A 104,380-nucleotide genomic window follows, 5' to 3' on the forward strand; every position below is an offset into this window, starting at 1 on the left:
CAGGCCGCGCTTGTTGATGATCAAAAGCTCTTTGGAAATCGCTCCCTCGGGTACGCCCGTCGCGGCAGCGGGACCGGCCTCACTTCCGAGTGGCGCGCCGTCGTCGCTCATTTGCCGGCGAGCACGCGGCTGGCGATGGTGACGTATTTGCGGCCGGCTTCCTGGGCCATCGCGATCGCATCGGGCAGCGAACGCTCCTCGCGCACCTTGGCGAGCTTCACCAGCATCGGAAGATTGATGCCCGCGAGCACTTCGACTTTCGGTCGGCTCATGCAGGATATTGCAAGATTCGACGGCGTGCCGCCGAACATGTCGGTGAGGATCGCAACGCCGTCGCCGGAATCGACGCGATTAACCGCCTCGATAATGTCGCTTCGACAGAGATCGGAATCATCCTCGGCGCCGATCGTGATCGCTTCGATTTGCTTTTGTGGGCCCATGACATGCTCAAGCGCTGCCTTGAATTCGTCGGCAAGGCGCCCGTGGGTCACAAGTACTAGACCAATCATCGGAAAACTCCTCGCGGGCGCTTTTGGTGCACCGCACGAACGCGCCACTTTGACCATCCAGAGCCCCCGCGCAAGAGGGGATGTTGCGTATCTCCCTGAATCTAGACGGATGGATGAGGGGAGGTGCGCCGGTCTATTCGGTCGCGATAGTGGGCTTCATATGGTTACCATTTCCCTTCAAACAATCGCCCGAAAGGTTAACGGAAGATGAACTCTTGGTAGTGGTCAAGGCCGCGACAACCAGGGGGAGGGGCTGGTAACCGGCTCCGACCGGGATTCGCGGTAATTCGACGCCCAAAATGCTGGTTTTCAGGGCTTCCGGCGGCGGCAGACGCTCGGCGTCATCGGCGGCGAGATCGACCACGAGACCGACGGTTGCCTGTCCCGCGAAGTCGCAGCGGCGGATTCCGAGGCCCCGGATCTCGATCAGTCCGGCCAGGACCGGGGCAGGGCGGACCACAATTTCGTTGCCGAGTGTCGCCAGATGGACACGGTCATCGCCCACCAAAACGGCAGCTTCGATCACCCCGGCGCGGCCTGCCATGATCAAATCGAAGGCAAGGCGCGACTTGCCCGCGCCCGAGGGCCCCCGGATCAGGACAGCCATATTCCCTACTCTGACCGCGGAGGCGTGGACGCTGACGCAGTCCTCGCTCATAGCGCCGGCAGCCTCACAACGAAGCGCGCGCCGGCAACCGTCGGAGCGCCGTCGGCGTCCAAGGGACCAGCGCGATTCTCCGCCCAGATGCGTCCGCCATGGGCCTCGATGATCTGCTTGGAGATCGACAGGCCGAGACCGGAGTTCTGGCCGAAGCCCTGGTGCGGGCGATCGGTGTAGAAGCGCTCGAAGATGCGCTCCAGCGCGTCCTCGCGGATGCCGGGGCCGTCATCGTCGACCACGATCTCGATCTCGCCGCGCACGCGGCGGCAGGTCATGCGCACCTTGTTGCCGGGCTCGGAGAAGGACTGCGCATTCGACAACAGGTTGGAGATCACCTGCCCGAGCCGCGAATCGTGGCCGTTCACGGACAGGCTATCGGTCGGCCCGCGGCCCTCGAAGCGGGTCTCGACCGCGACGTCGTGGCCGAGCTTGGTCTCGTTGGCGACCGAGGTGAGTGTCGTCAGCAGGCGCCTGAGATCGACGGGGATCGCATCCTGCCGCTGCAATTCGGCATCGAGCCGGCTCGCATCCGAAATGTCCGAGATCAGCCGGTCGAGCCGCTTCACGTCGTGCTCGATCACTTCCAGCAGGCGCGCGCGGCTGGTGTCGTTGCGCGCCAGCGGCAAGGTCTCGACCGCCGAGCGCAGCGAGGTCAGCGGGTTCTTCAGCTCGTGGGCAACGTCGGCGGCGAACATCTCGATCGCCTCGATGCGGCGATACAGCGCATTGGTCATGTCGCGCAGCGCGCCGGAGAGATGGCCGATCTCGTCGCGGCGGCGGGTGAAGTCGGGGATCTCGACGCGGGACTTGATGCGGCGGCGGACGCGCTCGGCGCTGTCGGCGAGGCGCCGCACGGGACCTGCGATGGTGCTTGCGAGCAGCAGCGACAGCATGATCATGACGGCGGCCGCGACGCCGCCGACTTTCAGGATCGCGAGGCGCTCGGCGGTAACCATCTGGTCGATGTCGTCGCCCTGCGTGGACAGCATCAGCGCGCCATGGATGGCGCGCGATCGCAGCACGGGGACCGCGACCGAGACGATCACCTCGCCGCGCGAATTGACCCGCACCATCGACCGCTTCTGGCCCTTCAGCGCATCGCCGACCTCGTCATACCCGTTGCCGTTCTCGGGTCCCAGCTCGCGATACAGCGGCAGGTCGCCGCGGTTGAGCCAGGTGCGCACCGAGGTCATGCCGCGTTCGAGTATGCCGGGCTTCTCGGACGGCGGCGGCAGGTCGTAGCGCAGCACGTTCTCGAGGTTGCGGCTGTCGAGCAGCAGGATGCCGTTGGGATCGTAGATCCGCGCGCGCGTCTTGGTCGGCGAGATCAGCGTGCGCAGCACCGGCGCCACGCGCTCCGGATTGATCGGGAAATCCAGCGGCGAATAGTCGTCCGAACCGCCATAGCTGTCGCCGAGCTTGAGGTCGAGCAACCGGTCGGGGTCGATGGTGATGGCGTTGGTCTGCACCGTCGCGGAGGCCGCGATCGCGCCCGCAATGATCTCGCCCTGCACCAGCAGGCTCTGCGCGCGTGCGTCGATCAGGCCGGCGCGGAACTGCGACAGGTAAAGGATGCTTGCGACCAGCGCCACGAGGCCGGCGAGATTGAGCGAGACGATGCGGCGGGTGAGGCTCGAAAAGGACAGTGCGAAGAAGAACTGCCCGGCGCGCTTGAGCCAGTTCAGCGGCCGCCAGCCTTGCGCGACCTGCTTCTCCTCAGCCGAATGGTCCTGAACGCCCGCGGACGCGACATCCTCGGCGTTCAGGCTGGAATCAGGCTGCGTCCGGTCAAGCAATGCTTACGCCCGCGTTAGGACTGGTGCGATTGGTCCCCGCATCTTAGCCGGTGCCGACGGCCACGTCAGTCCGCAAAGTCCCCGAAAGAGGCGCGCTCGCCTCAGGCTTCCTTGAAGCGATAGCCGACGCCGTAAAGCGTCTCGATCATCTCGAAGTCGTTGTCGACGACCTTGAACTTCTTGCGCAGCCGCTTGATGTGGCTGTCGATGGTGCGATCGTCGACATAGACCTGGTCGTCATAGGCGGCGTCCATCAGCGCGTTGCGGCTCTTCACCACGCCGGGCCGGGTCGCCAGCGCCTGGAGGATCAGGAATTCGGTGACCGTCAGCGTCACCGGCTCGTTCTTCCAGGTGCAGGTGTGCCGTTCAGGATCCATGCGCAGAAGGCCGCGATCGAGCGCCTTGGCGTCGTTCTCCTTCGGTGCGGCGGTCGGGTCCTTCGGCGCCGAGCGGCGCAGCACCGCCTTGACGCGCTCGACCAGCAACCGCTGCGAGAACGGTTTGCGTATGAAATCGTCGGCACCCATCTTGAGGCCGAACAGCTCGTCGATCTCCTCGTCCTTGGAGGTGAGGAAGATCACCGGCAGATCGGATTTCTGGCGCAGCCGCCGCAGCGTCTCCATGCCGTCCATGCGCGGCATCTTGATGTCGAGAATGGCGAGATCGGGCTGCGTGGTGCGGAAGCCGTCCAGCGCTGAGGCGCCGTCGGTGTACGTCATGATGCGGTAGCCTTCGGCTTCCAGCGCGATCGAGACGGATGTGAGAATGTTGCGGTCGTCGTCGACCAAAGCGATTGTGGGCATGAGCCTCTGCTTTCCGTTGGGGTCGTGATCTAAAACGGCGAGCAATTCAGTGATGCGCCGCATACATGGGCCCCCAACCTGGGGTTCGAACCTTGTCACCGAGCAATGCAAGCTGGGCTGAAGTGTGACCAAAGTTCCTCGAAACACGGCGAAGCAGCCGTGGTCCGACCCATAACCAAGCCCCGTTTAACCCTGAAAAGGCCGGCCTTGCAACCCGTAAAAGCCGGAAAACCGAAGAGAATCAGATGCAACCGACCGCCGATTTCGACCCCGGAAAGCTCGCCAAATCGCTGCTGCGGCGCTCCCGGCAGGGGGCGCTCGCGACCCTGATGCCCGGTACCGGCGACCCCTATTGCTCCCTGGTCAATCTGGCGAGCCACCCCGACGCATCGCCGATCCTGCTGATCTCGCGGCTTGCCGTGCACACCAAGAACATCCTCGCCGATGGCCGGGTCTCCCTGATGCTTGACGAGCGTGCCCCCGGGGATCCCCTGGAGGGAGCTCGGATCATGCTGTCGGGACGGGCGGAGCAGGGGACGGAAGCCGAGCTGGAGCTCTTGCGACGGCGCTACCTCGCCGCCCATCCGTCGGCAGAAGACTTTGTTTCGTTTAAGGATTTTTCCTTCTTTCGAATCAAGCCGTCCGGAACCCATCTGGTCGCAGGATTCGGCCGTATCGTCGATCTGAAGCCCGAGCGGTTCCTCACCGACCTCGACGGCGCCGACGAACTGCTTGAGGCGGAGGAGGGCGCCGTCGCGCACATGAATGCCGACCATCGCGACACCATGACTCTGTATGCGACGAGATTGCTCGGCGCAGCCGAGGCCGACTGGCGCTGCACCGGCTGTGATCCCGAGGGCCTCGACATGCAGTCGGAGCAGGCCGTGTTGCGGCTAGAGTTCCCCGAGCGGGTGACTGACGGCAACGCGCTGCGCAAGATGCTGGTGAAGCTGGCGGGTGAGGCGCGGGCCAAGGGCGGTTAGTAATAGCCGGATTGAACGGCTCCGCGCATCGCTGCGACCCATGGTCAAAGCATTTGGCCTGGGTCGGCAGCGAGAGTTTTCATGACACGATATGTACGTTTGGCGCTGGCGGCTGGCCTTGCGCTCGCGCTCGGCGCATCCTTCACCACATCCGCCACGGCCCAGAATCTCGCTGCGCAAAGCGCCAGGATCAACGAGCTCAATCGCGCCGGCAAATATGCCGAAGCCCTGTCGCTGGCGCAGGCCATGGTGGCGAGCCTCGAGAAGGGCAACAACAGCCGCGATCTCGCCGGCGCGCTGAACAATCTCGCGCAGGTCTACGCCGCGCAAGGCCATGACGATCAGGCCGAGCCGCTTTACAAGCGCGCGGTCGCTTTGCTGGAAAAATCCCTCGGCCTCGACACGCCGGAGATCGCACCCGAGCTGAACAACCTTGCTGCGCTCTATCAACGTCAGCAACGCTTCGCTGATGCCGAGCCGCTGTTCAAGCGCGCGCTCGCCATCCGCGAAAAGACGCTGCCGCGCGAGCATCCTGATGTCGGCCAGTCCCTCAACAATCTCGCCACGAATTTGGTGAAACAGGAGCGCTATGCGGAAGCCGAGCCGCTATTCCAGCGGGCGCTCGTGATCTACCAGAAGGCCGGCGGCCCCGAGCATCCGGCGGTCGCGACGCTGCTCAATAATCTCGGCCAGCTCTATCGCGACCTCAACCGCGATGCGGACGCCGAGGCGCCGATCAAGCGCTCGCTCGCGATCCGCGAAAAGGTGCTGGGTGCCGATCATCCCGATGTTGCGCGCTCGCTGAACAATCTTGCCGGGCTCTATGAGCACGAGCAGCGCTATGCGGATGCCGAACCGCTTTATCGCCGCGGGCTGTCGATCCGCGAGCGTGCGCTCGGCCCTGATCACCCCGATGTCGCGACCTCGACCAGCAATCTTGCCTATTTCCTCCAGGTCTCGGGACGCACGGCCGAGGCGCTGCCGCTCGTGCAGAGGACGCTCGCGAACAATCGCGCGCAGCTCAGAATCGCGCTGCCGATTCTGTTTGCCGCGCGGCAGCAGCAATTGCTGACGGACGAGAAATCGCTGGATGAAGCGCTTGCCGCCATCCAGCGCGGCACGCAATCCTCCGCCGCTTCCGCCGTGAACAAGCTCGCGGTACGGCTCGCGGCCGGCAGCGACCGGCTCGCCGAGCTGGTGCGGCGGGATCAGGATCTCGCGGCAGAATCCGACACGCTCGACAAGGCGATCATCGCCGCGGTGTCAAAGCAGTCCGCGCAGCGCGATCCGGCCGCCGAGCAGCGCAACCGGCAGCGCCTTGCGGCGATCGCCGGCGAGCGCGCGAACTTGCAGAAGACACTTGCCGTCGAATTCCCCGATTATGCCTCGCTCTCCAATCCGCTGCCGCTGGCGGCGAAGGAGATCCAGGCGCTGCTGTCGGCCGATGAGGCGATGGCGCTCTATGCTGTCGTCGACAAGGAGAGCTATGTTATCGCGATCACGCGCGAAGGCGTCGACTGGAAACGGATTCCGCTCGGTACTGACGCGCTCGCGCAAAAGGTCTCGGCGTTCCGCAGGGGGCTCGATGTCGGCAAGGCCCGCGATTCCCAGGGCAAGTCGGGGTTGTTCGATCTCGCGCTCGCCAACGAGCTCTACGTCACGCTGCTCGGGCCCGTCGAGACACTTGTGAAGGACAAGCGCAGCCTGCTCGTCGTTTCCTCCGGCGCGCTGACGGCAGTGCCGTTTCATCTGCTCGTCACCGAGAAGCCGCAAGCTGCGATACCGGACACGCTCGAAGGCTATCGCAGCGCGGCGTGGCTGTTGCGGCGCCAGGCGGTCTCGGTGTTGCCCTCGGTGGTCAGCCTGAAGTCGCTCCGCGCCTTTGCGCGCAGGGACCAGAGCGTCAAGCCGATGACCGGCTTCGGCGATCCCCTGTTCAATCCGGCGCAGGAGGCGCCTGCAGACCGGCGCGCGACGAAGGCTGCGGCGCGCAGCATTGCGACGCTTGCCTATACCGATTTCTGGCGCGGCGCCGGCGTCGATCGCGCGCGGCTCGCCCAGGCGCTGCCGCAACTGCCCGACACCGCAGATGAGCTCAGCGCCGTGGCGAAGGACGTCGGTGCCGCCGACGCCGATGTCCATCTCGGCCGCGACGCCAGCGAGACGACGCTGAAGCGGGCAGCGCTTGCCCAATACAGCATCATTTACTTCGCCACCCACGGTCTCGTCGCCGGTGACGTCAAGGGGTTGGGCGAGCCTTCGCTTGCGCTTTCGATGCCGGATCAGCCGACCGACTTCGACGACGGCCTGCTCACCGCAAGCGAGGTCGCGCAGCTCAAGCTCAATGCAGACTGGGTCGTGCTTTCGGCGTGCAACACCATCGCCGGTGACAAGCCGGGCGCGGAAGCATTGTCGGGACTGGCGCGCGCGTTCTTCTATGCCGGGGCGCGTGCACTTCTGGTCTCGCATTGGGCGGTCGATTCCGAAGCTGCCACCCGGCTGACCACATCGACTTTCGATTTGCTCAAAAACGAACCAGGACTCGGCCGAGCCGAAGCATTGCGGCGCGCAATGTTAACCTATCTCGATGACGCCTCTTCACCGCGCAATGCCTATCCTGCGATCTGGGCACCCTTCGCACTGATTGGAGAAGGAGCGGTACGATAGAACAGCGCTGAAAACAGCGGCGGATTGTGCGTTGCAAAACCTCCGGCAACGCTGATTTGCCCATTTGGTTGCGCGATCATCGATCGTTTTTCACGCGCGCGCTTTCAGAGCAGGCATGCGCGACTTTTGGCCCGGCCCTTGAATAAACCAAATCCGACGGGATCAGCTTGGCAACGCCAGCGTTCATCAGTATTAGGTCGTCCAGCCGAGGCCGGATGGCCTATTATTCACGGTGGCCGCGATGGCGCTCAAAGATGATCGCGCCAGGAATGCGGGTTCTAGGAGGATTTTTCGTGCAAGAGACGGGCGTGCGCAACGGTGCCTTCGGCGCCGACAAATTCGGCTTAAGGAATCTCAAGCGGGTTCATTGGAACCTCGGCGCGCCACAACTTTATCAGCACTCGCTCTCCGCCGGAGAAGCGGTGCTCTCCGCTGATGGCGCGCTCTGCGCGGACACTGGTGAGTTCACCGGCCGCAGCCCGAAGGACAAGTTTACGGTTCGCGACGCCACCACCGACAAGAAGATGTGGTGGGCCGGCAATCAGTCGATCACTTCGGAGCAGTTCGAGACGCTCTATCAGGATTTCCTCAAGCACGCCGAAGGCAAGAGCCTGTTCGCGCAGGACCTCTATGGCGGCGCCGATCCGGCCTACCGGATCAAGACCCGCGTCTTCACCGAGCTCGCCTGGCATTCGCTGTTCACCCGCACGCTGCTGATCCGCCCCGAGGCGATCGAGTTGTCGACCTTCGTGCCGGAGCTCACCATCATCGACATGCCGAGCTTCCGCGCCGATCCGAAACGTCACGGCTGCAAGTCGGAGAACGTCGTCGCGATCGACTTCGCCCGCAAGATCGTGCTGATCGGTGGCTCCTACTATGCCGGCGAGATGAAGAAATCGGTCTTCACCACGCTGAACTATTACCTGCCCGAGCGTGGCGTGATGCCGATGCACTGCTCGGCCAATGTCGGTGCCAAGGGCGACACCGCGATCTTCTTCGGCCTGTCCGGCACCGGCAAGACCACGCTGTCGGCCGATCCGAACCGCACGCTGATCGGTGACGACGAGCATGGCTGGGGCCCGAATGGCGTGTTCAATTTCGAAGGCGGCTGCTATGCCAAGTGCATCAAGCTGTCGGAGGAAGCCGAGCCCGAGATTTATGCCGCTTCGACGCGCTTCGGCGCGGTGCTCGAGAACTGCGTGCTCGATGACGACACCCGCGTGGTCGATTTCGACGACGGCTCCAAGACCGAGAACACGCGTTCGGCCTATCCGCTCGATTTCATCCCCAACGCCTCGCGCACCGGCCGCGCGCCGCAACCGAAGAACGTGGTGATGCTCGCCGCCGACGCGTTCGGCGTGCTGCCGCCGATCGCCAAACTCTCGCCGGCGCAGGCGATGTACCACTTCCTGTCCGGCTATACCGCGAAGGTCGCGGGCACCGAGCGCGGCCTCGGCAATGAGCCGCAGCCGGAATTCTCCACCTGCTTCGGCTCGCCGTTCCTGCCGCTCGATCCATCCGTTTACGGCAACATGCTGCGCGACCTGATCGCCGAGCACAATGTCGATTGCTGGCTGGTCAACACGGGGTGGACCGGCGGCAAGTACGGCGTTGGCAGCCGCATGCCGATCAAGGTGACGCGTGCGCTGCTCACTGCCGCGCTCGACGGCTCTCTTCGCAACGTCGAATTCCGCACCGACAAGTATTTCGGCTTCGCGGTCCCGACCGCGCTGCCGGGCGTGCCCAGCGAGATCCTCAACCCAGTCAACACCTGGAAGGACAAGGACGAGTTCGACAAGACCGCCCGCGCGCTCGTCGGCATGTTCCAGAAGAACTTTGCCAAGTTCGAAGCCCAGGTCGACGCCGAGGTGCGTGCGGCCGCGCCGGACGTGAAGCTCGCGGCGGAGTAAGGCTTGATCGCTTGGAATAGAGAAAGGGCGGCCACAGGCCGCCCTTTTTTGTTTGGGGCGTAAGCGCTACCACACATCAGATGTCGTCCCGGCGAAGGCCGGGACCCATACCCCCAAGGAAGCAGTCGCGGTGCGAGATGCTGGTTGGCAGTCTTCGTCAAACTCGATCCTGTGGTTGTGGGTCCCGGCCTTCGCCGGGACGACATTGGGGATGAGATCCGGGCGCCTCGTCCTTCATCGCGTTGGCGGCTGGCACTCATCAAACGAAACACCTACGCCTTGAAATACGCGATCTGTGTCGTGGTCGCGAGCAGGCGGCCGTTGGGCGACCACAGTTCGCCGGTCTGATCGCCGTAGCTCTTGTGAAAAATCTTCGCATCGGCCGTCGCGAGCACGCGCGTGATGTCCTCGGCGGCAAGCTCCTCCGCGTCGGTGTGAAAATAGGTCGTCAGCGATACCGTGCCGAACGGCACCAGCTCGCGCCGTGCGTGGAAGATGCGGCCGAAGAATGCATCCGACATCGCCATCAGCGACAGCATGTCGAGCTTGCGCGGCGTGCGATCGCTGATCCACACCTTCGAATAGGTGCTGGCGAGTTCGTCCTTCCCGGCGCTGATCCGCATCTCGCCCTCGACGAAGCGGAATTCGTACTGGTTGGCCCAGGACGCCGCGATCTTAGGAAATGGCAGCGTCTGTTCGAACGGCGGCGCGCCGGGAAACTGTGCCACCTGATGCGACCATGACGGACGGCGCTCGGCAAACACGGCGGTCGCCAGCGTCGCGACCTCGCCACCGTCTTGGGAGAGCTCGACGCACCAATGCTGGCTGGAGCGATTGGCCTTCACCAGCCGCACGTCGAGGTCGAACGTGCCCTTCGCGATCGGCGCGCAATAGTTGACCGTCAGTGACAGGGGATCGCCGGCGGCCTGTGGGTGATCGATCAGCGCGCGCAAAATCGTCGCGGCAGTGGCGCCACCGAACGGGCCGACGAAGGCCCAGTAGTCATCGCTGGTCTGCCCCTGCCAGCAACTGTCGCCGGCGGTGATGCGCGTCGCCTCGTCGAAGAGGTGCGGGAGTCTGGCGTGCATGACGTTCCTTGGTACTTGCCACAAGGTCATTGCGAGCGCAGCGAAGCAATCCGGTCTGCATCCCGCGGAAAGATACTGGATTGCTTCGCTGCGCTCGCAATGACGAACGTTGAGGGAGGGGTGACCATCGCTGGTACCGCTCCCTGGAGATGATGGTGGTCATATCATCATCGTCGCGGAATTATGCAATGACCTTGCAGGTAACCGATTTCGCGTCGTGGAAAATCAGCCCGTCGCGCCGCGCTGGTCCTCTGCTTCCTGAAAACTGGGCGTGATCGGATTCACCGGCACGTTCCAGATCTCCTCGGCATATTCGCGGATGGTGCGGTCCGAGGAGAACCAGGCCATGCGCGCGACGTTGAGGATAGAGGCGCGTGTCCAGGCCGGCACCACCTGCCAGCGCGCGTCGATGCCGCGCTGCGTCTCGTAATAGGAATCGAAGTCGGCGCTGACCATGTAGTGGTCGAGATAGCGCAGCGCATGCGCGATGGATTCGAAGCGGCCGGGATCGCCGGGCGAGAACTCGCCGACGCCGATCGAAGTGATGGCGCGCGAGAGCTGCGGCGATCGGCGGATCACGTCGGCGGCGTCCAGGCCCTGCTTGCGCCGGATCATCACGTCGCCGGCCTCCATGCCGAAGATCGCGATGTTCTCCGCGCCGACATGGTCGCGGATCTCGATATTGGCGCCGTCGAGCGTGCCGATGGTGATGGCGCCGTTCAACGCCAGCTTCATGTTGCCGGTGCCGGAGGCTTCCATGCCGGCGGTCGAGATCTGTTCGGAGAGATCAGCCGCGGGGATGATTACCTCGGCGAGGCTGACATTGTAGTCGGGCAGGAAGGCGACCTTGAGCTTGCCGCCGATCGCGGGATCGTTGTTGACGACCTCGGCGACGTCGTTGATCAGCTTGATGATCAGCTTCGCGTAGCGGTAGCTCGCCGCCGCCTTGCCGGCGAAAATCTTCACCCGCGGCACCCAGTTGCCGTTGGGGTTGTCCTTGATCGCCTGGTACAGCGCGACCGTCTCGATGATGTTGAGGAGCTGGCGCTTGTATTCGTGGATGCGTTTGATCTGCACGTCGAACAACGCGTTCGGGTCGACCTTGATGCCGAGCCGCTCGCCGATCACGCGCGCGAGCGCCATCTTGTTGTGATGCTTGACCGCGCGGAATTTCTGCTGGAACGCGACGTCGCTGGCGCGCGCCTCCAGCAGCGAGAGCTGCGTGGGATCGTCGAGCACGGCCTCGCCGCAAGCCTCGCGCAACAGATCCGTCAGCTTCGGGTTCGCCAGCATCAGCCAGCGGCGGAAGGTGATGCCGTTGGTCTTGTTGGTGATGCGGCCGGGATAGAGATGGTTGAGATCGTGGAACACGGTCTCGCGCATCAGGTCGGAATGCATCGCCGAAACGCCGTTGATGCGGTGCGAGCCGACGAAGGCGAGCTGACCCATGCGCACGCGCCGGCCGCTCTTCTCGTCGATCAGCGAGACCGAGGCGCGGAAGTCGATGTCGCCCGGGCAGCGCGCTTCGGCGAGCGCCAGGTGCTGCACGTTGATGCGGTAGATGATCTCCAGGTGCCGCGGCAACAGCCGCTCGAACAGCTCGACCGGCCAGGTTTCCAGCGCTTCCGGCAGCAGCGTGTGGTTGGTGTAGGAGAGCGTCGCGACCGTGATCTTCCACGCCTCGTCCCAGCGGAAATTGTGGAGGTCGACGAGGATCCGCATCAACTCGGTCACGGCAAGCGACGGATGCGTGTCGTTGAGCTGCACCGCGACCTTCATCGCCAGGCTGCGCAACTGGCCGTCGGAGGTGAGGTGGCGCTTGACGAGATCCTGGAGGGAGGCCGAGACGAAGAAATATTCCTGCCGCAGGCGCAGCTCGCGGCCGGCCGGGCTCTCGTCATTCGGATAGAGGAATTTGCAGATCGCTTCGGCGCGCGCCTGCTCGGCGCTGGCGCTGACATAGTCGCCGGTGTTGAAAGCGTCGAGCTTCAACGGATCGGGCGAGCGCGCCGACCACAGCCGCAGCGCGTTGACGTGCTGGCCGCGCCAGCCGACGATCGGCGTGTCGTAGGCGATCGCCTGCACGGTTTCGGCCGGATGCCAGATCGCACGGTCGCGGCCCTTGTCGTCGACATGCTCGACGCCGCCGCCGAAATGGACGTGATAGACCACTTCCGGCCGCTGCAATTCCCAGGGGTTGCCGAAGCCCAGCCACTCGTCAGGATATTCCTGCTGCCAGCCCTGATTGATGATCTGGCGGAACAGGCCGTAATCGTAACGGATGCCGTAGCCGATCGCGGGGATCGACAGCGTCGCCATGCTCTCCATGAAGCAGGCCGCGAGCCGCCCCAGGCCGCCATTGCCGAGTGCGGCATCCGGCTCGCACTTGCGCAGCTCAGGGAGCGAGACTCCGAGATCGCCGAGTGCGACCTCGAAGATATTGAGCAGTCCCATGTTGTTCAGCGCATCTGTGAAGAGACGGCCGATCAGGAATTCGAGCGAGAGATAGTAGACGCGCTTGCGGCCGGCATCGTAGCTGCGCTTCTCCGCGGACAGCCAGCGATGCACGATGCGGTCGCGCAGCGCGAGAGCTGCGGCCTGATACCAGTCGTGCCGGGTCGCCATGCCCGCGTCCTTGCCGATGGCAAGGCGCAGCTTTGCCAGGATCGCGCCCTTGATCTCGGACAGCGCCAATTCGTCGATGGGCTGGCCGGGTGCGGGAAAATTCGGCTGGAACGATTGCTCTTGCAAAACAGTCACTTCCTGGTCTCGGGACACTGAACGAAGCTTACGCGCCAGACCTTACGCGCCCTGCCGCGGAAGCGGAACCATTGCCGGCGCGACCGTGCACTGCGCTGGCGTAAATTTATGCAAGGAATGGGCCGCTTTGGGAACCCGGTCGCGCACGGAGAGACGCGGATTTCGTGCTAGATAGGCGACAGATTCAGCCCTTGGTGGGGAGACAGGTCCAAGGAGACGACAATGAGACTGCTGATCGAAATCGCCACGGCCGCCCTGCTCGTCATCTGCATCACTGCTTCCAGCGCCGCCTTTGCCGCCGACAAGATCGGCCGCAGCGCCGACAGCGTGAGCTGTGCGTTTTCGCTGCCGCAAAACGCCACACAAGCCGCGCGCTGCGCCGCCATCAAGCGCCAATGCGGCGGCAAGTTCTACGCGAATTATTGCGGCGACAGGATGCTGTCGGCGGCGAATTGAAGGATGGGCAGTTGGGTCGTCGCCCCGGCGAAGGCCGGGGCCCATAACCACAATTGTCACAGTAGGTGCGATAGGTCATTCCAATCTGGATTTTCCTGTTCGATCAACCGAATTTTCCAATCGCGTTTCCACTCCTTCATTTGCTTCTCGCGCGTGATCGCCTCTTGGGGTGATGCAAATTCCTCAGCATAGACCAGACGAGTCACGCCGTATTTCTTGACGAATTCGGAGCCCTTGCCTGCGCGATGCAATTCCAGGCGAGCGCGCAGATTATTCGTGACGCCGATGTAAAGAGTGCCGTGCTTCCTGCTTGCGAGAATGTAGACGTAGACGCCGGGATTGCTCATGGATCGAACCCTCGTGCCTCAAACGGCGTTCTGTGGCTATGGGCCCCGGCCTTCGCCGGGGCGACATGAAGGGCGGCGGAACAAATTAAGAACACTTTAGCAAGTCTTTGATATATCATTGTGATTCGGCGCGTTGCCGACACAATATCTAGCGTCTGCCCGATTTCGCGAGGACTACATGTCCACCATTGCCTTTGATCAATTCGCCCTCACCCGAATTGGCGACTTCGCGCGCTCGCTGTCGCGGCTGCATCAGGCGGCGCGGCGCTATGCGGTCGATGACGACCAGATCGACCGCGAGTTCAACGCGGTGTGCCAGTCGATCTGGGGCTACACCATCGACGATATCAGCGACGACCTGTTCTCGGCTGAGGACCACCTGTTCCTCGACACGCTCGACGAGGCGCAGGCGCGCATCTTCGCGGCCGAGCAGGGTTATGACCTCGTCGACGACACGGGCATGCTGACGGACTGGTGGGGTTTCTGCTGGATGATTTTGGCCGAGAAGCGCGGATTGCTCACGCCGGAAAACCGCGCCGCGGCGCGCGCGGCGATCGAGGAGAAATATCTGGCAGCGCCGAACGTGATCGGCGTGATCATCGGACGGTGACGCGAAGCGTCAATCCAACCCCGCGCGCCTGGCCGGTTTCTGCGTCGGTGTCTTGGGCACCGTCACGTCCGGCAGCGTCTCACGCACGATCTCAGGCGGCGGTGCATCTGCCGACATCGTCTCGGCGCGAACCGGTGCGACCTTCATCTCGCCCAGCCGTGCGCGGACCTGTGCAGTGAGGCCGGGATAGGACGCGACCGGCGTGAAATCCGCAGCCTGATCGTTGCCGACGCGGATGCCGGTATAGGCGACGAGACCGTCACTCGTCGCGATCACGTCGCCGGCCTTCAGCGAATTGTCGAGCGCCAGGTCCACCGGCGCAAGTCCGACGGGCTCGCGGCCGTTGCAGGTGCAGTCCGCGCGCAGCGCCTTGCGGAAGGCGAAGGCGTTCTCACTATCGGCATAGCGCTCGCCAGTCTGCGACGTGGCGCCGTCGATGCTGGAACCGAAATAGATCTTTGTCGTCGTGGCGGGACAGAAGGCCTGACACATCTGCGCCGGCGAAACGGCGCCCCGCATCAGCGGAAAATATTTGCCGTCGCAGCTGCGTACGCAAAAGGCTGGGCCGGAACCGCCGGCGGAGCGCGTCGGCGGCGCATTGCCCGGCACGGGTCCGTTCTGCTGCGCGGAGAACGGATCGACATAGGAGTTCGCCTGCGGAACCTCGCGCTGCGGTCGCTGCTGCTGCATTCCGCCGAAGAAAAAGTCGAACAAGCCCTCGGCCGAGACAGGTGCCGGCGCCATCAGGAGCGGCAGTGCGAAGGGGGCGGCCAAAAACATCGCGCGGCGCCGACGGCGCGCAGGCACAAACTGTGTACGCAAAGCTTACTCCACCCGACGCAACGCACCCAGCCGAGACCACCATGTCTCAACTTCAAGGTCACAATAAGACGCGATGGTAAATGAGCGGTGACCAGAGTGGCTTTCGTCCCGCCCTGCTTGCGAGACGAAAGAGAGGAGTCTCTACCCCTTCAAAAACTCCGACGCCTTGTAGAGCGAGCGGAACGGCAGGCCGGCCTGGCCGAAGGTGTCGTTGGCGCCTTCCTCGCGGTCGACCATGGTCAGCACCAGCACCACATTGGCGCCGGCCTCGCGCACGGATTCCACGGCCTTCATCGCCGAGCCGCCGGTGGTGGTGACGTCCTCGACGATCACGACGCGCTTGCCTTCCAGCGTCTCGCCTTTGGCAAGGCCCTCGACCGCAAGCTTTGCGCCGTGCTCCTTCGGCTTCTTGCGCACGAAGAAGGCCGCGATCGGATGGCCCTTGATCCAGGAGATCTGCGCCAGCGCACCGGCCAGGGGCACCGCGCCCATCTCCAGCCCACCGATGAAATCGAGCTGGTCGTCCTTCAGCGCGTCATAGGTGAGCTCGGCGAGCAACGTCGCCCCTTCGGGGTCGAGCATGGTCGGCTTCAGGTTGAAATAGAAATCGCTCTTGCGGCCCGACGCGAGCGTCACCTCGCCGCGGCCGAAGGAGCGCCGGCGGATGATTTCGAACAAGCGGGCGCGGGAGGCAGATTTCGACACGACGGTCCCTCTGGAGCTCTTTTGGAGGAGGCGGAATTTATCCGCCACAGCGCCGACATGCCAGAGGGGGGTGGGCCCGCAGAACCACCGTCAACAGGGCATCGTCCGCGCCGGCCGGACAGCCACCATGCCGTACCGCTGGTTGTAACGCCGCAACGTCCTGGAGTAGTGGGATGCCAGACAGAATGGGAAGGAACGGGCCAATGACTATCGAGCTCCACACGTGGAATACGCCGAACGGCCGAAAAATCTCGGTCGCTTTGGAGGAAATGGGGCTCCCCTACAAGGTCTTCCCGGTGAACATCACCAAGGGCGAGCAGATGGCGCCCGGGTTCCTGAAGCTCAGCCCGAACAACAAGATTCCCGCGATCGTCGACCCCGAGGGGCCGGACGGCAAGCCCGTCAGCGTGTTCGAATCCGGCGCGATCCTGCTCTATCTCGGCGAGAAGACCGGCAAATTCCTGCCGAAGTCGCTCGCGGGCCGCATTCCCGTCTACGAATGGCTGATGTGGCAGATGGGCGGCTTCGGGCCGATCCCGGGCCAGGTGCATCATTTCATTGCGCTGGAGAACGAGCAGGACCGCGCCTATGGGTTGAAGCGCTACATGGCCGAGACCCGCCGTCTCTACGGCGTGCTGGATCGCCGGCTCGAGGGCCGCGATTTCGTCGCCGGCGATCTCTCGGTCGCGGATTTCGCCATCCTGGGCTGGGCCTGGCGCCACCCGCGCCACAAGGTGGAGCTGGCGGACTTTCCGAACGTGAAGCGCTGGTACGACGCCTTGATGGCGCGCCCCGCGGTGAAGCGGGGGATGGAGGCGAAACTGGATTAGCGATCTGATCTCGTGCCCCGGACGCAGCGCAGCGCGCAAGCGATGCGCTGCAGAGCCGGGGCCCATGGGCTGGGTCCCGGTTCTGCGCAGCAGCGCAAGAGCGCCGCAGCGCGTCCGCTTCCGCTACACCCGCTTCGCTTCCACCGCCATCCGCACGGCAAGCCCGGCGAGCACCGTGCCCATCAGCCAGCGCTGCACCAGCATCCAGCTCGGCCGGCTCGCCAGGAACCGCGCGATCGAGCCGGCTGCGAGCGCGATCATCGCGTTGACGCTGACGCTGATCGCGATCTGGATTGCACCGAGCACCAGCGACTGTGTCAGCACGCTGCCGGCGGCGGGGTCGATGAACTGCGGCAGCAGCGCGAGATAAAGCATCGCGATCTTCGGATTGAGCAGGTTGGTGACAAAGCCCATCGCGAACAGTTTCCGCGGGCTGTCGATCGCAAGCTTCTTCACCTCGAACGGCGAGCGGCCGCCCGGCTTCACCGCCTGCCAGGCGAGCCAGAACAGATAGCCGGCGCCGGCGAGGCGCAGCGCGTCATAGGCGAAGGGAATCGCAAGCAGCAGCGCGGTGATGCCGAACGCCGCGCACAGCATGTAGAACACGAAGCCGAGCGCCACGCCGCCGAGCGAGACGATGCCGGCCGCCGGCCCCTGCGTGATCGAGCGCGAGATCAGGTAGATCATGTTCGGCCCCGGTGTCAGCACGAGGCCGAGGCAGACGAGGGCAAAGCCGAGCAGGGCGGATGTGTGCGGCATGGGTCGAACCGTGTGGGAGATGCACTGGTTCTAATATGCGAGGGTTCGCGCCGCCATGCCGCAATTGCACGGAGGACAATTCAGCGTGTCAAGGCGCGCTTGCTTGACTCCTCTCCTTCTTTGATGGGGCGCATATTTTACCTCGACGTCGTCCCGGCGAAGGCCGGGACCCATACCCCAGGGAGAAGTGTGGCGCGAGATCGTAGTTGGCAATCTTCGCCCTAACTCGACCCTGTGGTTATGGGTCCCGGCCTTCGCCGGGACGACAGCGTGCATGTGGCGTCAGTCAAGCGAGATCAGTGCGCCTCGTCCCAATTGGTCGCCGCGCGGGCATCGACATGCAGCGGCACCGAGAGCAGCACGGCCGGGAACGGCGCGTCCTGCATCACGTGCTGCACGACCGGCAACGTCGCCTCGACCTCCGCGTCCGGCACCTCGAAGATCAATTCGTCATGCACCTGGAGCAGCATCTGCGCCGAGAGCTTCTTTGCCGCCAGCGCGTCCTCCACCCGCGTCATGGCGCGGCGGATGATGTCGGCGGCCGTGCCCTGGAGCCGCGCGTTGATCGCGGCGCGCTCGTTGAAGGCGCGCACCGAGGCGTTGGACGCCTTGATGTCGGGGTAGTGGCACTTGCGGCCGAACAGCGTGGTGACATAGCCATGGCTCCGGCAGAAGTCGCGCGTCTCGTCCATATAGGCGCGGATGCCGGGGAAGCGCTCAAAATATTTCTTGATGTAGGCGGAGGCTTCCTCGCGCGCGATGCCGAGCTGGTTAGCAAGGCCGAACGCCGAGATGCCGTAGATGATGCCGAAATTGATCGCTTTCGCCCGGCGCCGGATTTCGCTCGGCATGCCCTTGATCGGCACGCCGAACATTTCGGACGCGGTCATCGCATGAATGTCGAGCCCGTCCTTGAACGCCTGCTTCAGCACGGGAATGTCGGCAATCTCGGCGAGCAGCCTGAGCTCGATCTGCGAGTAGTCGGCCGAGACCAGCTTGTGGCCCGGCGTCGCGATGAAGGCGCGGCGGATCTTTCGCCCGTCCTCGGTGCGCACCGGAATGTTCTGCAAGTTCGGCTCGTTCGACGACAGCCGGCCCGTGGTGGTCGCGGCCAGCGCGTAGGTCGTGTGCACGCGATGGGTCTGCGGATTGACGTAAGCCGGCAGAGCGTCGGTGTAGGTCGATTTGAGCTTGGAGACCTGGCGCCACTCCAGGATCTTCTTCGGGAAGTCGTGGCCCTGCTCGGCGAGATCGTCCAGCACTTGCGCGGTCGTCGACCACGCGCCGGTCTTGGTCTTGGTGCCGCCCGGAAGTCCCATCTTGCCGAACAGGATGTCGCCGATCTGCTTCGGGCTGCCGACATTGACGGGCTCGCCGGCGATCTCCTGGATCTCGGCTTCCACCCTCGCTGCGGTCTGGGCGAAGTCGCCCGACAGCCGTGACAGCACCTGGCGATCGATCGAGATGCCGCGACGTTCCATGCGCGCGAGCACGCTGGTCAGCGGGCGCTCCAGCGTCTCGTAGACGGTGGTCATGTGCTCGGCGACGAGGCGCGGCTTCAGCACGCGCCACAAGCGCAGGGTCACATCGGCGCGCTCGGCGGAATGCTCGGTCGCCTTGTCGATCGCGACCTGGTCGAAGGTGAGCTTGTTCTTGCCGCTGCCGACGAGCTCGCTCTCGGCCAGCACCGCGTGACCGAGCCAGCGCTCGGCGAGCGATTCCAGCGCGTGCGAGCCGCGGCCCGCGTCGAGCACATAGGAGATCAATTCCGCGTCGTCATGATCGCGCAGCGTGATGCCCGCCTGCGCCAGCAGCACCGCGATGAACTTTGCGTTGTATCCGATCTTCAAAATGCCCTTCGCTTCGAGCACGGGCTTGAGCGCCGCGATGGCCGCTTCGAATTTCACCTGGTCGGGCGCGAGCCCTGCATCGAACAATCCGGCGCCGCCGCCCGGCTGCTTGTGGGCCAGCGGCACATAGGCGGCATCGTCCGCGCCTAGCGCCAGCGCGATGCCGCAGATGTCGGCCTGCATCGGGTCTTCCGAGTTCGCCTTCACCTCGAGTGCGACATGGCCGGTATCGTGGATGCGCGCGATCAGCGCCTTGAGCTGGTCGAGCGTCTTGATCGTCTGATATTTGGCGCGGTCGATCCTGGTCTTGCGCGCGGCTTCCGCGCGCGCCTCCGCGAGCGAGATCGGCGTGCCCTTGAGGCTTGCAGCCTTGTCCTCCTTGCCGGCGGCCTTATTGCGCGCGACAGGTGCAGCCTGCGTCGATGTGCCAAGTCCCTGAGCAGGTCCCGGCGCCGGCACGACGTCGGACGGCGGCAGCGGCGAGAACACGCTGGCGCCGGTCTTGTAGCCGGGATCGGCCCCCACATCGGCGGGATCGACCTGGGCGTATTCGGCGACGCGCCGCGTCAGCGTTGTGAACTCCATCGCCTTCAGGAAGGCAACCAGCTTGCGCGCGTCGGGCTCGTGGACGGCGAGCTCGTCGAGCGGCACTTCGAGATCGACCTTGTCGTCCAGCAGTACGAGCTGGCGCGAGATCCGCGCCTTCTCGGCATGCTCGATCAGCGCCTCGCGCCGCTTCGGCTGCTTGATCTCGCCGGCGCGGAACAGAAGCTGCTCCAGGTCGCCATATTCGACGATCAATTGCGCCGCGGTCTTGATGCCGATGCCAGGCACGCCCGGCACGTTGTCGGTGGAATCGCCGGCCAGCGCCTGCACCTCGACCACCTTCTCCGGCGGCACGCCGAATTTCTCGATCACCTCCGGAATGCCGATGCGGCGATCCTTCATGGTATCGAACATCGTGATCTTGTCATTGACGAGCTGCATCAGGTCCTTGTCGGAGGACACGATGGTCGTGGTGGCACCACGCTCGCTCGCCTGCCGTGCATAGGTCGCGATCAAATCGTCGGCCTCGAAGCCTACCTGTTCCAAGCAGGGCAGGTCGAAGGCGCGCACGGCTTCGCGGATCAGCGCAAATTGCGGAATGAGGTCGTCAGGTGCCGGCGGCCGATGCGCCTTGTAGTCGGGATAGAGCTTGTTGCGGAAGGTGACTTCCGACTTGTCGAACACGATCGCCAGATGCGTCGGCTGGCTGTCCGCGGGCATGTCGCGGAGCAGCTTCCACAGCATGTTGCAGAAACCGAGCACGGCGTTGACCTGCAAGCCGTCGGACTTGCGGTTGAGCGGCGGCAGCGCGTGATAGGCGCGGAAAATGTAGGAGGAACCATCGACCAGGAAGACATGGTCGCCTTTGCCCGCCGCCTTCGCCGCCACGGGTTTGGCAGCAGGCTTGGCAGCAGCGGGCTTGGTTTCGGCAGCTTTCGGGGAGGTTTTTGGCATGGCCGCAATGTATGGATTTTTGCGGCGTTTGACAGCCTTGGAAGGGCGATTTTTGGGCTGCTGGTGCCACTATCCCCACCGTCATTCCCCGCGACCCGGCTACGCCGAGGCTTCGGTTCTGGGCGCGCCGAAGCTTTAGCGTAGGCGGCAAGCGGGGAATCCAGTACGCCGCAGCCTATCGGTAGATAACCGCTGTCTCTGGAATACTGGGTCGCCCGGTCAAGCCGGGCGACGACAGCTGAGTACTACTCCGCCGCCTGCAACACCGGCCCCGTTTTCTTCGGCGCGATCCAGAAGGCGTCCGGCCGCTCGAACAGGAAGTGGGCGTGCAGGCGCAGCGCGGTCTGCCAGATCGCGAGCGCGCCGATGACGCCCACGATGGTGACGATCAGCGACGTCATGCCGATGTCGGGAACAACGCCGGTGCGCAGCAGCAGCGTCCGCGTCGCCGCCATCGGCAGGAAGAAGGTGAGATAGATTACGATCGAATGCTCGCCGCAGAACCGAAGGAAGTTCAACCGGCGCGCATGCGCGAGCAGCGTGCCCATCGTCACGATGGCGCAGGCGCCGCAGAAGCCGAGCAGGAGCGAAACCATCGGCCATTCGCTTGCGTCGTGTGCGACGAGAGCCGCATTGACGAGCGCCCACGCGCCAAGCGCGGCGAGGGCAGTTGCGGGATGCCTGCGCGCGCGATCCGACAAGGCGAACACGTAGTCTGCAAACAGGTAACCGGAGTAGAAATAGACGAAGCGTGCGCAGAACTCGTCGATGGCGGTCCATCCGGTTGCGATGCGCGCCGTTTCCAGGAGCGCCGCGGCGAGCCAGATCGCGAGTGGCGGGATTCGTCGTGTCAGTTTTGTGACGACGAAGAAGATCGGCAGCAGGTAGATGAACCAAAGCGTGCCGAACGGCTCGATGAATGATTCGAGATACAGAAGGCCCGCATCGCGCCAGCTCGTTTCGGCTGCGAAAGCAGGCGCCTTGAAGCCGAACTGGATTGTCACCCAGAGGACATAAAAATAGGCAAAATGCACGACCTTGCGGTCGAGATAGATTCGCCAGTCGCGGTCGATCACGAGCGGCAGAAATAGTCCCGAAATCAGGAAGAAGTCCGGCATCCGGAACGGCTTTGCGAAGGCGACCAGACCATGCATGAACCCGGGTTCGCCGGCGGCGAGCTCGACCCCGAGCACCGAATGCATCATCACGACCATGACGATGCAGATACCCTTGGCGTAATCGACCCAATCGACGCGCGCCGGCGGCGAGGCCTTGGAACCTCCGCCTGCCGCGATTGTGCCGATTGGTGTCATGGTGTCCCTTTTCGAGGCGCATACCGCCCAAGAGCGAGGCAGTATGCCGGCGCGTGGTTTCGGTCCCCTTTACTCTACAAATCACATGCCGGTTTCTTGCCGTTTTTCTTGGGGCGGGCCTCTTCCCCGCGGACATGAAAATGCTTTAAGACCGCTGCAAAGCATCATCATGCGTTAACCAAGACAGGCAGGTTTTTCATGCGAATTGCCATGATCGGCACGGGCTATGTGGGGCTGGTTTCCGGTGCGTGCTTTGCGGATTTCGGCCATGACGTCACCTGCGTCGACAAGGACGAGCGCAAGATCGCAGCGCTTCACCGCGGTGAGATCCCGATCTACGAGCCGGGCCTGGATTCGCTGGTCGAGACCAATGTGAAGGCCAAGCGTCTGAGCTTCACGACCGACCTTTCGGGGCCGGTGGCGGAGGCCGACGCCGTGTTCATCGCGGTCGGCACGCCGTCGCGGCGCGGCGATGGTCACGCCGATCTGTCTTACGTCTATGCCGCCGCGCGCGAGATCGCAGCTTCGCTCTCCGGCTTCACGGTCGTGGTCACCAAGTCGACCGTTCCGGTCGGTACCGGCGACGAGGTCGAACGCATCATCCGCGAGACCAATCCCAAGTCCGATGTGGTCGTGGCCTCCAACCCGGAATTCCTGCGCGAGGGCGCGGCGATCCGCGATTTCAAGTTTCCGGATCGCATCGTGGTCGGCACCAATGACGAGCGCGGCCGCAAGGTGATGGGCGACATCTATCGTCCGCTGTCGCTGAACCAGGCGCCGCTGATGTTCACCGCGCGCCGCACTGCGGAGATGATCAAATACGCCGCCAACGCGTTTCTGGCGACCAAGATCACCTTCATCAACGAGATCGCCGATCTCTCTGAAAAGGTCGGCGCCAACGTCCAGGAGGTCGCGCGCGGCATTGGTCTGGACAACCGCATCGGCACCAAATTCCTGCATGCCGGCCCGGGCTTCGGCGGCTCCTGCTTCCCGAAGGACACCAAGGCCCTGATCAAGATCGCGCAGGACTATGACGTGAGCCTGCGCATCGTCGAGGCGGTGCTTGCCGTCAACGAGAACCGCAAGCGCGCGATGGCGCGCAAGGTCAGCCACGCGCTTGGCGGCGCGCTGCGCGGCAAGACCATCGGCGTGCTCGGTCTCACCTTCAAGCCCGACACCGACGACATGCGCGATGCGCCTTCGATCCCGCTGGTGACGGGACTGCTCGACATGGGCGCGAAAGTTCGTGCCTATGACCCGGTTGGCATGGATCAGGCAAAGCTTGAATTGCCGGCCATCGAATATTGCGAGGATGCCTATGCCTGCGCCAAGGGCGCGGATGCGCTGGTCATCGTCACCGAATGGGTGCAGTTCCGTGCCCTCGACCTCGACCGGCTGAAGGAGACCATGGTGCAGCCCATCGTGGTCGATTTGCGCAATATCTACCGTCCCGAAGACATGGAAGCCGCCGGCTTCGTCTATGAGAGCGTGGGACGGCCTGCCGGGCAGGTTTGATCGCCGCATCTTGTTGTCATACCCCGCGAAGGCGGGGTATCCAGTGCGCCCGACCTTCGTCGATGACGAGGGTCCGAGTTTGCTGGATCACCCGTATGTGCGGGTGACGACGGATGCGAGATTTTGCCCCGCAGCTTCGACACGCCCCTTCCGATCGATGCGGTGCTCGACGAGTTGTCGGGCACGCTGGAAGGGCACAACGCCGCCGTGCTGGTGGCGCCGCCCGGCGCCGGCAAGACCACGCGCGTGCCGCTGGCGCTGCTGGATGCGCGCTGGGCTGGAGGTAAGAAGATCATCGTGCTGGAGCCGCGGCGCATCGCGGCGCGCGCAAGCGCCGACCGCATGGCGAAGTCGCTCGGCGAGCGTGCCGGCGAGACCGTCGGCTATCGCGTCCGCTTCGGCTCGAAAATCTCGCGCGCCACCCGCATCGAGGTGGTGACGGAAGGCATCTTCACCCGCCAGATCCTCGACGATCCCGAACTGACGGGCGTCGCCGCCGTTCTGTTCGACGAATTCCACGAGCGTTCGCTCGATGCCGACCTCGGCCTCGCGCTGGCGCGCGATGCGCAACTCGGCCTGCGCGAGGATTTGCGCATCCTCGTGATGTCGGCGACGCTGGATGGCGCCCGGGTGGCGAGGCTGCTCGGGGAAGCGCCCGTCGTCGAGAGCGAGGGCCGCGCCTTTCCGGTCGAGACGCGCTATCTCGGCCGCAAGGCAGACGCGCCGCTGGAGCGGCAGATGGCGGATGCGATCGCCTCCGCGCTGCGCGCCGATGCCGGCTCGGTGCTGGCGTTCCTGCCCGGCGCGGCCGAGATCCGGCGCACGCAGACCTTTCTCGCCGAGCGCGTCCATGATGCTGCAATCGAGATCGTGCCGCTGTTCGGCGCGCTGGATGCCGCCGTGCAGGACCGCGCCATCGCGCCTGCGCCCAAGGGAACGCGCAAGGTGGTGCTGGCGACCTCGATCGCGGAGACCTCGCTCACCATCGAGGGTGTGCGCATTGTCGTCGATTCCGGCCTCGCCCGCGTGCCGCGCTATGAGCCCGATATCGCCTTGACGCGATTAGAGACCGTGCGCGCCTCGCGCGCCGCGGTCGATCAGCGCCGCGGCCGCGCCGGCCGCACCGAGCCCGGCGTGTGCTACCGGCTCTGGGACGAGCCGCAGACTGCCTCGCTCGCGCCCTACACCCAGCCTGAAATTCTGAGCGCGGACCTGTCCTCGCTCGTGCTCGATCTGGCGCAATGGGGCGTGAGCGATGCCTCGGCGCTCTCGTTCCTCGATCCGCCGCCTCAGCCCGCTTGGAAAGAGGCAAAGAGCCTGCTTGCCGAGCTCAACGCGCTCGATGCCGATGGTCGCATCACGGCGGAAGGCAAGAGCCTGCGCGCGCTGGCACTGCCGCCGCGGCTCGCGCGCATGATCGTGGATTCGCATCGCGCCGGCAACGGCGAGGCCGCCGCCGAAATCGCCGCCATCCTCACCGAGCGCGGGCTCGGCGGCGACAGCGTCGATCTCGACCACCGTCTCGATCAATTCCGCCGCGACCGCTCGCCCCGCGCCACCAGCGCCCGCGATCTTGCGCGGCGCTGGGCCGCGCAAGTTGCGTCGTCGGAGAAGGGGACGCCGGGGCAGGGCGACTTGCGCACGGGCATCATGCTCGCCTACGCCTTCCCCGACCGCGTCGCGCGCAACCGCGGCAACGGCAGCTTCGTGCTCGCCAACGGCCGCGGAGCCGCCGTCGAGCAGACGTCTTCGCTTGCGCGCGCGCCCTATATCGCGGTGGCCGAGATGACGGGCACGGCGGCGAGCGGACGCATCCTGCTTGCTGCGCCGATCAGCGAGGGCGACATCGAAGGCCATTTCGCCGAGCACATCGAAACCTCGGACGAGGTTTTCTTTGATCGCGGCGCGATGGCGCTGCGCGCACGCCGCAAGCGCGCGCTGCACGCGATCACATTGTCCGAATCCCCGCTCACGCTCACGCCGTCCGAGACGACAGCCCGCATCCTCGCCGACGGCCTGATCGCCGCCGGCCTCGACCGGCTGCCCTGGTCGAAAGCCGCCATCCAATGGCGCGACCGCGTGATGTTCCTGCGCAAGGCCGAAGGCGAGACCTGGCCCGATCTGTCCGACAATGCCCTGATCGCGCGGCGCGATGACTGGCTGCTGCCTGCGCTCTACGACAAGACCGTGCTGAAGGACGTCTCCGCCGGCGACCTCTCCGAGGCACTGATGGCGTTGTTGCCGTGGGAGCTGCGCGCGCGGCTCGAACGCGAGGCGCCCACCCATTTCGAGGCGCCGACCGGGACGATGCTCGCGATCGACTATGAGGCCGAGCAGGGGCCGACCATCGCCGTGCGGCTCCAGGAGTTGTTCGGCCTCAACACCCATCCATCGATCGCCGGCGGCAAGGTGCCGCTCGTTCTGGAACTGCTGTCGCCGGCACAGCGCCCGGTGCAGGTGACGCGCGACCTGCCCGGCTTCTGGCGCGGCAGCTACGCGGCGGTACGCTCCGACCTGCGCGGGCGCTATCCGCGCCATCCCTGGCCGGACGACCCAGCGAACGCGCTGCCCACCCGCCGCGCCAAGCCGCGCGGGACGTAATTCCACAAGCGCGCATTAACCCTTCCGTCACGCTTTTCGCCAAAATGGCAGCTTCCCGGCTGCGGCCTCGCTCGCGGCCGGGCGCGTAGCGTGATGAGATCGTGCTTTCGGTTCCGAGTGGTGTCATGCGTAACATTATGATCTTCGCGGCCATCATGATTGGGCTGGGCACATTCATGGCGCAGATAGCCGACAAGATGAGCTCGGCCTCCGCCACGTCGGCGCCGCGCCAGATGGCCGCCATTCCGGCCGCTGCGCCGCAGGCCGGCAATCGCAGCGTCAGCATCCCCCGCGACGCACGCGGTCACTTTCAAACAGAAGGGCGGATCGACGGACAGCGCATCGGCTTCATGGTCGACACCGGTGCTTCCGTGGTGGCGCTGAACGAGACCTCGGCTGCCCGCTTCGGCCTGCGCCCGTCGCGCGGCGATTACAACGCCAACGTCGCCACCGCCAACGGCACCATCAAGGCCGCGCGCACCCGCATCGCCATGCTCGACGTCGGCGGCCTCATCGTTCGCGACGTCGATGCCATGGTGCTGCCGGACGAGGCGCTGTCGGAGAATTTGCTCGGGCTTTCCTTCCTGTCCAAGCTGAGGCGCTTCGAATACGCCAACGGTCAGATGGTGCTGGAACAGTAGGCGAACGTGTCGGTCCACCGGGCCGACGACGAAGCCCTAGACGCTGCGCGGCGCGACGATGTTCCAATATCGCGGGTTGCTCGGCGATTGAATTCGAAGCCAGCGATATGGTGCGCGCGGCCACGGTCTGATCTGCGCCGTCAGATTGTCCAGCACCAGATCGCCGTTCTGCGTTCGAACGACCAGAACCAGATGGCGCTTGCCCCAGACGGTCACGACCTCGCCGAGCAGGAGCGTCCGCTGGGGCCAGCCTCGGCTCAGAAGCCTGTGGCGCTTGCTGACGGCATAGTCGTTGCAGTCGCCGCGCCTGGGATCAATGAGCCATTCCTCCGGTGCCGGACCCAGCGCATTCGGTTCCGGGATGATGGCTCTGTTCACGGTCTCGTTGACTTCTTTCAGATCAGCCCATCGGGCCTCGGTCAGGTGGACCGAACCGCCACGAAACGGCAGGCGGGTGCGGCATTCGTCATGGTAGCGCAGGCAGAATAGCGTGTACGCCATGGGCGGAAGCGTCGGATCGCCAAACCTGAGATGCAGGGGCGCCGACGCGGGGATGGTCGGCATGCCCGACACTCTCTCATCGGCCGATTGAGCGCAGGGCATCTGGCAGATGGACAAGATCGTGCCAGTCGTGATTGCAGCCAGGATCGACGCCCTGCGCATGCTTTGTCTCCCACGCGTTACATCGTGGAGGAAGCTCGAGACGAGGCTTGAGTTAATGCTCTAATGATCGATCAGGCGTCGTGCGCCAGGGCGATCTTCGAATGTTTGCAGGGCGAGCCCGAGTATTCCTGAACGCATAAGCGCCGTGAGGCCGATTGGTTTCAACACGATCTCGCGATCAGAGGTTGTAAGGCACAAAGTGCACATCCGCGATGGAGCGGATCGATCGTGGCCGAAATTTCTGCTGCACTCTTCCGCCTGCTCCGAGCAGCACTGAGCAAGGCTTCTTTGTTACCAAACTGCCGCAATTATCGGCCACAAGCCGCCAATCCCGCCTTCCGCTCGGCCTGAGCATTCGCTATGCCTGCGGTATATTCCTCCTGCCTGTTAACGAGATTGCCTCGATGTTTCCCAAGCCGAAATCCGCGCTGCTGCCCAACACCTATGCCTTCGAATCCGAGCCGATGGTGAAGGCCACCGGCTTCCGCGAGTACGACGCGCGCTGGCTGTTCAACAAGGAAATCAACCTGATGGGGGTGCAGGCGCTCGGCATGGGGCTGGGTGCGCTGATCGCCGAGCTCGGTACCGGCCAGGAGATCGTCACCGGGCACGATTTCCGCGGCTATTCGGCCTCGATCAAGTATGCGCTGATCTCCGGCCTGATGGCGGCGGGCTGCAAGGTGCATGACATTGGCCTCGCCGTGACGCCGATGGCCTATTTCGCACAGTTCGACCTGGACGTTCCCTGCGTCGCCATGGTCACGGCGTCGCACAACGACAATGGCTGGACCGGCGTGAAGATGGGTGCCAACCGCCCGCTGACCTTCGGCCCGGACGAGATGACGCGGCTGAAGCAGATCGTGCTCAACGCCGAGTTCAGGAACAAGGCCGGCGGTTCCTACCAGTTCCACGAAAACTATCCGGCGCGCTACATCGCCGATCTCACCAACCGGCCGAAGCTGAAGCGCAAGCTCAAGGTCGTCGCGGCCTGCGGCAACGGCACCGCCGGCGCATTCGCACCGCAGGTGCTGGAGGCGATCGGCTGCGAGGTGATCCCGCTCGACACCGAGCTCGACCACACCTTCCCGAAATACAATCCGAACCCCGAGGACATGGAGATGCTGCACGCGATCCGCGATGCGGTGCTGCATCACCAGGCCGATGTCGGCCTCGGCTTCGACGGCGACGGCGATCGCTGCGGCGTCGTCGACAACACCGGCGAGGAGATCTTTGCCGACAAGGTCGGCGTGATGCTGGCGCGCGACATGTCGGCGATCCACAAGGACGCGCAGTTCGTCGTCGACGTAAAGTCGACCGGCCTGTTCATCACCGATCCCGTGCTCCAGAAGCAGGGCGCAAAAACCGCCTATTGGAAGACCGGCCATTCCTACATGAAGCGCCGCACCAACGAGATGGGCGCGCTTGCCGGCTTCGAGAAGTCGGGCCATTTCTTCTTCAACAAGCCGTTCGGGCGCGGCTATGACGACGGCCTCGTCTCCGCGATCGCGATCTGCGACATGCTCGACCGCGCGCCCGGCAAGTCGATGGCCGATCTGAAGGACGCGCTGCCGAAGACCTGGTCGTCGCCGACGATGTCGCCGCATTGCGCCGACGAGGTCAAGTACGGTGTCATCGACGCCGTCGTGAAGCATTTTGAAGGCTTGCAGGCGAAGGGTGCGAAGATCGGCGGCCAGTCGATCCGCGACCTCGTCACAGTCAACGGCGTGCGCGTCACGGTGGAGGACGGCAGCTGGGGGCTGGTGCGCGCGTCCTCCAACAAGCCCGAGCTCGTGGTCGTGGTCGAAAGCCCCGTCTCCGAGCAGCGCATGCGCGACATGTTCGAGATGGTGGACAGCGTGCTGCGCACCCATCCCGAGGTCGGCGAGTACAATCAGAAGATCTGAGAGGCCAGGCCGAGCTCGCCTCATGGCGACTGGAAATCACCTCGCGTCAGGCGGCTCACGCCGCCTGTAGCGACTCCAGGAATCCGCTGAGCTCGGACTTCAGCCGTTCGGATTGCGACGACAGGATGTTGGCTGCTTCCAGGAGCTACGCGGTCGCCCGATTGGCGTCCCCGGAGGCCCGGTTGACGCCGGAGATGCTGTCGTTGACGTCTCTGGTGCGATCGGCAGCCTGCTGCACGTTGCCGGAGATCTCCTGCGTGGCGGCGCCTTGTTGATTGACGGCGGCCGCGATCTCGCCGGAGATCTGGTCGATGTCCGAGATCGTTCCGCCGATGGCCTCGATCGCCTTGACCGCCTCGCCGGTGGCGGTCTGGATATCCTGAATCTGGGTCGAGATCTCCTCGGTCGCCTTTGCCGTCTGGTTGGCCAGCGCCTTCACCTCGCTCGCGACGACAGCAAATCCCCTGCCATGCTCGCCAGCGCGCGCGGCCTCGATGGTCGCATTCAGCGCCAGGAGGTTCGTCTGACTCGCGATGCTCTGGATCAGCGTCACCACCTCGCCGATTTTCTGTGTGCCGGCAGCGAGGCCTTCGACAACCGTATTCGTGCGGCGGGCCTCCTCGGCCGCCTTGGCGGCGATCTGGGCTGAGCGCGTCACCTGCGCGGCAATGTTGTTGATGGAGGCCGTGAGCTCTTCCGTGGCGGATGCAACGCTCTCCACGTTGGCCGAGGCCTGGGCGGATGCGCCGGTCGCAGCCGACGTCTGCCGCTCGGTCTCCTTGTTGCAGCCATTCATGGATGCCGAGAGGCCCTGCATCTGGCTTGCCGTCGCAGCAACCGCCTCGACGACGCCGCTGATCCTGCTCTGGAATCCCGTGGCGAGCTCGCGCCGCGCGATGTCCCGGTCTCGCTTGGCCTGCTCTGCCTCGTTTCGCTCGGCATTGGCGCGCGATTCGGCGTCGCTCGAGGCTCTGGCTTCGGCAGTCCTTTGTGCCGCCATCTCGAAAAGCTGCGACAGCGTGGTCGCGAGCCAGATCAGGATGCCGGCCTCGATCAGGAGAATGACGGCATGGAGAACGACCCGGCCGAGATCGGCGCCGCCTGGATAGATGGCCGCAGGTAGGACGAAATTCAGCGTGAGGTGATGCAATGCGACTGCGAGCGTGCCGGCGATGATCGGCCGGTAGTCGCAGTAAGCGACCAGACATGCCAGCGTCGCGAAGAAGTACATGTGCATGTCGACCTGCCAGGCGTGACCGGCAAACTGGTAGACCAGCATCGACACGCCGGCCATCAGGGCGACGGCGACGGTCATGCGGGTCGAAGCTTCGTTCCCCGCAAGACGCCACGACACGGTGGCCGCCAGCGCCATCGCGGCCATGAAGGCGGCCGGTATCAGCCAGCCGGAGCCAAGCGTCAGGCCGATCACGACGGCGATCGGGACGTGCAACCAGAGCACGGCGAGCAAGATCTTGCTGGCAGTTTCGCGCAGGATTGCCAGCGCATCACCGTCGAAAGTCATTCCCAACCTCTCAATCATTGGCCTTGAAGCAAGCCGCAATCGTCTGCGGGTCAACGGCCAGCCAGGCTCCTGCCTCGCGCAGTTTGTGCAAACCGTCATGGCCGTCGGGTCGCACCACCAGAAGCGCAGGCATAGCCGTCGTCCGCACGATTGCGGCGTTCGCGGATGCAGCGGCCAGCAACGCTTGTTGGGCGTTCCACCATGGCGGGAATGCCACGGCTACGACCTCGGCACCCGCCCGCACCTGCGAAGACAATGCTGCGACCGCAATCCAGCTCGCGAGCAGCAATGCTGCCGCGGGCGCCCATGACGGCGGCCGTATCGTTCGGATGGTGTTCCCCCACTCCATCGCGGGGAACATATCGCGATGGGGCTAACCGGGCGTAAATCTCCGGCCGAGGAAGAGGGACGCTTGAAGCTGGGGGCGGGCCTAAGCCGCCACCACCGCCGGGATCGGCAGAGCGGTGACCGACTTGATCTTCTCCATGGCGAAGCGCGAGGTGACGTTCTTGAGCGGCACGGCGCTGATCAGCTTCTTGTAGAAGACGTCATAGGCCTGCATGTCCGCGACCACGACGCGCAGCATGTAGTCGACGTCGCCGGCCATGCGGTAGAACTCCATCACCTCGGGCATGGCGCTGACGGCCTCGGCGAATTTCTTCAGCCAGGCCTCCGAATGGTCGGCGCTCTCCACCGACACGAACACGGAGATGCCGAGCCCGATCTTGTTCTGGTCGACCAGCGCCACCCGCTTGAGGATCACCCCATCGGCCTCCAGGCGCTGGATGCGCTTCCAGCAGGGCGTGGATGAGAGCCCGACCCGGTCGCCGATCTCGGCGACGGACAGCGAGGCGTCTTCCTGGAGTACCATCAGGATCTTGCGGTCGATGGCGTCGAGGCGGCGGTTGGTCTCAGGGAGTTGGACGGCGAGGTCGCTCATTTGAGGAACTTTTTTCCATTTCAGGGGTCTAAATCCCTCATATATAGAAAAATCTTCTAGAGCAAGTCCATATTCCGGGCGGCAGCCTGCCCGCGCCGGTCAGCCTCCGAGCAAAAGTCCTTCAACTTCAATGCGTTGCGGGGCGGCGAGGCCACCACCAAAGCGGGTGCATTTCAGCGCGGCCGCGGCCGCGGCGAATCGCAGCGCCTCCCGCGCATCCCGGCCTTCGGCGAGGCGAAGCGTGAAGGCGCCATGGAAGACATCGCCCGCGCCGAGCGTATCCACGGCATGGACCGGAAAGGCCGCCGTCTCCTCCAGCTCGCCCCTCTCATTCAGCCAGATCGTGCCGCGCGGGCCGCGGGTGGCGGCGAGGAACGCCGGCGTCAGCCTCGCGATCGTCTTCAGCGCCCCACCGTCGTCGGCGACGCCAGCCGTCTCCTGCAGCTGCTCGCTGGCGAACAGGACGTGCGAGGCGGCCGCGAGCAGGCCATCGCCTCCCGACATCGCGCGGTCGACGCCGACGATGACGGGAATGCCGCGGCGTCGCGCCTCGGCGCAGAGGGGAAGGGCGAACTCGGCGCAGCGGCTCTCGACCAAAATCGCGTCGCAATCGCCGAGCAGCACGTCGGCGTCCGGCAGCTTCACCGTCCACAGCGCGGGATCGCGATAGATCACGAGCGTGCGCTCGCCACTCGCGTCGATCATGATCGCCGAGACCGGCGTCGTCAGGCCCGGCATGCGCACGACGTGCCTGACGTCGATGCCCTCCTGCGCCATGCGTTCGAGGATGAAGCCGCTCGAACTCTCCTGCGCATCGCCCATCGGCCCGACCAGCGCAGCGCGGCCGCCGAGCCGCGCGATAGCGATCGCGGCGTTGAGCGCGTTGCCGCCGCAGATCTCCTCCAGATGCGTGGCGTTCGCCTTGCTACCGTGTTCGGGCACGCCGTCCACGCGGAAGGTGAGGTCGCGCACGGGGATGCCGATGCAGAGGACGCGCGGCGCGATCGTTTTGGCGGACATCGGCCGGCGCCGCTATGCGCCGTCCTTGCCCTGCAACCAGCGGCCGACCAGATGATGGGCGATGGCGAAGGGGTGCGGACCGGCAAGCCCGTCCGGATGCGTCCGCGTCAGCATCAGCCGCGCTTCGTCGCGGCTGAACCAGCGGGCGTCCTCCAGCTCCGAGCGGTCGACGGTGATCTCATCGGTCAGTGCCCGCGCGCTACAGCCGATCATCAGGGACGACGGATAGGGCCAGGGCTGGGTCATGTAGTACTGTACATCGGTGCAGCGGATGCCGGATTCCTCGAAGATCTCGCGGCGCACCGCGTCCTCGATGGTCTCGGCCGCCTCGACGAAGCCGGCGAGGCAGGAATACATGCCCGGCGGAAACTGCTTCTGGCGGCCGAGCAGGCAGTTGTCGCCGGAGGCGACCAGCATGATCACGACCGGGTCGGTGCGCGGAAAATGCTCGGCCTTGCAGGCAGGACACTCGCGCTTCCAGCCGCCTTCCTTCATCGCGCTGCGCGCACCGCAATTGGCGCAATAGCCGTGGCGCTGATGCCAGGTGACCATCGATTTCGCCATCGCGATCGCGGACAGCTCCTGCGGCGGGATGGCGCCCTGCATGGCCATGCCGCGCAATTCGGTCACGCTATAGTCCCCACCGCCGATCAGCACTTCAGCCGCGGCCTGCGGCATGCCCATGCCGAACACCGCTGCACCATCGCGCAAGCCTAGGAAGATCGTGCCGGGATTGGCACCGCATTTGGTGGCTTCGTCGATCGAGAGCAGGGCGCGGACGCGCTCGCCCTCGCGCTTCACCAGGAGCGAGTCGCGGTAGATTACATAAGCGCGCGACGAGGCGTTTTGTTCGAGTGCGAACAGCTTTTCGTCATTGAGGCGCAGATGCGCCGCGCGGTCGAGGACGTTGCTGACAAAGGCCGGCTGGCCCAGCGGAAACGAGTCGAATGCTGACATTATTGTTCTTTCAACCCAATCGTTCTTTCAACCCAACCAGATCTTGCGACGAAGTGCGCTGATGAAATTCTGTACCTCCTCGGCATCGTGCGCCAAGGGCGGCATCACGCCCCAGACCGGGCGTGGCCAGGCCGCGTCGCTGGTCCGGCGCGCGATGATGTGCACGTGAAGCTGCGGCACGAGGTTGCCGAGCGCTGCGACGTTGAGCTTGTCGCATTTGGTGATCTCCTTCAGCGCACGGGAGACGCGCGTGATCTCGGTCATCAATTGCGCCTGCTGCACCTCGTCGAGATCGATGATCTCGACCGCATCCGCGCGCCGCGGCACCAGCAACAGCCAGGGATAATGGGCGTCCTTGATGACCAGCACTTTCGACAACGGCAGGTCACCGATGTCGATGGTGTCCTCTTTCAGGCGGGAGTGCAGCGACCAGGCGGGATCAGGCATGAAGAATGTCCGGATGGCCCGACAGGCTCGGGCGGCGAGGGCGGGAACCCTGATTATCTGGCGCCGACCATACGATACCGATTCCCTTAGGGGAAGGATTGCGCTTTGCAGGGGCCGCATGCTCGATCGTCGTCCTGGACAAGCGAAGCGCAGATCCAGGACCCATATCCACAGGATTGCGTTTGGCGAAGACTCGGGGTTGCCAGCTCGCGCCGCAACTTTTCCCTTGGGTAATGGGTCGCGTTCGCCAGGACGACGGTGAGATTGGGGATCACCCCTCCGCCAGCACGCGCGCATTGGCGCGGACCGAGGCTTCGCTGACGCGGATGCCGAGGCCGGGGCCGTCGGGCACGACGACATGGCCGTCGCGGTTGGGAATGCGCTCCTCCAGCACGTCCTCGGTCAGCACGTGATGCGGCATGTAGAATTCGCAGCCGAGCGAGATGCCGGGCGTTGCCGCGATGAGCTGCGTGCCGGCAGCTAGCCCGATGCCGCCTTCCCACAGCGTGCCGCCATAGCCGGGCAGGCCGGCGACATCGGCGATCGCCATGATGGCTTGCGCCTCGAACAGGCCGCCGGCCTTCATCAGCTTGATGGACACGGCATCCGCGGCTTGCCGGCGCACCACCTCCATCATGTCGCGGCGATCGAAACAGCTCTCGTCGGCGAGAACAGGCGTTTCCAGCACTGAGGTCAGCTGTGCCATCACGTCGAGATATTTGCGCGGCACCGGCTGCTCGATGAAGGTCGGCGCAAACTGCTCGACGTCGCGCAAGATCTTGATGGCGCCGAACGGCGCCAGTGCCTGGTTGTAGTCGACGCGAAGGTCGACCTTGTCGCCGAACTCCTTGCGGATCGCCGCGAGGTGATCGAGGTCCTCGCGATGCGGCTTCACGCCGGTTTTGACCTTGTAGACGACGTTGCCGTCCGGAACCATTTTGCGCATGCGCTCGAGATCGGCGGCAAAATCCGGATCGGCGATCGAGAAGGAAAGGGGGATGGTGTCGCGCACGCGGCCGCCGAGCAGGTCGGCCACCGACAATCCCGCCGATTTGCCGACGATGTCGAGCAGCGCCATCTCGATCGCGACCTTGGCTTCGGCATGCCCAACCAGCGCGCGGTCGAGCTCCGCCATCAGCGCGCGGATGCGGCGCACCGGCTTGCCGAGCAAGATCGGTCTCAGATAGATGTCGAGCGCGGAGAACGCCGCCTCCGGCGTTCCCGTGAACACCTCCCACGGCGCCGCCTCACCCCAGCCGACCACGCCGTTATCAGCGGTGAGCTCGAGCAGCACGCGCTTCACCGTGCCCTTGACGTTGCCGACGCCCTGAAGGCGGGCCATCTTGATCGGGCTTTCGATCAGGAACAGGCGAAGCCGCTCGATCCTCGCTTCGGTCATGTCAGGCCTCCATTGACGTGCCAGACCTGGCCGGTGACGTAGGACGCTTTCGGTGACGCGAGGAAGGCGATGATCTCGGCCACTTCCTCCGGGCGTCCGCGACGGCGCATCGGGATCAAGGCTTCCGTTGCGGCGATCTGCTCGGGCGATAGCCTGTTCTCGCTCGGCTTGTCCTTGACGATGAGACCGGGCGCAACCGCGTTGACGGTGATGCCGTCGCCGGCGAGCTCGACCGCGGTCAGCCGCACCAGGGCTTCCAGTGCGGCGCGGCTCGCGGCTGTCGCGGCGAACGGTGCAAATTCGGGCCGGATCGCATGCGCCACGAAGGAGGACACGGCGATGATCCGCGCCTCTCGCCCAGCCCGCAGCTGCGGAAGCGCGCCTTTGACGAAACGCGTGAAGGCGAGGGCAGATTCGTCCATTGCCTGCAGGAATTGATCTGCCGGCGTGCCGATCGCGCTGCCGCGGCGGGCGTGGCCGCCGACCAGGATCAATCCGTCAAGCCGGTCAAAATTGAGATGCGCAGTCGCGCACGCGAGCGTCACGGCTACTTCATTGGCGAGATCGCCGAGGCATGTTGCAACGGCCGCACCGCGTGCTTCGGCATCCGCTACGGTCGCCTTAAGTCCGTCCTCGTTCGACCGGGTGTGCAGCACAAGCCCGATGCCGGGGGCCGCGAGCAGTTTTGCGGTGGCGCGGCCGATGCCGCTGGCGGCACCGGTGACGAGATAGACGCGATTGATTTCGGACATCACGATGCCGTTGTCGCCGGCGGCAATGCGCCGGTGCGGTGGAAATGGCTGAGGAAGGCGCGCGTCGCGGCCTCGCGAGGGCTGTCGATCACCTGCCGCGCCGGGCCGTCCTCGACCACGACACCGTCGCGCATGAACACGACGCGGCCCGCGACCTCGCGGGCGAAGGCGATTTCATGTGTCACGATCACCATGGTCATGCCTTCGGAGGCGAGCTGCTGCATCACGCCCAGCACCTCGCCGACGAGCTCGGGATCGAGCGCGGAGGTCGCTTCATCGAACAGCATGACGTCCGGCTCCATGGCGAGCGCCCGCGCGATCGCGACGCGCTGCTTCTGTCCGCCCGAGAGGGTCGCCGGATATTGATCGGCTTTTTCCAGAAGCCCGACTTTTGCCAATTGCGCTCGCGCCAATTTTTCGGCGTCGGCCTTCGGCATGCGGCGCACCGTGACCGGTCCCTCCATGACGTTTTGCAGCGTCGTCATGTGCGGGAACAGGTTGAAGTGCTGGAACACCATGCCGGTGGTGGCGCGGAATCTTGCCAGCGTCTTCACATCCGGCAGCTTCGCGCCTTCACCGAACGCGAACCGCGTCTCGCCGACGCGGACGCTGCCGCCATTGGGCACGACCAGCAGATTGATGCAGCGGAGCAGTGTGGACTTACCCGAGCCCGATGGCCCGATCAGCGCGACCACGCCGCCTTTGGCGACACCGAGATTGATGTTCTTCAGCACCTCGTTGCTGCCGAAGCTTTTGCGCAAGCCGCGGATCTCGATCTTGCATATATCTTTGGACTGATCGCTCATTCGCTGACCGCCAGACGCTTCTCGCCCCGCCGCACGATGATGGTCAGGGGAATGAGGATCGCCGCATAGGCGAGCGCCACCGCGGTGTAGGTCTCGAGCGGCCGGTAGCTGTCATGGGCGGCAACCTGGCTCTGATAGACGAGGTCGGGCACGGCGAGCACCGAGACCAGCGAGGTGTTCTTGAACTGGATGATCGACTGGTTCATCAGCGCCGGGATCATGCGCTTGATCGCCTGCGGCAGGACGATGCGCCGCATGGTCTGGCGCGGCGTCATGCCGAGCGCGGCGCCCGCCTCCGACTGGCCGCTGTCGATCGAGACGATGCCACCGCGGATGATCTCCGAATAGAACGAGCCGCCATAGAGCGACAGTGCCAGCGCCGAAGCCGTGATCGGCGTCATCTCGACACCGGCGAGGATCGGCAGCGCGTAGTAGAACCAGATCAGCTGCACCAGGATCGGCGTGCAGCGGAACGCCTCGACGAAGGTCAGCGCAATGCCGCGCAGCCAGCCAAAGCGCGACAGCATCGCGAGCGCGGCGACGAGGCCGAAGACCAGCCCGAGCAGCACGATGACGATCGTGAAGCCGACGGTGACGCCGAGCCCGTTCAGGAAGAGCCAGCGATAGCCCCAGAGGATGCCGAAGTCCCACTGATACATGCGTACTTTCTTGCTTCACCTCTCCCGCTTGCGGGAGAGGTCGCATTGCATCGAAGATGCAATGCGGGTGAGGGCTCTCTCCTCACGGGAATTCTCGATTGTGGAGACACCCTCACCCCGCCCCTCTCCCGCAAGCGGGAGAGGGAGTGGAGCGGAGTTTGCGGACCCAGTTCGGCGCAATCTCATCACGCCTTACAGCGAAACGCCCGGCGGAATGTCGGCCTCGGTCACGCCCACGAGCTCCATGTTGGTGAGGATCGCGGTGCGGATGAAGCCGAGGCCCTTGTTGAAGTCGATCCAGGTGTTGACGTAGTCGCGCCAGGTCTTGTCGGTCTCGCGGCGGAAGCCGGCGTTGGAGGTGGTGGCGAAGATCGGCGTCGGCAGCACAAACTGGCCGAGCGCGGGATTCTTCTTCAGCACCGTCAGCGACAGCATCGTGATCAGGCACTGCGCGTCGACACGGCCGGTCTGGAGCGCGGCGGTGGCATCATCCGCCGTCTTCAGGCGCGAGATCTGCGCCTTCGGGATCAGGCGGCTGACGACCTGGTCGTGCGAGGAGCCCTGGTCGACGGCGATCTTGATGTCGGGCGAGTTCAGCTCGGCCCAGCTCTTCGGCTTGAAATCCTTCTTGGCGAGGAAGCCGAAGGCGTTGTTGAAGACGGGAATCGAGAAGTCGACCACCAGCGCACGCTTCGGGGTCGGGTTGAGGCCGAAGAAGATGTCGATCTTGTTCGATTGCAGATCGAGCACCGAATTGCCCCAGGTCGTCTCGGTGATATCGAGCTCGGCTTCCATGTCGTCGGCGAGCGCCTTGGCGATGTCGATGTAAAAGCCCTTCCACTGGCCGCTGGCGAGGTCCTTCATGTAATAGGGCGCACCGCCATTGACCGCGCCGATCCGCATCTTCTTGGTGCGGCGGATGCGCGCGAAGGTGGATTCGCTGGGATCGGGGGCCGTCTGCGCCGCCGCCGGCGGAACGACCGCGCCTGCCGCCATTGCCGCGCCGACCGCGCCCAGCCCGAAAATTGATGCCATGTCTCGGCGAGTGACCATTGCTCGATCTTCCTCTTCAATGCAGATCCTACAGGCCGCAATCGTATGTCAAATTCCGAGGGCCGGGCAACTCGCCTCATGCATTCCCGGAATGGATGTCGGACGAGCACCGCTTCGAATGAGCCGAATCCAGCTTGCGCAAGTCGGGGTCTCCCGTCGCGGTAGCCCGGTTGGGGCCGCAAACGACGGCATTCGGCCCAGCGTCCGAACGGGCGCGATGGGCCGGAGCATGCACCGTATGCCCGAGACGCGCTATGTCCCTCGAACGGTGCTCAAGAACCTGCCGACCTCATCCCTCAGGCGGGTGCTGTCGCCTGATAGCGACTGCGCGGCAGACAGGACCTGCGAGGAGGCAATACCGGTTTCGCTCGAGCTGCGCTGCACATCGACGATGTTGGATGACACCTGTTGCGTGCCCTCGGCAGCGTGTTGCACGTTGCGAGCGATTTCCTGCGTCGCGGCGCCTTGCTCCTCCACAGCCGCCGCGATGGTCGACGAGATTTCCGACAATTTTTCGATTGTGCCGCTGATCGTCTTGATCGCATCGACCGATACTTCGGTCGCCGATTGTATGCTTGTGACTTGATGGCCGATCTCGCCGGTTGCCTTCGCCGTCTGCTCGGCGAGCGCCTTCACCTCTGATGCCACGACTGCAAATCCACGGCCGGCTTCGCCCGCACGAGCCGCTTCGATGGTCGCATTCAGTGCCAGCAGGTTGGTTTGGCCGGCGATCGTATTGATCAGTTCGACGACATCTCCAATGCGGGCCGCAGCTTTCGACAACTCACTTACGCGTTCGGTCGTGGTGCGGGCCTGGCCGACGGCTTCGCCCGCCATGCGAGCCGATTCCTGGACTTGACGGCTGATCTCGTTGACGGAGGACGACAGTTCCTCCGTCGCGCTGGCGACCGACTGTACGTTTGTCGACGCCTCTTCCGAAGCTGCCGCAACCCTCGTCGCCATTTCCTGGGCGTGATTCGCGCTCGACGTCAGTGTTCCGGCAGAAGCCTCGAGCTGAGTGGATGCCGTCGACACCGTGTTGACGATGCCGCCGACAGCTCTTTCGAACTCGTCGGCGAGCTTGATCATGTCGGTTTTCCGCCGTTCGGCGGCAATGCGGTCCTGTGCGGCCTTGGTTTCCGCCTCCTCGCGTGCCTTTTGCGCCGAGATGACCTTGAATTTCTCGACCGCGTTGGCAACGTCACCGACCTCGTCCTTCCGGCCGAGACCAGGCAGCGCGACTGAGAGATTGCCTCCGGCGAGCTCGTTCATCGCCTCGGCGAGGGCGCGGGTCGGCCTGGCAATCGTAAAGAACGAAAGAAAAGCGGCGCCGACCAACACCAGTGCGACCACAAGACCAATGATGAGGGACTCCCGCTCGGCCGCCCTCATTTCCTCCCTCGACTTCGCGTTCTCCGCTTCCGCCCGACGTTTGGCGAAATCGGCAATCTGGTCGGCAAGTCCGGCCATCTCATTCGCGATTGGTAACACTACATCTCCAGCAACGCGCTTGATCTCGGCTTCGAGCTTGGCAGTGTGTGTTACCGCCTCGGCGGGGATTTCGTTCCCCGTTGCTCGCTTGTCGGCAAATTGGATCGCTTCGGTTCGAAGCTTGATGATCTCGTCGACTTTACGAACGTAGTCCTTGGCGAGCGACGCCAGTCTTGACATTCTCTCGCGGTTTTCCGCCGAATCCGAGAGTTGCAGCATCTCATCGGTGAAGCCGAGTGCGGACTTCTGGCGCGCGGCAAGAAAGTCTTGAGCTTTGCGCGCCTCCTCCATGCTGACGGCGAGCCGGATGTCGCGCAAGGCGACCTGCATTCCGCGGACGGAGGACTTTGCGTCGCTGCTGGCCTTCGCGACAGCCTGCTGGGTCGCCAGGGATTCGGCGACCGCGAGAACAGTCGCGTTGCTACCCATCTGGGCCAAGATCATGCCTGCGACGAGCAAGACACCGAGCACAGAGGTCAAAGCAAGTTTGGTTCCAATTCTCATGTTCTCAATCATCCGCATCATCTGTCTCCTCCGCGCGTCCGCTCAAAAAAATCTGCGGCCATCAAAAAAACCGCGGCCGTTGATTCAAATGATCAGATGCACGGTTAACAAGCTCTCAGCTGGAGGCTGCTCGTTGCGAGTTTTGGACGAGCCCTTTCGCGTTCTGGACAGCAGGAGGTGCATGCTTGCGCTTTCCTGGAATTTGCGGGACGGGCAACGACGCGGCATCGTCGGCGTTCGGCAGAATCAAGCCCTGACGAAAAGCGGCTTCTCTGTCCGAGCTTCGGGCCGTGCTGCACCGGGTCCGCGCATGGTCTGCGGGGAAGATGTCGGTCAGGCGGTGTATGCCGGCCCGAAGCGGTTTGGGGCCGGAATCTCGAAACGTCTTTCGGGTCCTGGCAGGGTTTCAAAGCGAGGCGTCCGCCTCGCGGATTGACGTTCCCCGGGAGCAGGCGCGGCAGCAGGAAAAAGGGACGGTGATACCCCGCTTGCTTTCCGGCCCTTTTGGCCCCAAATAGGGACCGGGAGATTGGCGGTGGACGAGCCACTCGCCAACCGGGTCAGGTCCGGAAGGAAGCAGCCCTAACGAGGTCCGGATCGGGTCGCTCGTCAGTCTCCTACCTGTTTTTTCGAGCGAATTGCGCCGGCGGGCTCCCCGCCAGCGCGCTCCTTTCCGCAAAAAGCCGGCCGAGAGACATTTCATTGCGGATCGACCGATGACCGACGCTGGCGCCCCCACCGACCCCGACAGCGCCAGCCAGGCTGGCTTTGCGCTCGGCGCCCAGCCGGGGACGCCGTACCGGGTGCTGGCGCGCAAATACCGCCCCTCCAGCTTCGACGATCTGATCGGCCAGGAGGCCGTGGTCCGCACCGTCTCCAACGCGTTCGAAACCGGGCGAATCCCGCAGGCCTGGATCCTCACCGGCGTCCGCGGCGTCGGCAAGACCACCACCGCGCGCATCCTCGCCCGCGCACTCAACTACGAGATGCCGGACGGCTCGGTGAAGGGCCCGACCATCCACATGCCGACGCTCGGCGTGCACTGCCAGGCGATCATGGAAAGCCGGCACATGGACGTGCTGGAGATGGACGCGGCATCGCACACCGGCGTCGATGACGTCCGCCAGATCAACGACAGCGTGCGCTATGCGCCGGCCAGCGCCCGCTACAAGGTCTACATCATCGACGAAGTCCACATGCTGTCGACGGCGGCGTTCAACGCCTTCCTGAAGACGCTGGAGGAGCCGCCGGAGCACGCCAAGTTCGTGTTTGCGACGACCGAGATCCGCAAGGTTCCGGTGACCGTGCTGTCGCGCTGCCAGCGCTTCGACCTGCGCCGGGTCGAGGCCGACGTGCTGATGAAGCATCTTTCCAATATCGCCGCGAAGGAAAGCGTCGAGATCGAGCCCGAGGCGCTCGGCATCATCGCGCGTGCGGCGGAGGGTTCCGTGCGCGATTCGCTGTCGCTGCTCGACCAGGCGATCGCGCATGCGGCAGGCACCGTGAAGGCCGACGCCGTACGGCAGATGCTGGGCCTCGCCGACCGCACCCGGGTCATCGATCTCTTCGATTCGCTGGTGCGCGGCGACATCGCCTCCGCCTTCAAGGAGTTCCGCGACCAGTACGACACCGGCGCCGATCCCATCGTCGTGCTCTCGGACCTCGCCGAATTCGTCAACTTCGTCACCCGCGTCAAGATCGTGCCGGCCACCGCCGACAACGTCGCCTATGGCGAGACCGAGCGGCTGCGCGCGCGTGACTTTGCGTCGAAGATCTCGATGCGCGTGTTGTCGCGGATGTGGCAGATGCTGCTCAAGGGCATCACCGAGGTGCAGGCCGCGACGCGCCCGGCGGCAGCCGCCGAGATGGTGCTGGTCCGCATCGCCTATGTCGCCGACCTGCCGACGCCGGACGAAGCGATCAGGATGCTGGAGCAGAACGGTGGCGCTTCGCCCGTTGTGAGCGGCGGAAGCGCCGCGCGCAGCACGCCGGCCGCGCCGGTTGCATCCGCAGCCCCGTTGCGCGCGCCCGCGTCGCCGTCCTCGTTCGGCGGTGGCGGCGCGCGGCCGCAGATGGCGGCGCCCGCGCCGGAGACCCAGGGCTCGGCGCCCGCGCTGCGCATCACAAGCTTTACCCAGCTCGTTGCACTCGCCGGGCAGAAGCGAGACCTCATGACCAAGGGCGCGCTCGAAGGCGACATGCGCCTGGTCCGTTTCGAGGACGGCCGGCTGGAGGTCGCGCTCGAACCCAACGCCTCCAAAACCATGATCTCCGAGCTCGCGCGCAAGTTCGAGCTCTGGACCGGTCGCCGCTGGACGGTGATCGTCTCCAACGAGCAGGGCCAGCCGACGCTGCGCTCGCTCAACCAGGCCGCCAAGCAGGAGCATGCGCGTACCGCGGAGGCGGATCCGCGCGTGCAGGAGGTGCTGTCACGCTTCCCCGGCGCCAAGGTCGTCGAGGTCCGCAGGCTTGCCCCCGAGACGCCGGAATCCAATATTAACGCCGACTATGGCAGCGATGATCCGCCCGACGGTTCCGACGGCGACGATCTCTGAGCCGGTTTTGAGGACAAGCACCCATTTTAAGGACAAGAACTCATGGCTGATTTTCTCGGCATGATGAAGCAGGCGGCGCAGCTGCAATCCAAGATGCAGGCGATGCAGGACGAGCTCGGCAATGTCGAGGTCGAGGGCATTTCCGGCGGCGGCCTGGTTGCGGTGCGCATGACCGCGAAGATGGACGTCAAGGGCATCAAGATCGATCCCTCGCTTATGAAGGCGGAGGAGCGCGAGGTGCTGGAGGACCTGCTCGTCACCGCGCTCAGTGATGCACGCCGCAAGGCGGAAGCCGCCATGCAGGAGAAGATGCAGGCGCTCACCGGCGGCCTCGGCCTGCCGCCGGGACTGTTCGGCCAGTGACATGGGAGCGGTTGCCGGTCCCGAGATCGAACGCCTGATCCAGCTTCTGGCGCGACTGCCCGGTTTGGGGCCGCGCTCGGCGCGGCGCGCCGCGCTGCACCTGATCAAGAAGCGCGAGGCGCTGATGATGCCGCTCTCCGCCGCCTTGCAGGTCGCGCTCGACAAGGTCCAGGTGTGCAAGACCTGCGGCAATATCGATACGCAAAGTCCCTGCACCGTCTGCACTGATCCGCGGCGCGATGGCGCCATCATCGTCGTCGTCGCCGACGTCGCCGATCTCTGGGCGCTGGAGCGGGCCAATGCGACGCAAGGGCGCTATCATGTGCTTGGCGCGACATTGTCGCCGCTCGACGGCGTCGGCCCGCAGGACCTCACCATCGACGCGCTGGTCGCCCGCGCGCATGATCCGCAGGTGCACGAGATCATCCTGGCGCTGAACGCGACGGTGGACGGCCAGACCACGGCGCATTACATCACCGACCTGCTCCAGGACGCCAACGTAAAAGTAACCCGTCTCGCCCATGGTGTGCCGGTTGGCGGGGAGCTTGACTATCTCGATGAAGGGACGCTATCGGCCGCGATGCGGCAGCGCACCCTGTTCTAAAGCATGATCCGGAAAAGTGTGAAGCGGTTTTCCGAAAAGATCATGCGCAAACAACAACCTAAAGCGCGATGACGATTCATCCTAATCTCATCGCGCTTTAGCAATCCGGAAAGACGACGGAACGGACGACATGACGAAACGATTCGCCAAACGGCTGGCTTTGGTCGCGACGATGATGACGCTGGTGACGCCGGCCCTCTCCGCGCAGCAGGATGAGGCGCCCCCGCCGTCGAAGCCCGGCAAGCCGATCAACGCCGGCGACGTGCTCTCGGGTGAGCTGAACACCATGCGCGTGCGTGACGTCAAGAATGGCAAGAAGGTTGCGACCTACCAGATCACGAGCGAACCGCGCCGCCTTCCGGCGCCGAGCGGGCTGTGCAATCTCGAGACCGGCCCGGAAACGTTCCAGCTCGTCACAAGCAGCGACGCGCAGGCCGCGCAGCTGAAATCATTCGTCGGCAAGGAAATCTCGGTCAAGGTCGACGAGGTCACCTGCGCCAGCGATCCCGGCCAGATGAGCGAAGCCGTGATCACGAAGTGGAGCCTGGTGAAGAAGCAGTAGGGGGCGGGCCAACAATTCGGCGTCGTCGCCCGGCTTGACCGGGCGACCCAGTACGCCGCGGCCTCTCGATTGATCACGACCGCCTCTGGAATACTGGATCGCCCGCTTTCGCGGGCGATGACCGAAGTGGGGGCTACACCCGCACCGGACCCAGCGTCTCGAAATGTCCGCGCTTCTGCAAATAGGCGAGCAGGATCAGGCTGGGCACCGCGACCACCACGCAGATCATGAAGAACAGCGGCCAGCCCGTCATTTTCGCCACGAAGCCGGCGCCCGACGAGAGATAGGTGCGCCCCACCGCGGCCAGTGCGGTGAGCAGCGCATATTGCGTCGCCGTATGCAGCGGATTCTGACACAGCGCAGAGAGATAGGCGACGAAGATCACGGTGCCGATGGCGCTGGTGAAGTTCTCGGCGGTAATCGCAAAGGCGAGCGCCCATTGATTGGTGCCGACCAGCGCGAGCCATGAGAAGGACAGGTTCGCAATCGCCTGCACCACGCCGCCGATCCACAGGCTCGTTGCAAGCGAATAGCGCCGCGCGACGAAGCCGCCGGCAAAGCCGCCGATCAAGGTTGCGGCCAGGCCGACGCCCTTCACGATCGCCGCGTAGTCGTTGCGGGAGAAGCCGAGGTCGATCACGAACGGCGCCGTCATGGTGCCGGAGAACGCATCGGTGAACTTGAACAGCACCACAAAGGCGAGCGCGGCGAGCGCATCCTTGCGCGACAGGAATTCCGAGAAAGCGCCGATTGCGGCGTGCAGCACACGCGCGAATGCCGTCTCGGTCTGCGTTGCGGCTTCCGCCTTTGCGGATTGTGCAGGCTCGGTGGCAAGGAGCGCCGTGATCGTGCCGATCAGCACCAGCGCTGCCATCACCACATAGCCCCACATCCACGCGGACGGCTTCGGAATGCCGGTGCTTTCGAAGCCGGACACGATGAACAGCGCGCCCGCGGTCGAGACCAGCATGCCGATGCGATAGGCCGCGACGTAAGAGGCCATGCCGGCGGCCTGCTCGCTCTCGGGCAGGCTCTCGACGCGGAAGGCATCGACCACGATGTCCTGCGTCGAGGACATCGTCGCCACCAGCAGCGCGCCGAGCGCGACGAAGAACGGCGAGCGTGCGGGGTCGGTCAGCGCCAGCAGCAGGATCGAAATGATCAGCAGGAGCTGCGAGAACAACAGCCAGCCGCGGCGGCGCCCGAAGGCGCGGGTGAATAGCGGCACATGCAGCGCATCCACCAGCGGCGCCCACAAGAACTTCAGCGTGTAGGGCGTGCCGACCAGCGCGAACAGCCCGATGGTGCCGAGATCGACGCCGGATTCCCGCATCCACACCAGAAGCGTCGAGCCCGAAAGCGCCAGTGGCAGGCCGGAGGAGAAGCCGAGAAACAGCACGATGAGCACCCGCGGCTGCAGGTACACGGCGAGACTCTCGCGCCAGGAGGTGCGGGAGGCGTCGGTGGTGGCCGGGGCAGTTCCGGAAGTCGCGTCGGGTGCAGTCATGGAGGGGTGTTAGCAGATTCTGGCCGTCACAAGGGAGGTGTCGTCGCCCGGCTTGACCGGGCGACCCAGTATTCCAGAGGCCGGAGTTATGGGGGACCCGCGATCCCCGGATAGAGGTCGTTCCAATCCGGATTGCCTTTCTCGATCAGCGCGATCTTCCAGTCTCGCTTCCACTTCTTCAGCCGCTTCTCCCGTTTAATCGCATTCTCGGGATCATCGAACTGTTCGAAGTAGACAAGTTTCACGACGTCGTAATCTTTCGTGAAGCTCTCGATGAGCTTCAACTTGTGTTCCGCCACGCGGCGGATGAGATCATTCGTCACGCCGATGTAGAGCGTGCCGCCGATCTTGTTGGCGAGAATGTAGACGTAGTAGCGACGTCCGCCCATCTGCCGTCTCTGGGATACTGGGTCGCCCGGTCAAGCCGGGCGACGACACCTGCATTGAGGCGGCAGGTTACTGCATCCCAGCGCAGAATCACTCCCCCGCCTGGAGCTTGCGCGGGAACAGCTCCGGGCCGCTTGCGACCAGGCGCGGGCCTTCGGGCGCATCGGTCTTGCTGAAGTCGAGCTCTTCGATGCGCCCGGCGCGTTTTTCGATCTTGTCGGCGGAGATCAGGACCTGGCGCACGTCCTCGTTCACGTCGGCAAAGTGCTTCTGCAATTTCAGAACGCGGTCGCGCAGGCGGCCGAGATCGTCGCCGAGCTTGATCACCTCGGTGCGGATCTGGTCGGCGGCATCGCGCATCCGCGCGTCCTTCATGATCTGCTGCATGACCTGGATCGCCAGCATCAGCAGCGAGGGCGAGACCAGCACGACACGGGCGCGGTAGGCCTTCTGGATCACGTCGTCAAAACCGTCATGGATCTCGGCATAGACCGACTCCGACGGCACGAACATCAGCGCCATCTCCTGGGTCTCGCCGGTGACGAGATATTTTTCGGCGATGTCGCTGACATGCTTCATCACGTCGCCGCGCAGCCGCTGCGTGGCGACGCGGCGCTCCTCGTCGGTGCGCGCATCGTGCAGCGCCGTCATCGCCTCCAGCGGAAATTTCGCGTCGATGCAGAGCGGGCGCTGGTCGGGCAGGAACACCACGCAGTCCGGCCGTTTGCCGGTCGAGAGCGTGAACTGGAATTCGTAGGAGCCCTTCGGCAGTCCGTCCTGGACGATCGCCTCCATCCGCGCCTGGCCGAACGCGCCGCGCGACTGCTTGTTGGCGAGCACGTCGCGTAAGGTGGTCACCTGCGTGGTGAGGTCCGTGAGGTTCTTGTGTGCGCTGTCGATGATGCCGAGCCGCTCGTGCAGCGCGCGCAGGCTCTCCATGGTGTTGCGGGTGGTGTGCTCCATGGACTGGCCGACGCGATGGGTGACCGAATCCAGCCGTTCGTTGACCGCCCGCGCCATCTCGGCCTGACGGCCGGCGAGCGCCTGCGCCATGGCGTCGACCCGCCCGGAGGCCTCGGCCTGGGCGCGCAGCATCTGGCTCAGGCGCTCCTCCAGCTCGTCGGCCCGGATGGTCTGGGCCATGGCGAGTTCCGCCCCGCGCCGCGAGGACCGCGCGATGACGATGGCGATCGTCAGGAGCAGGATGAGGACCAGCGCACTGATGCCGACAGCTAAGTCGACAGTGCGCACCGGCCAGTCGCCAGCCATGAAAATGATCTCGTTCATGTCAGCTCTTCTAGCCGATTCGCTGGGCAGCACGAACGAAGGGGGAACATTTATGGTTAACCGGCGGTAAATTTTTATGGTTAACGAGGGCCTAATTTTTATGGTTAGCAGACGGTTAACGCGTTACGGGCCGCATTGACCGCGTTCCCCCTGCGGCTTAAATCGCCGCCATGGCCTTAAGAGAAATCATCATCCTGCCGGACAAGCAGTTGCGCCTGGTCTCCAAGCCGATCGAGAAGGTCACGGCGGAGATCCGCAAGCTTGCCGACGACATGTTCGAGACCATGTACGAGGCGCCCGGCATCGGGCTCGCGGCGATCCAGATCGCGCAACCCCTGCGCCTGATCACCATGGACCTCGCCAAGCGCGACGAGAACGGCGAGACCGCGCGCGAGCCGCGCGTCTTCATCAATCCGGAGATCGTCGCCTCGTCCGAGGAGCTGTCGATCTACGAGGAGGGCTGTCTCTCGATCCCCGAATATTACGAGGAGGTCGAGCGGCCCGCGAAGGTGCGCGTGCGCTTCACCGATCTCGACGGCAAGCTGCACGAGGAGGATGCCGAGGGGCTTTACGCCACCTGCATCCAGCACGAGATCGACCATCTCAACGGCGTACTGTTCGTCGACTATCTGTCGAAGCTCAAGCGCGACCGCGTGTTCAAGAAGTTCGAGAAAGCCGCCAAGCGCGCGGAGTGATCGTAGAGTGGGCGTTGCCGCTTGCTCCGTTCTTCTCCCTCTCCCCTTGTGGGGGAGGGTTGGGGAGGGGGGTAGCCCAGGAAACGGTGTATCTGGGGCGAAGAACCAGTCTGCGCTTAAGCCGAGAGAGCGTGCCGTGTGGCACTCCCTCCCTAGCCCTCCCCCACAAGGGGGGACGGAACGTATCGAGTCCTTGTCATGCCCCTCCGCCTCATCTTCATGGGTACGCCCGATTTCTCCGTGCCGACGCTGCTCGAGCTGGTCGCGCATGGCCATGAGATCGTGGCCGTCTACACCCGTGCGCCGAAGCCGGGTGGGCGGCGCGGGTTGCAGTTGCAGCCGACCCCGGTTGAAGATGCCGCGCGAAAGCTCGGCATTCCCGTGCTCACGCCGAAGACCTTGAAGACGCCGGAGGCGCTCGACGAATTCCGCGCGTTCGATGCCGAGGCCGCCGTCGTCGTCGCCTACGGCATGATCCTGCCGCAGGCGATCCTCGATGCACCAAAGCTCGGCTGCTACAACCTGCATGCCTCGCTGCTGCCGCGCTGGCGCGGTGCCGCGCCCATCAACCGCGCGATCATGGACGGCGATGCCGATAGCGGCGTGATGGTGATGAAGATGGACGTAGGGCTGGACACCGGCGACGTCGCCATGGCCGAGCGTCTTGCGATCACGGACAGCATGACCGCAGCCGATCTGCACGATCGCCTCTCGCGCCTCGGCGCCGATCTGATGGTGCGCGCGATGGCCGCCCTCGCGCGCGGCGGATTGCAGCTCAAGAAGCAAAGCGAGGTCGGCGTCACCTACGCCGCCAAGATCGAGAAGGCCGAGGCGCGCATCGACTGGACCAAGCCTGCCAAACAAGTGCTGCGCCACATCCACGGCCTGTCGCCGTTCCCCGGTGCCTGGTGCGAGCTCGCTGGTGCGGGCGAGAACGCGCGCGTAAAAATCCTGCGCTGCGAGCTGGCAAAGGGCTCGGGCGCGCCGGGCGACGTGCTCGACGACCATCTCACCATCGCCTGCGGCGAAGGCGCGATTCGCATCATTGAGCTCCAGCGCGAAGGCAAGGCGCGGATGCAAGCGGCCGACTTTTTGCGCGGCGTGCCGCTGAAGGCGGGAGCCAAATTCACCTAACGCTGTCATACCCCGCGAAGGCGGGGTATCCAGTACGCCGAGACTTCTCTGTCGAACGGATAGGCCGCGGAGTACTGGATCGCTCGGTCAAGCCGGGCGATGACACCACCCGGATTGAGATGCCCCGCTACAAGCTGACCATCGAATATGACGGCGCGCCGTTCTGCGGCTGGCAGGTGCAGGCGACGCTGCCCTCCGTGCAGGGCGCGCTGGAGAATGCCGTGAAGGCGATGTGCGGCATTGAGGTGCGCGTGCATGGCGCCGGCCGCACCGATGCCGGCGTGCACGCGCTCGGCCAGGTCGCGCATGTCGATATCGAAAAGCCCTTTGCGCCGGATCGCCTGCGCGATGGCCTCAATGCGCATCTGCGCCCCGCTCCGATCGCGGTGCTCGAGGCCGAAATCGTGCCGGAGACGTTCGAGGCACGCTTCTCGGCCGTCAAGCGCCACTACCGCTATCGCATCACCAACACCCGCGCCAATCTCGCCCTCGACGTCGGCCACGCCTGGCGCGTGTCGCGCAGGCTCGACACCGACGCGATGCATGCGGCAGCCCAACGCCTGATCGGCAAGCACGATTTCACGACCTTTCGCGATACCGAGTGCCAGGCCAAATCGCCGGAGAAGACGCTCGATCAGCTCGACGTACTGCGCGACGGGCGCGAGGTGACGATCCTCACCTCGGCGCGCTCCTTCCTGCACAGCCAGGTCCGCTCGATGGTCGGCTCGCTGGTCTGGGTCGGCGAAGGCCGCTGGAGCGCCGATGATCTCTCAGCGGCGCTAGCCGCCCGCAACCGCGCCGCCTGCGGCATCGTCGCCCCGCCGGAAGGGCTATATCTGGTGAAGGTGGATTATTGAGGCGCGCGGAGAGCGTACGCTCTCGCCACACCCTCGGTGTCATGCCCCGGCTCCGCGGGCGATGACAGCAGAGTGTTACGCAAAATACCGCGCAAGAATCCCGCGATAGACCTTCGTCAGCTTCTCCAAATCCGCAACCGGCACGCGCTCGTCGACCTGGTGCATGGTCTGGCCGACCAGGCCGAACTCGATCACCGGGCAATAGCTGGAAATGAAGCGCGCATCCGACGTGCCGCCTGACGTCGACAGCTCGGGCTTGCGTCCCGTCACCTCCTCGATCGCGGAGACGGCGAGATCGGTGAACGGGCCGGGCTTGGTGACGAACACGTTGGAGTTCGAGGGCTCCCAGACGATATGCGCGCGGATGCGGTTGCCGCAGGCCTTTGTCAGCCGCGTCTCCACCAGCTCGCGCAGGCTCGCCTGCGTGTGATTGTCGTTGTAGCGGATGTTGAACTTGGCGCGGGCCTGGCCGGGGATCACGTTGTAGGCGGTGTTGCCGACGTCGACCGAGGTGAATTCCAAATTGGAGGCCTGGAATTGCGCGCTGCCATGATCGAGCGGCTCGTCCGAGATCGCAACGATCAGCCGCGAGATATCCGGCACCGGATTGGACGCGCGGTGCGGATAGGCGACATGGCCCTGCCGTCCCTCGACATGGAGCGTGCCGGATTGCGAGCCGCGGCGACCGATCTTGATGGTGTCGCCGAGTGTCTCGACGTTCGAGGGCTCGCCGAGCACGCAATGATCGAATTTTTCGCCGCGCTCGGCGCACCATTTCAACAGCTTGATGGTGCCATTGATCGAGACGTCTTCCTCATCGCCGGTGATCAGGAAGGAGATCGAGCCCGAGCCCGATTCTTGCCCGTCGGCGCGGGGCTTGCCGCCATTGGCTGCGAGATGCTCCAGCACCGCGGCGACGGAGCAGGCGATGCCGCCCTTCATGTCGACCGCGCCGCGGCCATGCAGAACGCCGTCCCTGACCTCGCCGGAGAACGCACCGACGCTCCAGGCGCTTTCGTCGCCGGGCGGCACCACGTCGGTGTGGCCGGCAAAGGTGATGTGCGGGCCTTCGCTGCCGATCCGCGCGTAGAGATTATCGACGTCGGCGGTGCCCGCCTCGCTGAAGGTGACGCGATGTGTCGTGAATCCGGCGGCCTTCAGGAGGTCTTCGAGGACACCGAGGGCGCCGGCATCGGCCGGGGTGACGGAGGGGCAGCGGACGAGGTCGCGGGTGATGGAAACAGCATCAGTCATGCCTCCGGCTTAACACGCCATTGCGGCGGCGGGCCAGCCTTGTGCGGGACCATTTCGAGCTCATGCTGCTGATCCCAGCCCAGCTCGCTTGCGGGCGAGACGTAGAGCGGATTGGCACCGAAGCGGTTGGTCTTGCGCGAGCCGCGGAAGAACAGCAGCTCGATCCAGCCCCAGGTCGCGAAGACGATCGAGATCAGGCCGAGCGCGAAGCTGACGTAATCGTTGTCGATCCGGTCCAGGAACTGGTTGACGAGGCCGGGCAGCACGAAGAAGGGCAGCACCCACCAGGCGCTCTTGTCGCGGTCGTGCAGCCGCTTGATGGCGGTCGCGGCAAACACCCAGGTGAACAGCGGCGTGCCGATCACCTTGGCCAGGATCAGCGGGAGATCGGCAAGCGACAGCGCGCGATAGGTATTGGGATCGACGATCTTGAAGACGTCCTCGACCGAAAAGCCGAACCTGCGGGCGCCGAACGCCACCACGATCGCGGCCAGGAAGGCCATCCAGCAGACGATGATCAGCAAGGCCAGCCAGAATTTGGCCCGGTTGATGCGGCCGTTGAAGCTGAAAAGGTACCAGGTCCAATCCATGGCAAAGCTCCGGGCGGTCGAGGCTGCCCGGTTATTGGTCGCGATGGAGAGTTAGACGGTTCGATATGCCATTAGACCCGTCATCCTGAGGTACGAGCCATGGGGCGCAACGCGCGCCATGGGGAGCCTCGAAGGATGAACGGCCGGGATGCAGCCGGGCCGTCGCCCTTCGAGGCTCGCTTTGCGAGCACCTCAGGGTGACGGTGAGGGAGTTTGTGATTTTAATCCCGCAGCAGCTCGTTGATGCTGGTCTTCGACCGCGTGCGCTCGTCGACGCGCTTGACGATGACCGCGCAGGCGGTGCTGGGGCCCACCTGGCCGTTCTTCATCGGCTTGCCGGGCAGCGCGCCGGGCACCACCACCGCATATTCCGGCACTTCGCCGACGAAGATCTCGCCGGTCTCGCGGTCGACGATCTTGGTCGAGGCGCCCAAAAACACGCCCATCGACAGCACCGCGCCCTTGCGCACGATCACGCCTTCGGCGACTTCCGAGCGCGCGCCGATGAAGCAGTCGTCCTCGATGATGACGGGCTCGGCCTGGAGCGGCTCGAGCACGCCGCCAATACCGACGCCGCCGGAGATGTGCACGCGCTTGCCGATCTGCGCGCAGGAGCCGATGGTCGACCAGGTGTCGACCATCGTCGCCTCATCGACATAGGCGCCGAGATTGACGAAGGAGGGCATCAGCACGACGTTCTTGGCAATGAACGCCGAGCGGCGCACGATCGAGCCGGGGACGGCGCGGAAGCCGGCATCGCGAAAACGGTTCTCGCCCCAGCCTTCGAACTTCGAGGGCACCTTGTCCCACCAGGTCGCCTTGCCCGGGCCGCCGGGAATGGCGCTCATGTCGTTGAGGCGGAAGGACAGCAGCACGGCCTTCTTCAGCCACTGATTGACCTTCCACTTGCCGCTGGCCTCGCGCTCGGCGACGCGCGCCTCGCCCTTGTCCAGAATCTCCAGTGCCTGATCCACGGCCTCGCGCACCTCGCCCCCGGTCGAGGTCGAGATGCCGTCACGCGCGTCGAAGGCGCTGTTGATGGTGGATTCGAGGGCTTGGAGGGACATCGGGATTTCCTCAGGGGGCAGGCAGGGATTTGGGGTGAATTGGAGCGCTTTTTCGGGATTTGGGGGGACGGAGTCAAGGCATACTCACCTGTCGTCCCGGGGCGCGCGGCAGCGTGAGCCCGGGACCCATAGCCACAGGGAGTCGTTTGGCGAAAACCCGGAGTTACCGATCTCGTGCCACAACCTCTCCCTGTGGTTATGGGTCCCGGCCTTCGCCGGGACGACCCGAGGAGAGGGCGGTCAAGCCGTCCAAAAAACCAGCCAGATCATCCGTGACATGGTCGACATGGGCCGCATCGCGGCCCTCCAGCTCCCAGTCCTCGCGCACCACTTCCTTGGTGCCGTCGGGCACCACCAGCACCGTGGTCATGCCGAGCTCATGCGGGACGGTGAGGTTGCGGGCGAGGTCCTCGAACATGGCTGATTTGGTCGGGTCGACCGCATGCAGGTCGAGGAATTTCCGATAGGTCTGCGCCGCCGGCTTGGGCTCGAATTCGGCCGCGATGATGTCGAACACGCCGTCGAAATGCGAGGCGAGGCCGAGCCGCGTCAGAACCGCATCGACATGGTCGACCGAGCCGTTGGTCAGGATCAGCTTGCGCCCCGGCAATTTTGCGATGGCCGCGCCGAGCGCCGGGTTCGGCTCCAGCGGCGAATGGTCGATCTTGTGCACATAAGCGAGATAATCGTCGGCGCGTACGCCGTGCAGGGTCATCATGCCGCGCATCGTGGTGCCGAAGCGGCGGTAATAGTCCTTCTGGATGTTGCGCGCCTCCTCCGGCGTCACGTTCAGCCAGCTGCAAACAAACTCCCCGATCCGCGCATCGACCTGCTGCCACAGGTTCACGTGATGCGGATAGAGCGTGTTGTCGAGGTCGAACACCCAGGTGTCGATATGGGTGAAGGTGCGGGGTGGGGTCATCTCAAATCTCTATCCGTTGATTGAGGTGGCGGCCCCGGCCTCAACCGTCGTCCTGGCGAAAGCCAGGACGACGGCGGAATATGTGACGCCATCATCATCACATCACGGCATCCCAAAGCGCAGCGTCTTGCCGCCGCTGCTCATGTCGACCGCGGCAAAGCCGGCCGCGGCGAATCCCCGTGCGCCGCAATCGGCCTGCTCGTTGGTCTCGAACTTGGTCTCGCGCGTGCAAAGCTGCTTGTCGCCGCCCCAGTTCAGCGGCTTTTCCTTCAGCTTGATGGTGCGGTTGTCGCCGTCGACGGCTTCCGCAAAGCTGAAAATCTGTTTCGGCTGGCCGGCCACGTCGGGGTGCAGGCACTTGCCGGGATCGATGCGGTACCAGCCGCGGCTCGTCACCGCCTTGCCGTCGTCGGTCGCCACCGCCGCCATCACCCTGTGCGGGGTGTCGTTGCACCAGGTCAGTCCGCTCGTCGACGGTGTCTGCACCGCGTCGACCATGGTCTTGAAGAAGTTTGGCGACTGCGCGATTTCGGATGGCAGCCCGCGGCTCTTCAGGAAGGCGGCGAGCGCTGATTGCGTTTTCGGTCCGTCGACGCCGTCGATCGCGCCTGCGTCATAGCCGGCGATCGCCAGCAGCCGCTGGATGCCGGCGAGCCGCGCCTGCTCGTCGTCATACTCGCTGTCCTCGGCGAGATAGGCGACGAGGTTGCCGTCGTCGCCCTGCGTCGGCGTCACCTGGGTGAACGCGGCCTGCGTCTGCCCGCTGCGGCATTGGCGCGCGGCGGCGATGACGAAATTCTCCTGCGCGATGCACAGCATGTCGCTGCCGTTCTGCGGGATCGGCGAGGCGCCATAGACGCCGAGCGCGCGCGCGTGGAGCAGGATGCGGTCTGCGGTCAGCGTGCCCTGCACCACCACGCGGCAGGTGGCGGGATCGATCCGGAACCAGCCGCGCGTCGCGGTCGCCGCCTTGTCGTCGATGCCGATCGCGGCTTCCACGACATAGGACATGCGATTGCAGATCTTGAGGTCGGCGAGAGCCGGGGCGGAGGAGAAGAAGAACGAGACGGTTGCTGCGGGGAGCGTCATCAGCACGTGGGTGAGGATCGAGCGACGGTGTGGCCGCATTCTCAGCTCGTCATGGCCGGGCTTGACCCGGCCATCCACGTCCAGCAGCAACGTGCGCGGAGAGCCGTGGAGGCCCGGGTCAAGCCCGGGCATGACGACCTTTTCCTGCTGCTCGCGCTCGTCCATCACTTGTGGATCAGCGTTCCCGTGCCCTGGTTGGTGAACAGCTCGAGCAGCACCGCGTGCTGCATCTTGCCGTCGATGATGACGACGCCCTGCACGCCCTGCTCGAGCGCATAGATGCAGGTCTCGACCTTCGGGATCATGCCGCCGGAAATGGTGCCGTCGGCGATCAGCTTTCGCGCGTCCTTCACCGACAGTTGCGGGATCAGCTTCTTCGACTTGTCGAGCACGCCCGGCACGTCGGTGAGCAGCAACAGGCGTTTTGCTTTCAGCGCGCCGGCGATCGCACCCGCGAAGGTGTCGGCGTTGATGTTCAGCGTCTGGCCTTCCTTGGAGGTCGCGAGCGGCGCCAGCACCGGGATCAGCTCGTAGCCGATCAGCTGGTTGAGCAAAGTGAGATCGACCTTCTCGGGGTCGCCGACGAAGCCGAGATCGACCGCCTTCTCGATGTGCGAGTCCGGATCGACGATGGTGCGGGTCGTCTTCGTCGCCTTCACCATGTTGCCGTCCTTGCCGGACAGCCCCACGGCCTTGCCCCCGGCCTCGTTGATGTAGCCGACGATCTGCTTGTTGACCGAGCCGGCGAGCACCATCTCGACGATCTCGATCGTCGCGGCATCGGTGATGCGCAGGCCAGCGGCGAATTCCGAGACGATGCCGAGGCGCTTGAGCATGGTCGCGATCTGCGGCCCGCCGCCATGCACCACCACCGGATTGATGGCGGTCTGCTCGAGCAGCACGATGTCGCGGGCAAAATTCTTCGCGGTCTCCTCGTCACCCATGGCATGGCCGCCATATTTGATGACGATGGTTTCCTCGTCGTACTGCTGCATGTGCGGCAGCGCTTCGGACAGGATGCGGGCCTGGTCGAGCGGAGAGATGTCGGTCATGAAACTGATCTCGCTGGCGGGGACTAACGCGGGTTCGCGTTCTATCCGATTGGCGGGCGAGGCGCAAAGTGGTCTTCGTGCCCCGGACGCAGCGCAGCGCTTCCCTGGCGATGCGAGGCATCGTCCAGTAGCGGTACGCTGCGAGCCGGGGCCCATGTGGCCACTGGGTCCCGGCTCAGCGTCGCGTCATTTCATGCCGCGCCGCGTCCGGGACACGAACGCTACTTCCTCACCGCCGCCGCCACGCTCACCGCCAGCCAGCTCAAGATCATCAGCGTTCCGCCGGTCGGCGCGGCGTAGGGAAACAGCGAATGGCCCGCATATTGGCGCAAGGTGAGGTCGCCGGCGAACAGCGTCGCCGCAATCACGAAGCCGAACGCGGCGATGAGGCCAATCCCGCCGTGCAGAAGGCCGCGTGCGAGCAGCGCCGTCGTCGCCAATATGGCAGTTGCATGAAACAGCAGCATCGAGCTTGCCGTGGCGAGCCGGCTCGCTTCAGTGCCGTGGGCGGAGGCGGCCGCCAGCGCCACGCCGGCGGCGCCCATCAAACCGGCAAGCCCGATCAACAGGCGGGTCGCTTGCGGCGTCACGACGCCCGCTCTTCCAGCAGCCGCGCCATCGCGGCGCGCAGCTCGGCCATGCCGGTCGAAGAGCGCGAGGAGGTCGCGAGCACGTTCGGAAACGCGGCCGGGTGCTTTGCCAGCGCCGCTTCCGTCTCGGCGATGCGGTTGGCAAGCTCCGCAGCCTTCACCTGGTCGGCCTTGGTCAGCACGATCTGATAGCTGACGGCCGAGCGGTCGAGTGTCCCGAGGATTTCAAGATCGACGTCCTTGAGGCCGTGACGTGCGTCGATCAGCACATAGACGCGCGCCAGCGAGGCGCGGCCGAGCAGGAATTTGTGGATCAGGTCAGTCCAGGATGCGACCTGCGTCTTCGGCGCTTTGGCATAGCCATAGCCGGGCATGTCGACGAGCCGCAGGCCGGTGTTGTCGGGGCCCTCGAAGAAGATCAGCTCTTGCGTCCGCCCTGGCGTGTGCGAGGTGCGCGCGAGGTTGTTGCGCCCCGTGAGCGCGTTGATCAGGCTCGACTTGCCGACATTGGAGCGCCCGGCAAAGGCGATCTCCAGCCCCGCCATCGGCGGCAGCGTTTGAATCGAGGGCGACGCCCACACGAACCGCCATTCGCGTGCGAACAGCTTTCGCCCCGCTTCGATCAGCCTGTCGTCGATGTCGCTGGTCATGCGAAGGCTCGCTGTTCCCTCACGTCATTGCGAGCGAAGCGAAGCAATCCAGACTTTCTCCGCGGAAACAGTCTGGATTGCTTCGTCGCCTCGCTCCTCGCAATGACGAGCGCTACGTCGCCTTCTTCGCGAACGTTGCCTTGAGATTGTCGAACAGCTCCACCTTCACGCCGTTGCGGCGCATGATGAAGCTCTGCTGCAGCACCGAGAGCGTATTGTTCCAGGCCCAGTAGATCACGAGACCCGCCGGGAAGCCCGCCAGCATGAAGGTGAAGATCAAGGGCATCCAGTCGAAGATGATCTTCTGCGTCGGATCCGGCGGCGTCGGGTTCAGCTTCATCTGGAACCACATCGTGATGCCCATGATGATCGGCCAGACGCCGAGCGCGAGGTAGTGGCCGAACACCGGGATCGTGGTCGGATCGACCGGGATCAACCCGAACAGGTTGAACAGGTTGGTCGGATCCGGCGCCGAGAGGTCCTTGATCCAGCCAATGAAGTGCGCGTGCCGCATCTCGATGGTGACGAACAGCACCTTGTAGAGCGAGAAGAACACGGGGATCTGGATCACGACGGGGAGACAGCCGGCGACCGGATTGATCTTCTCCTTGCGGTAGATCTCCATCATCTCCTGCTGCTGCTTCACCTTGTCGTCGGGGAAGCGCTCGCGGAGCGCCTGAAGCTGCGGCTGGATCGACTTCATCTTCGCCATCGAGGCGTAGGACTTGTTCGCCAGCGGGAAGAACAAGAGCTTCACGATCACGGTCACGAGCAGGATCGAGATGCCGAAATTGCCGAAGAAGCGGTAGAAGAAGTCCAGCCCCAGGAACATCGGCTTGGTGATGAAGTAGAACCAGCCCCAGTCGATCAACAGATCGAAATGGTTCAGCCCCAGATCCTTGTTGTAGCCGCCGAGCCCGGCGAACGGGAACACACCGACGACACCGGCTTCCTTGGCCCCCGCAAACAGCCGCGCATTCGCCGTCGCGGTGCCGCCGATCGCAACCGTGACGGGATCGAGCAGATAATCGGTCTGGTAGGTGTGCAGATTGCCGGTAGGGTTCGACGAGAAGCGGGCCTGGAGCTGGGCATTGGTGTCGGGCAATAGCGCCGAGGCCCAGTACTTGTCGGTCATGCCGAGCCAGCCGTTGGTGGCCTTGAAGTTCACCTGCTTGGCTTCGTCGATCTTCTTGTAGGCGTATTCCTGCAAGCCGTGGTCGCCGAGATAGCCGATCAGGCCTTCATGCAGGATGTAATAGCCCGAGACCTGCGGCGTGCCGTGGCGCGAGATCAGCGCGAAGGGATAGAGCGTGACCGGCGCGTTGCCGACATTGCTCACCTCGTCCTTGACGGTGAAGAGGTAGTGGTCGTCGACCGAGATGGTGCGGCGGAAGCTGAGGCCCTCGCCATTGTCCCATTTCAGCACCACCGGCGTCGACGGCGTCAGGCTGCCGCTGCCGTCCTGCTGCCAGATGGTCTGGGCGTCCGGCAGCTTGGCCGTCACACCCGTCGCCGGCACCCAGCCGAACTCGGCGTAATAGGGTTCCGCCGTGCCCGACGGTGAATAGAGGATGATCGGCGGCGAACTCGGATTGACCGTTTCGCGGTACTGCACCAGCGCAAGATCGTCGATGCGTCCGCCCTTCAGCGAAACGCTGCCGGCCAGCCGCGGCGTGTCGATCTTCACGCGCGGGGCTGCGGCAATCGCAGCGTCGCGGGCAACGACCGGCTGGGCCTGCTGGTTCGCGGCCGGCGCCGCTGACGGCTGAGTCGCGCCGCCGGATTGCGGCGTGGCGCCGGGCGTCGCGGAGGCCGTCGGCTGCGGCGTGCTCTTCTGCAACTCGGCCTGCGCCTGCTGCTGCGCGCGCTGCTTCTCCATCTGCGGCACGTTGTAGAAATACTGCCAGGCGATCAGCACGAGGCCGGACAGAATGACGGCGATGATGGTGTTGCGATTGTCGGTCATCTCTTCTGTCTCGTCATCAATCCGGTTTGCGGCCCGCGGCTGCGGGCGTCTGCCCGCGTCCCTTCGTCGCCGGCCGCTGCGATTGGGCGAACGCCGCGCGGAGGTCGTCGAGCATGACCGCGAAGTCGCGCGTGAGCGCGTCCCTGCGGCCGACTAGCACATAATCATGGTGGGGGTGCATCGACACCGGGTCGCAGCGCTTCACCAGTTCGCGAAGCCTGCGCCGGATGCGATTGCGCTCGGTGGCGGTGCCGTTTTTCTTGGTAACGGTAAAGCCGACCCGGATCGGGCCGTCGTCATCGCGGCGACGGCTTTGCAGGACGAACGCGGGCCTGTTCACCCGCGCGCCATTGGCAACGGCGAGGAAATCCGCCCGCTGCCTCAGCCGATCCATGATGAAATCCCAAAAAGGGCCAGTCCGGCTCAGGCGCTCAGACGTTTGCGGCCGCGGGCGCGGCGGGCGGCGAGGACCTTGCGGCCGCCGGCGGTGGCGAGGCGGGCACGGAAGCCGTGACGGCGCTTGCGCACCAGTTTGCTGGGTTGATAAGTCCGCTTCACGGGTTGTTCTCCGCTGACCGGGCAATTTGCCTTTGGAATTGATGGATACGTCCGAAAGATGCGGCCCAAAACGGGCCCTTTCCGGCCCCAAAAGAGCCGCTCCCGGTGTCACTCCGGGTCATCGCGGACAATTCGCGCGGCTTATAAGGGAGCGTCCCCTCTTCGTCAACGCCGCGTGGCGGGTCCAATTGGCGAATATCGCTGTTTCCGCGGGGTTTTTGCCGGTGGAGGTAGCGACTCGCCGTTTCTGCGCTTACATCCTACCTCGGCAGATTAGCGATCCGTAATTTGACCGGCCCCGGTAGCAGGTCGCATCCTCCACAAGTCGAGGCCAACGAAGGCGAAATTCGTGTCAGCGACAGACCTTCAGCCGACTCAAGACCTTGAGCCGCCGGAGCGGGGGCCGACTCGGCCGCCTGCGCCGCGCCGGCTCGGCCTGTCGGGCAAGCTTCTGTTGCTCACCATTCCCCTGGTGATGATCGCGGCAAGCCTGCTCTACGTTCCCGCGATCGCCAACTTCTGGGTCAACCGGCTCAACGACCGCGTCGCCGCGGCAAACACCGCGGCGCTGGTGCTCGACGCCGCGCCGCTCGGCATGGTCCCGGACTCGCTGTCGCGGCAGATCCTCAGGAGCATCAACGCCCGCGCGGTGGCGATCAAGATGGGCCAGCAGCGCCGCCTGCTCGCCAGCGCCGACCTGCCGGCCGCGATCGAGCACGACATCGACCTGCGCGAGATGACGGCGTGGCACGCGATCACCGGCTCCTTCCAGATGATGCTGGAGACCGGCAACCAGGCCATCCGCATTGTCGGCCCGTCGGTCGGCAATGCGCAGTTCATCGAGGTCGTCACCGACGAATTGCCGCTGCGGCAGGCAATGTACCGCTTCTCCCGCAACGTCGTGGTGGTCGCGCTGATCATCGCGGTGCTGACCGCGGGCCTCGTCTATCTCGCGCTTCATTATCTGTTCGTGCGGCCGATGCGGCGGCTGACCGCGAGCCTGGTCGGCTTCCATGAAAACCCGGAGAGTTCGGCGGGGATCATCGTGCCGAGCCAACGCGGCGACGAGATCGGGGTTGCCGAGCGCGAGCTGTCGGACATGCAGCGCGACCTGATGTCGATGCTGCATCAGAAGAGCCGGCTCGCAGCCCTTGGCCTTGCCGTCTCCAAGATCAACCACGATTTGCGCAACCTGCTGGCCTCGGCGCAGCTCCTGTCCGACCAGCTTGCGAGCGTGCCCGACCCGCGGGTGCAGCGCTTTGCGCCAAAGCTCGTGCGCTCGCTCGAGCGCGCCATCGCCTTCTGCCAGTCGACCCTGTCCTACGGCCGCGCCCAGGAGGCCGCGCCCGATCGCCGCCTGATCCTGATCGAGCCGGTGGTCCTGGAGGTGCGCGAGACCGCGGGCCTCGCCTCCGATGCCTCGATCACCTGGGTCGCCGCGATCGAGCGCGGGCTGTCGATCGATGCCGACCCCGATCAGCTGTTCCGCGTGCTGCTCAACCTCGTCCGCAACGCGGCGCAGGCGCTGGAAACCCACGCCGCGAGCGCAGTCGGCCCGCAGCAGATCCGGATCACGGGCAAGCGCGAGGGCGCGGTCGCGATTCTCGAGGTTTCCGACACCGGCCCCGGCGTGCCGGCAAAGACCCGGGAGCACCTGTTCGAGGCGTTCCAGACCTCGGGCCGCCCCGGCGGCAGCGGGCTTGGGCTGGCGATCGCCGCCGAACTCGTCCGCGCCCATGGCGGCGACATTCACCTCGTCGAAGGCACCATCGGCGCCACCTTCCGGATCGTGATCCCCGACCGCCCCGTGGAACTCCTCTCCATCCGCAACGAGCGGGCGAGGGCGTAAGGTCGGCCAGAGGCCGACCGGGCCGGGGGCGGCGCAAAGCATAAATCGGCGTCATTCCGGGATGGCCCCACCGGGGTCCGGCCTTCGGCCGGCCCGATGACGGGCTCAGGGCCAGGCCCGGAATCCATAACCCCGGCTCGTGGTTATGGATTCCGGGCCCGCGCCTTCGTCGCGCCCCGGAATGACGGTGCGGAATGCGCAAATGCCCTAAATACCGCCTACCCAGACCTTGCCAATCGGGACAAGAGCGGTTAGTCAGAGCGCTCTTTCGCACCCCCTCCGGCTCCGTCCGGTGGCTGCGTGCGGGCTCTGCCCGCACAGCTGTTTCGCGAAACACGCGCCCGTAGCTCAGCTGGATAGAGCATCAGACTACGAATCTGAGGGTCGGACGTTCGAATCGTTCCGGGCGCGCCAGCTATCTCCTTCATATATCATCGATTTCCCGAGCAGCCTGAAATCGCCCCAGACTAAAATTGCGGTCTAGTCTGGGTTTTAGTCTGGGGATTTTTTTCGAACGTGAAGCCTCCCTGATGTGGTCTCGGCTTGTTGCTGAGATGCGTACCGAATTTTGCGACCGGCTTGACCACATCGCCGAGGCAAGCAAACACACTGCTGCCTAAGGTTCGAAGCTCAATCGTCCGAGCTCCCGATCTCGCAGCGCTTCGATCTTGGCGGAATCTCGGCGCCGTCTAGTCTCTTCGAGGAGCGGAGCGGCCAATGACTCGGTCGGTTCGATTTCATGACCGCAATTCGCGTCGCGACTAGCGCAGGAGCTCTGTAGTTGGATACGCCGGACGAGGGAAACCGTATCGTGGGTTCGAATCCCTCCCTCTCCGCGAGATCCTCTGCGCCATCATCGAGATACCGCGCACAGACCCATTGGTCCAGGTCGACCACGTGCGCGTCGTAGATTTGGATACTGGGCGGACAAATCGGACAATCTGCGCGATAAGAGTGGTCTATGATCTTTTGCGATCTTGCACGTCTGAGTTCGCTGACACGAAATTGAGTTGGCTGTTTGCCTCCGAGAAACGATTTCGCGCACATAAAGCGCTTCGCGATGGGCCGACATGCTGGACTAGCCGCTCTTGGCGCACAAATCGGACTCCGGGGCCGGAGCCGATGAATTTGGCTTTCAGCGGAGCGGGCCTTATTGACTTTGAAATCGCCGCCAGGCGCCGGGACTGTTACCCGTCGACTCGGAGAATACGCGTGTGAAGTGGCTCTGGTCGCAAAAGCCAGTTGCATTGACGATTTCGACAAGCGAACGTCGCGAGTTCGATAGCAGGGACTTGGCTTTTTCAATCCGTCGCTGGCGCAGTGAGCGATTCGGTGGCATGCTCATTTATTGCCCAAAGGCACGGGAAAAGTGACCGGGCGACAAACTGCACTTGTCGGCCATGTCGGCCAGCGGAAGGCTGCCGTCGAGATTCTCGCTCAACAACTCGGTTGCTCGCTTCTGTTGCCAGCAGGCGAGTCCTCCACGATGCCTGACGGCCGGTTGATCAACGCCGGCATAGTCGTTCATCAGGTGCGCGGCGGCAGCGCGCAAGATCACACCCGGCATCGTTGTCCCGACAGCCCAGGCTTCGCTCGCGCGCGATGATCCTCAGAACCCTCACCACGATCACCTCCGTCGCCGGCTTCTCTCGTCCGGTTTTGCTTCTCGGTTTGAAGCGCCAGGAGATGGCTTTCTGAACGTTTCCCCTGCCGCGGTGGCATATTACGGCTGCAGTCGTTTCGCGCCTCCAGAACATCCGTTCGTAATCTCACCTTCGCAAGGTGAGCACCTCAGAACATACGTCGGCAGCGTCGCAAATGGCGACGCGCGCAGATTTCGGGAGAGGTGAACATGCGAAACCTGATCAAGACCGTGGCAGTGCTGGCTTTACTAGGCAGTCGCGGAGCCATCGCGCAGACGGTGGGAACTGCGAGATCATCCGCGGGATCCTTCACCGCTGCGACCGCACCCTTTTCACTGACGCAAGACGAGCGATTGATCGGCCGGGCGCCGATTGGGCACCGCCAACCGCGCGTGCGCGATGTGCCGTCGGAGATTCCCGGTGATCTCGAGCGCCTCACCGAGGAGGATGCCGCCGTCGATCGCAGGATCATCATATGCCGCGGCTGCTGAAATGATGATGGCGAACAACTGAACGTACGCGGGCAGCAAGTCACCTGGAATGACGACGGCGGACGACGGGAATCCGTTCTCGTCCGCCAGCTAGGCAGCAGCGAGAGATTCTTCCATCTCTACTCGCTCGCCTTTCCCGTGCATTTGCCTTGTTGAGGAAATCGAAGGAGCGTTGGAATCGGCCAGGCTCGCAGCGGCGCTCGAAGAGGCTCGCAGGCGGCATCCCGCGCTACGGGTCCGCATCGTAGACGATGCAGAGACAGGACCGGCGTTCTCGAGCCAGCTGCAGACTGGGGCGCTGTTGTGGAGTGGGAGTTGAGTCGGCCATTCGATGCTGCTCGGGGCCGCTCATGTGAGCAACGGCCGTGCGGACTGCTGATGGCGCGTCGGTTTTCCTGACGTTTCATCAAACTCACGCTTTGCTGCTGCCTTCTCTTGCCGAGCGCGCGGTCGCGCCGGCTTCGCAAAGCCATCAGCATTGCAGTCGTAACCATTTCGCGAGCCCTTAGAAGTCGCGGCGTAACCGCGAGGTACCAACCTATGCGCTGTACGAGCCGCCCCTTCGGACGCCTCCGAACGGGCGGTTGGTTTCACCAACGAGAGTGACAGGTCATATGAAGATCCTCCTTGCATCAACTCCCGCAACCGGCCATCTCAACCCGCTGCTTGCGATCGGACGCTTCCTGATCGCCGAAGGCCACGAGGTTGCCTTTCTGTCGGGGAGCGCTCTGCGCGGTCCAATCGAACGCATCGGCGCAAGGCCTTACTCTTTTCCGGCCGGCGCGGATTTCGATCTGCGCGACTTCGCGACGGTGGCTCCTGAACTGAAAACCATTCCGCCGGGCATGGAATGGTTCCGCGTCGCCATGGAACGGGTATTCGTCGATGCCATTCCCGGCCAGCACAAGGGCATACGGCAGGTGCTACAAGATTTCCCGGCCGAAATCATCGTCGGCGACGACATGCTGTTCGGGGTCTTGCCCATGCTGCTCGGACCGCGATCGAAGCGGCCGCCGATTGCGCTGTGCGGCACGTCGTTCCTGCATTGGCGCCGCGACGATGGTGCGCCGAATTTTGTCGGGTTGCCGCCGGCCACCACACAGGCGCAGCGTGACGATTATGCAGCGATCTATCGCGAGCGTGACGAGCATCTCTATCGGCCTGTGGCCGATCGACTGAACAGAACGCTGCAGACCATGGGGGTCGGGCCGCTGTCGATGCCCATGTTCGATTCGGTTGTCGAGCTGGCCGATGCTTACCTGCAGCTCACCGTTCCGGGCTTCGAGTTTCCGCGCACCTTTCCGGCCTCGGTGCGTTTCGTCGGTCGGCCTCCGATTATTCCGGATCAGGCACCGCTGCCATCCTGGGCGCACGAGCTCGACGGCTCGCGCAAGGTGGTGCTGGTGACGCAGGGAACGCTGGCCAATCACAATTTTGGTCTGCTGATAGCGCCGACGCTGGCGGCGCTGGCCGGTGAGCCTGACTTGCTCGTCGTTGCCACCTCTGGCGGCCGCCCCGTCGACGCCATCCCGGGTCCAATTCCGGCCAACGCGCGCCTTGCTCAATACCTGCCGTTCGAATGGATCCTGCCCAAGGTCGACGCATTCGTTACCAATGGCGGCTACGGCAGCGTCAACCAGGCGATGAGCTTTGGCATTCCGCTGGTCACCGCAGGGTTGACGGAAGACAAGGCGGACGTGAATGCGCGCGTCGCGTGGTCCGGTGTGGGCATCGATCTGGCGACAAATGAGCCAACCCCTGACGCGTTGCGCCACGCCATCCGAACCGTCCTCGATAGTCCGACCTATCGTAGACAGGCGTCGTCGATGGCCGACGAGTTCGGTGCGATCGACACACGCGCGGAGATTCTTCGGATCATTGGCGAGCTCGCGCATCCAACGAAAGAAACGGTCGTGCGGAAGGGCACAGTGACTGTGGTTACGCGCCGTCGCAGTGTCGGCAGTCGGTAGCATCCATCACCCCCAAATGGCGACCTCGCATTTTGCCGACTTTAGGTCATCCGCGGGCACCCCCGCGGATGACCGCGGCCAGTTCCTCATGCGATGGAGCGGCGTGTCCTGGCGGTTTTCCTGTCCGCTGTCGTAGCCTTGACGCCAATCCGGATGAGTATCTGCTGCACATCCCTCAACTGTTCCGAACCCTCGCAACAAGCTCGTTTGAAGCAGGGACGGGGCGACGCACCAGCGACGGCCACGGCGTCGCTTTGGCTTCCACCTGGTGAACACCGTCCGGCATATCTCTGGTCCTCGAACGAGCTGAGCAATACCGCTGGCATGGCTTCGAGATCGTGGCGAGATCGGCTCGTCGCCTTGCATCTTCCCGAGGCTGCGCCAACCGCGCTGAAGGGACGACGGCATGCGCGTGGGCATTGCTGCGTCACAGTCGGCCAGAGGCGGGCTACGGATGTAACCATTGACGTCAAAAATGCCATCCAGTCGCAACCCGCTCCGGCTTGACTGCGGGCTCTGCCAACACGGGAGGAGCGGAGCAATGCCGGATTTAGTCGAACGCACTCTGCATCGGCTTCACGGACAATTATCGGGCCACTTGTCGAGGCCGGGCGATGATCGCTACGCCGCCGCGACGGCGATCTGGGCAAAACCCGTGGGGCCGATGCCGCGCGCGGTCGCGCACTGCCGCACGTCGCAAGACGTGCAGTCGGCGATCCGGGCCGCGCGCGACGGCGATCTCCCGCTTTCGGTTCGTGGCGGCGGTCACGACTGGGCCGGCCGGGCGCTGTGCGACGGCATGGTAATCGACCTGACCGCGATGAACGATGTAACGCTGAGCCCCGACAATCGCTCCGCACGGATTTCGGGAGGCGCCCGCGCTTCGGACGTTTTCGCGGTCACCGATCCGCGCGGGCTTGCGGTGGTCACGGGCTCATGCAGCTCCGTCGGCATGACGGGCCTGACGCTCGGTGGCGGTTATGGATCGCTGATCGCCCGCTTCGGGCTTGCGCTCGACAATCTGCTCGCCGCCGACGTCGTTCTTGCGGATGGGCGCGTCATCACTGCGAGCCCCTCCTGCGAAGAGGAACTGTTCTGGGCGCTGCGTGGCGGTGGCGGCAATTTCGGCGTGGTGACAGCGATGCAACACCGGGCGCACCATTTGCCAAGCGTGCGCTCAGGCATGCTGCTTTTCCCGTTCGCCCAAGCCAGGACCGTGCTCGGAGGTTGCATCGAGATCATGGCGACCGCGCCCGAGGAACTGACGGTCCAGCTCGGACTGGTTGGCGGCCCTGACGGCGTTCCCCTTGTCATGGTGGTGCCGACGTGGTGCGGTGTGCGGGAGCAGGGCGAAGCGCGTCTGGCGCCGTTCCTTGGGCTTGGAACGCTCGTCACCAACACTTTGACCGCGACGGCCTATGGCGCCTCGCTCGCGATATTCGATCCATTTCTCGTGACCGGCCAACGCGTATTGATGGAGACGTGCTGGCTTCCGACGCTCGACAGCCGGGGTATCGACGTCTTCATTCGCGCGATGGCGATTGCGCCTTCGCCGGGCTGCGCCATCGTCACCCATGAGTTCCGGGGCGCAGCGTCGCGCGTGCCGGCGGCGGCCACCGCCTTCCGCCTTCGCCGCGATCATGTCCTGGTCGAGATCCTCGCATCCTTCACCGATCGGTCGGAGCCGGGTCATGAGCGCTGGAATCGGCGGTGGGTGCAAGCCGCGCGTCGGGCCTTTGACGGCTTCGCACTGCCGGGCGGGTATCCAAATTTCCTCGCCAGCTGTGCGGTGGAACGCGCGGCAAAAAGCTACGGCAACAATGCCGACCGACTGATCAAGGCCAAGCGGAAGTACGATCCCGATAACGTCTTCAACTCGACCATCCCGCTGCCAGCTGGTCAGCGCGTCTTGGCGGGCGAATAGGAGTGCGTTGCCATCGCCCGGCGCCCCCTAGGCGGCCGGCGGCGCGATAATCGCGAACGATCGGCTCGGGCATATCGCCCACCGACTTCGCTTGGACGAGATCTCCGGTGCAAGCTGATACGGTGCTGCCGCGGTTGCAGGCGGCGACGATTCCCGTCATCCGAGCGAGAACGAATTAGCAGCGGCCCGCCATTAGGGGGGAACTTGTCGCGCGCGGCACAAGCTGTTTGACCGATACGTTTTCGATTCGACCGGCAGATGCGCGGTCGATCTTCTGCAGGCGCCATTTTTCGACAAATCGCTTCTTCGGGCGGACGCGCCTATGCCACCTATGAGACATATGGTGGAACAGAGTCATCACAATTCATCACGTCCACGAGACCTCACACTGTCGGTCGCAGCAGGATGTTACCAGAAGTCATAAATAACCGCCTTCAAATTGGGACGGAGGCAATGATGCTTCAGAGCGACGATATCGGCGGCGCCCCGCCGATGGATTTCGATGCATGGCGAGCGTTGCTCCGATCGAATTGCGGGCGCGACGTCGAGGTCACGACGCCGAATTCGTTTGCCGGTTGGATCCGTCCCTTCAATGCATGCGGGCTTGAGGCAACCTCGGTGAAGATCAGGTGGGGCGCGGCGAACCGTGGCTGCTCGGATCACCGGGCAGAGCGGCGCTACCGGGATGTTCGCTGCGATGGTGCGGATCACTACCTCATAATGTTTCAGGTCGCTGGGCAGACTGAAATGACCCAGATCGATCAAGCGGCACAACTCGCCGAAGGCGATGTTGCGCTCGTCGATGCGGCGCGGCCGGTGACATATCTCTCACGGTTGGAGAGCCCACACTGGCTGACGCTTCGGCTGCCGAGAAAATCGGTGCACTCTCACTTGGGATTCGAGCCGCAGGGGGTTGTCGGCAGGCAGGGGACGCGCGCCAGTCGTCTGCTCTTCGACCTCATTCGTGATGCCGATATGGACGCCGCGTCGTCGTCGGCCGATATCTATATGCAGTTCGCCATCTACGACCTCGTTGGTGCGCTGTTTGCTCCGTCCGATCTGCCGCCGATCTCACGCTCGGCGGACAAGCTGTTTGCGCGCATCTCCGGCGTGGTCAAGGACGGTCTAGCAAATCCGGATTTCGGGCCCGTCGAGGTGGCCAGCGAAGTGGGAATTTCGCTGCGATACCTCCAGAAGCTGTTTACCGAGCGCACCACGACTTGTAGCGAATTCATCTATTCGCTTCGCCTGGACCATGCCGCACATCTTCTCCACCGTCGGGCAGCAAAGGGCGCCGATCAGCCTCTGAGCGAGGTGGCCTACGCTTGCGGCTTCCGCGACTATGCACATTTCGCGCGGAGATTCCGGAAGCGGTTCGGCTATTCGCCGGGCGCTCACGCGGTGGAGGGCGTCGTACGCTCTGGTACCGCAGAAAGTGCGTTCTGGGCACGCGACGGCCAATCCCGGGCGTCCTAAATACATCAGCTTGACCGCGGTCCGGTTGGGGAGGCGGGTACGGCGGCAGGGTTTGTGGACGGGGTTTTGCCCGTTGAAGTTTCGAATTGCAGGGGCACAGTCTAATAAGAGAAGTTGAGAGACTAATTCATGCTTGCCGATGCTGGCCATATTGTTGTTGTTGATGATGATTCTTCGTTGCGGCAGTTGGTGATCGGATATCTCGAGGATCACAATATCCCGACGAAGTCGGCCTCAAATCGAACCGAACTCAATCGCCATCTGAACGGTACCGTGCCCAGCCTGATCATCCTGGATCTGCGACTAGGCCAGGACGACGGGCTCGACATGTTGCGGGAGATCCGATCTCATTCGGACGTTCCGGTCATCATCACGACCGGCCATCGCCCCGACGAAATCGACCGCATCGTCGGCCTTGAGCTCGGTGCGGACGACTACATCGTCAAGCCATTCAGCCTTAGGGAACTGCTGGCCCGGGTCCGTGCGGTTCTAAGGCGGCAGGAGATGGGACGCGTCGCACGCGCTCACAATCCGGAGCGGGGCGGATACAGGTTCGACGGCTGGCAACTCGAGCGGCGCGGCCGCAGGTTGCTTGATCCCAATGGGGCACCAGTCGCGCTGAGCAAGGGCGAGTATGCCTTGTTGTTAGCTTTTCTCGAAGCGCCGCAACGGCCGCTGTCGCGCGAGCAGCTGTTGCAGTCCACCCGGATGCATGAGGATATCTTTGATCGAAGCATCGATGTCCAGGTGTTGCGGCTTAGGCGCAAGCTCGAGGTTGACCCGAGCGCGCCGCGCGTGATCCAGACCGAGCGCGGCATAGGCTATGTTTTCGCATTGCCGGTCGAACCGTTCTAGCAGGATCGAGATGTGGCATTGCGATTACGGTTGTAACCGAATTGTCTGCGCAGCTGACGATCGCGTAACCGCCGGCCATCAGAGTCTCCGTTTCAATCGACGGAGAATTCCTATGCTGAAACACAAGTTCTCTCCATTGCCGCCATCGCTTGACCACCGCGGAGCTTGCCTGCCGGCGGCAACGGGCCATTTGCCAACGCCGTGCATTGGCGCGCGCAACGAGCGCGGCTTGCTGTCCGAAGACTCGCAGCAAATTCCATGGCCGTCCGCAGCCGAAGCGAAATCACTTCTGGTGAAGAGGCCCGCAACGGGCACGGTCGATGCAATCTGGCAGTCGGTGCTTGGGTTTTTCCTCAAGGGGTTTGCCCTCTATGGTGCTTCGGTGCACTGGGTCGCAACGACGGCGGTAACGGCGATCGCCAACGAGGTTGATGCTCGGCAGCGTCACAAGCCTGTCCAGAGCGAACGACGGAGATCTGTTTCGCCCGCTTCGGACGCCGTCCACAGGGTTGGCTTCGCATCTCCAGCGCGCCAAGTCGACCGATACCGATTTGTCCATCCTCGTTGGCCGGCCATGATCTGGCGCGCCATCGCGGGCGGGTGGAAAAAGTGGCGTCGCGAGCGGGAGATCAAAAAGGCGGTCGTTGCCTTGGCTGAACTCGACAATCGGACGCTGCGGGACATGGGAATTCCCCATCCATCCCAGATCGAACGGATCGTGCGATATGGCCGGGATTCCTGATCCGGCCATCAGCAAGGTCATGGACGTGGTCCGTGCGCTGCAGGGAACACGTCCCGTGGGCTTCAATCTGCAAACGAGCCCCACATGCCGGGCAAGGCCCGGTAGCTGAATCTAAGTGGAGTGATTGCGTTGACCAGAAATCGCCGCGTATGCCACGCAGTAGCGTCTCTCGTTACCTGACCATGCGCGGCAAACAGGGAATTGCCGGGCCAGTCCACCGCAGGCGCTGGATCACGATGGCCAGCGTCTTGATCCTGGGGGGCCTGTCGCTTGCGTCGGCGGCACAGCAATCGCTCGTGCTGCAGCCTGAAGCGAACAGCATCCTCTCCGAAGAGCCGATCACTCCCGTTCCCAAGCCTCCCCAGATCGATCCCTCGAAGATCAGGCTTGGCGAGCGTCTGTTCGGCGATCCTCGCCTGTCGCGCGACAACTCGCGCAGTTGCTCGTCGTGTCACGATCTTGGGACCAATGGCGCAAGCAAGCGGAGCTACGATGCAGGCCTCGACGGCTCGGGCCTTCCGCTCAATACGCCGACCGTGTTCAACGCGGCGCTCAGCTTCCGCTTCGGTTGGGAAGGAAAGATCCGCGGCATCGAGTCGGACATCAAAGCGTCGCTGGAAAACCCTCAGATCATGGGAGCAAACATCTCCGAGCTCGCGGAAAGGCTGGGCACGGATCCCGGTCTGCGCAGGGAGTTCACGATCGTCTACGGCGGTGGCCCCGACGCCAGAAATGTCGTTGATGCCCTCGCAAGCTTCCAACGAACCCTGACGACGCCGGATAGCCGTTTCGACCGCTGGCTGACGGGAGACGCTGGCGCGCTGTCGGCGCAAGAGGAGGACGGATATCGCCTGTTCAAGTCCCTTGGTTGCGTCTCTTGTCACCAGGGCGTGAACATAGGCGGCAATCTTTTCCAACGGCACGGAATTTTCCACCCACTCGGATCGCCGAAGCCGGAAATCCTGCGCGTGCCCAGCCTCCGCAACGTCGCGACGACACCACCTTATTTTCACGACGGCAGCGCCGAGACCCTCGATGACGCCGTTCGAAAGATGGGCATGGCGCAGCTGAACTCGACACTGACGGACGAGCAGGTCAAGGCGATCGTTGCCTATCTGCGAACCTTGACCGGAAAGTACCGCGGCGCGCAGGTCGGAGCTGAACCATGAGAATGACGCCTGTAGTGGTTTTCGTGTCGTTCCTGCTTTTGTTGCTGATTTGGCTGTTGCTGAGCGGGTTGAACTTCAACTCGACGCGCTTTGATCAGCAGATCGAGGCACTCGACCATTTTTCCAGACTCGAGCGTGCCCTGAACCGCGAGGTTTTGACTGCGCGCACGGGCTTGTCGCGAAACTACGACGAGTTGGCACGCCTGACCGATGCCTACGATAACTCCATTCATCAGCTGCGCGAGGCCGCCGGTTCAGACACAGAGGAAGAGTCCGCAATTGCAGTTCTTGCCGCAGGTGCGCAACGGCAGCAAAACCTCGTCGAACAGTTCAAGAGCAGGAATGCATTGCTGCGCAACTCCTTCTTGTATTTTGGCATGTTCAGCACCCGTCTCGCCGCCTCGGACCGCACGCCGGTCGTCGCCGCCGCCACCATGCTGTCGGCCGCCATGCTGCATCTCACGCTAGACACGTCGCCGGCCGCGGCGCGCGAGGTCAAGGATCGATTGGAACAACTGGCGCGCTTGCCAGACCCGGGCGCCGACGCCGCCTCGATACAGGAGGCGATCGCGCATGGCGGTGTACTGCATGATCTGCTGCCGGCGACCGACGCCGCGCTGAAGGCATTGATCGCCGCGGCAACCACCAGGGAGCAGGATGCTGTTCGTGCACTGATCATGAAGCGCCAGATCGCGGCACGCGCATCGGCGCTTCGGTACCGCGTTCTGCTTTACGCCACGTCGGTGCTGTTGCTCGGTGCGCTCATCTATCTCGGGTTGCAATTGCGGGCGCGCGCGATTGCCCTGCGCCGGCGTGCGGCGTTTGAGCACGTGATCGCGGGCGTATCGATGCGCTTCATCAATGCGCAGCCGAACAGCATTGACGCCGGGATCGCACGCGCTCTTGCCGACATGGCAGAGTGCATCGGTTGCGACCGTGCTTATTTCGTGTCGAGCGAAGCCGTGCTTCGGCAGCACATTTGGAGCACGTCGGGCATGAGTTCTCCGCCGGACTGGCCGCAGCGCGCGATGGCGTTGATGGCACGGTTTGAGCCGTCCCCAGATGGCATTATCCACGTTCCGCGCGTCAACCGCCTTCCAATCGGTGAAAGCAAGGAGGCCTGTGTCGCGCTTGGTCTGGGCGGATGGGCATGCGCGACGAGCGTCACCAAGGGCGGCGTCACCGTCGCGCTTGGGTTCGGCGCGATTGGTCGAGCTTGTCGCGTCACCGCCGCCGGCGAACTCAGCCTGCTCCGAATGGCGCTTGATACGATCGTGTATGCGTTGGAGCGGCATTCCATGGAAAGCCAACGTGCGCGCCTGGAGACACGCCTGCAGCAGGCCCGTCGAATGGAAACGGTGGGCACGTTCAGCAGTGGTATCGCCCATAACTTCAACAATATTTTGGGCGGCATCCTAGGCCATGCCGAGATGGCGGAAGAGCACCTCGATCCAAACGCCAGATCGCGCCGGAATCTGGATGCAATCCGGCGGGGCGCAGAGCGGGCGCAGGATCTGGTCGACCAGATTCTCACGTTCGGACGTCGCCGCGAGGGGAGGCGTGAACCCGTTTGCGTCAACGCGTTGGTCGCGGAAGCGAAGTCGCTGCTCGCGCCATCCTTGCCTGCCCACATCGAAATCTCGGTGGACGAAACGCCGGCGACGGCGGTCGTTTCGGCGGAACCCGCGCAATTGCTGCAGGTAATCCTGAACATCTGCAATAATGCTGCCCAGGCGATGGATAAGCCAGGTGTCATCCAGATCCAGATCGGGAAACGCAAGATGACCGATACGGCAGCGAGTGACCGGACTGGGATCAACCCTGGTCACTTTGTCGTAGTTTCGATTTCCGATCCAGGGCGCGGTATGGATGAAGTTACATTGGAGCGGATTTTCGAGCCGTTCTTTACGACCCGCCCGAACGGCAATGGCTTTGGTCTGGCCACCGCACGCGACGTTGTGTTGGAGCACAATGGGAAATTGGAAGTGCAAAGCGCCCCAGGGGTCGGAACACGTTTCGACATCTGGCTTCCATCCGTCCCGTGCCTTGTGCCGATATCGAGTCAGCGAGAGTCCGGCTCGGCCGGTCGCGGCATGGGTGAAACCGTGCTGGTGCTTGAGACCGACCGCGAGCGCCTGCTGCGGCACGAGGAAATTCTGGCGGCACTCGGTTACGAGGCGGTCGGCTTCACCCGGCCTCAGGAGGCCGTGCAGGCCTGTGCGGCGCGCGGACGCTTCGACGCGGCGCTCGTGTGCCAGCAAGCCGGCTCGAGTGTCGCCATCGATTTCGCCACGAAACTGCGTGAGCTTGCGCCCAACTTGCCGATCATGCTTGCGACGAGCTCGACGCGTGATCTGGAAGCACCGCTGCTGGCTGCTTCGGGTATTTCCGAAGTTGTTCATCATCCGCTCACCTCTGCGGACCTGGCTGGTGCCTTATCACGCTGCCTGGTGAACTCGGCAGGTACGAGGCTGCAATCGCAAGCCGTGCACGACGACATTCGATGGATTCAAGCATGACGGCAGTGCGGTAACAGAGATTACAACCGTAGCCCGAATTCCCGCGCCAGAGACAATGCCGTAGCGGATCGCCGGCAAATTCCCCGCATCAACTAGCGGAGAATTTTGAATTGCCAACGCATCCGATATCACGCCAGCCGCTGCTCCCGGCGCGGCCGCGTTCGTTCTTGTCCAACCGGACGCCGACAAGCGGGCCATCCGTCGTCTCGGCAAGCACCGTCATACGCCGTGCGGCCGTTCATTTACTTGCGAGACTTGCGATCGCCGCAACGTGCACGAACTCGGCAGCGGCCTTTGATGCCATTCACGTCTCCCGTGCCACCGTTGCGGCGATCGCCGTCGCTCGTTCGCCTGAGCCCGGAGATTGCCTCGCCGGATCGGAGCCAGCGTCGCATCGACAGGTCGAAGTTCAAGGTCGACCAGAGGAGATCGGCAAGCAATGACCGATCTGATCGAAAGCACCTGCGGAGTACTCAAAAGCCAATGCTTGTTTCGGCCTCGACGTAAATAGACCACGGAGAAAGTGCAATGGAAATGCATTCGCGACAATCGCTCTACGAGATCCACGGCATCATCGCTCCGCAGCGGCGCCGGACGCGATGGGGCAAGATCGCACGCCGCGCCGTCACCTGGCTCCTTGCGGTCTTCAAGAGCGCAAAGCTGGCGATCGCGGCCGAACTGGCGGCTCGTCGCGGCATCGAAGAACTCGCCGGCATGAATGATCACATGCTCCGCGATCTCGGGATTACCCGAAGCGAAATTGAAAGCAGGGCGCGCCTGCCACGAACGAGCGTTGGAATGGACGACACATCAATCTTTCCCGATGATCTCGCTCAGTGCCTTCCGGATTTGCCGACGGTCAGCTCTCCCGGCATTGTGGAGGAGCGGCCGGAGCAGCAGCTGCGCAGGTTGCATTCTCCGTCGCGACAATAAAGCCCAGCGCCGGCGGAAATTCGTTGCCTTGTGAGAGTTGCCGAACGTGCGCGAGAAGGCCGCCCGAGTTGGCGGCCTCTTCGTTCTTCAATCTGACAACCATATGATTCGCTGGTGGGCCCTTCATCGGCGTCCCTCAGCACGCGATGTGGCTGTTCGACGGCTGGATGAGGATGCGCGCCCGTCTGGTTCCGCAGGCCAGCGCAGCTGGCGATGCCACCTCAATCAGATCGCGAGGCAATTCACCCATGCAGGCGTCAGCTGACGAAACTGGAGACTAGATGACCCGCATTGTTACGGCTGACACTGATCTTTCAAATCCCGAAACGGCAGGGCAATACGCCCGCGGTTAGCTGTCTTCTCCCAAGCGAGGAGCAGACAGGTATGAGTAATCTGATTGGTCAACGAGCGATCGTCATCGGCGCCGGCATTGGCGGGTTATCGGCGGCCGGCGTTTTGGCACCCTATTTCCGGCAAGTCTTGCTTCTGGAGCGCGACGTCCTGAAGCCTGCCGCGCAGGCACGTCTTGGTGTCCCGCAGGGCCGACACCCGCACGGTCTTCTCGCCGGCGGCTTGAAAGCCGTGAACGAGATTTTCCCCGGTTTCGAGGACGCACTCGTCCGGGCTGGCGGCGTTCCCGTCGGTGTTGCCCGGGATATCCGTTTCGAACATCCCGAGATCGGACGTTTGCCGCAGCGCGAGCTCGGTCCGAGGGTGGTATGCGCATCGCGGCCTTTGCTCGAGCTCGTCCTCCGGCAGAAGGCGGAAGCGATTCCAAATCTTGAGATCCGGTCGGGATGCAAGGTTACCGAGATCGTATCCGAACCATCGAGCGCGAATGTGCAGGGCGTCCGACTCGTCAATCAAATCGGCGTATCGTCGTTCATTGACGCCGATCTGGTGGTCGACGCGTCAGGGCGGGGCGCACCGACGGCGGCACTGTTCGAAGCCCTGAAGCTCCAGCCGCCGGAAACGACGACGATCCACATCAACCTGTGCTACACGTCGGCAGTGATTGAACTGCCGGAGCAAGCGACAAAGAATTGGAAATTGGTGCTCACGCTGAACGATCCCCCCAGGATTGGCGACCGCGGAGTGCTGGTTCCGATGGAGCACAATCGCTGGATGGTCACGATCTGCCAGCGAGGCAGGCTGGAGCGGATAGACGGGTGGGACAGCTACGTGTCAGCCTTCGGGGAATTGATCACGCCAACCATCCACGATGCGCTTCGCCAGGCCAAGCCTATCGAGGATCTCAGGCAATTTGCATTTCCGACCAGCTCGTGGCGGCACTTCGAGCGGAGTCCGCGCCTTCCGCGCGGTCTCCTGCCCATCGCAGACGCGATTTGCCGCTTCAATCCGATTCACGGTCAGGGCATGTCCTCGGCTGCCCTGCAGGCGAGGCTTCTGCGTGATGCCCTGGCGGATGCGATCACTGAATCCGATCCGGTAGCAGCGCTGCAGCAAGGATTCATGGCTGAGGTCGCGTCGGTTCTGGAAACCCCCTGGGCCATGTCAACCAGTCGCGACCTGATGTTTCCGGACACGCACGGGCCTCGGCCGGAGCATTTTCAGGCGAATGTCGAGTTCGAGCTGGCCATGTTCCGGGCCGCGGTCATAGATCCCGTCGTTCACAAGGCAGCCATGGATGTCAATCAGCTCCTGCAACCGCGGTCGCTGCTTCGATCTCCCCACATCATGGAGCGGATTGAAGAGACGAACGGTGTTCGAACTGGCTGGAGCCATCCGGAGGTCATGACCGGTTCGTCCACCTTCCGCCTGCGGACCACCGTCCCGCGAGGATGACCGCATGCTTGTCCATACACTCATCGCGTGAAGGAGCGAATATGACATCCGAGCGGAAGGTTGCCGTCATCACCGGCGCGTCACGAGGCATTGGCGCGGCATTACTCAGCGCCTATCGTGATCGCGAAGGCCCGGTAATACCCTTGAGGTCCCTCGGTCCGAGGTCATGTAGCTCGAAGAGGACCCCGTCGGCTCACCCCGGCGGGTTTTGCCAGAATGATTGCTTTAGCGCTGACCGCGGCTTTGGATCGGAATTCTTGCCGCCACGTCCGGCCGGTTTTTCTCGAGCCAGGCGACTGCCTCCGATCCATCGACGAGACATTCGAAGGTTTCCCAGGCTGGATCCTCGATGGTGTCGGGTTGCAGGCGCTTCGCCGCATACTCAACGAGCTCATGCAGGCCTTCATATCCGCGTCGGCGTTCGAGGGAGTCCGCGATCGCCGTGCTGGCCCAGCCGCGTTGAGCCAGATCGACAATGCTCGGACCATCAGCCTCGCTGAACCAGGGGGTGGCATCGAACTCGAGGCAGCGGATGTTATCGGCGGTATGGCAAGTCGCGTGGATCATCGGGTCCCTCCGTTCACCGGCTGACAACCCTGCCCCTGACATTGCATTCCAGACTCGGCATTCCAGACTCGGCATCCCGGACTCGCCAGCGCTGCTGCGCGCCCGTCAGCCTTTGACCAGGTCTCCCAGCAAGTTCGCCGCCACTATCAGCTTCGCGAGCGTCAGGCCACCGGCGGCAATCTCCTCGACCGCGCGGCGGATGCGCGTGGCTTCGGGGTGAGCCGCAAGCCAAGTCTCCGCCGCCTGCTGACCGGATTGGCCGATGGTCAGCATGTCTGCGGCCAGGCGTCTTTCGGCTGCCGCGATCAGCTCGACGGCGCGGTCGACGGCCAGGCGTTCGAAACGATCGCTGGCCGGCACGCTGCGCGCGGCGGCGATGATGCGGTCGAGACGGAAATTGGCCTCGGCGGCAAAGAACGTCGCTGCGGCATCACCGATGCTCCGGCCGGTGCGCTCGGCGACTGTCACGATATCAGGCGCCGAGACCAGGGCGTCGAGGTCGGCCAGGTCGCCGGCGAGTCCGGTCGGGACGCCGGCATCGGTCAGGTCCTGCCGGCGCTTGCTGCGCGCGGCCTGCAAGTCCGGCGGCAGGGCGTTGTCGAGCGAGGCTGCGACCTCGCGGACGGCAGGGCCAAACCGGGCGATGACCGCGCTCAAGCCATCCCTAAAATCGACATTGCGCACATACCAGACCATGCGGGAGAGCAGGAGATCCTGGATCGCCGCGTAGAGGCCGAGCTGCAACTGCCCGTCGATGCGGGTGTCGAGCGCGTCGATCGCGTCATTGAGTCGCCTGAGCTCGTAGATCGCATCCACCGCCACCTGCGCCATGACGATGATCGAGATATCGGCGTCGGTCTCGTCGGTCAGGCGCACGATGCAGGCCGGGCCGCCGCGGTTGATCACGGCATTGACGAGACTGGTCGCGATGATCTCGCGTCGGAGCCGATGGAGCTCGACCGCGGCCGGGAATTTGTCGGGAACCTCGCGCGGAAAATACAGAGACAGTCTGCGCGCGAGATAGGGATCATCGGGCACGCTGGTGGCGAGCAGGTCGTCGTAGAGTGTCAGCTTGGCGTAGGCGAGCAACACGGCAAGCTCTGGCCGTGTCAGGGCTTGGCCGCGCCGTGTGCGCTCGGCGATCGCCGCATCGTCGGGCAGGAATTCCACGACGCGGCTGAGCAGGCCGCGCTGCTCGAGCGACTGCATCAGGCGGGTGAGGAAGCCGGTCTCGGCCACGCCCTTGCGTTCGGCAAGCGAGAGCGCGAGCGTCTGCAGGTAGTTGTTGCGCAGCACCACCGTGCCGACTTCGTCGGTCATCGCGGCAAGCAGGGTGTTGCGGTCAGCCGTGCTGAGGCGTCCCTCGCGCTCGGGGCGCGCCAATGCGATCTTGATGTTGACCTCGACGTCGGAGGTATTCACGCCGGCCGAATTGTCGATCGCGTCGGTGTTGAGCTTGACTCCCGCCTGCGCTGCCTCGATGCGGCCGCGCTGGGTGGCGCCGAGATTGGCGCCTTCGCCGATCACCCTGGCGCGAACCTCGGCCCCGGTGATGCGGATCGGATCATTGGCGCGGTCGCCGGCCTGATCGTCGCTCTCCGCCAACGCCCGGATGTAGGTGCCGATGCCGCCGAACCACAAGAGATCCGCGCGCGCCTTCAGGATCGCGGTCATCACCTCGAACGGCGTTGCCTGCGGCTTGTCGAGATCGAGCAGGGTGCGCACTTCCGGTGCGAGCGGTATAGCCTTGAGCGAGCGCGAGAACACGCCGCCGCCCTGCGAGATCAGCGCCTTGTTGTAGTCCTGCCAGCTCGATCGCGGCATGTCGAACAGGCGCTTGCGCTCAGTGAAGCTGCTCGCCGGATCGGGGGAGGGATCGATGAAGATGTCGCGGTGATCGAAGGCCGCGACGAGCTTCGTCGCCGGCGAGAGCAGCATGCCGTTGCCGAAGACGTCGCCGGACATGTCGCCGACGCCCACCGCGGTGAAGGGCATGGTCTGAATGTCGGTGCCGAGCTCGCGGAAGTGGCGCTTGACCGCCTCCCAGGCGCCGCGCGCCGTGATCCCCATCTTCTTGTGGTCGTAGCCCTGGCTGCCGCCGGAGGCGAAGGCATCGCCGAGCCAATGATTCTTCTCCGCCGAGATCGCGTTGGCGACGTCGGAGAAGGTCGCGGTGCCCTTGTCGGCGGCGACGACCAGATAGGGGTCGTCGCCGTCGTGCCGCACGGTCAGGTCGGGCGCGACGAGGTCGTCGCCGTCGAGATTGTCGGTGAGCTCGAGCAGCGAGCGAACGAAGATGCGATAGGCTTCGGTGCCTTCGGCGAGCCACGCGTCGCGATTGGAAGGCGGCGGCAGGCGCTTGGGCACGAAGCCACCCTTGGCGCCGACCGGCACGATCACGGCGTTCTTGACCTGCTGCGCTTTCACGAGGCCAAGGATCTCGGTACGGAAATCCTGCGGCCGGTCGGACCAGCGCAAGCCGCCGCGCGCAACCTTGCCGAAGCGCAGGTGAATGCCTTCGACGCGGGGTGAATAGACGAAAATCTCGTAGAATGGTCGTGGCGCCGGCAGGTCCTCGATCCCGCGTGCGTTGAACTTGAAGGAAATCACCGGACGTGGCTGTCCGTCCTCGCCGACCTGCCACAGATTGGTGCGGATGGTGGACTGCACCAGATTGGTGAACCGGCGCAGGATGCGGTCTTCATCGAGCGATGCGACGGACTTGAGCTGCTCCTCGATCTCGGCAAGGAGGGCGGTCTCGCGTGCCGCACGCTCGGGCTCGGTGGCGGCAAGGCGTGGATCGAGGCGGGCCTGGAACAGCGCGACGAGGTTGGCGGTGATGGCCGCGTTCTTGCGCAAAGTCGCCCACATATAGTCCTGGCTGAACGGCGCGCGGATCTGGTGCAGATAGCGGGACAGCGCCCGGATGGTCGAGACTTCGCGCCAGCCCAGGGCCGTGCGCAGGATCAAGGCATTATATCCGTCGGATTCGGCGCGATCGGTGACAACAGCCATGATCGAGGCTTCCAGGCGATGGCTGAAGTCCCGGCTGATCTCGATCGGCTGGCCATCACTGGTCTCGATCGTCATGTCGTGCAACCAGACCGGCTCGGGCCTGTTACCGGGCACGATCTGATAGGTGCGTTCGTCGACTACGCGCAGGCCATGATTTTCGATCACCGGCACGCGATAGGACAGCGATAGCGGTGCGGCGTCGGAGAACACCTTCAGGCCGAAGCGCCTGGGATCGTCCTCGCTTTTGTCGCGGTGAACCGAGATCGTCACCGGGCGGGCTGGGGTCAGCCTTTCGATGGTCGCGATATCGGCGATCGCCTGCTCCGCGGTGAAAACCTCGCTATAGCCGCCGCTAAAGGATTGGGCATAACGGTTGGCGAGCATGCGCGCCCGCATGCCGTCGGTCGACGCGGTGAGCGCGGCCTTCAGCTTGTCGGCCCAGGTCGCGGCAATGGCGCTGATCCCGGCTTCGAGCATGGTGCGCTCGACGACGGGCGTTTTGCCTTCATAGCGTCCGATGATGAAGTGGACGCGCGCAAGCGCGCCTTCAGGGAACGACACGTAGGAAGCGGACAGGGTTCCCTTGTAGATCTGCGCCAGGAACGCTCCGACGCGTGTGCGCACGTCGGTGTCGTACTTGTCGCGCGGAATGAAGGTGAGGATGGAGACGAAGCGATCGAACTTGTCCACCCGCGCCAGCGCCCGGACGCGCGGGCGCTCGTAGAGGATCAGGATCTCGATGACGAAATTGTAGAGCGTGTCGACGTCGATCTGGAACAGCTCGTCACGCGGATAATCTTCGAGAATGTGCATCAACGCCTTGCCCGAATGGCCGTTCGGGTCGAAGCCGGCGCGCTGCAGCACCCGCGAAACCTTGTGGCGCACATACGGGATCTGCCGCACCGAGCGCGTATAGGCGCCCGAGGTGAACAGGCCGACGACGCGCAATTCGCCTTCGAGCCGGCCGTCGGGCGAATAGAGCTTGATGCCCACATAATCCATCCGGATGCGGCGATGGACGCGGCTGCTCACATTGGCCTTGATGACGATCAGCAAGGTCGGCTCGCGCATGAACTCGCGAATCTCGGACGTCATCACCACCATTTCGCCGCCGCGGCGCAGGACCTTTACGTCGGGATCGCGGAGGATGCCGAGGCCCTCGGCGGTCGTGATGTCGTCCGACGCATCGCCGTCGGGCGAGAAGCGATATTCGCGCACGCCGAGGAAGGTGAAATTGTCCGCGCAGAGCCACTGCAGGAACTGGTTGGCCTCGGCGACCTCGTCGATCGGCAGCGGCGGCGGATTGGAAGAGAACGTCTTGATCGCTTGCTCGACGCGATCGCGCATGGCGCGCCAGTCGGTGACGCAGGCGCGCACGTTGTCCAACGCCCTGGTGACGCCGTCGATCAGCTTCTGGCGGTCGGCGTCGGCATCCAGGCGGGTGATGTGGAGGTGAATCAGGCTTTCGCGCGCCCCCCTTGCTCCCTCCGGCAGCGTTTCGCCGTAGAACCGAAGCAGCTTGCCCTCATCATCGCGCTCCACGGCGATGATCGGGTGGGCGACGAGGGTGACTTCGATGCCCTGCTCGGCGAGCTCCGCGATCGTGGAGTCGTACAGGAACGGCATGTTGTCGTTGAGAATCTCGAGCACGGAAATCTCGCGCCCGTTCGGCAATGTCGGATTGACGACGCGGATATCGGCACGACCGGCCGTGCGCCGCTGCACGTGCTCCCAGGCCTGCTCCGCCAGGAGGGCAAGCGAGGCGGCATCGAAATTGTCGAGATCCTCGATATTGGTGTAGCCGAACAAAGGCTCGGCAAAGGCCCGAGGGCTCTTGCCCGGCGGCACGCTGCCGGCTGCATCGCGGATCAGGGTTGCCCGGGCCTTGTCATCGCGCCATGCCATAGCGTCCTCCATGTCCCGGCCGACTAACCGCAATTACGGTCGGGTGTTGATTTTGGAGTGCACCTCTTCGTGTGCCATCGTTTCCTCGCCGCGATTCAATCGCGTGCGCGAAATCTTGAGTCTTGCGGCCTCGAAGATACTAGCACCCCGGAGCCGCCAAGGCGCGCAGAGTTGTGAGGCGCGCTTGGGTCGAAACCGACGCCGACGGTCACCGCGCCGGCGGCGGCTTGCAAAATCCCAAGGAATTTCAATTGTGTATGGATTCGTCGCCTTGTTCTGAATGGCGCGCCATTTTCTTCATGTGAGCGGCGGTCAAAATCAGCGTTCGAAAAACCACTCCAAAAACTCCGATGCGACATCTGGGGTCAGCTCCTGGGCGGCCTCTGCGACCGTTCCGTAGCCCTTCGCCGCCGCAACGGTGGAGAGAATGCAGGCAAGAAAGCTGCCGTCCCATTCTCGATTTGCTGCTGCAGCGACAAGAGACGGCAGGCGTTGCAGCGCAGCGAAATACGCGTGGCGCAAATCGTCGGGAATAGGGGTTGCCGTCTTCTGCCGGCAAATCTCAACCCAAGCCGGAAAGTGAAAGAAACTGGAATCGGCCATGGCCGGCGCGATTGAGAGGGCGCGTACGACGTGAGGGACGGCCGCAAACGAAGCAGGATAAACGTCGCCCTGATGGGCCAGCGCGCTCCACAAAGAAAACCACGGTTCATCCTTGCCACTCGATGCGGGTAGCTCTGCGAGTTGTCGCAAAAGGCCGGGGATATCACTGGCCGATCCATAGGCATGTCTCAGATCTGCCCAACGGCGCGTGTCGTCGAGAGAAAGCGCATCGATCGACGTTCCGGCGGATGCGGACTCCGCGAAGACTTCGTGGCAACCCGTTTCGTCAAGGAAGATCCGATAGTGGTGCAGCTCCTTGTAGGCTTTTATCGGTGCTCGATCGCCATCGACAAAGGACGACAGGACACGAGATTCCATCACCTCGACCAGCCGAAAATACGCGCTTTTGATCTGCTCGGCGTCACAATTCGGCAAGGCCGTGAACTGATGCCAGCGCGCGCGATGGAAATTGATCTCGAATGGAGGCAGCTCCGTGAATCGTAAGATCAACTTTGCGTCGCCGCCAGACATGGAGAATGTGCAGCCCTCATATAGGCCGGTGTCGAACTTCGGTAGCTCTGCGATTTCTTCATATCTCACGGCGTGAGCTCTCGGCGTTACGGCGGATTCACCGGCTTTTTCAACCGCTGCACCCGCCGCATCCGCCACCACCTCCGCCGCCCCCACCGCATCCGCCACCGCCGTCACCACCGCCGCTGCTCATCGTCTTCGAGGCGGCATAGATCGGGGCGTAGGGTGTCCCCGACAGCACGACGGCGCCGGAGAGTGCCACCGCGAGAAGCAGCTCGTGATCGCGCGGCGCGCGCGAGGCTCGCGCGTTGGAGGCCTGATGGCTTGCGAGGGCCTCATCGCCTGCTCGCGTCCGTATGGGGCGCTTCGCCAGCATGATGCCCCCGATCACTGTGACGATGAGAAGGAAGATCAGGATTCCGACCGGGTGGTGCCGTTCCGCACCGACGGCGGCCTTGATGGCCCCGAGGCCGAGGAGGAGAGCGATGAAGGGGAGGACGGTCATGTGGAAGGACGTCATCTGGTCGTCGGTCGGGGCGTAGCCGAGCTGTTGCAGGCGCCCCTGAATTTGCTGGACCATCGGCTTGACCGCGATCTGGAACTGCTGGCGCGTCATGTCGGGGTGGACCGCGAGCGATGCCGGCTGGCGCATGATCCTCGTCAGCGGGGTCTGGTCGGTGACGGTGATCGTGCGGCCGTTGGGCGCGATGGTGGCCCCGCTCCCCGACGTCAGGCCGAGCAGGATCACATCGCCGAGGCGTCGTGCGCCGCCGCCGAGATAGGCCAATTCCAGCGCGTTCAATTGGCGCGGCGCGTTTGCGGCAGGACCGATCGTCGACCTGAAATGAAAACCCAGCAGGAAGATGATGGCTGCGCTGGTCAGATAGAGAGTCAGGAAGGGACCGGCGGTCCAGTCCAGGGGATTCCATGTCATCGGCTCGTCCTCATGAATCGACCGCGAATCCATGCGATGGGTCTTGGCATGATAAGCCAGCGGCTGCGGTCCGTCACATGATAGCGTTGGCGCCCGAAGCGCAGATGTGTCGCCGGCCACAGTTCTGGGCTGGGCGGTCCGAACACGCGCTCATGCAACGCAAGCGTCTCGGCATATTGCCGGCGATAGATCGCCTGGGCCTCCGGTCCGCCGGGCGTGGGATCATGGTGCAGCGGCGCCTGTAACCTCTCGCCGCACCAGATCGCCCAATAGTCGCGTGAATAGACGAGATGCTGGTGCCAGACCTCGTCGACGATCTCGCTCGGCGTGACCGGCGTCGGCGAGACGACGGCGAGAAAGCAGAAGCGGCGATAGGCATCGACGGCCGCGCGCGCCTCCTGAAGGCTCCATCCATGATCGCGCGCGAGGCGCCGGGTAAAGTTCAGCGGCGTGTCGGGCTCGAAATCATGCTGCTCGATGCGTCGCCACAGCTCCTGTCGTGCCGGCGTCCAGACCGGCTCGCCCGCCTGGATGTCGATCTTGAACTGCTCGCGCTGCAACCGGGGCTCCCGATGATCGTCCACGCGTCATGATAGCACGGAACTCGTGCGGACAGGATGACGGTCGAGCGAACGGCCGACCACGGCGCTGCCGGGCTGCGGTTCATCAGGCAGGGGGCGCGAACGCGGACAGGCGGAGGAGCAGGAGCCCTTTTATGCGGGTGTGCCATCGATCGAGCGGCGGATCACCCGCTGCACGTCGGCGTTCGACAGAAACAGATCGTGGTTGATGATCCCCCAGCCTGCGTCGGAGGCGTCGATCACGCGCACGCCGAGCTGCTCGATAGCAGCCTTCTCGGCGGCGCCGACCCGCGTCATTCCGCCTGCGATTTGCCCCGACAGCGCCAGCGCGCGATCGTTCGTCGCGGCGATCACGGTGATCTTGCCGGCAAGCGGACCGATGCGGTGGATCGCCGACGAGAACACGTCCATGTCGATATCAGGCGCGGCAAACACCACCGCGCCGATCTTGCTTGTGACGGTGTCGCCGTATCGTGCATAGAGCTGACGCAGGCTTTCGAGCGTCAGCATGGTGCCCATGCTGTGTGCAACGATATGCACGCGGCCGCCGCCTGAAGCCGACACGAGGGACGAGAGCACGCGTTCGAAATCGTCGCGGGACCACATCGCGCTGTCGCGGTCATAGGCATAGTCGAACAGTCCTGCCTTGGAGGGCCAGGAGAACACCATGGTCCGGCCGCGGAACTTGATCCCATCGGAGAGATGTGCGGCATCGAGCGCCGCCGTCTCGAATGTCTGCTTGAAGCCGTGCACATAGATCAGCACGTCTCCCCCGCCGGCCTGAGCAACGAGATCGCCAATTTCGGTCGACACCGGTTCGACCCGATCAAGGCGCCAATCGCCAAGTCCGACCGCGGCGAGAGAAAGACGGCTCTCGTCCGGCGCCACCAGCTTTGCCCGCGCGACCGTCATCGTGGTCGCGCGCTCCGGCCCGAACCAGGGTTTCGTGCGACTGCCGTTCACGGGCTTGCGCGTGGTGGTGACCAGCAATGTGGGGTCAGCGGAGAGAGACGACGCGTCGAAGCGCGCGCCGGTCGCGCCCAGGCCTGCGCATCCACCAAGCGCAAGGACACTGCCTGCCGACACAAGCCCGCCCAGGAGCGAGCGGCGCGACAGAGGCGAATGAAGAGAGTCGCGTTGCAGAAGACGTCGGACGATCACACGGAACCTTTGGGAACTCTGCCCCACCGTAGCGCGGCCCCGCCTAGCTCCCTGAATGAGAATGGGGGCGAGAAAACGGCGGAGCTGCGCGCGATCCGGTGAGGTTCCGGAACCAAGCCGGCGTCGTCATCAATGATGATGGGCCGACACGCCCTTGACGCATTGGGTCAACAGATCAGTCGTGGCGGACTGACCGACATCACCCAGGCTGATCATGCCGACCATCCGCTTGCTCTTGTTGATGACAGGCAGCCTCCGGATCTTCAGCGTCTCCATGTGATGCACGGCTTTCGCCAGATCGTCGTCTTCGCGGCAGCAATGGATGCCTTCGGTCATCACATCCCGCGCGGTCATGCGCGCGGCGTTGAAGTCCTTGCTCGCGAGGCCTTTGCAGACGATATCGCGATCCGTCACCATTCCGATCAAATGGTCGCCTTCACCGATCGGAATGCAGCCGATGTCGTGCCCTTGCATCAACTTCGCGATCTCGGTGATCGGGGTGTCGGGGCTGACCCAATCGACGCCCTTGTGCATCACGTCCTTGACCTTCATGGAGGACCTCCGTTGCGAACGCAGCCCCCGTGACGTGACTATACAACGAACCGGGCGCGACCGCACGCGCGCCGCGACGAGGACGTACTGGTGATCATCTCGCTATCGTGCCGCGTCAGTCGTGCACGCTGAAGCGTCCATGCGGTGCATTGGCCGTCAGGCGCGCGAACTGCGCATGGGGCAGCTGGAGCAGCGTCTCGTGATCGCCGGCCTCGATATAGACCTCGGGCTGGGCCTGGATGGTATCATCGACGATCAGATCGAGTCCGTAGCACCTTCCGACCGCCGGCACGGCTCCGTGCGCGCAGTCGGCGAAGATCCGATTGATCTCGGTTTCGTTGGCCATCACGAGATCCTCGCCAAGCCTCTCTTTCAGGTCCGGCAGGTTGAGATGGTGTGACGCCGGCACGATCGCGAGCATATAGCCGCCGTCATGCCGCAATACGACGGCCTTGGCGAGACGATCGCCCGAGACGTGGCAGGCCTGCGCCGTGCGCGCGGACGACATGGTGAGATCGTGCGGGATCTCGGCATACTGGATCTTCTCGGCGGTCAGATATCGGTGCAGCGTCGGAGCAATGGACATGGCGTGCCCTCCGATGGGTATGCAAGTCGTCCACCGTGAGGCTGCACTCGCCGCACGATAGGCGGCCGCGTGATTGTCGGATTTCAACATTAGGCGCCCCGGTCGACCGCCGCAATTCGTCATTGCGCCTTGATGCGATTTCGCCTCTCGCCGCTGCGCGGTCAGACAGTATTGCCGACCTAATCCGCGATCGCGGGGGGCTGCGCCTCCTAGCTCAACCCATTCCGCCTGCGGAGGGCCGTGTGCCATGCGCGCGCCGATCAAGCCAGTACGTCGTGACTGCAAGCACAACCCAGCAGAGATTGTAGGCAAGGCCGCAGCAGATCACCACCCAGCCCGGGATCGGGCCGATTTCGGCGCGCTCGATGAGCTCATCGAGGTGAGCCGCCATTTGCGGATGAATCGCGAGCTTGCCGATATAGGCGGATGTCTGGATCACGATGATCCAGATGTAAGTGCGGCGAATACGGCGCCCGGCGGCGCGAACGAAGCTGATGTGATGGCGCGGATGCAGGTAATCTTCCGCGAGGATGTTCCGCCAACCGGCGTCGTCTTTTGCGCTTTTGCCGTTCAAGATCGGAACGTACCAGTGCGTTTCGAGGAAGCGCGCCCGCGCGCGCCAAACGTTGAAATAGCGATAGCGGCGTGCCTCGAGTCCGAGAAAGACCGCGAGCAGCATGCCGATCAGGATGAGCGGCAGCGCCGATGCCTCGCGCGACGAGAACGTCGACGACAGGGCAATGCCCAAGGTCACGATCGACCAGTTGGTCGTATTGTCGAGGCGTGTCCGCCAGATGGTGCTGCGATAGATCTCGCCGCGATAGAGATGGGCAATCGCGCCCAATTCAGCCGCGTTCAGCTCTGGGATTTCACGTGTGTCTTCTGCAGGCCTGAGCATGGCGCGAACCACCCGAGACCAGTGAAATGTTCAGGTCGTGCTTTCAGCAGCGACCCGATGACACTACCACAATCCCGCTCCGTTTGGACAACTCCGACCACAAAACCCGCGGCAACGCGCAGGGCAATGTCGGACTGCGGTTCAGCTGGTAGGCGACGTCTACAGCATGATCCGGAAAAGTGCGCAGCGGTTTTCCGAAAAGATCATGCTCAAACAATAACCTAAAGCGCGATGACGATTCATCCCAATCTCATCGCGCTTCAGCGTCAACGCTGCCGCGCGCGAACCGATACGCCCATGGCGTCGAGCAGCCGGAACATCTGATCGTCGTTGATCCTCAGGCCCGCGAAGTCGGCGAGGGTCGTCAGGTTCAATCCGCTCACCTCGGCGCCGGAGAGGTCCGCCCCGCTGAGCTTTGCGCCGTCGAGAATGGCCTGGAACAGGTCGCAATCCGTCAGGTCTGCATCGGTGAGGTCAATGCCGGACAAATCAGCTTCGCGAAGCCGGCTCCCGGCAAGGCTGCAGCCCGGCAATTTCGCCTCGGAAAGCTCGACCAGATCCATCTTGCAGGCATGAAAGCTGGCGCGCGTCTCGATCTGCTTGCGGCTCAGCGCGCGACTGAAGTCGGCCTTCGTGAACTTCGCGCCCGTCAGATTGCATTCGTGCATCTCGATTGCGAAGAGTTCGGTTCGATCGAAGGCAGCCAGGGACAAGTCGCACGCCCTGAACACAGCCCGCTGCAGATCGCTGAAGGCAAAGCTGGAGGGCTTGCCATCACCACCGATGAAGCTGCATTTCTCGAAATGCGCGCCCGAAAGCTCGCCGTGCGCGATGCGGCACGACACGAATCTGCAATTGGCAAAGCGCGCGTCCGCAAACACCGGATTGGAGAACTGAACCCGCTCGAACACGCAATCGGCGAACGATGCGCCCTCGCAATTGATTTCCGGCCACCGATCGTCGGTCATCTGGAGCGACCGGACAGGCTTGCCGGCGCTGATCTCTCGGGCGAGCGCGTCGATGTTCATGCGAAATGGCTCTGGGATGCGTCAGGACGAGTTATCTTGGCCGGGCCTTCGAGCCACCGTCGGGCAGATGCACCGTTGGCCGGCAGGCGCGTGGCGTAACATCGCTCCGCAAAGGGCGCCCCCATCCCAAGCACCGCGATCATGGCATATTGCCCCTGATTTGCCCGACGCGTCAAGTGATTTCGTAAAATCCGCAGCGCGCGCTGGCGGTCACCGGCTCCTTTGCATGGGGTTGTTTTCGATATTTTTGTCGGAGGCTCACGAACGCGTCAGTCCGAACCGGATCGAACCGCCGCCCGCTACTTCATCACCCGCACGCCCTTGGTCGTGAAGCGCTGCGTCTTCCCGCCCGGGCGCATGGGTCGTCGCGTGCCGGCGGCCTTGCCGGTGCCGGGCGGCTGGTGCGCTGGGACTAACTGGTCGGGACGCGAGCCGATCAGATCGGCGCGGCCCATCTCCTTCAGCGCCTCGCGCAGCACCGGCCAGTTGTCGGGGTCGTGATAGCGCAGGAACGCCTTGTGCAGCCGACGCTGGCGCAGGCCCTTGATCGCCTCGACCTTGTCGCTGCCGCCGCGGCGCACGCCGCGCAGCGGATTGACGCCGGTGTGGTACATCGCCGTGGCGGTCGCCATCGGGGAGGGCAGGAAGGTCTGCACCTGGTCGGCGCGGTAGCGGTTCTTCTTGAGCCAGAGCGCGAGGTTCATCATGTCCTCGTCGGTCGTGCCCGGATGCGCCGCGATGAAATAGGGGATCAGGTAATATTTCTTGCCGGCCCGCTCGGCCGCTTCATCGAACATCCGCTTGAATTTGTTGTAGGCGCCGATCCCCGGCTTCATCATCTTGTCGAGCGGGCCGCGCTCGGTATGCTCGGGCGCGATCTTCAAGTAGCCGCCGACGTGATGGGTGACGAGCTCCTTGACATATTCGGGGCTCTCCACCGCGAGATCGTAGCGCACGCCGGATGCGACCATCACTTTCTTGATGCCCTTGGTCTCGCGCACCTTGCGATAGAGCCGGATCAGGTCGTCGTGCGAGGTGTTGAGATTCGGGCAGATCTCGGGGAAGACGCAGGACGGCCGCCGGCACGCCGCTTCGACCTTCGGATCCTTGCACGCCATCCGGTACATGTTGGCGGTGGGACCGCCGATGTCGGAGATCACACCGGTGAAACCCGGCGTCTTGTCGCGGATACGCTCGATCTCACGCAGGATCGAGCCTTCCGAGCGGTTCTGGATGATGCGGCCCTCGTGCTCGGTGATCGAGCAGAAGGTGCAGCCGCCGAAGCAGCCGCGCATGATCGTCACCGAGAATTTTATCATCTCCCAGGCGGGGATCCTGGCTTCGCCATAGGACGGATGCGGCGCGCGGGCGTAGGGCAGATCGTAGACCGCGTCCATCTCTTCGGTGGTCAGCGGGATCGGCGGCGGGTTCAGCCAGAGGTCGCGGTCGCCGTGGCGCTGCACCAGCGGCCGGGCATTGCCGGGATTGCTCTCCCGGTGCAGCACGCGTGAGGCGCGCGCATAGGCCTCGCGGTCCTGCTCGACCTGCTCGCAGGCCGGCAGCCGGATCACGGTGTTGCCGGGGTGGCGCGCCGCGCCCTCGTCGGCGGATTCGAGATCGTCCGCGTGCAACTCGGTGTAGTCTTCGGGCGCGCGGCGGAACAGCGCGGTGCCCCGGATGGAATCGAGATCGCGCGGCGCCGTGCCGTCGGCGAGCCGGTGCGCCACCTCGACGACGGCGCGTTCGGCGTTGCCGTAGAGCAGGAGATCCGCCTTGGCGTCGGCCAGCACCGAGCGGCGCACCTTGTCGGACCAGTAGTCGTAATGCGCGATCCGGCGCAGCGAGGCCTCGATGCCGCCGAGCACGATCGGCACGTCCTTGAACGCCTCGCGGCAACGCTGGGCGTAGACGATCGTGCAGCGGTCCGGCCGCTTGCCGCCCTCGCCGCCGGGCGTATAGGCATCGTCGTGGCGCAGGCGCCGGTCCGCGGTGTAGCGGTTGACCATCGAGTCCATGTTGCCGCCGGTGACGCCGAAGAAGACCTTCGGCCTTCCCAGCGCCTTGAACGGCTCGGCCGAATGCCAGTCCGGCTGCGCGATGATGCCGACCCGAAAGCCCTGCGCCTCCAGCAGCCGGCCGATGATGGCCATGCCGAAACTCGGATGGTCGACATAGGCATCGCCCGTCACCAGCACGATGTCGCAGGCATCCCAGCCGAGCGCCGTCATCTCGGCGCGGCTCATCGGCAGGAACGGCGCCGCCTTGCCGGGATGGGCCCGGTGGCGGGGCCAGGAACTCAGGGGTTTTGCGGCGCTGACGGTGATATCCATGGCGCCCACGCATAAGCCGGCTATGCCGCGAATTCAATCGACCGGAACATCAATTTCCGCCTACCGCCCATACGCTGAGGATCAGGCGACCTGCAAGGCGCGGGCATAGGTCAGGCCCGAATTCGTGATGTGCGTCGTCATCAATCGTACGAAACCGTCGAACTCGCCGCGTTCAAACAGGCGCAGCAACTTGCGGTGCTCTTCGAACGAGGCCGGCGTCTGGACGTCGACGGGCGCACTCAGATTGGTGCGCAGCGCGGCGACGCGCCCCGAAACGAGCTGATAGGATTCCTGGAGATAGCGATTGCCGCAATGCGCGAACAGCGCGTCGTGGATCGCGCTGTCCGCGCGCCCATAGGCGACGTTGTCCTTGGCCGTGAGCGCTTCCTCCATCGCCACGATGGCCTGTTCCATCGCGGCGATTGCGCCGGCGCGGTCGTGCGCGAAGGCGAGCTCGGCGGCCTTGGGCTCGATCACGATCCGGAACGTGCAGAGCGCCGTGATGTCCTCCGGGCTCGGGGTAAAGACAAAGCTGCCCACCTGCGGCCGGATCACCACGAGGCCCTGCGCCTGCAACTGGCCCATGGCCTCGCGCACCGGGGTGCGGCTGACGCCGAAGGACTGCGCGACCATCTCCTCGGAAATGGCTGCGCCGAGCGCGAACTCGCCGTCGATGATGCCCTGGCGCAGGCGCAGCATCGCGCGCTGGGCCAGCGATCTCGGCGTATCGAGCTTCAGCGACTTCATCGGTCCTCAGATGACCTTGCCGGGATTGAGCAGATGATCGGGATCGAGCGCGGCCTTGAGCGTGCGCATCAGCGCGATCTCGGCTTCGCTGCGGGCATGCCCGAGCCATTGCTTCTTCAGCGTGCCGATGCCGTGCTCGGCGGAGACGCTGCCGCTCATCTCGCGCACCAGGCCATAGATGATCGCGTCCATCGCGTCCTTCGGCTGGCGCTCGATCGGCAAGCCCGTCACCCAGGACACCAGGTGGAGATTACCGTCGCCGATATGGCCGTAATAGACGCTCTCGCAGCCCTTGATGCCGTCTGCGAGCGCCGCCTTGCAGCGCGTGACGAACTCGTCCATCCGCGCCACTGCAAGGCCGATGTCGTAGGAGATGTGCGGCCCCAGCACCTGGCCGAACTCGGCGCAGATGTCGCGCACCGCCCAGAATTTCTGCGTCTGCGCCAGCGATTGCGCGACGGCGGCGTCTGCGAGCAGGCCGCGCTCCATCAGCCCTTCGAGCCAGGCCTGGAAGCGCGGCGCATCGATGCTCTCATCCGTGCCCTGCGCCTCCACCAGCACATAGAGTCCGTGACCGGCGGCGACCGGCGGCTTGACGCCCGCGCGCGCCGTGATCATCTCCCAATAATCCGGCCACATCACCTCGAAGGCCGACAGCAGCGGGCCGAGGCCGGAGCGCGCGGCATCGAGCAGCGCGACCACGGCGGCATAATCCTTCAGCGCGCAGAGCGCGGCCATGGTCGAGCGCGGCTTTGGAAACAGCCGCAGCACCACGCGCGTGATGATGCCGAGCGTGCCTTCCGAGCCGATGAAGAGATGCTTCAGATCGTAGCCGGCATTGTTCTTCATCAGCTTGTTGAGATTGGTGATGACGGTGCCGTCCGGCAGCACGACCTCGAGCCCGAGCACCAGTTCGCGCGTCATGCCGTAGCGGATCACGCGGTTGCCGCCGGCATTGGTGGAGAGATTGCCGCCGATCGCGCAGGAGCCGCGCGATCCGAGATCGAGCGGGAAGAAGAAGCCGGCCTCATCGGCCGCCTTCTGGATCGTCTCCAGCGGCGTGCCGGCCTTCACCGTCATGGTCGCGGAGGCGCGATCGATCTCCTCGATGCCGGTCATGCGCTCCAGCGAGATCGCGACCCAGCCGGGCTCCGGCGCAGCGCCACGGCACAGGCCGGTCAATCCGCCCTGCGGCACGAACGGCAGGCCTGCCTTGCGGCATGTCGCAATGGCCGCGGCAACGCCGGCCGCGTCCACCGGGCGGATCACCGCGAGCGGCGTTTGCGGCAGGCTTGCGCTCCAGTCGTTGCAATTGCGCGCTGGCACTTCGTTGCCGATCAGCACGGCTTGCGGGCCAAGTTGGTTGCGCAGATCGCGCAGCATGTCCTCGGGGCGTTCGAGCAGCGTCGTCATGGCGGAGCCTCTGTGACCGGGGTGTCTGGCCAGGGCCGACGCCCATGCATTTTTGGTGGCGCGACCCGCTTCACGGTGGAATTGCGGCGATGTTGTATGTAAGGTACAAGAAGCAAATGGGAACGCCAAGCAGGTTTCGCGCTTTTCCAAAAGGGCAAGCCTGATCAAAGCCTTAGAGTGATAGCTCTCGCAGAGGATATGTCATGACGGACGCAATTCGCGGGTTCTGGGTCGCCACGCCAACGCCGCTGACGGCCGAGGGAGCCGTCGACCCCGTCCGGTTGGCGGACCACGCGCTTCGGCTCTTCAAGAAGGGCGTCAACGGTGTCGTGGTGTTCGGCACCACCGGCGAAGGCACCTCATTCAATGTTGCAGAGCGGATCGCGGCCGTGGAGGCCTTGCTCAAGGCCGGCGTCGCCGCTGACCGCATCGGCATTGGCGGCGGCTTTCCCGCGATCAGCGACAGCATCGCCTTGACGCGTTCGGTGCTGAGCCTCGGCCTGCGCCACGTCTTGGTGCTGCCGCCCTATTTCGATCGCAGCATCAGCGCGGAAGGAATCGAGGACGCCTTCGCCGCGATCTTCGACGGCGTCGCCGACGATCGCCTGCGCGCCTACCTCTACCACATCCCGCAAGTCTCCGGCGTCGCCGTGCCGACGCAGGTCGCGGCGAATTTGCGCAAGCGCTACGGCAAGCTCGTTGCTGGCCTCAAGGACTCCAGCGGCGACTTCAAGCAATTCCAGGCCTTCCGTGCCGCGGCGCCCGAGCTCGCCATCACGGTCGGCAACGAAGCCGACATCACCCGCGCCATCGCGGCGGGTGGCGCCGGCACCATCTGCGGCATGGCGAACATCGTGCCCGAGCTCGTCAAGGGCATGGTCGATGGCAAGGACGTCGGAGCACGCATGCAGGCGGCGATCGATATCGTCGTCAAGACGCCGTCGCTGGTCGCGACCTTGAAGGCCATCCTCTCCGCACAGACCGCCGATCCCGGCTGGCTGCGCGTGCGTCCGCCGCTCCGTGGCCTCTCCGACGGCAAGGCGCTGAAGGCGAAGATCGACGCGCTGGTGAGTCCTGCGATCGCGTAGCGCCCGCGAACCTTTCCTGCGCTGACAGCGACCGATGAGCATTCGCGGAGATCACGAATGGTCATGGTCAGGTTCTTGTTTGCTTTCATCGTCTGGGGCGCGGTCGCCTTGACGCCCGTGCTTGCGGCGCCGCTCTGCAAGGAGCAGGAACTGGGCGGCAAGGATGCACCGATGCTGTCGCCGCCGATGGCCAACGTCGTGACCGGAGCGGGCCGACTGCAATTCTACTCGGCGCCGAATCCCGCCTGCGCGATGAACGGTATTTTTGTCATTCGCAGGGACGAGTTGATCGCCTACGCCCAAACCGACGACGGCTGGGCCTAGGTGATGTACACCAATCCCAGAACCGGAAATGCCGTGTCCGGCTGGGTCAGATCGGCGCGGCTGAAGCAAACGGGAACGGTCGGTCCGAAACAATGACCGCCGCGAGCGGCTAGCCAAGACCATGACAATGGTCCAAAAGCGCGAGGCTCGTTCTCGCGAAGGCTCGCCATCTCATGAACCTTTCGACCGTCACCCCTGCCGATATTCGTCGCGCGCTCTTGTTGCGTGAGGAGATCGCGCTGCTTGATCTCAGGCACGAGGCTGCCTTTGCCACCGGCCATCCCCTGTTTGCCGCCAACATGGCGGAGGGGCGCATTGCGATCGAGGCCGAGACGAGGCTGCCGCGCAAGGACGTGGCAATCGTTCTCTATGACGACGGTGACGGCCTGGTCGGGCCCGGCGCCGAGCGCCTGCACGCGCTGGGTTACAGCAACATCCGCGCATTGGACGGTGGCCTCAAGGCGTGGCGCGCGGCCGGCTTTGAGCTGTTCGAGGACGTCAACTCCTATGCCAAGGCCTTTGGCGAACTGGTCGAGGCGCGCCGTCACACGCCCTCGCTCAACGCCGACGAGGTCGCAAGCCTGATTGCCGCCAAGGCCAATGTTGCGATCCTCGATGTTCGCCGCTTCGACGAATATGCCACCATGAATATCCCGGGCTCGGTCAGTGTGCCCGGCGCCGAGCTCGTGCTGCGCGCGGGACGCGCGGCGCCCGATCCCGACACCACCATCATCGTCAATTGCGCCGGTCGCACGCGCTCGATCATCGGCACACAGTCGCTGATCAATGCCGGCGTCCCCAACAAAGTGCGCGCGCTGCGCAACGGCACGATCGGCTGGACTCTTGCCAGGCACACGCTCGAGCATGGCGCCGGGCGGCGCGGCGCGATCGGGGCGTTCGAGGGCGCCGCGGCCAATGCCCGCGACGTCGCCTATCGTGCCGGCGTTCGTCACATCGGCGTGGGCGAGGCGACGGCGCTCGCTGCGCAAACCTCGCGGACGCTGTATCGCTTCGATGTGCGCGGCGCCGAGGAATATACGAGTGGTCACCTCGCCGGCTTCCGCCACTATGCGGGCGGCCAGCTCGTCCAGGAGATCGACATGGCCGCGCCCGTGCGCGGCGGGCGCATCCTTCTGACCGACGACAGGGGCGTGCGCGCCGACATGACGGCGTCCTGGCTCGCGCAGATGGGCTGGGAGGTCTACGTGCTCGAGGGCGGCTATGACGGCGCGCTGGAAATGGGACCGCCGCAAGTGCTGCCGAAGCCAGATCCCGCGCACCGGTACCGGCGTCCCTACGAAGGGACTGATGTCGCGGAAAGCGCGATGCAGGCCTATCTCGACTGGGAATACGGCCTCGTCGAGCAGCTCCGCCGCGACGCGACGCACGGATTTTACGTGGTCTGAGCGGGCGCAGGCAGTCCCGGCGAGAGATCAAGATGCCCGATCATCTTGTGTCCACGTGAAAATCATATTGTCTTCCGCCTCGTCGGCGACTAAGCCGCGCGCGAAGGCGATACCCACGGAGATCCCATGCCAGCCACAGGCCAGACCCCTGAGAGGACTGCGAAAGCCCTGCTGCTTGAAGGCGTCAATGACAGCGCAATGGACCTGTTCAGGAGCGCCCGCTTCACCAATGTCGAGCGGCTACCCAAGGCGCTCGACGGCGATGCGCTGCGGCAGGCGGTGCAGGGCGTGTCGCTGCTCGGCATTCGCTCACGCACCCAACTCACCGAGGACGCGCTCGCCTCCGCGGACCAGCTTCTTGCGGTCGGCTGCTTCAGCGTCGGCACCAATCAGGTCGATCTGCTCGCCGCCCGCAAGCGCGGCATTCCCGTCTTCAATGCGCCGTTCTCCAATACGCGCAGCGTCGCCGAGCTCGTCATCGGCGAGATCGTGATGCTGCTGCGGCAGATCTTCCCGCGCTCGGTGTCGGCGCATGACGGCGGCTGGGACAAGTCGGCGGCCGGCAGCCGCGAGGTGCGTGGCCGCACGCTCGGCATCATCGGCTATGGCAATATCGGCTCGCAGCTCTCGACGCTTGCCGAGGCCATGGGCATGCGGGTGATCTTCTTCGACCGCACCGACAAGCTGCGTCACGGCAACACCGAGCCGGTCGAGAAGCTCGAGGATCTCCTGGCCCTGAGCGACGTGGTCAGCCTGCATGTGCCGGAAACGCCGGAGACCGCGGGCATGATCGGCGAGCGCGAGCTGCGGCTGATGAAGCCGGGCTCGTTCCTGATCAACAACAGCCGCGGCACCGTCGTCGATCTCGACGCGCTGGCGCGCGCCTTGCGCGATGAGCATCTCGCCGGCGCCGCCGTCGACGTCTTCCCGGTCGAACCCTCCTCGAACGCCGATCGCTTCAAGAGCCCGTTGCAGGGCCTCGGCAACGTCATCCTCACGCCGCATATCGGCGGCTCCACGGAAGAGGCACAGGAGCGGATCGGCGGCGAGGTGGCCCGCAAGCTCGTCGACTATTACGTCACCGGCTCGACCATGGGCGCCGTCAATTTCCCGGAGGTGCAGCTCCACCTCCGCCCCACCGGCGCCCGCTTCAGTCATGTCCACCGCAATGTGCCGGGCATGCTGCGCCGGTTGAACGAGGTGTTTTTGCAGCGTGACGTCAACATCGCCGCCCAATATCTGGAGACGCATGGCGAGCTCGGCTACGTCGTGCTCGACGCCGATCTCGGCGGCCAGGATTCGAACGAGCTGCTCCGGCAGATCCGGGCGCTCGACGGAACGATCGGCGCGCGGCTGGTGTTCGAGCACTGAGGCCCGAACGGACTGGCAGTTCTTCGCATCACGACGCTGTGACGCATCCGGGCGGCTGCGCTGTTGCGCAGCCCCGCTTCCGCTTTCTACACTACCTGTGGTTACCTGGGGCGCTGGTCTAACAAGTCTCGTCTAGAGCGCGATGAGATTAGGATGAATCGTCATCGCGCTTTAGGTTATTGTTTGCGCATGATCTTTTCGGAAAACCGCTTCACACTTTTCCGGATCATGCTTTAGCAAGTCTCATCGAAGTTGAGCTTAACTTGCGTGAGTGCGGACACGATGGCCCGAGACCGCATACCGATCGACCTTGCACTTCAAGGCGGAGGCTCGCACGGCGCGTTCACCTGGGGCGTGCTCGATCGGCTTCTCGAAGAGACATGGCTTGACGTCGTCGCCATCTCCGGGACCTCCGCCGGGGCGATGAATGCCGCGGTGCTAGCCGACGGATGGACGGCGGGCGGCGCCAAAGGCGCGCGCGAGGCGCTGGACCACTACTGGCGCCGCGTTTCGCACGCCGCGGCGTTCAGTCCGTTGCAGCGATCGCCGCTCGATCGCCTGATGGGGCGCTGGACCCTCGACACCTCGCCGGCCTACGTCTTCACCGACCTGATGTCGCGGCTGTTCTCGCCCTACGATCTCCCGGTCGACTACAACCCTCTGCGCAAGGTGCTCGCCGAGAGCATCGATTTCGAACGCCTCGCGCGTTCCGAGATCAAGCTGTTCATCACGGCGACACGGGTGCGGACCGGCCGTGGCCGGATCTTTCGCAACGCGGAGATCACCGCCGACGTTCTCCTGGCTTCGGCGTGCCTTCCGACTATGTTCCGCGCCATCGAGATCGACGGCGAGCCCTATTGGGATGGCGGCTTCGCCGGCAATCCGACGATCACGCCGCTGGTCCGTGAAAGCGACGCCTACGATACCATCCTGGTGCAGATCAATCCGACGGAGCGTCTGGAAGACCCGCGCAGCGCGGCGGAAATCCTCAACCGGCTCAACGAGATTTCGTTCAACTCGCCGTTGATGAAGGAATTGCGCATGATCGCGCTGCTCCGCCAGGCCGCCGATCCCGGCAGTGGCGAGGGCGCGCGCTGGGCGCGAATGAGGACGCACCGGATCAAGAGCGATATTTTGACGAGCTTCGGCGCTTCCTCAAAGCTGAATGCCGAATGGCAGTTCGTCTCGATGCTCCGCGCCGAGGGCCGGCTGGCCGCCAGCGAATTCCTGGAACATCACAGCGAGGACATCGGCCGGCGCTCGACGGCCGATCTCGATGTTCTCCTGGCGGAGTGCTGAGACGTGGGCCTTCTCGGCATTCTCGTTGGGCTCGGCCTGCTCGTGGTGCTGGCCTTCCGCGGCTGGAGCGTCCTGCTGCTCGCCCCGTTCGCGGCGCTCGTTGCCGCAGCATTCGGTGGCGAGCCGCTGCTCGCCAATCTGACGCAGGTGTTCATGGCGAGCGCCGCGGGCTTCCTGGCGCAGTTCTTTCCGATCTTCCTGCTCGGTGCCGTCTTCGGCAAGCTGATGGACGACAGCGGCGCGGTGACGGCGGTCGCCGCCTTCATGGCGCAGCGGCTCGGAGAGCAGCGTGTGATCCTTGCGGTCGTGCTCGCGGGCGCGCTGGTCACCTATGGCGGGGTCAGCCTGTTCGTCGCCTTCTTCGTCATCGCACCGATGGCACAGTCGCTGTTCCGCGCAGCCTCCATCCCGCGGCGGCTGATCCCGGCGGCCATCGTGCTGGGGACCTCGACCTTTACGATGTCGGCGCTGCCCGGCACGCCGTCGATCCAGAACGCCATTCCGATGCCGTTCTTCGGGACGACGCCATTCGCGGCGCCCGGGCTCGGCATCATCGCCGCGCTCGTCATGCTCGGCGTCGGATTGTGGTGGCTGCAGCGGGCGGAGGCACAAGCCCGCCGCGCGGGTGAGGGATTTGGCGACGCGCAAGGCACGGCCGAGCATGTCGTCGACGATGAATTTTTGCGCGAGCGCGCGACCACCGCGCGCGAGTTCGACCCCGCCGAGATCCGGCACGGCCGTCGCAGCGAGGCGCCGTCGCCGGTCTTGAGCGCGGTTCTGCCGCTGATCGTCGTCGTGGCGGTCAATCTCGTGATGTCGCTCCTGGTGTTGCCGCGGATGGATTTCTCATACCTTGCCGAGCAACGCTGGGGTGGCACGTCCTTGTCCGCCGTTGCCGGCGTCTGGTCGGTCGCAGTCGCGCTGGCCGCAGCTATCGTCGTGGCCATTGCCATGAACTGGAGGAGGCTGGCCTCGCTCCGGCAGACGATGGATGCCGGCGCCAATGCCTCCGTGCTCCCGGCGCTGAGCGTTGCAAGCCTGGTCGGGTTCGGCGCCGTCATCGCCGCACTGCCGGCTTTCGAGATGGTGCGCGACTGGGTGCTCGCGATCGAGGGGGGACCGCTGGTGTCGCTTGCGGTCGCGACCAACATTTTGGCCGCGTTGACCGGCTCGGCATCCGGCGGCCTCACGATCGCGCTGGATGCGCTCGGCCAGACCTATGTGGCGATCGCCGCGCAGACCGGCGTGGACCTCGCGCTGATGCACCGCGTGGCGGTGATCGGTTCGGGTACGCTGGATATCCTGCCGCACAACGGCGCGGTGGTCAGCCTGCTCGCGATCTGCGGACTGACCCACCGCGACAGTTACCTGGATATCGTGATGGTTGGCATCGTTTCGTCCCTGCTGGCGCTGGTCATCGTCATCGCGCTCGGCAGCCTCATAGGATCGTTCTGAGACGGGCAATCCCGCGCTTGCGATTGACGGACGGCCGAACGTTGCGTTGAATGTGTCAGCTTGTCGTTGATAACAAAAAAAATCAGGGTGGAAACGATGACGCGTTCTCAGATCAGCGCAGCTGTATGTCTTGCGAGCCTGCTGGTGGCGTTGGCTCATGTCGACGGCGCATCCGCGGTGACGCTGGCCGAGGATGCCGACACCGTCTGCAAGGGCCTTGCCTCGGATGCCGGTGCCGTCAGGATCGACTCCGCGACGCTTCAGGCGCCGTCGCCGCTCACCGTCGCAGAACGCGGACCGACGCCGTCGGGACGTGTCACGCCGGCTGGCCCCGCCTTCTGCAAGGTGCTCGGTCATATCGAGCCGACAGACCCAAAAGCGCCGCCGATCAAGTTCCAGGTCAACCTGCCGGTCGAATGGAACGGGCGCTCGCTGCAATATGGCGGTGGCGGATTCAATGGTGTCCTGATCACCGGGCTAGGGCTGCCGCCGGCCTATCCCTTCGACAAGCCTTCGCCGCTGGCGCGCGGCTTCGTCACCTACGGCACCGATTCCGGCCATGAGACCAAGCCGGGCGAGCCGCCTCAGGCCTTCGCGCTCAACGACGAGGCGTTCGAGAACTTTGCGCACCGTGCCTACAAGAAGGTGCGCGACGTCGCCGTCACCCTGATGGAGCGCGCCTACGGCCGGAAGCCCGACAAGCTGTACTTCATGGGCTCTTCCGAAGGCGGCCGCGAAGGCCTGACCATGGCGCAGCGTTACCCCGACGATTTCGACGGCATTTTTTCGCGTGTGCCGGTCATCAACTGGGTCGGCTTACAGCATGCCGGCACAAGGTCGGGGCTGGCGACCATGGGCGACGGCTGGATCCGTCCGGCGCAGGTGAAACTCGTGGCCGACGCCGTGCGTGCCGCCTGCGACAAGGCCGACGGCTCCGAGGATGCGCTGGTGCAGGATCCCGTCGGCTGCAAGGCGACCTTCAAGGTAGAGAAGCTGCGCTGCGCGAACGGCCAGAGCGGCGACCAATGCCTCACCGATGCGCAGATCAGGGCGATCGACACCCTGCACGGCGCCTACAAATTCCCGTTCCCCCTCGCCAACGGTCTCGATGATTATCCGGGCTGGGGCGTGTCGGGCGAGGACACGCCATCCGTCGGCCCGACGGGCGGATGGATTTCGTGGTGGCTCGGCACCGCGGCGCCAGCGCAACCGCCGGCTCCGAATAACGGCATCGCCTGGATCTATGGCGCCGGCGGCACCCGATATGTGTTCGCACGCGATCCCAAGCTCGACGTCACGACCTACAAGCCGGAAGATCACAAGGAACGTCTGCTCGAGGTCTCAAATCTGATGGACTCGACCAATCCCGATCTCAGCCGCTTCCGCGAACATGGAGGCCGGCTGATCATCCTCGAGCATATGGCCGACTATGCCCAGAGCCCCTATGCCGGCATCCGCTATTTCGAGAATGTCGAGCGCTTGATGGGCTCGGCGACGACGGACTTGTTCGTAAGGCTCTACACGGCGCCCGGCGTCGACCATGTCGGTTCCGGCGCGCCGGCCAATGTCGACATGCTGGGCGTGCTGGTTGACTGGGTCGAGAAGGACAAGGCGCCCGGCGATCTCGTGGTCACCGAGCAGAAGGTCGAGGCGCCGTCCTTCGCGGCCGCCCGCGCGCTGCCGCTATGCCGCTGGCCGGCCTGGCCGCATTACAAAGGCGGACCGGTGACGGAGGCTGCGAGCTTCTTCTGCGCGCCGTAACCGCGGCGTGTCGACGAAGCGCCAGCCGGCGGCGCAGGCTTATCCCGCCGCCATCGCCTGCGCGCCGCCGAGCAACTGCGCGTTGAGACGACCGCCGGAGAACAGCATGTCGTCGAGCGCCTCGTCGATGTCGGCGGAGATGACGGAATCGCCGCCGTCGCGCGCCAGGCTCGCCTGCGCCAGTCGCCGCATCAATTCCTTGATGAAGGCGCAGCTCGTGCCCTCGCTGCGTCGCGCCGCCTCGGTGACGATGGCGTCATCGAGCGGAAGCCCCTGCCGTAGAGCCGAACCAGCTTGCTGCGACCGATCTCGTCTGGCCTTATAGCGCGATGAGATTGGGATGAACCGTCATCGCGCTTTAGGTTGTTGTTTGAGCATGATCTTTTCGGAAAACCGCTTCACACTTTTCCGGATCATGCACTAAAGCGTGATGGCATTAAGTTCGATAACCTGAATTTTTGAGGTAGTTGGCGCATTCCTCGGATGTGAAGGCATCGAGTGCGTGGCCGATTGCGG

At 64.3% G+C, this 104,380-nt stretch carries 91 protein-coding genes, 1 tRNA gene and 1 other RNA gene (1 of these 93 running past the window's edge); 36 read left to right on the forward strand and 57 right to left on the reverse strand.

Going from position 1 to position 104,380, the window contains the following annotated elements:
- The 5 genes from QQL28_RS29045 to QQL28_RS29065 form a co-directional block, all read right to left on the reverse strand.
- Window positions 1–111, reverse strand: partial view of an HPr family phosphocarrier protein gene (locus QQL28_RS29045; protein ID WP_284270965.1) — the beginning only. The gene continues 231 nt to the left of window position 1, outside the view; 111 of the gene's 342 nt are visible here — the first part of the coding sequence; the start codon lies at window positions 109–111; the stop codon falls past the left edge of the window.
- Complete coding sequence (locus tag QQL28_RS29050; RefSeq protein ID WP_024339151.1) at window positions 108–509, reverse strand: PTS sugar transporter subunit IIA; 402 nt, start codon at window positions 507–509, stop codon at window positions 108–110. The genes QQL28_RS29045 and QQL28_RS29050 overlap by 4 nt, the downstream gene beginning before the upstream one ends.
- Before the next feature lie 133 nt (window positions 510–642).
- Complete coding sequence (locus tag QQL28_RS29055) at window positions 643–1,167, reverse strand: HPr kinase/phosphorylase (protein WP_284270971.1); 525 nt, start codon at window positions 1,165–1,167, stop codon at window positions 643–645.
- Window positions 1,164–2,966: a sensor histidine kinase gene (locus QQL28_RS29060; RefSeq protein ID WP_284270972.1), complete on the reverse strand. Its 1,803-nt coding sequence runs from the start codon at window positions 2,964–2,966 to the stop codon at window positions 1,164–1,166. The genes QQL28_RS29055 and QQL28_RS29060 overlap by 4 nt, the downstream gene beginning before the upstream one ends.
- Window positions 2,967–3,067: 101 nt before the next feature.
- On the reverse strand, window positions 3,068–3,769 hold the full coding sequence (locus tag QQL28_RS29065) for a response regulator transcription factor (protein ID WP_254100633.1): 702 nt from the start codon (window positions 3,767–3,769) through the stop codon (window positions 3,068–3,070).
- Between the two features lie 245 nt (window positions 3,770–4,014).
- Between QQL28_RS29065 and QQL28_RS29070 the strand changes: the two genes are divergently transcribed.
- The 3 genes from QQL28_RS29070 (at window position 4,015) to QQL28_RS29080 (ending at window position 9,329) form a co-directional block, all read left to right on the forward strand.
- Entirely contained in the window at window positions 4,015–4,752 is a 738-nt protein-coding gene (locus QQL28_RS29070) for a HugZ family pyridoxamine 5'-phosphate oxidase (protein ID WP_284270974.1), read from the forward strand.
- An 81-nt stretch (window positions 4,753–4,833) separates the two neighbouring features.
- A complete protein-coding gene (locus tag QQL28_RS29075; protein ID WP_284270975.1) occupies window positions 4,834–7,419 on the forward strand; it encodes a CHAT domain-containing tetratricopeptide repeat protein in 2,586 nt (861 codons plus the stop codon).
- Between the two features lie 293 nt (window positions 7,420–7,712).
- Window positions 7,713–9,329, forward strand: coding sequence for a phosphoenolpyruvate carboxykinase (locus QQL28_RS29080; protein ID WP_284270976.1), 1,617 nt, complete (start codon window positions 7,713–7,715; stop codon window positions 9,327–9,329).
- Between the two features lie 272 nt (window positions 9,330–9,601).
- On the opposite strand, the gene QQL28_RS29085 is transcribed toward QQL28_RS29080, so the two are convergent.
- Both QQL28_RS29085 and QQL28_RS29090 read right to left on the reverse strand, forming a co-directional pair.
- Window positions 9,602–10,417 (reverse strand): acyl-CoA thioesterase, encoded by an 816-nt coding sequence (locus QQL28_RS29085; RefSeq protein ID WP_284270977.1) that lies wholly within the window; start codon window positions 10,415–10,417, stop codon window positions 9,602–9,604.
- Between the two features lie 225 nt (window positions 10,418–10,642).
- Window positions 10,643–13,168 (reverse strand): glycogen/starch/alpha-glucan phosphorylase, encoded by a 2,526-nt coding sequence (locus QQL28_RS29090; RefSeq protein WP_284271184.1) that lies wholly within the window; start codon window positions 13,166–13,168, stop codon window positions 10,643–10,645.
- 231 nt (window positions 13,169–13,399) lie between these two features.
- Between QQL28_RS29090 and QQL28_RS29095 the strand changes: the two genes are divergently transcribed.
- Window positions 13,400–13,633 carry a hypothetical protein gene (locus tag QQL28_RS29095; RefSeq protein ID WP_284270978.1) on the forward strand — a complete coding sequence of 78 codons (234 nt, stop codon included), beginning with the start codon at window positions 13,400–13,402 and terminating at the stop codon, window positions 13,631–13,633.
- A gap of 56 nt (window positions 13,634–13,689) precedes the next feature.
- Here the strand turns inward: QQL28_RS29095 and QQL28_RS29100 are convergent, their stop codons facing one another.
- Window positions 13,690–13,980: a GIY-YIG nuclease family protein gene (locus QQL28_RS29100; protein ID WP_284270979.1), complete on the reverse strand. Its 291-nt coding sequence runs from the start codon at window positions 13,978–13,980 to the stop codon at window positions 13,690–13,692.
- Window positions 13,981–14,158: 178 nt separating this feature from the next.
- Between QQL28_RS29100 and QQL28_RS29105 the strand changes: the two genes are divergently transcribed.
- Window positions 14,159–14,590 carry a hypothetical protein gene (locus QQL28_RS29105; protein ID WP_284270980.1) on the forward strand — a complete coding sequence of 144 codons (432 nt, stop codon included), beginning with the start codon at window positions 14,159–14,161 and terminating at the stop codon, window positions 14,588–14,590.
- Window positions 14,591–14,599: 9 nt separating this feature from the next.
- Here QQL28_RS29105 and QQL28_RS29110 read toward each other — a convergent pair whose 3' ends face one another.
- Together QQL28_RS29110 and pyrE are read right to left on the reverse strand one after the other, a co-directional pair.
- On the reverse strand, window positions 14,600–15,370 hold the full coding sequence (locus QQL28_RS29110; protein ID WP_284270981.1) for a DUF2865 domain-containing protein: 771 nt from the start codon (window positions 15,368–15,370) through the stop codon (window positions 14,600–14,602).
- A 183-nt stretch (window positions 15,371–15,553) separates the two neighbouring features.
- Window positions 15,554–16,117, reverse strand: coding sequence for an orotate phosphoribosyltransferase (pyrE, locus tag QQL28_RS29115; protein ID WP_284270982.1), 564 nt, complete (start codon window positions 16,115–16,117; stop codon window positions 15,554–15,556).
- Between the two features lie 203 nt (window positions 16,118–16,320).
- Between pyrE and QQL28_RS29120 the strand changes: the two genes are divergently transcribed.
- Window positions 16,321–16,947, forward strand: coding sequence for a glutathione S-transferase family protein (locus QQL28_RS29120; protein WP_284270983.1), 627 nt, complete (start codon window positions 16,321–16,323; stop codon window positions 16,945–16,947).
- 123 nt (window positions 16,948–17,070) lie between these two features.
- On the opposite strand, the gene QQL28_RS29125 is transcribed toward QQL28_RS29120, so the two are convergent.
- The 3 genes from QQL28_RS29125 to QQL28_RS29135 all read right to left on the reverse strand — a co-directional run bounded on the left by QQL28_RS29125 (window position 17,071) and on the right by QQL28_RS29135 (window position 22,369).
- Window positions 17,071–17,706 (reverse strand): LysE family translocator, encoded by a 636-nt coding sequence (locus QQL28_RS29125; protein WP_284270984.1) that lies wholly within the window; start codon window positions 17,704–17,706, stop codon window positions 17,071–17,073.
- Between the two features lie 296 nt (window positions 17,707–18,002).
- A complete protein-coding gene (gene polA / locus QQL28_RS29130; protein ID WP_284270986.1) occupies window positions 18,003–21,056 on the reverse strand; it encodes a DNA polymerase I in 3,054 nt (1,017 codons plus the stop codon).
- A 245-nt stretch (window positions 21,057–21,301) separates the two neighbouring features.
- Window positions 21,302–22,369: an acyltransferase family protein gene (locus QQL28_RS29135; RefSeq protein ID WP_284270987.1), complete on the reverse strand. Its 1,068-nt coding sequence runs from the start codon at window positions 22,367–22,369 to the stop codon at window positions 21,302–21,304.
- A gap of 198 nt (window positions 22,370–22,567) precedes the next feature.
- On the opposite strand from QQL28_RS29135, the gene QQL28_RS29140 reads away from it, so the two are divergent.
- From QQL28_RS29140 to QQL28_RS29150, 3 genes are all read left to right on the forward strand, one after another.
- Entirely contained in the window at window positions 22,568–23,884 is a 1,317-nt protein-coding gene (locus tag QQL28_RS29140) for a UDP-glucose dehydrogenase family protein (RefSeq protein ID WP_284270989.1), read from the forward strand.
- A 123-nt stretch (window positions 23,885–24,007) separates the two neighbouring features.
- Window positions 24,008–26,485 (forward strand): ATP-dependent helicase HrpB, encoded by a 2,478-nt coding sequence (gene hrpB, locus QQL28_RS29145; RefSeq protein ID WP_284270990.1) that lies wholly within the window; start codon window positions 24,008–24,010, stop codon window positions 26,483–26,485.
- Window positions 26,486–26,610: 125 nt separating this feature from the next.
- Complete coding sequence (locus QQL28_RS29150; protein WP_284270991.1) at window positions 26,611–27,126, forward strand: TIGR02281 family clan AA aspartic protease; 516 nt, start codon at window positions 26,611–26,613, stop codon at window positions 27,124–27,126.
- A 36-nt stretch (window positions 27,127–27,162) separates the two neighbouring features.
- Here the strand turns inward: QQL28_RS29150 and QQL28_RS29155 are convergent, their stop codons facing one another.
- Window positions 27,163–27,789, reverse strand: coding sequence for a transglutaminase-like cysteine peptidase (locus tag QQL28_RS29155; protein WP_284270992.1), 627 nt, complete (start codon window positions 27,787–27,789; stop codon window positions 27,163–27,165).
- A gap of 404 nt (window positions 27,790–28,193) precedes the next feature.
- Between QQL28_RS29155 and QQL28_RS29160 the strand changes: the two genes are divergently transcribed.
- Window positions 28,194–29,693, forward strand: coding sequence for a phosphomannomutase/phosphoglucomutase (locus QQL28_RS29160; RefSeq protein ID WP_284270993.1), 1,500 nt, complete (start codon window positions 28,194–28,196; stop codon window positions 29,691–29,693).
- Between the two features lie 145 nt (window positions 29,694–29,838).
- Here QQL28_RS29160 and QQL28_RS29165 read toward each other — a convergent pair whose 3' ends face one another.
- From QQL28_RS29165 to QQL28_RS29220, 12 genes are all read right to left on the reverse strand, one after another.
- Window positions 29,839–31,215 (reverse strand): methyl-accepting chemotaxis protein, encoded by a 1,377-nt coding sequence (locus QQL28_RS29165; RefSeq protein WP_284270995.1) that lies wholly within the window; start codon window positions 31,213–31,215, stop codon window positions 29,839–29,841.
- Between the two features lie 10 nt (window positions 31,216–31,225).
- Window positions 31,226–31,564 (reverse strand): hypothetical protein, encoded by a 339-nt coding sequence (locus tag QQL28_RS29170; RefSeq protein WP_284270996.1) that lies wholly within the window; start codon window positions 31,562–31,564, stop codon window positions 31,226–31,228.
- An 81-nt stretch (window positions 31,565–31,645) separates the two neighbouring features.
- Complete coding sequence (locus tag QQL28_RS29175) at window positions 31,646–32,155, reverse strand: Lrp/AsnC family transcriptional regulator (protein WP_027520825.1); 510 nt, start codon at window positions 32,153–32,155, stop codon at window positions 31,646–31,648.
- A gap of 99 nt (window positions 32,156–32,254) precedes the next feature.
- Entirely contained in the window at window positions 32,255–33,175 is a 921-nt protein-coding gene (locus QQL28_RS29180; RefSeq protein WP_284270997.1) for a PfkB family carbohydrate kinase, read from the reverse strand.
- A gap of 12 nt (window positions 33,176–33,187) precedes the next feature.
- The gene (gene nudC / locus QQL28_RS29185; RefSeq protein ID WP_284270998.1) at window positions 33,188–34,132 is read right to left on the reverse strand and encodes an NAD(+) diphosphatase; all 945 of its coding nucleotides are present in this window, start codon (window positions 34,130–34,132) and stop codon (window positions 33,188–33,190) included.
- Between the two features lie 27 nt (window positions 34,133–34,159).
- The gene (locus QQL28_RS29190) at window positions 34,160–34,579 is read right to left on the reverse strand and encodes an HIT domain-containing protein (protein WP_027520822.1); all 420 of its coding nucleotides are present in this window, start codon (window positions 34,577–34,579) and stop codon (window positions 34,160–34,162) included.
- Between the two features lie 271 nt (window positions 34,580–34,850).
- Window positions 34,851–35,978, reverse strand: coding sequence for a muconate cycloisomerase family protein (locus tag QQL28_RS29195; protein WP_284270999.1), 1,128 nt, complete (start codon window positions 35,976–35,978; stop codon window positions 34,851–34,853).
- Window positions 35,975–36,730: an SDR family NAD(P)-dependent oxidoreductase gene (locus tag QQL28_RS29200; RefSeq protein WP_284271000.1), complete on the reverse strand. Its 756-nt coding sequence runs from the start codon at window positions 36,728–36,730 to the stop codon at window positions 35,975–35,977. The genes QQL28_RS29195 and QQL28_RS29200 overlap by 4 nt, the downstream gene beginning before the upstream one ends.
- On the reverse strand, window positions 36,730–37,536 hold the full coding sequence (locus QQL28_RS29205; RefSeq protein WP_284271001.1) for an amino acid ABC transporter ATP-binding protein: 807 nt from the start codon (window positions 37,534–37,536) through the stop codon (window positions 36,730–36,732). Before QQL28_RS29205 ends, QQL28_RS29200 begins: the two co-directional genes overlap by 1 nt.
- Entirely contained in the window at window positions 37,533–38,195 is a 663-nt protein-coding gene (locus QQL28_RS29210) for an amino acid ABC transporter permease (protein WP_284271002.1), read from the reverse strand. The genes QQL28_RS29205 and QQL28_RS29210 overlap by 4 nt, the downstream gene beginning before the upstream one ends.
- A gap of 192 nt (window positions 38,196–38,387) precedes the next feature.
- On the reverse strand, window positions 38,388–39,248 hold the full coding sequence (locus QQL28_RS29215; RefSeq protein ID WP_284271004.1) for a transporter substrate-binding domain-containing protein: 861 nt from the start codon (window positions 39,246–39,248) through the stop codon (window positions 38,388–38,390).
- A 252-nt stretch (window positions 39,249–39,500) separates the two neighbouring features.
- Window positions 39,501–41,264, reverse strand: coding sequence for a methyl-accepting chemotaxis protein (locus tag QQL28_RS29220; protein WP_284271005.1), 1,764 nt, complete (start codon window positions 41,262–41,264; stop codon window positions 39,501–39,503).
- A 503-nt stretch (window positions 41,265–41,767) separates the two neighbouring features.
- On the opposite strand from QQL28_RS29220, the gene ffs reads away from it, so the two are divergent.
- The 5 genes from ffs (at window position 41,768) to QQL28_RS29245 (ending at window position 45,327) form a co-directional block, all read left to right on the forward strand.
- An RNA gene (gene ffs, locus QQL28_RS29225) (signal recognition particle sRNA small type) lies at window positions 41,768–41,864 on the forward strand.
- Window positions 41,865–41,959: 95 nt separating this feature from the next.
- A complete protein-coding gene (locus QQL28_RS29230; RefSeq protein WP_284271006.1) occupies window positions 41,960–43,798 on the forward strand; it encodes a DNA polymerase III subunit gamma/tau in 1,839 nt (612 codons plus the stop codon).
- 42 nt (window positions 43,799–43,840) lie between these two features.
- Window positions 43,841–44,161, forward strand: coding sequence for a YbaB/EbfC family nucleoid-associated protein (locus QQL28_RS29235; protein ID WP_284271007.1), 321 nt, complete (start codon window positions 43,841–43,843; stop codon window positions 44,159–44,161).
- A 1-nt stretch (window position 44,162) separates the two neighbouring features.
- A complete protein-coding gene (recR, locus tag QQL28_RS29240; protein WP_284271008.1) occupies window positions 44,163–44,765 on the forward strand; it encodes a recombination mediator RecR in 603 nt (200 codons plus the stop codon).
- Between the two features lie 130 nt (window positions 44,766–44,895).
- Window positions 44,896–45,327, forward strand: a complete 432-nt coding sequence (locus tag QQL28_RS29245; RefSeq protein WP_284271009.1) for a hypothetical protein — start codon at window positions 44,896–44,898, stop codon at window positions 45,325–45,327.
- A 133-nt stretch (window positions 45,328–45,460) separates the two neighbouring features.
- Here QQL28_RS29245 and QQL28_RS29250 read toward each other — a convergent pair whose 3' ends face one another.
- The 3 genes from QQL28_RS29250 to QQL28_RS29260 form a co-directional block, all read right to left on the reverse strand.
- On the reverse strand, window positions 45,461–46,834 hold the full coding sequence (locus tag QQL28_RS29250; RefSeq protein WP_284271010.1) for an AmpG family muropeptide MFS transporter: 1,374 nt from the start codon (window positions 46,832–46,834) through the stop codon (window positions 45,461–45,463).
- Between the two features lie 86 nt (window positions 46,835–46,920).
- Window positions 46,921–47,223: a GIY-YIG nuclease family protein gene (locus QQL28_RS29255; protein ID WP_284271011.1), complete on the reverse strand. Its 303-nt coding sequence runs from the start codon at window positions 47,221–47,223 to the stop codon at window positions 46,921–46,923.
- A gap of 88 nt (window positions 47,224–47,311) precedes the next feature.
- Window positions 47,312–48,508, reverse strand: coding sequence for a DNA recombination protein RmuC (locus tag QQL28_RS29260; protein ID WP_284271012.1), 1,197 nt, complete (start codon window positions 48,506–48,508; stop codon window positions 47,312–47,314).
- Between the two features lie 170 nt (window positions 48,509–48,678).
- On the opposite strand from QQL28_RS29260, the gene def reads away from it, so the two are divergent.
- From def to truA, 3 genes are all read left to right on the forward strand, one after another.
- Entirely contained in the window at window positions 48,679–49,203 is a 525-nt protein-coding gene (def, locus tag QQL28_RS29265; RefSeq protein ID WP_284271013.1) for a peptide deformylase, read from the forward strand.
- Between the two features lie 198 nt (window positions 49,204–49,401).
- Entirely contained in the window at window positions 49,402–50,337 is a 936-nt protein-coding gene (fmt, locus tag QQL28_RS29270) for a methionyl-tRNA formyltransferase (protein WP_284271014.1), read from the forward strand.
- A gap of 119 nt (window positions 50,338–50,456) precedes the next feature.
- Window positions 50,457–51,194 carry a tRNA pseudouridine(38-40) synthase TruA gene (gene truA, locus QQL28_RS29275; protein ID WP_284271016.1) on the forward strand — a complete coding sequence of 246 codons (738 nt, stop codon included), beginning with the start codon at window positions 50,457–50,459 and terminating at the stop codon, window positions 51,192–51,194.
- Between the two features lie 75 nt (window positions 51,195–51,269).
- Here the strand turns inward: truA and dapE are convergent, their stop codons facing one another.
- From dapE to rpmH, 11 genes are all read right to left on the reverse strand, one after another.
- Window positions 51,270–52,448, reverse strand: coding sequence for a succinyl-diaminopimelate desuccinylase (dapE, locus tag QQL28_RS29280; protein WP_284271018.1), 1,179 nt, complete (start codon window positions 52,446–52,448; stop codon window positions 51,270–51,272).
- Complete coding sequence (locus QQL28_RS29285) at window positions 52,445–53,038, reverse strand: DUF805 domain-containing protein (protein ID WP_284271019.1); 594 nt, start codon at window positions 53,036–53,038, stop codon at window positions 52,445–52,447. Before QQL28_RS29285 ends, dapE begins: the two co-directional genes overlap by 4 nt.
- A 221-nt stretch (window positions 53,039–53,259) precedes the next feature.
- Window positions 53,260–54,105, reverse strand: coding sequence for a 2,3,4,5-tetrahydropyridine-2,6-dicarboxylate N-succinyltransferase (dapD, locus tag QQL28_RS29290; protein WP_284271020.1), 846 nt, complete (start codon window positions 54,103–54,105; stop codon window positions 53,260–53,262).
- A gap of 196 nt (window positions 54,106–54,301) precedes the next feature.
- The gene (locus tag QQL28_RS29295; protein ID WP_284271021.1) at window positions 54,302–55,027 is read right to left on the reverse strand and encodes a pyrimidine 5'-nucleotidase; all 726 of its coding nucleotides are present in this window, start codon (window positions 55,025–55,027) and stop codon (window positions 54,302–54,304) included.
- 102 nt (window positions 55,028–55,129) lie between these two features.
- On the reverse strand, window positions 55,130–56,116 hold the full coding sequence (locus QQL28_RS29300; protein ID WP_284271185.1) for a DUF1036 domain-containing protein: 987 nt from the start codon (window positions 56,114–56,116) through the stop codon (window positions 55,130–55,132).
- 164 nt (window positions 56,117–56,280) lie between these two features.
- A complete protein-coding gene (gene argB, locus QQL28_RS29305) occupies window positions 56,281–57,168 on the reverse strand; it encodes an acetylglutamate kinase (RefSeq protein ID WP_284271022.1) in 888 nt (295 codons plus the stop codon).
- A gap of 221 nt (window positions 57,169–57,389) precedes the next feature.
- Window positions 57,390–57,713 (reverse strand): DUF423 domain-containing protein, encoded by a 324-nt coding sequence (locus QQL28_RS29310; RefSeq protein ID WP_284271187.1) that lies wholly within the window; start codon window positions 57,711–57,713, stop codon window positions 57,390–57,392.
- Between the two features lie 41 nt (window positions 57,714–57,754).
- Window positions 57,755–58,408: a ribosome biogenesis GTP-binding protein YihA/YsxC gene (yihA, locus tag QQL28_RS29315; RefSeq protein WP_284271023.1), complete on the reverse strand. Its 654-nt coding sequence runs from the start codon at window positions 58,406–58,408 to the stop codon at window positions 57,755–57,757.
- Window positions 58,409–58,520: 112 nt separating this feature from the next.
- Complete coding sequence (gene yidC / locus QQL28_RS29320; protein WP_284271024.1) at window positions 58,521–60,374, reverse strand: membrane protein insertase YidC; 1,854 nt, start codon at window positions 60,372–60,374, stop codon at window positions 58,521–58,523.
- A 16-nt stretch (window positions 60,375–60,390) separates the two neighbouring features.
- Window positions 60,391–60,768 (reverse strand): ribonuclease P protein component, encoded by a 378-nt coding sequence (rnpA, locus tag QQL28_RS29325; RefSeq protein WP_284271025.1) that lies wholly within the window; start codon window positions 60,766–60,768, stop codon window positions 60,391–60,393.
- A gap of 29 nt (window positions 60,769–60,797) precedes the next feature.
- Entirely contained in the window at window positions 60,798–60,932 is a 135-nt protein-coding gene (gene rpmH, locus QQL28_RS29330) for a 50S ribosomal protein L34 (RefSeq protein ID WP_008542748.1), read from the reverse strand.
- A gap of 349 nt (window positions 60,933–61,281) precedes the next feature.
- Here rpmH and QQL28_RS29335 point away from each other — a divergent pair, with 349 nt between their 5' ends.
- The gene (locus tag QQL28_RS29335; RefSeq protein WP_284271118.1) at window positions 61,282–62,781 is read left to right on the forward strand and encodes an ATP-binding protein; all 1,500 of its coding nucleotides are present in this window, start codon (window positions 61,282–61,284) and stop codon (window positions 62,779–62,781) included.
- Window positions 62,782–63,118: 337 nt separating this feature from the next.
- A tRNA-Arg gene (locus tag QQL28_RS29340) sits at window positions 63,119–63,195 on the forward strand.
- 736 nt (window positions 63,196–63,931) lie between these two features.
- Here the strand turns inward: QQL28_RS29340 and QQL28_RS46205 are convergent.
- The 3 genes from QQL28_RS46205 to QQL28_RS29350 form a co-directional block, all read right to left on the reverse strand.
- Window positions 63,932–64,126 (reverse strand): helix-turn-helix domain-containing protein, encoded by a 195-nt coding sequence (locus QQL28_RS46205; RefSeq protein WP_431309658.1) that lies wholly within the window; start codon window positions 64,124–64,126, stop codon window positions 63,932–63,934.
- Window positions 64,127–64,348, reverse strand: a complete 222-nt coding sequence (locus QQL28_RS29345) for a helix-turn-helix transcriptional regulator (protein ID WP_284271120.1) — start codon at window positions 64,346–64,348, stop codon at window positions 64,127–64,129.
- A 408-nt stretch (window positions 64,349–64,756) separates the two neighbouring features.
- Window positions 64,757–64,933, reverse strand: coding sequence for a hypothetical protein (locus tag QQL28_RS29350; protein ID WP_284271122.1), 177 nt, complete (start codon window positions 64,931–64,933; stop codon window positions 64,757–64,759).
- Between the two features lie 596 nt (window positions 64,934–65,529).
- Between QQL28_RS29350 and QQL28_RS29355 the strand changes: the two genes are divergently transcribed.
- From QQL28_RS29355 to QQL28_RS29395, 9 genes are all read left to right on the forward strand, one after another.
- On the forward strand, window positions 65,530–66,885 hold the full coding sequence (locus QQL28_RS29355; RefSeq protein WP_284271124.1) for a glycosyltransferase: 1,356 nt from the start codon (window positions 65,530–65,532) through the stop codon (window positions 66,883–66,885).
- A 541-nt stretch (window positions 66,886–67,426) separates the two neighbouring features.
- Complete coding sequence (locus tag QQL28_RS29360) at window positions 67,427–68,809, forward strand: FAD-binding oxidoreductase (protein ID WP_284271126.1); 1,383 nt, start codon at window positions 67,427–67,429, stop codon at window positions 68,807–68,809.
- A 258-nt stretch (window positions 68,810–69,067) separates the two neighbouring features.
- Window positions 69,068–70,285, forward strand: a complete 1,218-nt coding sequence (locus QQL28_RS29365) for a helix-turn-helix domain-containing protein (protein ID WP_284271128.1) — start codon at window positions 69,068–69,070, stop codon at window positions 70,283–70,285.
- Window positions 70,286–70,414: 129 nt separating this feature from the next.
- Window positions 70,415–71,140: a response regulator gene (locus QQL28_RS29370; RefSeq protein WP_284271130.1), complete on the forward strand. Its 726-nt coding sequence runs from the start codon at window positions 70,415–70,417 to the stop codon at window positions 71,138–71,140.
- 112 nt (window positions 71,141–71,252) lie between these two features.
- Window positions 71,253–71,882, forward strand: coding sequence for a DUF1127 domain-containing protein (locus tag QQL28_RS29375; RefSeq protein WP_284271131.1), 630 nt, complete (start codon window positions 71,253–71,255; stop codon window positions 71,880–71,882).
- A 32-nt stretch (window positions 71,883–71,914) separates the two neighbouring features.
- The gene (locus tag QQL28_RS29380) at window positions 71,915–73,051 is read left to right on the forward strand and encodes a cytochrome-c peroxidase (RefSeq protein ID WP_284271133.1); all 1,137 of its coding nucleotides are present in this window, start codon (window positions 71,915–71,917) and stop codon (window positions 73,049–73,051) included.
- A complete protein-coding gene (locus QQL28_RS29385; protein WP_284271136.1) occupies window positions 73,048–75,570 on the forward strand; it encodes a two-component system VirA-like sensor kinase in 2,523 nt (840 codons plus the stop codon). Before QQL28_RS29380 ends, QQL28_RS29385 begins: the two co-directional genes overlap by 4 nt.
- A gap of 528 nt (window positions 75,571–76,098) precedes the next feature.
- Window positions 76,099–76,503: a DUF1127 domain-containing protein gene (locus tag QQL28_RS29390; RefSeq protein ID WP_284271137.1), complete on the forward strand. Its 405-nt coding sequence runs from the start codon at window positions 76,099–76,101 to the stop codon at window positions 76,501–76,503.
- Between the two features lie 384 nt (window positions 76,504–76,887).
- Window positions 76,888–78,309 carry an FAD-dependent oxidoreductase gene (locus QQL28_RS29395; protein ID WP_284271138.1) on the forward strand — a complete coding sequence of 474 codons (1,422 nt, stop codon included), beginning with the start codon at window positions 76,888–76,890 and terminating at the stop codon, window positions 78,307–78,309.
- A gap of 225 nt (window positions 78,310–78,534) precedes the next feature.
- Here the strand turns inward: QQL28_RS29395 and QQL28_RS29405 are convergent, their stop codons facing one another.
- From QQL28_RS29405 to QQL28_RS29465, 13 genes are all read right to left on the reverse strand, one after another.
- Window positions 78,535–78,876 carry a hypothetical protein gene (locus QQL28_RS29405; protein ID WP_284271139.1) on the reverse strand — a complete coding sequence of 114 codons (342 nt, stop codon included), beginning with the start codon at window positions 78,874–78,876 and terminating at the stop codon, window positions 78,535–78,537.
- Between the two features lie 105 nt (window positions 78,877–78,981).
- On the reverse strand, window positions 78,982–83,808 hold the full coding sequence (locus QQL28_RS29410) for an NAD-glutamate dehydrogenase (protein WP_284271140.1): 4,827 nt from the start codon (window positions 83,806–83,808) through the stop codon (window positions 78,982–78,984).
- Window positions 83,809–84,114: 306 nt separating this feature from the next.
- Window positions 84,115–85,110 (reverse strand): hypothetical protein, encoded by a 996-nt coding sequence (locus QQL28_RS29415; RefSeq protein WP_284271142.1) that lies wholly within the window; start codon window positions 85,108–85,110, stop codon window positions 84,115–84,117.
- A complete protein-coding gene (locus QQL28_RS29420) occupies window positions 85,040–85,864 on the reverse strand; it encodes a TIGR04222 domain-containing membrane protein (RefSeq protein WP_284271144.1) in 825 nt (274 codons plus the stop codon). Before QQL28_RS29420 ends, QQL28_RS29415 begins: the two co-directional genes overlap by 71 nt.
- Window positions 85,861–86,424 (reverse strand): glycine-rich domain-containing protein, encoded by a 564-nt coding sequence (locus tag QQL28_RS29425; RefSeq protein ID WP_284271146.1) that lies wholly within the window; start codon window positions 86,422–86,424, stop codon window positions 85,861–85,863. The genes QQL28_RS29420 and QQL28_RS29425 overlap by 4 nt, the downstream gene beginning before the upstream one ends.
- Window positions 86,425–86,577: 153 nt before the next feature.
- Complete coding sequence (locus QQL28_RS29430) at window positions 86,578–87,606, reverse strand: alpha/beta hydrolase (RefSeq protein ID WP_431309659.1); 1,029 nt, start codon at window positions 87,604–87,606, stop codon at window positions 86,578–86,580.
- Between the two features lie 129 nt (window positions 87,607–87,735).
- Window positions 87,736–88,158, reverse strand: a complete 423-nt coding sequence (locus QQL28_RS29435) for a CBS domain-containing protein (protein ID WP_284271150.1) — start codon at window positions 88,156–88,158, stop codon at window positions 87,736–87,738.
- 115 nt (window positions 88,159–88,273) lie between these two features.
- Window positions 88,274–88,744, reverse strand: coding sequence for an aminoacyl-tRNA deacylase (locus tag QQL28_RS29440; protein ID WP_284271153.1), 471 nt, complete (start codon window positions 88,742–88,744; stop codon window positions 88,274–88,276).
- A gap of 214 nt (window positions 88,745–88,958) precedes the next feature.
- Entirely contained in the window at window positions 88,959–89,642 is a 684-nt protein-coding gene (locus tag QQL28_RS29445) for a DUF2270 domain-containing protein (protein WP_284271154.1), read from the reverse strand.
- A 266-nt stretch (window positions 89,643–89,908) separates the two neighbouring features.
- Window positions 89,909–90,670: a pentapeptide repeat-containing protein gene (locus QQL28_RS29450; protein WP_284271156.1), complete on the reverse strand. Its 762-nt coding sequence runs from the start codon at window positions 90,668–90,670 to the stop codon at window positions 89,909–89,911.
- Window positions 90,671–90,969: 299 nt separating this feature from the next.
- Window positions 90,970–93,000 carry a YgiQ family radical SAM protein gene (locus QQL28_RS29455; RefSeq protein ID WP_284271158.1) on the reverse strand — a complete coding sequence of 677 codons (2,031 nt, stop codon included), beginning with the start codon at window positions 92,998–93,000 and terminating at the stop codon, window positions 90,970–90,972.
- 81 nt (window positions 93,001–93,081) lie between these two features.
- A complete protein-coding gene (locus QQL28_RS29460; protein ID WP_284271160.1) occupies window positions 93,082–93,747 on the reverse strand; it encodes a GntR family transcriptional regulator in 666 nt (221 codons plus the stop codon).
- A 6-nt stretch (window positions 93,748–93,753) separates the two neighbouring features.
- Window positions 93,754–95,160 (reverse strand): FAD-binding oxidoreductase, encoded by a 1,407-nt coding sequence (locus QQL28_RS29465; protein WP_284271162.1) that lies wholly within the window; start codon window positions 95,158–95,160, stop codon window positions 93,754–93,756.
- Window positions 95,161–95,363: 203 nt separating this feature from the next.
- Between QQL28_RS29465 and QQL28_RS29470 the strand changes: the two genes are divergently transcribed.
- From QQL28_RS29470 to QQL28_RS29500, 7 genes are all read left to right on the forward strand, one after another.
- Window positions 95,364–96,248 (forward strand): dihydrodipicolinate synthase family protein, encoded by an 885-nt coding sequence (locus QQL28_RS29470; RefSeq protein ID WP_284271164.1) that lies wholly within the window; start codon window positions 95,364–95,366, stop codon window positions 96,246–96,248.
- Window positions 96,249–96,305: 57 nt separating this feature from the next.
- Complete coding sequence (locus QQL28_RS29475; protein ID WP_284271166.1) at window positions 96,306–96,572, forward strand: hypothetical protein; 267 nt, start codon at window positions 96,306–96,308, stop codon at window positions 96,570–96,572.
- 173 nt (window positions 96,573–96,745) lie between these two features.
- On the forward strand, window positions 96,746–97,978 hold the full coding sequence (locus QQL28_RS29480) for a rhodanese-like domain-containing protein (RefSeq protein ID WP_284271168.1): 1,233 nt from the start codon (window positions 96,746–96,748) through the stop codon (window positions 97,976–97,978).
- 126 nt (window positions 97,979–98,104) lie between these two features.
- A complete protein-coding gene (gene serA, locus QQL28_RS29485) occupies window positions 98,105–99,349 on the forward strand; it encodes a phosphoglycerate dehydrogenase (RefSeq protein ID WP_284271170.1) in 1,245 nt (414 codons plus the stop codon).
- A gap of 282 nt (window positions 99,350–99,631) precedes the next feature.
- Window positions 99,632–100,648, forward strand: coding sequence for a patatin-like phospholipase family protein (locus tag QQL28_RS29490; protein ID WP_284271172.1), 1,017 nt, complete (start codon window positions 99,632–99,634; stop codon window positions 100,646–100,648).
- Between the two features lie 3 nt (window positions 100,649–100,651).
- Window positions 100,652–102,103 (forward strand): GntP family permease, encoded by a 1,452-nt coding sequence (locus tag QQL28_RS29495; protein WP_284271174.1) that lies wholly within the window; start codon window positions 100,652–100,654, stop codon window positions 102,101–102,103.
- A 96-nt stretch (window positions 102,104–102,199) separates the two neighbouring features.
- Window positions 102,200–103,864, forward strand: a complete 1,665-nt coding sequence (locus QQL28_RS29500; RefSeq protein WP_284271176.1) for a tannase/feruloyl esterase family alpha/beta hydrolase — start codon at window positions 102,200–102,202, stop codon at window positions 103,862–103,864.
- Between the two features lie 39 nt (window positions 103,865–103,903).
- Here the strand turns inward: QQL28_RS29500 and QQL28_RS29505 are convergent, their stop codons facing one another.
- The gene (locus tag QQL28_RS29505; protein WP_284271178.1) at window positions 103,904–104,056 is read right to left on the reverse strand and encodes a hypothetical protein; all 153 of its coding nucleotides are present in this window, start codon (window positions 104,054–104,056) and stop codon (window positions 103,904–103,906) included.
- Window positions 104,057–104,380 lie beyond the last annotated feature (324 nt).

Origin of the sequence: Bradyrhizobium iriomotense (assembly GCF_030160715.1) — a bacterium.
GTDB classification, from domain to species: domain Bacteria; phylum Pseudomonadota; class Alphaproteobacteria; order Rhizobiales; family Xanthobacteraceae; genus Bradyrhizobium; species Bradyrhizobium iriomotense.

What these genes read in the sequence shown, in the direction of transcription:
- QQL28_RS29050 (WP_024339151.1), bottom strand. Translation starts at nt 509, where the DNA reads ATGATTGGTCTAGTACTTGTGACCCACGGGCGCCTTGCCGACGAATTC.
- QQL28_RS29055 (WP_284270971.1), bottom strand. Translation starts at nt 1,167, where the DNA reads ATGAGCGAGGACTGCGTCAGCGTCCACGCCTCCGCGGTCAGAGTAGGG.
- QQL28_RS29065 (WP_254100633.1), bottom strand. Translation starts at nt 3,769, where the DNA reads ATGCCCACAATCGCTTTGGTCGACGACGACCGCAACATTCTCACATCC.
- QQL28_RS29070 (WP_284270974.1), top strand. Translation starts at nt 4,015, where the DNA reads ATGCAACCGACCGCCGATTTCGACCCCGGAAAGCTCGCCAAATCGCTG.
- QQL28_RS29075 (WP_284270975.1), top strand. Translation starts at nt 4,834, where the DNA reads ATGACACGATATGTACGTTTGGCGCTGGCGGCTGGCCTTGCGCTCGCG.
- QQL28_RS29085 (WP_284270977.1), bottom strand. Translation starts at nt 10,417, where the DNA reads ATGCACGCCAGACTCCCGCACCTCTTCGACGAGGCGACGCGCATCACC.
- QQL28_RS29095 (WP_284270978.1), top strand. Translation starts at nt 13,400, where the DNA reads ATGAGACTGCTGATCGAAATCGCCACGGCCGCCCTGCTCGTCATCTGC.
- QQL28_RS29100 (WP_284270979.1), bottom strand. Translation starts at nt 13,980, where the DNA reads ATGAGCAATCCCGGCGTCTACGTCTACATTCTCGCAAGCAGGAAGCAC.
- QQL28_RS29105 (WP_284270980.1), top strand. Translation starts at nt 14,159, where the DNA reads ATGTCCACCATTGCCTTTGATCAATTCGCCCTCACCCGAATTGGCGAC.
- QQL28_RS29110 (WP_284270981.1), bottom strand. Translation starts at nt 15,370, where the DNA reads ATGTTTTTGGCCGCCCCCTTCGCACTGCCGCTCCTGATGGCGCCGGCA.
- QQL28_RS29120 (WP_284270983.1), top strand. Translation starts at nt 16,321, where the DNA reads ATGACTATCGAGCTCCACACGTGGAATACGCCGAACGGCCGAAAAATC.
- QQL28_RS29125 (WP_284270984.1), bottom strand. Translation starts at nt 17,706, where the DNA reads ATGCCGCACACATCCGCCCTGCTCGGCTTTGCCCTCGTCTGCCTCGGC.
- polA (WP_284270986.1), bottom strand. Translation starts at nt 21,056, where the DNA reads ATGCCAAAAACCTCCCCGAAAGCTGCCGAAACCAAGCCCGCTGCTGCC.
- QQL28_RS29135 (WP_284270987.1), bottom strand. Translation starts at nt 22,369, where the DNA reads ATGACACCAATCGGCACAATCGCGGCAGGCGGAGGTTCCAAGGCCTCG.
- QQL28_RS29140 (WP_284270989.1), top strand. Translation starts at nt 22,568, where the DNA reads ATGCGAATTGCCATGATCGGCACGGGCTATGTGGGGCTGGTTTCCGGT.
- QQL28_RS29150 (WP_284270991.1), top strand. Translation starts at nt 26,611, where the DNA reads ATGCGTAACATTATGATCTTCGCGGCCATCATGATTGGGCTGGGCACA.
- QQL28_RS29155 (WP_284270992.1), bottom strand. Translation starts at nt 27,789, where the DNA reads ATGCGCAGGGCGTCGATCCTGGCTGCAATCACGACTGGCACGATCTTG.
- QQL28_RS29160 (WP_284270993.1), top strand. Translation starts at nt 28,194, where the DNA reads ATGTTTCCCAAGCCGAAATCCGCGCTGCTGCCCAACACCTATGCCTTC.
- QQL28_RS29165 (WP_284270995.1), bottom strand. Translation starts at nt 31,215, where the DNA reads ATGACTTTCGACGGTGATGCGCTGGCAATCCTGCGCGAAACTGCCAGC.
- QQL28_RS29170 (WP_284270996.1), bottom strand. Translation starts at nt 31,564, where the DNA reads ATGGAGTGGGGGAACACCATCCGAACGATACGGCCGCCGTCATGGGCG.
- QQL28_RS29175 (WP_027520825.1), bottom strand. Translation starts at nt 32,155, where the DNA reads ATGAGCGACCTCGCCGTCCAACTCCCTGAGACCAACCGCCGCCTCGAC.
- QQL28_RS29180 (WP_284270997.1), bottom strand. Translation starts at nt 33,175, where the DNA reads ATGTCCGCCAAAACGATCGCGCCGCGCGTCCTCTGCATCGGCATCCCC.
- nudC (WP_284270998.1), bottom strand. Translation starts at nt 34,132, where the DNA reads ATGTCAGCATTCGACTCGTTTCCGCTGGGCCAGCCGGCCTTTGTCAGC.
- QQL28_RS29190 (WP_027520822.1), bottom strand. Translation starts at nt 34,579, where the DNA reads ATGCCTGATCCCGCCTGGTCGCTGCACTCCCGCCTGAAAGAGGACACC.
- QQL28_RS29195 (WP_284270999.1), bottom strand. Translation starts at nt 35,978, where the DNA reads ATGACCGAAGCGAGGATCGAGCGGCTTCGCCTGTTCCTGATCGAAAGC.
- QQL28_RS29200 (WP_284271000.1), bottom strand. Translation starts at nt 36,730, where the DNA reads ATGTCCGAAATCAATCGCGTCTATCTCGTCACCGGTGCCGCCAGCGGC.
- QQL28_RS29205 (WP_284271001.1), bottom strand. Translation starts at nt 37,536, where the DNA reads ATGAGCGATCAGTCCAAAGATATATGCAAGATCGAGATCCGCGGCTTG.
- QQL28_RS29210 (WP_284271002.1), bottom strand. Translation starts at nt 38,195, where the DNA reads ATGTATCAGTGGGACTTCGGCATCCTCTGGGGCTATCGCTGGCTCTTC.
- QQL28_RS29215 (WP_284271004.1), bottom strand. Translation starts at nt 39,248, where the DNA reads ATGGTCACTCGCCGAGACATGGCATCAATTTTCGGGCTGGGCGCGGTC.
- QQL28_RS29220 (WP_284271005.1), bottom strand. Translation starts at nt 41,264, where the DNA reads ATGATGCGGATGATTGAGAACATGAGAATTGGAACCAAACTTGCTTTG.
- QQL28_RS29230 (WP_284271006.1), top strand. Translation starts at nt 41,960, where the DNA reads ATGACCGACGCTGGCGCCCCCACCGACCCCGACAGCGCCAGCCAGGCT.
- QQL28_RS29235 (WP_284271007.1), top strand. Translation starts at nt 43,841, where the DNA reads ATGGCTGATTTTCTCGGCATGATGAAGCAGGCGGCGCAGCTGCAATCC.
- recR (WP_284271008.1), top strand. Translation starts at nt 44,163, where the DNA reads ATGGGAGCGGTTGCCGGTCCCGAGATCGAACGCCTGATCCAGCTTCTG.
- QQL28_RS29245 (WP_284271009.1), top strand. Translation starts at nt 44,896, where the DNA reads ATGACGAAACGATTCGCCAAACGGCTGGCTTTGGTCGCGACGATGATG.
- QQL28_RS29250 (WP_284271010.1), bottom strand. Translation starts at nt 46,834, where the DNA reads ATGACTGCACCCGACGCGACTTCCGGAACTGCCCCGGCCACCACCGAC.
- QQL28_RS29255 (WP_284271011.1), bottom strand. Translation starts at nt 47,223, where the DNA reads ATGGGCGGACGTCGCTACTACGTCTACATTCTCGCCAACAAGATCGGC.
- QQL28_RS29260 (WP_284271012.1), bottom strand. Translation starts at nt 48,508, where the DNA reads ATGAACGAGATCATTTTCATGGCTGGCGACTGGCCGGTGCGCACTGTC.
- def (WP_284271013.1), top strand. Translation starts at nt 48,679, where the DNA reads ATGGCCTTAAGAGAAATCATCATCCTGCCGGACAAGCAGTTGCGCCTG.
- fmt (WP_284271014.1), top strand. Translation starts at nt 49,402, where the DNA reads ATGCCCCTCCGCCTCATCTTCATGGGTACGCCCGATTTCTCCGTGCCG.
- truA (WP_284271016.1), top strand. Translation starts at nt 50,457, where the DNA reads ATGCCCCGCTACAAGCTGACCATCGAATATGACGGCGCGCCGTTCTGC.
- dapE (WP_284271018.1), bottom strand. Translation starts at nt 52,448, where the DNA reads ATGACTGATGCTGTTTCCATCACCCGCGACCTCGTCCGCTGCCCCTCC.
- QQL28_RS29285 (WP_284271019.1), bottom strand. Translation starts at nt 53,038, where the DNA reads ATGGATTGGACCTGGTACCTTTTCAGCTTCAACGGCCGCATCAACCGG.
- dapD (WP_284271020.1), bottom strand. Translation starts at nt 54,105, where the DNA reads ATGTCCCTCCAAGCCCTCGAATCCACCATCAACAGCGCCTTCGACGCG.
- QQL28_RS29295 (WP_284271021.1), bottom strand. Translation starts at nt 55,027, where the DNA reads ATGACCCCACCCCGCACCTTCACCCATATCGACACCTGGGTGTTCGAC.
- QQL28_RS29300 (WP_284271185.1), bottom strand. Translation starts at nt 56,116, where the DNA reads ATGACGCTCCCCGCAGCAACCGTCTCGTTCTTCTTCTCCTCCGCCCCG.
- argB (WP_284271022.1), bottom strand. Translation starts at nt 57,168, where the DNA reads ATGACCGACATCTCTCCGCTCGACCAGGCCCGCATCCTGTCCGAAGCG.
- QQL28_RS29310 (WP_284271187.1), bottom strand. Translation starts at nt 57,713, where the DNA reads ATGGGCGCCGCCGGCGTGGCGCTGGCGGCCGCCTCCGCCCACGGCACT.
- yihA (WP_284271023.1), bottom strand. Translation starts at nt 58,408, where the DNA reads ATGACCAGCGACATCGACGACAGGCTGATCGAAGCGGGGCGAAAGCTG.
- yidC (WP_284271024.1), bottom strand. Translation starts at nt 60,374, where the DNA reads ATGACCGACAATCGCAACACCATCATCGCCGTCATTCTGTCCGGCCTC.
- rnpA (WP_284271025.1), bottom strand. Translation starts at nt 60,768, where the DNA reads ATGGATCGGCTGAGGCAGCGGGCGGATTTCCTCGCCGTTGCCAATGGC.
- QQL28_RS46205 (WP_431309658.1), bottom strand. Translation starts at nt 64,126, where the DNA reads ATGAGCATGCCACCGAATCGCTCACTGCGCCAGCGACGGATTGAAAAA.
- QQL28_RS29345 (WP_284271120.1), bottom strand. Translation starts at nt 64,348, where the DNA reads ATGCCGGGTGTGATCTTGCGCGCTGCCGCCGCGCACCTGATGAACGAC.
- QQL28_RS29355 (WP_284271124.1), top strand. Translation starts at nt 65,530, where the DNA reads ATGAAGATCCTCCTTGCATCAACTCCCGCAACCGGCCATCTCAACCCG.
- QQL28_RS29360 (WP_284271126.1), top strand. Translation starts at nt 67,427, where the DNA reads ATGCCGGATTTAGTCGAACGCACTCTGCATCGGCTTCACGGACAATTA.
- QQL28_RS29365 (WP_284271128.1), top strand. Translation starts at nt 69,068, where the DNA reads ATGCGCGGTCGATCTTCTGCAGGCGCCATTTTTCGACAAATCGCTTCT.
- QQL28_RS29370 (WP_284271130.1), top strand. Translation starts at nt 70,415, where the DNA reads ATGCTTGCCGATGCTGGCCATATTGTTGTTGTTGATGATGATTCTTCG.
- QQL28_RS29375 (WP_284271131.1), top strand. Translation starts at nt 71,253, where the DNA reads ATGCTGAAACACAAGTTCTCTCCATTGCCGCCATCGCTTGACCACCGC.
- QQL28_RS29385 (WP_284271136.1), top strand. Translation starts at nt 73,048, where the DNA reads ATGAGAATGACGCCTGTAGTGGTTTTCGTGTCGTTCCTGCTTTTGTTG.
- QQL28_RS29390 (WP_284271137.1), top strand. Translation starts at nt 76,099, where the DNA reads ATGGAAATGCATTCGCGACAATCGCTCTACGAGATCCACGGCATCATC.
- QQL28_RS29395 (WP_284271138.1), top strand. Translation starts at nt 76,888, where the DNA reads ATGAGTAATCTGATTGGTCAACGAGCGATCGTCATCGGCGCCGGCATT.
- QQL28_RS29405 (WP_284271139.1), bottom strand. Translation starts at nt 78,876, where the DNA reads ATGATCCACGCGACTTGCCATACCGCCGATAACATCCGCTGCCTCGAG.
- QQL28_RS29410 (WP_284271140.1), bottom strand. Translation starts at nt 83,808, where the DNA reads ATGGAGGACGCTATGGCATGGCGCGATGACAAGGCCCGGGCAACCCTG.
- QQL28_RS29420 (WP_284271144.1), bottom strand. Translation starts at nt 85,864, where the DNA reads ATGACATGGAATCCCCTGGACTGGACCGCCGGTCCCTTCCTGACTCTC.
- QQL28_RS29435 (WP_284271150.1), bottom strand. Translation starts at nt 88,158, where the DNA reads ATGAAGGTCAAGGACGTGATGCACAAGGGCGTCGATTGGGTCAGCCCC.
- QQL28_RS29440 (WP_284271153.1), bottom strand. Translation starts at nt 88,744, where the DNA reads ATGTCCATTGCTCCGACGCTGCACCGATATCTGACCGCCGAGAAGATC.
- QQL28_RS29445 (WP_284271154.1), bottom strand. Translation starts at nt 89,642, where the DNA reads ATGCTCAGGCCTGCAGAAGACACACGTGAAATCCCAGAGCTGAACGCG.
- QQL28_RS29450 (WP_284271156.1), bottom strand. Translation starts at nt 90,670, where the DNA reads ATGAACATCGACGCGCTCGCCCGAGAGATCAGCGCCGGCAAGCCTGTC.
- QQL28_RS29455 (WP_284271158.1), bottom strand. Translation starts at nt 93,000, where the DNA reads ATGGATATCACCGTCAGCGCCGCAAAACCCCTGAGTTCCTGGCCCCGC.
- QQL28_RS29460 (WP_284271160.1), bottom strand. Translation starts at nt 93,747, where the DNA reads ATGAAGTCGCTGAAGCTCGATACGCCGAGATCGCTGGCCCAGCGCGCG.
- QQL28_RS29465 (WP_284271162.1), bottom strand. Translation starts at nt 95,160, where the DNA reads ATGACGACGCTGCTCGAACGCCCCGAGGACATGCTGCGCGATCTGCGC.
- QQL28_RS29470 (WP_284271164.1), top strand. Translation starts at nt 95,364, where the DNA reads ATGACGGACGCAATTCGCGGGTTCTGGGTCGCCACGCCAACGCCGCTG.
- QQL28_RS29475 (WP_284271166.1), top strand. Translation starts at nt 96,306, where the DNA reads ATGGTCATGGTCAGGTTCTTGTTTGCTTTCATCGTCTGGGGCGCGGTC.
- QQL28_RS29480 (WP_284271168.1), top strand. Translation starts at nt 96,746, where the DNA reads ATGAACCTTTCGACCGTCACCCCTGCCGATATTCGTCGCGCGCTCTTG.
- serA (WP_284271170.1), top strand. Translation starts at nt 98,105, where the DNA reads ATGCCAGCCACAGGCCAGACCCCTGAGAGGACTGCGAAAGCCCTGCTG.
- QQL28_RS29490 (WP_284271172.1), top strand. Translation starts at nt 99,632, where the DNA reads ATGGCCCGAGACCGCATACCGATCGACCTTGCACTTCAAGGCGGAGGC.
- QQL28_RS29500 (WP_284271176.1), top strand. Translation starts at nt 102,200, where the DNA reads ATGACGCGTTCTCAGATCAGCGCAGCTGTATGTCTTGCGAGCCTGCTG.
- QQL28_RS29505 (WP_284271178.1), bottom strand. Translation starts at nt 104,056, where the DNA reads ATGCGGCGACTGGCGCAGGCGAGCCTGGCGCGCGACGGCGGCGATTCC.